The organism is Pantoea osteomyelitidis, assembly GCF_044342975.1.
Classification (GTDB): domain Bacteria; phylum Pseudomonadota; class Gammaproteobacteria; order Enterobacterales; family Enterobacteriaceae; genus Pantoea; species Pantoea osteomyelitidis.
On the sequence record NZ_JBGFSN010000001.1, the window covers coordinates 57,672 to 173,014 of the forward strand.

General features: G+C 56.5%; 102 protein-coding genes and 1 tRNA gene (2 of these 103 cut by a window edge). 54 read left to right on the forward strand and 49 right to left on the reverse strand.

What is annotated here, in order from left to right; genetic code table 11:
- A protein-coding gene (gene rph / locus ABU178_RS00265) for a ribonuclease PH (protein WP_397210833.1) crosses the window boundary here: on the forward strand, window positions 1–214 show its 3' portion. Its footprint begins 503 nt before the window's first position; 214 of the gene's 717 nt are visible here — the last part of the coding sequence; its start codon lies beyond the left edge, outside the window; its stop codon occupies window positions 212–214.
- 49 nt (window positions 215–263) lie between these two features.
- Window positions 264–905 (forward strand): orotate phosphoribosyltransferase, encoded by a 642-nt coding sequence (gene pyrE, locus ABU178_RS00270; protein ID WP_397210834.1) that lies wholly within the window; start codon window positions 264–266, stop codon window positions 903–905.
- A gap of 30 nt (window positions 906–935) precedes the next feature.
- Here pyrE and slmA read toward each other — a convergent pair whose 3' ends face one another.
- The 3 genes from slmA to coaBC all read right to left on the reverse strand — a co-directional run bounded on the left by slmA (window position 936) and on the right by coaBC (window position 3,307).
- The gene (slmA, locus tag ABU178_RS00275) at window positions 936–1,532 is read right to left on the reverse strand and encodes a nucleoid occlusion factor SlmA (protein WP_397210836.1); all 597 of its coding nucleotides are present in this window, start codon (window positions 1,530–1,532) and stop codon (window positions 936–938) included.
- 118 nt (window positions 1,533–1,650) lie between these two features.
- Window positions 1,651–2,109 (reverse strand): dUTP diphosphatase, encoded by a 459-nt coding sequence (gene dut / locus ABU178_RS00280; protein ID WP_397210838.1) that lies wholly within the window; start codon window positions 2,107–2,109, stop codon window positions 1,651–1,653.
- Window positions 2,087–3,307, reverse strand: a complete 1,221-nt coding sequence (gene coaBC / locus ABU178_RS00285) for a bifunctional phosphopantothenoylcysteine decarboxylase/phosphopantothenate--cysteine ligase CoaBC (protein ID WP_397210840.1) — start codon at window positions 3,305–3,307, stop codon at window positions 2,087–2,089. The genes dut and coaBC overlap by 23 nt, the downstream gene beginning before the upstream one ends.
- A gap of 189 nt (window positions 3,308–3,496) precedes the next feature.
- Here coaBC and radC point away from each other — a divergent pair, with 189 nt between their 5' ends.
- The 4 genes from radC (at window position 3,497) to mutM (ending at window position 5,698) form a co-directional block, all read left to right on the forward strand.
- A complete protein-coding gene (gene radC, locus ABU178_RS00290) occupies window positions 3,497–4,153 on the forward strand; it encodes a RadC family protein (protein ID WP_397210842.1) in 657 nt (218 codons plus the stop codon).
- A gap of 245 nt (window positions 4,154–4,398) precedes the next feature.
- The gene (gene rpmB / locus ABU178_RS00295; RefSeq protein WP_130832740.1) at window positions 4,399–4,635 is read left to right on the forward strand and encodes a 50S ribosomal protein L28; all 237 of its coding nucleotides are present in this window, start codon (window positions 4,399–4,401) and stop codon (window positions 4,633–4,635) included.
- Window positions 4,636–4,646: 11 nt separating this feature from the next.
- Entirely contained in the window at window positions 4,647–4,814 is a 168-nt protein-coding gene (gene rpmG / locus ABU178_RS00300) for a 50S ribosomal protein L33 (protein WP_001051798.1), read from the forward strand.
- A 74-nt stretch (window positions 4,815–4,888) separates the two neighbouring features.
- Window positions 4,889–5,698, forward strand: a complete 810-nt coding sequence (mutM, locus tag ABU178_RS00305) for a bifunctional DNA-formamidopyrimidine glycosylase/DNA-(apurinic or apyrimidinic site) lyase (RefSeq protein WP_397210855.1) — start codon at window positions 4,889–4,891, stop codon at window positions 5,696–5,698.
- A 30-nt stretch (window positions 5,699–5,728) separates the two neighbouring features.
- On the opposite strand, the gene coaD is transcribed toward mutM, so the two are convergent.
- From coaD to rfaD, 12 genes are all read right to left on the reverse strand, one after another.
- Window positions 5,729–6,214 (reverse strand): pantetheine-phosphate adenylyltransferase, encoded by a 486-nt coding sequence (gene coaD, locus ABU178_RS00310; protein ID WP_397210856.1) that lies wholly within the window; start codon window positions 6,212–6,214, stop codon window positions 5,729–5,731.
- The gene (locus tag ABU178_RS00315; protein WP_397210858.1) at window positions 6,211–6,987 is read right to left on the reverse strand and encodes a glycosyltransferase family 2 protein; all 777 of its coding nucleotides are present in this window, start codon (window positions 6,985–6,987) and stop codon (window positions 6,211–6,213) included. Before ABU178_RS00315 ends, coaD begins: the two co-directional genes overlap by 4 nt.
- Entirely contained in the window at window positions 6,987–8,261 is a 1,275-nt protein-coding gene (gene waaA / locus ABU178_RS00320) for a lipid IV(A) 3-deoxy-D-manno-octulosonic acid transferase (protein WP_397210860.1), read from the reverse strand. Before waaA ends, ABU178_RS00315 begins: the two co-directional genes overlap by 1 nt.
- Window positions 8,262–8,355: 94 nt before the next feature.
- Complete coding sequence (locus ABU178_RS00325) at window positions 8,356–9,489, reverse strand: glycosyltransferase family 4 protein (RefSeq protein ID WP_397210862.1); 1,134 nt, start codon at window positions 9,487–9,489, stop codon at window positions 8,356–8,358.
- A complete protein-coding gene (rfaQ, locus tag ABU178_RS00330) occupies window positions 9,482–10,558 on the reverse strand; it encodes a putative lipopolysaccharide heptosyltransferase III (protein WP_397210864.1) in 1,077 nt (358 codons plus the stop codon). Before rfaQ ends, ABU178_RS00325 begins: the two co-directional genes overlap by 8 nt.
- Before the next feature lie 71 nt (window positions 10,559–10,629).
- On the reverse strand, window positions 10,630–11,625 hold the full coding sequence (locus ABU178_RS00335; protein ID WP_397210866.1) for a glycosyltransferase: 996 nt from the start codon (window positions 11,623–11,625) through the stop codon (window positions 10,630–10,632).
- 2 nt (window positions 11,626–11,627) lie between these two features.
- Window positions 11,628–12,917, reverse strand: coding sequence for an O-antigen ligase family protein (locus tag ABU178_RS00340; RefSeq protein ID WP_397210868.1), 1,290 nt, complete (start codon window positions 12,915–12,917; stop codon window positions 11,628–11,630).
- A gap of 8 nt (window positions 12,918–12,925) precedes the next feature.
- A complete protein-coding gene (locus tag ABU178_RS00345; RefSeq protein ID WP_397210870.1) occupies window positions 12,926–13,918 on the reverse strand; it encodes a glycosyltransferase family 8 protein in 993 nt (330 codons plus the stop codon).
- Window positions 13,919–13,927: 9 nt separating this feature from the next.
- Window positions 13,928–15,001 (reverse strand): glycosyltransferase family 9 protein, encoded by a 1,074-nt coding sequence (locus tag ABU178_RS00350; RefSeq protein ID WP_397210872.1) that lies wholly within the window; start codon window positions 14,999–15,001, stop codon window positions 13,928–13,930.
- On the reverse strand, window positions 14,998–15,975 hold the full coding sequence (rfaC, locus tag ABU178_RS00355; protein WP_397210873.1) for a lipopolysaccharide heptosyltransferase RfaC: 978 nt from the start codon (window positions 15,973–15,975) through the stop codon (window positions 14,998–15,000). The genes ABU178_RS00350 and rfaC overlap by 4 nt, the downstream gene beginning before the upstream one ends.
- Window positions 15,963–17,024 (reverse strand): ADP-heptose--LPS heptosyltransferase RfaF, encoded by a 1,062-nt coding sequence (gene rfaF, locus ABU178_RS00360; RefSeq protein WP_397210875.1) that lies wholly within the window; start codon window positions 17,022–17,024, stop codon window positions 15,963–15,965. Before rfaF ends, rfaC begins: the two co-directional genes overlap by 13 nt.
- Window positions 17,025–17,041: 17 nt before the next feature.
- Window positions 17,042–17,974, reverse strand: a complete 933-nt coding sequence (gene rfaD / locus ABU178_RS00365; protein ID WP_397210877.1) for an ADP-glyceromanno-heptose 6-epimerase — start codon at window positions 17,972–17,974, stop codon at window positions 17,042–17,044.
- A 229-nt stretch (window positions 17,975–18,203) separates the two neighbouring features.
- On the opposite strand from rfaD, the gene ABU178_RS00370 reads away from it, so the two are divergent.
- Both ABU178_RS00370 and tdh read left to right on the forward strand, forming a co-directional pair.
- On the forward strand, window positions 18,204–19,397 hold the full coding sequence (locus ABU178_RS00370; RefSeq protein ID WP_397210879.1) for a glycine C-acetyltransferase: 1,194 nt from the start codon (window positions 18,204–18,206) through the stop codon (window positions 19,395–19,397).
- A gap of 9 nt (window positions 19,398–19,406) precedes the next feature.
- Window positions 19,407–20,432, forward strand: a complete 1,026-nt coding sequence (gene tdh / locus ABU178_RS00375; RefSeq protein ID WP_397210881.1) for an L-threonine 3-dehydrogenase — start codon at window positions 19,407–19,409, stop codon at window positions 20,430–20,432.
- Here the strand turns inward: tdh and ABU178_RS00380 are convergent, their stop codons facing one another.
- From ABU178_RS00380 to envC, 4 genes are all read right to left on the reverse strand, one after another.
- Window positions 20,433–21,344: a hypothetical protein gene (locus ABU178_RS00380; protein WP_397210882.1), complete on the reverse strand. Its 912-nt coding sequence runs from the start codon at window positions 21,342–21,344 to the stop codon at window positions 20,433–20,435.
- Complete coding sequence (locus ABU178_RS00385; protein ID WP_397210884.1) at window positions 21,337–22,566, reverse strand: glycosyltransferase; 1,230 nt, start codon at window positions 22,564–22,566, stop codon at window positions 21,337–21,339. Before ABU178_RS00385 ends, ABU178_RS00380 begins: the two co-directional genes overlap by 8 nt.
- Window positions 22,567–22,671: 105 nt before the next feature.
- Window positions 22,672–23,571, reverse strand: coding sequence for a divergent polysaccharide deacetylase family protein (locus ABU178_RS00390; protein WP_397210886.1), 900 nt, complete (start codon window positions 23,569–23,571; stop codon window positions 22,672–22,674).
- 3 nt (window positions 23,572–23,574) lie between these two features.
- Window positions 23,575–24,876, reverse strand: coding sequence for a murein hydrolase activator EnvC (gene envC / locus ABU178_RS00395; protein WP_397210888.1), 1,302 nt, complete (start codon window positions 24,874–24,876; stop codon window positions 23,575–23,577).
- A 252-nt stretch (window positions 24,877–25,128) separates the two neighbouring features.
- Here envC and ABU178_RS00400 point away from each other — a divergent pair, with 252 nt between their 5' ends.
- The 5 genes from ABU178_RS00400 (at window position 25,129) to cysE (ending at window position 28,247) form a co-directional block, all read left to right on the forward strand.
- Window positions 25,129–25,560, forward strand: coding sequence for a rhodanese-like domain-containing protein (locus tag ABU178_RS00400; RefSeq protein WP_397210890.1), 432 nt, complete (start codon window positions 25,129–25,131; stop codon window positions 25,558–25,560).
- Window positions 25,561–25,579: 19 nt separating this feature from the next.
- A complete protein-coding gene (gene grxC / locus ABU178_RS00405; protein WP_397210892.1) occupies window positions 25,580–25,834 on the forward strand; it encodes a glutaredoxin 3 in 255 nt (84 codons plus the stop codon).
- 39 nt (window positions 25,835–25,873) lie between these two features.
- Window positions 25,874–26,338 carry a protein-export chaperone SecB gene (gene secB, locus ABU178_RS00410; protein ID WP_397210893.1) on the forward strand — a complete coding sequence of 155 codons (465 nt, stop codon included), beginning with the start codon at window positions 25,874–25,876 and terminating at the stop codon, window positions 26,336–26,338.
- Window positions 26,338–27,357: an NAD(P)H-dependent glycerol-3-phosphate dehydrogenase gene (gene gpsA, locus ABU178_RS00415; protein WP_397210895.1), complete on the forward strand. Its 1,020-nt coding sequence runs from the start codon at window positions 26,338–26,340 to the stop codon at window positions 27,355–27,357. The genes secB and gpsA overlap by 1 nt, the downstream gene beginning before the upstream one ends.
- Before the next feature lie 68 nt (window positions 27,358–27,425).
- Window positions 27,426–28,247, forward strand: coding sequence for a serine O-acetyltransferase (cysE, locus tag ABU178_RS00420; RefSeq protein ID WP_397210897.1), 822 nt, complete (start codon window positions 27,426–27,428; stop codon window positions 28,245–28,247).
- On the opposite strand, the gene trmL is transcribed toward cysE, so the two are convergent.
- Genes trmL through cpxR form a run of 3 tightly spaced genes read right to left on the reverse strand, consistent with a single transcriptional unit; the run spans window position 28,244 to window position 30,826 of the window.
- The gene (gene trmL, locus ABU178_RS00425) at window positions 28,244–28,717 is read right to left on the reverse strand and encodes a tRNA (uridine(34)/cytosine(34)/5-carboxymethylaminomethyluridine(34)-2'-O)-methyltransferase TrmL (protein ID WP_397210899.1); all 474 of its coding nucleotides are present in this window, start codon (window positions 28,715–28,717) and stop codon (window positions 28,244–28,246) included. The two genes, cysE and trmL, sit on opposite strands and share 4 nt — an antisense overlap.
- A gap of 40 nt (window positions 28,718–28,757) precedes the next feature.
- A complete protein-coding gene (cpxA, locus tag ABU178_RS00430) occupies window positions 28,758–30,131 on the reverse strand; it encodes an envelope stress sensor histidine kinase CpxA (RefSeq protein ID WP_397210901.1) in 1,374 nt (457 codons plus the stop codon).
- Complete coding sequence (gene cpxR / locus ABU178_RS00435; RefSeq protein ID WP_312241928.1) at window positions 30,128–30,826, reverse strand: envelope stress response regulator transcription factor CpxR; 699 nt, start codon at window positions 30,824–30,826, stop codon at window positions 30,128–30,130. The genes cpxA and cpxR overlap by 4 nt, the downstream gene beginning before the upstream one ends.
- 149 nt (window positions 30,827–30,975) lie before the next feature.
- Between cpxR and cpxP the strand changes: the two genes are divergently transcribed.
- The 7 genes from cpxP to ABU178_RS00470 all read left to right on the forward strand — a co-directional run bounded on the left by cpxP (window position 30,976) and on the right by ABU178_RS00470 (window position 36,825).
- The gene (gene cpxP, locus ABU178_RS00440; protein WP_397210904.1) at window positions 30,976–31,488 is read left to right on the forward strand and encodes a cell-envelope stress modulator CpxP; all 513 of its coding nucleotides are present in this window, start codon (window positions 30,976–30,978) and stop codon (window positions 31,486–31,488) included.
- A 160-nt stretch (window positions 31,489–31,648) separates the two neighbouring features.
- The gene (locus ABU178_RS00445) at window positions 31,649–31,873 is read left to right on the forward strand and encodes a DUF2188 domain-containing protein (RefSeq protein WP_397210906.1); all 225 of its coding nucleotides are present in this window, start codon (window positions 31,649–31,651) and stop codon (window positions 31,871–31,873) included.
- A gap of 479 nt (window positions 31,874–32,352) precedes the next feature.
- A complete protein-coding gene (locus ABU178_RS00450) occupies window positions 32,353–32,532 on the forward strand; it encodes a general stress protein (protein ID WP_397210908.1) in 180 nt (59 codons plus the stop codon).
- Between the two features lie 190 nt (window positions 32,533–32,722).
- Complete coding sequence (gene fieF / locus ABU178_RS00455; protein WP_397210910.1) at window positions 32,723–33,670, forward strand: CDF family cation-efflux transporter FieF; 948 nt, start codon at window positions 32,723–32,725, stop codon at window positions 33,668–33,670.
- 162 nt (window positions 33,671–33,832) lie between these two features.
- On the forward strand, window positions 33,833–34,795 hold the full coding sequence (gene pfkA / locus ABU178_RS00460) for a 6-phosphofructokinase (protein WP_397210912.1): 963 nt from the start codon (window positions 33,833–33,835) through the stop codon (window positions 34,793–34,795).
- Window positions 34,796–34,938: 143 nt separating this feature from the next.
- Window positions 34,939–35,931, forward strand: a complete 993-nt coding sequence (locus ABU178_RS00465; RefSeq protein WP_397210914.1) for a sulfate ABC transporter substrate-binding protein — start codon at window positions 34,939–34,941, stop codon at window positions 35,929–35,931.
- Window positions 35,932–36,072: 141 nt separating this feature from the next.
- The gene (locus tag ABU178_RS00470; protein WP_397210916.1) at window positions 36,073–36,825 is read left to right on the forward strand and encodes a CDP-diacylglycerol diphosphatase; all 753 of its coding nucleotides are present in this window, start codon (window positions 36,073–36,075) and stop codon (window positions 36,823–36,825) included.
- 49 nt (window positions 36,826–36,874) lie between these two features.
- Here ABU178_RS00470 and tpiA read toward each other — a convergent pair whose 3' ends face one another.
- From tpiA to fpr, 3 genes are all read right to left on the reverse strand, one after another.
- Window positions 36,875–37,642 carry a triose-phosphate isomerase gene (gene tpiA, locus ABU178_RS00475; RefSeq protein ID WP_397210918.1) on the reverse strand — a complete coding sequence of 256 codons (768 nt, stop codon included), beginning with the start codon at window positions 37,640–37,642 and terminating at the stop codon, window positions 36,875–36,877.
- 119 nt (window positions 37,643–37,761) lie between these two features.
- Entirely contained in the window at window positions 37,762–38,352 is a 591-nt protein-coding gene (locus tag ABU178_RS00480; protein ID WP_397210920.1) for a DUF1454 family protein, read from the reverse strand.
- Window positions 38,353–38,497: 145 nt separating this feature from the next.
- Window positions 38,498–39,244: a ferredoxin--NADP(+) reductase gene (fpr, locus tag ABU178_RS00485; RefSeq protein WP_397211134.1), complete on the reverse strand. Its 747-nt coding sequence runs from the start codon at window positions 39,242–39,244 to the stop codon at window positions 38,498–38,500.
- A 296-nt stretch (window positions 39,245–39,540) separates the two neighbouring features.
- Here fpr and emrD point away from each other — a divergent pair, with 296 nt between their 5' ends.
- The gene (gene emrD, locus ABU178_RS00490) at window positions 39,541–40,734 is read left to right on the forward strand and encodes a multidrug efflux MFS transporter EmrD (protein ID WP_397210922.1); all 1,194 of its coding nucleotides are present in this window, start codon (window positions 39,541–39,543) and stop codon (window positions 40,732–40,734) included.
- Here emrD and glpX read toward each other — a convergent pair.
- The 3 genes from glpX to ABU178_RS00505 all read right to left on the reverse strand — a co-directional run bounded on the left by glpX (window position 40,724) and on the right by ABU178_RS00505 (window position 44,229).
- Complete coding sequence (gene glpX / locus ABU178_RS00495; RefSeq protein ID WP_397210924.1) at window positions 40,724–41,734, reverse strand: class II fructose-bisphosphatase; 1,011 nt, start codon at window positions 41,732–41,734, stop codon at window positions 40,724–40,726. The two genes, emrD and glpX, sit on opposite strands and share 11 nt — an antisense overlap.
- Before the next feature lie 95 nt (window positions 41,735–41,829).
- The gene (glpK, locus tag ABU178_RS00500) at window positions 41,830–43,344 is read right to left on the reverse strand and encodes a glycerol kinase GlpK (protein WP_397210926.1); all 1,515 of its coding nucleotides are present in this window, start codon (window positions 43,342–43,344) and stop codon (window positions 41,830–41,832) included.
- A gap of 30 nt (window positions 43,345–43,374) precedes the next feature.
- A complete protein-coding gene (locus tag ABU178_RS00505) occupies window positions 43,375–44,229 on the reverse strand; it encodes an MIP/aquaporin family protein (protein WP_397210928.1) in 855 nt (284 codons plus the stop codon).
- 429 nt (window positions 44,230–44,658) lie between these two features.
- Between ABU178_RS00505 and zapB the strand changes: the two genes are divergently transcribed.
- Complete coding sequence (zapB, locus tag ABU178_RS00510) at window positions 44,659–44,898, forward strand: cell division protein ZapB (RefSeq protein ID WP_312241941.1); 240 nt, start codon at window positions 44,659–44,661, stop codon at window positions 44,896–44,898.
- Between the two features lie 55 nt (window positions 44,899–44,953).
- Here the strand turns inward: zapB and rraA are convergent, their stop codons facing one another.
- From rraA to priA, 6 genes are all read right to left on the reverse strand, one after another.
- Window positions 44,954–45,439, reverse strand: coding sequence for a ribonuclease E activity regulator RraA (gene rraA, locus ABU178_RS00515; RefSeq protein ID WP_397210931.1), 486 nt, complete (start codon window positions 45,437–45,439; stop codon window positions 44,954–44,956).
- Window positions 45,440–45,684: 245 nt separating this feature from the next.
- A complete protein-coding gene (hslU, locus tag ABU178_RS00520; RefSeq protein WP_397210932.1) occupies window positions 45,685–47,019 on the reverse strand; it encodes an HslU--HslV peptidase ATPase subunit in 1,335 nt (444 codons plus the stop codon).
- Between the two features lie 11 nt (window positions 47,020–47,030).
- The gene (gene hslV / locus ABU178_RS00525) at window positions 47,031–47,564 is read right to left on the reverse strand and encodes an ATP-dependent protease subunit HslV (protein WP_397210934.1); all 534 of its coding nucleotides are present in this window, start codon (window positions 47,562–47,564) and stop codon (window positions 47,031–47,033) included.
- A gap of 89 nt (window positions 47,565–47,653) precedes the next feature.
- On the reverse strand, window positions 47,654–48,625 hold the full coding sequence (gene ftsN, locus ABU178_RS00530) for a cell division protein FtsN (RefSeq protein ID WP_397210936.1): 972 nt from the start codon (window positions 48,623–48,625) through the stop codon (window positions 47,654–47,656).
- A gap of 154 nt (window positions 48,626–48,779) precedes the next feature.
- The gene (cytR, locus tag ABU178_RS00535) at window positions 48,780–49,817 is read right to left on the reverse strand and encodes a DNA-binding transcriptional regulator CytR (protein WP_397210938.1); all 1,038 of its coding nucleotides are present in this window, start codon (window positions 49,815–49,817) and stop codon (window positions 48,780–48,782) included.
- Between the two features lie 179 nt (window positions 49,818–49,996).
- The gene (priA, locus tag ABU178_RS00540; RefSeq protein ID WP_397210940.1) at window positions 49,997–52,192 is read right to left on the reverse strand and encodes a primosomal protein N'; all 2,196 of its coding nucleotides are present in this window, start codon (window positions 52,190–52,192) and stop codon (window positions 49,997–49,999) included.
- 221 nt (window positions 52,193–52,413) lie between these two features.
- On the opposite strand from priA, the gene rpmE reads away from it, so the two are divergent.
- Window positions 52,414–52,629 carry a 50S ribosomal protein L31 gene (gene rpmE / locus ABU178_RS00545; protein WP_397210942.1) on the forward strand — a complete coding sequence of 72 codons (216 nt, stop codon included), beginning with the start codon at window positions 52,414–52,416 and terminating at the stop codon, window positions 52,627–52,629.
- A 78-nt stretch (window positions 52,630–52,707) separates the two neighbouring features.
- On the opposite strand, the gene metJ is transcribed toward rpmE, so the two are convergent.
- Entirely contained in the window at window positions 52,708–53,025 is a 318-nt protein-coding gene (metJ, locus tag ABU178_RS00550) for a met regulon transcriptional regulator MetJ (protein ID WP_130832635.1), read from the reverse strand.
- A 270-nt stretch (window positions 53,026–53,295) separates the two neighbouring features.
- Between metJ and metB the strand changes: the two genes are divergently transcribed.
- The 3 genes from metB to metF all read left to right on the forward strand — a co-directional run bounded on the left by metB (window position 53,296) and on the right by metF (window position 58,010).
- Window positions 53,296–54,456 carry a cystathionine gamma-synthase gene (gene metB / locus ABU178_RS00555; protein ID WP_397210944.1) on the forward strand — a complete coding sequence of 387 codons (1,161 nt, stop codon included), beginning with the start codon at window positions 53,296–53,298 and terminating at the stop codon, window positions 54,454–54,456.
- A gap of 2 nt (window positions 54,457–54,458) precedes the next feature.
- On the forward strand, window positions 54,459–56,894 hold the full coding sequence (locus ABU178_RS00560) for a bifunctional aspartate kinase/homoserine dehydrogenase II (protein ID WP_397210946.1): 2,436 nt from the start codon (window positions 54,459–54,461) through the stop codon (window positions 56,892–56,894).
- 219 nt (window positions 56,895–57,113) lie between these two features.
- Window positions 57,114–58,010, forward strand: a complete 897-nt coding sequence (metF, locus tag ABU178_RS00565; protein WP_397210948.1) for a methylenetetrahydrofolate reductase — start codon at window positions 57,114–57,116, stop codon at window positions 58,008–58,010.
- A gap of 109 nt (window positions 58,011–58,119) precedes the next feature.
- Here metF and ABU178_RS00570 read toward each other — a convergent pair whose 3' ends face one another.
- The 7 genes from ABU178_RS00570 to ABU178_RS00600 all read right to left on the reverse strand — a co-directional run bounded on the left by ABU178_RS00570 (window position 58,120) and on the right by ABU178_RS00600 (window position 65,890).
- Window positions 58,120–59,721, reverse strand: a complete 1,602-nt coding sequence (locus ABU178_RS00570; RefSeq protein WP_397210950.1) for a gamma-glutamyltransferase family protein — start codon at window positions 59,719–59,721, stop codon at window positions 58,120–58,122.
- A gap of 15 nt (window positions 59,722–59,736) precedes the next feature.
- Entirely contained in the window at window positions 59,737–60,612 is an 876-nt protein-coding gene (locus ABU178_RS00575; protein ID WP_397210952.1) for an ABC transporter permease, read from the reverse strand.
- A 2-nt stretch (window positions 60,613–60,614) separates the two neighbouring features.
- Entirely contained in the window at window positions 60,615–61,556 is a 942-nt protein-coding gene (locus tag ABU178_RS00580) for an ABC transporter permease (protein ID WP_397210955.1), read from the reverse strand.
- Between the two features lie 18 nt (window positions 61,557–61,574).
- Window positions 61,575–63,047 (reverse strand): ABC transporter substrate-binding protein, encoded by a 1,473-nt coding sequence (locus tag ABU178_RS00585; protein ID WP_397211136.1) that lies wholly within the window; start codon window positions 63,045–63,047, stop codon window positions 61,575–61,577.
- A 61-nt stretch (window positions 63,048–63,108) separates the two neighbouring features.
- The gene (locus tag ABU178_RS00590) at window positions 63,109–64,173 is read right to left on the reverse strand and encodes an ABC transporter ATP-binding protein (RefSeq protein WP_397210956.1); all 1,065 of its coding nucleotides are present in this window, start codon (window positions 64,171–64,173) and stop codon (window positions 63,109–63,111) included.
- Window positions 64,170–65,174: an ABC transporter ATP-binding protein gene (locus tag ABU178_RS00595; RefSeq protein WP_397210958.1), complete on the reverse strand. Its 1,005-nt coding sequence runs from the start codon at window positions 65,172–65,174 to the stop codon at window positions 64,170–64,172. Before ABU178_RS00595 ends, ABU178_RS00590 begins: the two co-directional genes overlap by 4 nt.
- Window positions 65,171–65,890 carry a FadR/GntR family transcriptional regulator gene (locus ABU178_RS00600; RefSeq protein ID WP_397210959.1) on the reverse strand — a complete coding sequence of 240 codons (720 nt, stop codon included), beginning with the start codon at window positions 65,888–65,890 and terminating at the stop codon, window positions 65,171–65,173. Before ABU178_RS00600 ends, ABU178_RS00595 begins: the two co-directional genes overlap by 4 nt.
- 769 nt (window positions 65,891–66,659) lie before the next feature.
- On the opposite strand from ABU178_RS00600, the gene ABU178_RS00605 reads away from it, so the two are divergent.
- Window positions 66,660–66,962 carry an HTH-type transcriptional regulator gene (locus tag ABU178_RS00605; protein WP_397210960.1) on the forward strand — a complete coding sequence of 101 codons (303 nt, stop codon included), beginning with the start codon at window positions 66,660–66,662 and terminating at the stop codon, window positions 66,960–66,962.
- 36 nt (window positions 66,963–66,998) lie between these two features.
- On the opposite strand, the gene ABU178_RS00610 is transcribed toward ABU178_RS00605, so the two are convergent.
- Window positions 66,999–67,592, reverse strand: coding sequence for an HD domain-containing protein (locus ABU178_RS00610; RefSeq protein ID WP_397211138.1), 594 nt, complete (start codon window positions 67,590–67,592; stop codon window positions 66,999–67,001).
- Window positions 67,593–67,657: 65 nt separating this feature from the next.
- On the opposite strand from ABU178_RS00610, the gene ABU178_RS00615 reads away from it, so the two are divergent.
- The 16 genes from ABU178_RS00615 to ABU178_RS00690 all read left to right on the forward strand — a co-directional run bounded on the left by ABU178_RS00615 (window position 67,658) and on the right by ABU178_RS00690 (window position 89,336).
- On the forward strand, window positions 67,658–68,122 hold the full coding sequence (locus ABU178_RS00615) for a MarR family winged helix-turn-helix transcriptional regulator (RefSeq protein ID WP_397210961.1): 465 nt from the start codon (window positions 67,658–67,660) through the stop codon (window positions 68,120–68,122).
- A gap of 144 nt (window positions 68,123–68,266) precedes the next feature.
- On the forward strand, window positions 68,267–68,695 hold the full coding sequence (locus tag ABU178_RS00620) for an organic hydroperoxide resistance protein (RefSeq protein ID WP_397210962.1): 429 nt from the start codon (window positions 68,267–68,269) through the stop codon (window positions 68,693–68,695).
- Window positions 68,696–69,042: 347 nt separating this feature from the next.
- The gene (eptB, locus tag ABU178_RS00625) at window positions 69,043–70,734 is read left to right on the forward strand and encodes a kdo(2)-lipid A phosphoethanolamine 7''-transferase (protein WP_397210964.1); all 1,692 of its coding nucleotides are present in this window, start codon (window positions 69,043–69,045) and stop codon (window positions 70,732–70,734) included.
- A 125-nt stretch (window positions 70,735–70,859) separates the two neighbouring features.
- Window positions 70,860–70,936: transfer RNA gene (locus tag ABU178_RS00630), tRNA-Pro, on the forward strand.
- Window positions 70,937–71,719: 783 nt separating this feature from the next.
- On the forward strand, window positions 71,720–73,330 hold the full coding sequence (gene dppA / locus ABU178_RS00635) for a dipeptide ABC transporter periplasmic-binding protein DppA (RefSeq protein ID WP_397210966.1): 1,611 nt from the start codon (window positions 71,720–71,722) through the stop codon (window positions 73,328–73,330).
- A gap of 172 nt (window positions 73,331–73,502) precedes the next feature.
- A complete protein-coding gene (dppB, locus tag ABU178_RS00640; RefSeq protein ID WP_397210968.1) occupies window positions 73,503–74,522 on the forward strand; it encodes a dipeptide ABC transporter permease DppB in 1,020 nt (339 codons plus the stop codon).
- A gap of 9 nt (window positions 74,523–74,531) precedes the next feature.
- Window positions 74,532–75,434, forward strand: coding sequence for a dipeptide ABC transporter permease DppC (gene dppC, locus ABU178_RS00645; RefSeq protein WP_397210970.1), 903 nt, complete (start codon window positions 74,532–74,534; stop codon window positions 75,432–75,434).
- Window positions 75,435–75,446: 12 nt separating this feature from the next.
- On the forward strand, window positions 75,447–76,433 hold the full coding sequence (gene dppD / locus ABU178_RS00650) for a dipeptide ABC transporter ATP-binding protein (protein ID WP_397210972.1): 987 nt from the start codon (window positions 75,447–75,449) through the stop codon (window positions 76,431–76,433).
- Window positions 76,423–77,448, forward strand: a complete 1,026-nt coding sequence (gene dppF / locus ABU178_RS00655) for a dipeptide ABC transporter ATP-binding subunit DppF (RefSeq protein ID WP_397210974.1) — start codon at window positions 76,423–76,425, stop codon at window positions 77,446–77,448. The genes dppD and dppF overlap by 11 nt, the downstream gene beginning before the upstream one ends.
- Window positions 77,449–77,968: 520 nt before the next feature.
- Window positions 77,969–78,496 (forward strand): cellulose biosynthesis protein BcsO, encoded by a 528-nt coding sequence (bcsO, locus tag ABU178_RS00660; RefSeq protein WP_397210976.1) that lies wholly within the window; start codon window positions 77,969–77,971, stop codon window positions 78,494–78,496.
- The gene (gene bcsQ / locus ABU178_RS00665; protein ID WP_397210978.1) at window positions 78,487–79,287 is read left to right on the forward strand and encodes a cellulose biosynthesis protein BcsQ; all 801 of its coding nucleotides are present in this window, start codon (window positions 78,487–78,489) and stop codon (window positions 79,285–79,287) included. Before bcsO ends, bcsQ (ABU178_RS00665) begins: the two co-directional genes overlap by 10 nt.
- 53 nt (window positions 79,288–79,340) lie before the next feature.
- Window positions 79,341–81,446, forward strand: coding sequence for a UDP-forming cellulose synthase catalytic subunit (bcsA, locus tag ABU178_RS00670; protein WP_397210980.1), 2,106 nt, complete (start codon window positions 79,341–79,343; stop codon window positions 81,444–81,446).
- Complete coding sequence (bcsB, locus tag ABU178_RS00675) at window positions 81,443–83,827, forward strand: cellulose biosynthesis cyclic di-GMP-binding regulatory protein BcsB (protein ID WP_397210981.1); 2,385 nt, start codon at window positions 81,443–81,445, stop codon at window positions 83,825–83,827. Before bcsA (ABU178_RS00670) ends, bcsB (ABU178_RS00675) begins: the two co-directional genes overlap by 4 nt.
- A gap of 5 nt (window positions 83,828–83,832) precedes the next feature.
- Complete coding sequence (locus tag ABU178_RS00680; protein ID WP_397210983.1) at window positions 83,833–87,858, forward strand: cellulose biosynthesis protein BcsC; 4,026 nt, start codon at window positions 83,833–83,835, stop codon at window positions 87,856–87,858.
- Window positions 87,858–88,310, forward strand: coding sequence for a cellulose biosynthesis protein BcsD (bcsD, locus tag ABU178_RS00685; RefSeq protein WP_397211140.1), 453 nt, complete (start codon window positions 87,858–87,860; stop codon window positions 88,308–88,310). The genes ABU178_RS00680 and bcsD overlap by 1 nt, the downstream gene beginning before the upstream one ends.
- Window positions 88,311–88,319: 9 nt before the next feature.
- Window positions 88,320–89,336 (forward strand): glycosyl hydrolase family 8, encoded by a 1,017-nt coding sequence (locus tag ABU178_RS00690; RefSeq protein WP_397210985.1) that lies wholly within the window; start codon window positions 88,320–88,322, stop codon window positions 89,334–89,336.
- Window positions 89,337–89,754: 418 nt separating this feature from the next.
- On the opposite strand, the gene bcsG is transcribed toward ABU178_RS00690, so the two are convergent.
- From bcsG to bcsE, 3 genes are read right to left on the reverse strand one after another with little or no spacing between them, the layout of a single operon-like run.
- Window positions 89,755–91,416 (reverse strand): cellulose biosynthesis protein BcsG, encoded by a 1,662-nt coding sequence (gene bcsG / locus ABU178_RS00695; RefSeq protein ID WP_397210987.1) that lies wholly within the window; start codon window positions 91,414–91,416, stop codon window positions 89,755–89,757.
- Window positions 91,416–91,604, reverse strand: coding sequence for a cellulose biosynthesis protein BcsF (gene bcsF, locus ABU178_RS00700; protein WP_397210989.1), 189 nt, complete (start codon window positions 91,602–91,604; stop codon window positions 91,416–91,418). The genes bcsG and bcsF overlap by 1 nt, the downstream gene beginning before the upstream one ends.
- Window positions 91,604–93,148, reverse strand: coding sequence for a cellulose biosynthesis protein BcsE (gene bcsE, locus ABU178_RS00705; RefSeq protein WP_397210991.1), 1,545 nt, complete (start codon window positions 93,146–93,148; stop codon window positions 91,604–91,606). Before bcsE ends, bcsF begins: the two co-directional genes overlap by 1 nt.
- 190 nt (window positions 93,149–93,338) lie before the next feature.
- Here bcsE and bcsR point away from each other — a divergent pair, with 190 nt between their 5' ends.
- The 8 genes from bcsR (at window position 93,339) to ABU178_RS00745 (ending at window position 108,103) form a co-directional block, all read left to right on the forward strand.
- Window positions 93,339–93,536: a cellulose biosynthesis protein BcsR gene (gene bcsR / locus ABU178_RS00710; protein ID WP_397210993.1), complete on the forward strand. Its 198-nt coding sequence runs from the start codon at window positions 93,339–93,341 to the stop codon at window positions 93,534–93,536.
- Window positions 93,536–94,267 (forward strand): cellulose biosynthesis protein BcsQ, encoded by a 732-nt coding sequence (bcsQ, locus tag ABU178_RS00715; RefSeq protein ID WP_397210994.1) that lies wholly within the window; start codon window positions 93,536–93,538, stop codon window positions 94,265–94,267. Before bcsR ends, bcsQ (ABU178_RS00715) begins: the two co-directional genes overlap by 1 nt.
- Window positions 94,264–96,882, forward strand: coding sequence for a UDP-forming cellulose synthase catalytic subunit (bcsA, locus tag ABU178_RS00720; RefSeq protein WP_397210996.1), 2,619 nt, complete (start codon window positions 94,264–94,266; stop codon window positions 96,880–96,882). Before bcsQ (ABU178_RS00715) ends, bcsA (ABU178_RS00720) begins: the two co-directional genes overlap by 4 nt.
- A 15-nt stretch (window positions 96,883–96,897) precedes the next feature.
- A complete protein-coding gene (gene bcsB / locus ABU178_RS00725) occupies window positions 96,898–99,192 on the forward strand; it encodes a cellulose biosynthesis cyclic di-GMP-binding regulatory protein BcsB (protein WP_397210998.1) in 2,295 nt (764 codons plus the stop codon).
- Window positions 99,185–102,685: a cellulose synthase complex outer membrane protein BcsC gene (bcsC, locus tag ABU178_RS00730; protein WP_397211000.1), complete on the forward strand. Its 3,501-nt coding sequence runs from the start codon at window positions 99,185–99,187 to the stop codon at window positions 102,683–102,685. Before bcsB (ABU178_RS00725) ends, bcsC begins: the two co-directional genes overlap by 8 nt.
- A 144-nt stretch (window positions 102,686–102,829) precedes the next feature.
- Entirely contained in the window at window positions 102,830–104,854 is a 2,025-nt protein-coding gene (gene hmsP / locus ABU178_RS00735) for a biofilm formation regulator HmsP (protein ID WP_397211002.1), read from the forward strand.
- A gap of 222 nt (window positions 104,855–105,076) precedes the next feature.
- The gene (locus ABU178_RS00740) at window positions 105,077–106,363 is read left to right on the forward strand and encodes a dicarboxylate/amino acid:cation symporter (protein WP_397211004.1); all 1,287 of its coding nucleotides are present in this window, start codon (window positions 105,077–105,079) and stop codon (window positions 106,361–106,363) included.
- Window positions 106,364–106,612: 249 nt separating this feature from the next.
- Entirely contained in the window at window positions 106,613–108,103 is a 1,491-nt protein-coding gene (locus ABU178_RS00745; protein WP_397211006.1) for a M16 family metallopeptidase, read from the forward strand.
- 10 nt (window positions 108,104–108,113) lie between these two features.
- Here the strand turns inward: ABU178_RS00745 and ABU178_RS00750 are convergent, their stop codons facing one another.
- Both ABU178_RS00750 and kdgK read right to left on the reverse strand, forming a co-directional pair.
- Entirely contained in the window at window positions 108,114–108,986 is an 873-nt protein-coding gene (locus tag ABU178_RS00750; protein ID WP_397211008.1) for an alpha/beta hydrolase, read from the reverse strand.
- Between the two features lie 404 nt (window positions 108,987–109,390).
- Window positions 109,391–110,323 carry a 2-dehydro-3-deoxygluconokinase gene (kdgK, locus tag ABU178_RS00755; RefSeq protein ID WP_397211009.1) on the reverse strand — a complete coding sequence of 311 codons (933 nt, stop codon included), beginning with the start codon at window positions 110,321–110,323 and terminating at the stop codon, window positions 109,391–109,393.
- A gap of 283 nt (window positions 110,324–110,606) precedes the next feature.
- On the opposite strand from kdgK, the gene pdeH reads away from it, so the two are divergent.
- Together pdeH and ABU178_RS00765 are read left to right on the forward strand one after the other, a co-directional pair.
- Window positions 110,607–111,380 (forward strand): cyclic-guanylate-specific phosphodiesterase, encoded by a 774-nt coding sequence (gene pdeH, locus ABU178_RS00760; RefSeq protein WP_397211011.1) that lies wholly within the window; start codon window positions 110,607–110,609, stop codon window positions 111,378–111,380.
- A gap of 63 nt (window positions 111,381–111,443) precedes the next feature.
- Complete coding sequence (locus ABU178_RS00765) at window positions 111,444–113,504, forward strand: AsmA family protein (RefSeq protein WP_397211013.1); 2,061 nt, start codon at window positions 111,444–111,446, stop codon at window positions 113,502–113,504.
- On the opposite strand, the gene ppiC is transcribed toward ABU178_RS00765, so the two are convergent.
- A complete protein-coding gene (gene ppiC / locus ABU178_RS00770; protein ID WP_397211142.1) occupies window positions 113,501–113,782 on the reverse strand; it encodes a peptidylprolyl isomerase PpiC in 282 nt (93 codons plus the stop codon). The two genes, ABU178_RS00765 and ppiC, sit on opposite strands and share 4 nt — an antisense overlap.
- 73 nt (window positions 113,783–113,855) lie before the next feature.
- On the opposite strand from ppiC, the gene rep reads away from it, so the two are divergent.
- On the forward strand, window positions 113,856–115,343 hold the 5' portion of the coding sequence (gene rep, locus ABU178_RS00775) for a DNA helicase Rep (protein WP_397211015.1). It continues 534 nt past the right edge of the window; 1,488 of the gene's 2,022 nt are visible here — the first part of the coding sequence; the start codon lies at window positions 113,856–113,858; its stop codon lies off the right edge, out of view.

Below are 115,343 nucleotides of genomic sequence, written 5' to 3' on the forward strand. Positions count from 1 at the left end.
AGGGGAAGCGCGTTGCGATCTGGAGTATGTGGAAGATTCAGCCGCTGAAACGGACATGAACGTGGTGATGCTGGAAGATGGCCGCATGATCGAGGTGCAGGGCACCGCAGAGGGCGAGCCGTTCAGCCATGAGGAATTACTCGAACTGCTGGCATTAGCGCGTGGCGGTATCGAAAGCTTAATTGAGGCGCAGAAAGCGGCGCTGGAAAATTGATGTAACAGGCGACCTCAGAGTCGCCTTTTCTTTATTTGAGGAGTGAGAAATGAAAGCCTGGCAGCGTCAGTTTATTGAATTCGCCCTGAATAAGCAGGTTCTGAAATTTGGTGAATTTACCCTGAAGTCCGGACGTAAAAGCCCCTATTTCTTTAATGCAGGCCTGTTCAACAGCGGCCGCGATTTAGCGCTGTTAGGTCGTTTCTACGCTCAGGCGTTGGTTGATGCCGGCATCGATTTCGATTTGCTGTTCGGACCTGCCTATAAAGGCATTCCCATCGCCACCACCACAGCGGTTGCGCTGGCAGACCATCACGATCGCGACGTGCCTTACTGCTTTAACCGCAAAGAGGCCAAGGATCACGGTGAAGGCGGCACTCTGGTCGGCAGCCCGCTGCAGGGTCGGATCATGTTAGTGGACGATGTCATTACCGCCGGTACAGCAATCCGTGAATCGATGGAAATCATCAGCGCCAACGGCGCGACGCTGGCTGGCGTATTAATCTCTCTCGATCGTCAGGAACGCGGGCGCGGCGATATCTCTGCGATTCAGGAGGTAGAGCGCGATTACCGTTGCCATGTCACCGCCATTATTACGCTGACCGATCTGATCGCCTATCTGGAAGAGAAGCCGGAGATGGCCGATCACCTGGCGTCCGTGCGCGCTTACCAGAAAGAGTATGGGATTTAATTAAAGATAAGGCGGGCTTTGCCCGCCAGATTACACCAGCTGCGTCGCCAGCAGTGGCCAGCGAATATCGAAATCCGCCGTCGGGCTGTAGCGAAATTCAGAGCGCACAAAGCGCGACAACAGCCCTTCGCAAAATGCCAGCAGCTGGCTCGCCAGCAGGCTTTCATCGGTGCGAAAACCTTCCCCTTCACGCATTTTACGCTCGCGCATCACCTGACGAAGCTGCGCCTCAATACGTTCAAACAGCTGGTTAATACGGCTCTGCAGGCGATCCTGTTCAAACATCAGGGCGTGGCCGGTGAGAATACGCGTCAGCCCCGGATTACGCTCACCAAATCCCAGAATCAGATGAACAATCAGACGCAGGCGCGTCATGGTCTCTTTTTCATCTTTCAGGATTAGATTGATGCGGGTAATCAGACTGTCTTCGATAAATTCAATCAGGCTGTCGAACATGCGTGTTTTGCTGGGGAAATGACGATAAAGCGCCGCTTCCGATACACCCACATTGGCCGCCAGTTTTGCGGTGGTAATACGTTGGCTTCCGTCGCTGGATTCCAGCATCTGCGCCAGTGATTGCAAAATTTCTTCGCGACGATTCCGTTTCGCGCTTATTTTTTCTGCCATGACCTTAAAAACCCCTGAAATTCACCCAAAGCAGGCAATACCACGCATCTGCCATGAGACAGAGTCTCATGGAGAGAAAGAGTGAATATCAACAGATGCGTAAAAGGAAAAACTGCGTTTACTGGCGACCGGAATGGCCAAAGCCGCCTTCGCCGCGCACGCTGGCGTCAAAATCTTCCACAAGATTAAATTCAGCCTGAACCACCGGCACGAAGACCAGCTGAGCGAGGCGTTCGCCTGGCTGAACGGTAAAATTATCCTGGCCGCGGTTCCAGACCGAGACCATCAGCTGGCCCTGATAATCGGAATCGATCAGGCCCACCAGGTTACCCAGTACAATGCCATGTTTGTGGCCCAGGCCTGAGCGCGGCAGGATAACCGCAGCCAGGCTGGGATCGGCAATATGAATCGCCAGTCCGGTCGGCACCAGAATAGTTTCGCCAGGTGCCAGTTCCAGCGCATGGTCCAGGCAGGCGCGCAGGTCCAGCCCGGCAGAACCCGAGGTCGCATAGGTCGGCAGCGGAAATTCTTTGCCGACGCGCGCATCAAGAATCTTAACGTCGATTTTTTTCATCATAACGGCTGACAATCTCGTCTAATAATTGTTGGCCAAGGAGCCTCTTATCGCTGAGCGGTAAGACTTTTTCTCCTTCCTGCCAAAAAAGGTGAAGCGCGTTAGTGTCGCTATTAAAACCCTGTCCGGTTTTCGACACATCATTGGCGCAAATAAGGTCCAGATTTTTTCGTACCCTTTTTTGTCGGGCGTATTCTTCCACATTCCGGGTTTCTGCGGCAAATCCAACCACAAAGGGTCGACCTTCGGTCAGCGCGCCAACGCCTGCGACAATGTCAGGATTCTTCACCAGTTGCAGAGTAACGCTTTCAACGTCACCCTGTTTTTTGATTTTTTCTGCGGCAATTTCTGCCGCCCGGTAGTCTGCCACGGCTGCACTGGCAATGAAAATATGTTGTTTGATTATCTCGCTCATTACCGCCTGTTCCATATCCAGCGCGGTAGTGACGTCAATGCGTTTTACCCATGCCGGAGTCGGTAAGGTTACCGGCCCGGCAATCAAGGTCACCTTTGCGCCCCGTTTTGCGGCAGCGGCGGCAATGGCGAATCCCATCTTGCCCGAGCTGTGATTGGTGATATAGCGAACGGGATCAAGGGCTTCACGCGTAGGACCAGCGGTAATCATAATGTTGAGATGTTGCAGATCGTTGACGGGCGATGCCCAGGTTACTGCGTGGTCAACAATCGTCAGCGGATCAAGCATACGACCGGGACCGACATCGCCGCAGGCCTGGCTGCCGCTGTCCGGCCCCCAAATCATCATGCCACGCGCGGCAAGGCGCTCAAGGTTCTCCAGCGTCACCGCGGCGCGATACATTTGCTGGTTCATCGCGGGCACTACGGCGATGGGCGCGGCGGTGGCCAGGCAGGCGGTGGTCAGCAGATCGTTGGCCATGCCAGCCGTGACGCGCGCGATAAGGTCGGCGGTGGCCGGCGCCAGAATCACCAAATCGGCCCATTTCGCCAGTTCGATATGGCCCATGGCGGCTTCGGCAGCCGGGTCGAGCAGGTCATCATAAACCGGGTAACCCGATACCGCCTGCAGGCTCAGCGGCGTAATAAAGGCTTTGGCGGCTTCGGTCATCACCACCCTGACATCCGCGCCGCGATCGCGCAGTCGGCGCACCAGCTCAGGCGCTTTATAAGCGGCAATACCGCCGCTGATGCCAAGAAGAATTTTTTTACCGGCTAATCCCGTCATGCTGTCCGCCTCAATTATACAGTTAGCCGCGCCTTGCGCGTCACAATGAGGGAATTTTACCACAGCGCGCGCTGTCCGCCTGTTCACTCCCTGCGGCCTTTGCGAGACGTCCCGAAAAAATGCACAGCGAGAGTGGCGCGCAGCCAGGCGGCCCGGCATGATAAATCCGCATTCAGGGAGAACGCCGCAATGGATAATCTACCGCCACGGGAAAAATTACAGCAGATGGGCGCAGTCGCGCTCAGCGATGCCGAGCTGCTGGCTATCTTTTTACGCACCGGCGCGGCGGGCATCAGCGTGCTGCTGCTGGCGCGGCAGATACTGGACGAATTCGGCTCGTTATACCGCGTCATGACCGCCAGCAGGCAGGAGCTAACCGCAGTAAAAGGAATTGGCGAGGCTAAGCTGGCGCAATTACATGCCGTTGCCGAACTGGGGAAACGCTTTTTCGCTGCGCAACTGGCGCGGGAAAACGTCATGGAAAACCCGCAGGTCACGCGGCACTATCTGCAGAGCGTGCTGGCGCATCAGGAGCGTGAAGTCTTTATGGTGCTGTTTCTGGATAATCAGCATCGTGTGCTACATGCGCAGCAGATGTTTGCCGGTTCGATTAACAGCGTTGAGGTACACCCGCGTGAAATTGTCCGCGAAGCGCTGAAGTGCAATGCCGCCGCTCTGATTCTGGCGCACAATCACCCCTCCGGCATCGCGGAGCCGAGTCAGGCTGACAGAGAGATTACGCAAAAAGTAAGTCAGGCGTGCGTGCTGCTTAATCTTCGTGTATTAGATCATCTTGTGATTGGTCGCGGCGAATATGTTTCCTTTGCCGAGCGCGGCTGGCTGTAGTTTTTGACCACATAACAGACGTAAACGGGGCGTTTTTACGCGATCCGGCGGGATCTTTATTTGTTCGGGACTTGAGCACTGGCGCGGACCGGCGTATACTACGCCACCTTTGAGAATCTCGGGTTTGGCGTTTAGGCCTGCTCAGCGGGTTCACATGGAACTCGCCTGGATGGGCTACGAGCCTGACGAGGCGGCCAAGACCTAATTTTTAAAGCTCGAGCTGATTTGATTTTTGGAGAATAGAAATGTCACGAGTCTGCCAGGTAACTGGAAAGCGTCCGGTGACGGGTAACAACCGTTCCCACGCAATGAACGCGACGAAACGCCGTTTCCTGCCGAACCTGCACTCACACCGTTTCTGGGTTGAGAGCGAGAAGCGCTTCGTTACTCTGCGTGTATCTGCTAAAGGTATGCGTGTTATTGATAAGAAGGGCATCGATACGGTTCTGGCCGATATGCGCGCCCGTGGTGAGAAGTACTAAGGAACTGAATCATGGCTAAAGGTATTCGTGAGAAGATCAAGCTGGTTTCCTCTGCTGGTACAGGTCACTTCTATACCACCACGAAGAACAAACGTACTAAACCTGAGAAACTGGAACTGAAAAAGTTCGATCCGGTTGTACGTCAGCATGTGATCTACAAAGAAGCCAAAATTAAATAATTTTGGTTCTCTGCGAAAAACCCGGCTCCGGCCGGGTTTTTTGTTTGTATCAGCGAAATTTTTAAGGAGATGGCATGCCTGAATTACCTGAGGTGGAAACCAGTCGTCGTGGCATTGAACCGCATCTGGTGGGTGAAACCATTCTGCACGCGGTGGTGCGCAACCCGCGTCTGCGTTGGCCGGTTTCCCGCGAAATTCATTCTCTGAGCGATCAGCCGGTGCTGAGCGTACAGCGCCGCGCCAAATATCTGCTGCTGGAACTGCCGACCGGCTGGATCATCATCCATCTCGGTATGTCAGGTAGCCTGCGTATTTTGCCGGAAGAGCAACCAGCGGCCAAACATGACCATGTGGATCTGGTGATGAGCAACGGCAAGGTGCTGCGCTATACCGATCCGCGTCGCTTTGGTGCCTGGCTGTGGAGCACCGATTTACAGGGCAGCAACGTTCTGGCCCATCTGGGACCGGAGCCGCTTAGCGAGGAATTTGATGGTCGCTATCTGTTTGAGAAGTCGCGCAACAAACGCACCGCGATCAAGCCATGGCTGATGGATAACAAAATTGTTGTGGGCGTCGGCAATATTTATGCCAGCGAATCACTGTTTACCGCCGGGATCTTACCCGATCGTCCGGCGATGAGCCTGAGCGAAGAGCAGGCTGGTCTGCTGGCCAATACCATCAAAGCGGTACTGCTGCGCTCTATTGAGCAGGGCGGCACCACGCTGCGTGATTTTTTGCAGAGCGACGGCAAACCGGGCTATTTCGCCCAGCAGCTCCAGGTTTATGGTCGCGCCGGGGAACCTTGCAACGTCTGCGGGACGCCGATTGTCAGTGGAAAGCATGGACAGCGCAGCACTTACTGGTGCCCAAACTGCCAGCATTAACAGCGATAGCCGCCGCGTGCGGCCAGTGAATCAGGCCTGAGAGAGTTTTGCCATCAGCGCCTGATGAACTGGCGCAGGCAGAAAAGCCTCAACCTCGCCGCCGTGGCGCGCCACCTCTTTCACCAGTGATGAAGAGACGAAGGAGAATCCTTCGGACGGCATCAGGAACACGCTCTCCAGCCCCGGCAGCAGATGGCGATTCATCTGCGCCAGCTGTAACTCATACTCAAAGTCAGAAACCGCGCGCAGCCCGCGTACCAGCACGTTCGCCTGCTGCGCTTTGGCAAAGTTCGCCATCAGATCGCTAAACCCCATCACCTCGACGTTATCAAGATGCGCCGTCACCTGCTGCGCAAGATCGACGCGCTCTTCCAGACTAAACAGCGGCTTTTTGCTCGGGCTGGCGGCAATCGCCAGAACGATATGGTCAAACATGCGCGCGGCGCGGATGACAATATCCAGATGACCCCGGGTAAAAGGATCAAAGGTGCCGGGATAAATGGCTTTGGTGCTCATAAATTGCTCTCCGGGGTGGAGTGATTGAGCGCCCAAAGCGCTGAATATTTATTGAAGGTGTATTGCGCATTCACCACTGCCAGCATCCATCCTTGCTTACCGTCGAGAAAACCGGCGCGTAGCAACAGGGTTTTGATAAAAGCAGCCAGCGTATGGCTGTAAACCGAGAAAAGCGAGCAGCGTTTGCCGCGTTGATGACGTTCTCGCGCCCAGGCATCGGCGTACGCCAGCTGTTTGCGCTGGAAGGTGATCAAATCACGACAGGTAAGATGCTGCAAATCGCCCTGTAGCGCCACCACCGGCGCGCCGGCGGTTTCCAGCGATTCGTGTACCAGGTTATCGTTGTAGCGCAGCGTACGAGGATAGAGTCGCATTACCCGGTCGGGATACCAGCCGCTGTGACGCATAAAGCGGCCCAGAAACAGATTGCTGCGGCTGATGTTGTAAACGGTGGAGGAGGGCGGCTGTTCCAGCACCTTTTCAATCGCTGCGCGCAGTTTGGGCGTTACGCGCTCGTCGGCATCGATCATCAAAATCATTTCGCCGCTGGCATAACTTTGCGCCAGCTGGCGCTGCCTGCCGTAGCCTGGCCAGATCTCTGAATGGAATACTTTTGCGCCGCTGTTGCGGGCAATCTCTGCCGTTGTGTCCTGGCTACCTGAATCCAGCACGATAATCTCGTCTGCCCAGTTAACTGACGCCAGGCAGTCCGGCAAAAGTTCAGCTTCATTTTTGGCGATCATCACCACCGAAAGTCGCTGGCGTGTGGTCATTAGTGAGTCCGTGGCGGCAAGTGAGGTTCGAGCAGTTGCAGCAAACGCTGCAACGCTCCCTGATTCTGATGCAATACATCCACAGCATGACGGCCGTAATAGCGGCGATAGTCATCATCCTGCAGCAAATTCGTCACCTCTTTTTCCAGTGAGGCGACATCCGTTACGGTAATCAACCCTTCCGCCTGTTGCAACTTGCCGCAGATATCTTTGAAATTCCAGGTATACGGTCCCATCAGCACCGGAATGGCATGCGCCGCTGGTTCCAGCGGATTATGGCCGCCGCGCTCCACCAGGCTGCCGCCGACAAACGCCAGGTCGGCAATGCCGTACAGCATCATCAGCTCGCCCATGGTATCGCCAATCACTACCTGAGTATTCACGGAAGGAATTTCGCCGCTGCTGCGCAGGGTAAAGCTGAATCCGCGTTTTTGCGTCAGCTCGCGCGCATCGTTGAAGCGCTCAGGATGGCGCGGCACCAGAATCAACAACAGATCGGGGAACTGTTGCAGCAAATGGCGGTGCGCATCAAGCACGATCGCCTCCTCGCCTTCATGGGTGCTGGTGGCGATCCAGACCGGACGGCGCGGCGCCCACTGGCGTCGCAGCGTGACCGCTTTGGCCGCCAGCTCCGGCGTGACGGAAATATCAAACTTCAGGCTGCCAGTGACCGCCAACTGCGAGCGTTTCAGGCCCAGCTCCAGGAAGCGGTCGCCATCTTCAGCGTTCTGAGCGGCGATCAGGGTAATGCATTGCAGCAGCTGACGCATAAACCCGCCCAGCTTTTTGTACCCTTTCGCCGAGCGGGCGGAAAGGCGCGCGTTGGCAATGACCAGTGGAATGTTGCGCTTGTGCAGGATGCGAATGATATTCGGCCACAGCTCGGTTTCCATGATGATCACCAGCCGCGGATTCACCGTATCGAGAAAACGATTGATGGAGCCTGGCAGATCGTAAGGCAGGTAAACGTGATGCACATCTTTGCCAAAAGCAGACTGCGCCCGCTCTGAACCGGTAGGCGTCATGGTGGTAACGGTAATCGGCAACGTGGGATAGCGATGGCGCAATGCGCGAACCAGCGGAACGGCAGCCAGCGTTTCGCCTACGGAAACCGAATGCAGCACGATGCCGTCGGGTTTCACCTTGCCGACACAAAAGCCGTAACGCTCTGCCCAGCGTTTACGGTAAGCCGGCGCTTTTCGTCCGCGCAGCCACAGGCGCAGCCAAATCAGCGGCTGAATCAGATAGAGCAGGGCTGTGTAAATTGTTGTCATAATTACCGTTACGACACGTTTGCGTCAGAGATGGTCAAAAAATCCGAGATTGCGGCATGTTAGCAGAAACCCTGCGCTCGCTCATCTCACTTTGTCAGACGTGGTTTAATACCTGTTCATAAAGCAAATTCAGCGACTGCGCCAGATGTTGCGGCGTATAAGGCATGATTCTGCGGCGTGCGGCTTCTCCCATCGCTGAGTTTTGTGAAAGCACAGGAATGGCGCTAATCGCCTCGCTTAATGCATTGATATCCAGCGCGTCGCAGACAAAACCCTGCTGGCCCGCCTCAATAAATTCCGCGCCGCCGCAGCCTGTGCTGGTAATCACCGGCAGGCCGCAGGCCATCGCTTCCAGCACCACATTGGGAAAAGGATCGTAAAGCGTCGGCAGCAGCAGCGCATCCGCCGCATGATAAAACGGCTGCACATCCTGCTGTACGCCGACAAAGCGCAGGCGGTCCAGACAGTTCAACTGATTCGCCAGCTGCTGATAACGTTTTAACTGCTTATCCTGACCGACCACGATGAGGTAGCGGTCGCTGCGGGCAATCGCCTCAATGGCCGCCTTCAGCCCTTTACGTTCGAAACCGGAACCCACATAGATCATCACCGTGGCGCTCTGCGGCAGATTCAGCTGCTGGCGTGTGGCGTGGCGGCTGGCTTCGCTGGCGGGCTGAAAGCGGTTGGCGTCAATCGCGTTATAGATAACGTGAATTTTATCGGCGTCGAGCCGGAAGCAGCGGATAATATCCTGCTTCACCATCAGCGAGTTGCAGATCACCGCTTTCAGCGCCGGGGAATGAAACATTTCCGCTTCGGCCTGTAAAACGTAGCGGTGATAAGGACTTAAGGTTGCGCTCAGGCGTTGCAGCGGCGAGACGATGCGCGCGCGCTGCTCAAGCCAGACGCGATGAATGCCGTCACCGGCGCGGAAGATGTCGCAACCGGCAATGCGTTCATGGCTTTGAACGATATCAAATTTTTCGCGCTCCCAGCAGGCGCGGGCAGCGCGGGCGAAACCGCGCTCGCGCGATACGCGCCCCAGTTTCGCCGGATCGCAGATATGCAGATGCCAGCCGGGATTCGGCGTGCCCTGCCAGCTGCGGGTAATAATGTTGAGGTCCAGCTGGTCGCTATCCAGCGCTTCCAGCGCGCGTGAGATAAAGCGTTCCGCGCCGCCGTCGGGACGATATTTTTGCCGGACGATCGCCAGGCGTAACTTAGTCATGTAACAAGCTCCTCGCCGCATCGACCACATCATCAACCGGGATCGCCGAGAGAAAACGCTGCTCGGTTTTGGTATCAATCGAATCCGGGGAGGGCAGCGGGCCGTAATCGCCCGCCCAGATAACGCGGTTGTTCTCTCCCCACGGACGCCAGTGCTGTAATTTCGTCGGGCCAAAAAGCGCGATACAGGGCGTATTCAGCGCGGCGGCCATATGCATCGGGGCGGAATCCACGCCGATAAAAAGCTGAGCATGATCGATGAGCGCCGCCAACTGCGGCAGCGAGAACTTTCCGGCTACCGAGATCACATTTTCAGCGCGGCAAAGCGACTGGATGTGGTCGATCATCGCCAGCTCTTTTTTATCGGGCGCTGCGGTGAGCAGCACTTTGCGGCCCTGTCGGGCCAGGCTATCGATGGTCGCGGCGAATTTCTCATCATCCCAACATTTGAAGACCCAGCGTGAGGTAGGCTGCACCACAATCCAGGGTTCGTGAATGTTCTGCTGCTCAAGCAGTGCTTGAACCTGCTGCCAGTCAGCCTGCGCATAGTGCATCGAGGCTTTCGCCCCCTCGGTGCTGATGCCCAGCGGCGCCAGCGCCGCCATGTTTTGCTCAACGGTATGCAGCTTGTTGTGATGATCGGTCGGGACCAACAGGGTATGGCACGCGCGCCAGAATGCGTTGTCGCGCTTTTTAAAGGCAAAGCCGATGCGGACCGGCGCGCCGGATAGGCGGGTGATGATGGCGCTGCGCCACTGATCCGCCAGATTAATCACCAGATCGTAATCACTGGCGCGCACGGCGGCGAGCAAGTCGCGTTCATGACGCATCTTCTGCCAGCTTCCGTCGTTTTTCCATTTGCGATCGATAACGTGCAGATGCCGTACCGCCGGATGCGCCTCCAGCATCGGCCGGGTCTCCTGATAAAGCAAAACATCAATGTTTGCCTGGGGATAGCGCTGGCGCAGGGCATTGATAACGGGCGTGGTGAGCAACATGTCGCCATGATGGCGTAGCTTGATAAGCAGAATATTTTGCGGTGAAAAGGTCGCTGGAATCAGGCTTGCCATACTCAGGTTTTCTCAGGATTCAGTGAGCGGATTGTAGGACAAACCCCACAGGGGTTAAAGCCAACAACGGCTTATTTGTTACGCCAGCGCCAGATACGGCTCAGCCACAGCAGCAGCTGATACCACTGTTTCAGGCCGCGCGCGTTACGCAGCATACGGCGATGCGTTTGCGTGGCGAAGATATCCGCAATAATGGCGCGACGCGCTTCAGGATCCGGTTCGCGGCGCACACTGTGACAAACGCTGAGCGCTTCGTGCGTCACCTGATAGTGAAGCGCGCTGGAGATTTTAACCTTATCGCGATAGCGATTATTGATCTCTTCCAGCATTCGGGCGATTTTCAGATAGTGACTCTGATACTCAACGTTGCGCTGGCCGGTGCGTTTACGGTTGCTGATGGAGGCGTCATGCATGTAATAGCGATAAAGAATCTTATCGGTATAACGTACGCGCTGCGCGTTGAGCATAAATTCAGTGGTCCAGGGGATATCCTGATGATGCAGCCCCGGCTCGAACAGCAGCTGGTTTTTTTCAATCAGCTCGCGGCGATAAATACCCAGCCAGACCACATGCAGATAGCGACGGGTTGCCAGTGCGGTGCTCAGCCATTGCGGACCGCTCAATACCTCGGTGCTGCGCAAGCGGTCCGTTGGGATTAACGGCTTTACGTGCTGGTTGCGCTGGAAATACCACTCCGCGTTGCACTGCGCGGCATCAAGATTATCCGTTTCCGCCATGGTCGCCAGCGTCTGGTACATCTCGGGACTCAGGGTATCGTCGGCATCCGGAAAGGTGACATATTTACCTTTCGCAATAGCCAGCCCGGCGTTGCGCGCGCGTGATACGCCGCCGTTGGCCTGATGGATAACCTGAATATGAGCATGCTGTTGCGCATAACTATCGGCGCGCTCACCAGAGCCGTCTGTAGAACCATCATCCACAATGATAATTTCCAGCGATGAAAGCGTTTGCGCCAGCAGCGACTGCATAAAGGCATCGAACATGCTGCCCGCATTGAACATCGGGGTGATGACGCTGAGCAGCGGCGCTGGTAATTTTTCTGACATAACTACGCTTTTTTCACAGTAAGTGCATCACGCGGGGCAAGCTGTCGCATCATCATAAGGTAACCCCAGGTCAGCAGGATGAAATAGGGCGACTCGCGATTATAAAACTGTGAGTCACCCATACTGAAATAGATGACCGGTATAGACAACAGCAAACATTCAAAGTGCCGCTTCCGACCGCTGAGCGGCACAATTAACAGCGCCAGAAAAAAGGCCACCATAATGATGCCGCCTGCAACACCCTGCAGCGACAGGCTTTCCACGATATCGTTATGGGTGTGGTACTGAATATTCAGATAAGCGATTTCGTTATGGGGCTGATGCGCGTCCAGCCAGATTTTAGCCTGCTGGTTACGGCTGTCGGCGGATTGCCCCCAGGGATGCTGGGTAAAGGCCCAGAGTCCCGCCTGCCACATGCCAAAACGACCGCCAATCGAGGTGCTGGGATTGCCCTGATTATATTGCTCAATTTCGGTCTGTACCGTTTCAACACGATTGAGCAAACGATCGGAATATTTTGCTGCGCTGAAGATCGCGCCAGCCAGCAGCAGGGCAAAAACCATAATCCAGATCAGACGCGAGCGCCACGGCGCTATCAGGATGTGGTGCAGCATCGCTGCCAGACAAAACAGCGTAAAAAGCAAAATAGCCGATCGGGTTTCCGTGACGGCGAGCAGCAGATAAGAGACGACCAAAATCAGGAAAAAGGGCAGCGGATAGTGACGGGGAAAAGCCTGGCGGATAGACCAGAGCGTCACCATCGCCAGCAAGGTAAACATGTAGGCGCCTGAGGTCGCGGCGTCGGAGTTGATTTTAGGCCGCTCGCCGGTTTGCAGAAAAGTCTCCACGGCAAAGAAGGTAATCACGCAAATCAGTACGCTGAAGAGTAGCGCGCCAGCCTGAGCCAGACGGGGAGAAATGCGCCACTGCGGACTCAGCCGGTGAATAACATACAGCACAAAAGCGCCCAACATCATACGCTTACCGCTGATGCGGTAATGCTCCGCAATCAGCGGCAGTTGATGATTGGTGGTCAACGTCGCCCAGAGCCACTTGCTCAGGCCGAGCAGCAGCAGCAGTGTGGGGATCCAGTAAAAAACGATTTTGCGATCCTGGCGCCATACCAGCCAGATAAAGATGGCGATAGCGAGATAGGTTAGCAGGTAGTAAGCATTACGGGAGACTTCGCCGGACAGCAAAAAAAAAGCCATCGAGATGACGGTGAGACAGTAAAACAGCGTGGCGCGCGTCGTTTCCGTTCCAAGGGTTTTTGCTAACTGAGCGATACGCATTCTTTTCCTCAATGAAAAAATTTATGTCTCATGTAGCTGAACATCCAGGCAGCGCTTTCTGCATAATGCTTCTGATGCCATTTGATGCGTGCAAACCGTTTCATCTCTTTATAGTGACGCGGCAGATCCAGTGACTGCGACGCCCAGGGAGAGCGCTGATAATAATCGAAATAGAGAAGGGAGAGATCGCTGCCGCCCCAGGCATGCCAGGGTTTACATTTGCCGGTAAAGTGGATCATGACCGTATCGTCAGACACGCGCACGTTGTGCCAGACCTTGTTGGCGATAATGTCGTAAATATGATTGTATTTTTCCGGCAGGATCATCACTTCCCGCTCCAGCACGATATTAAGCGCATCCTGATCGGGAAAGCCAAACGCCTCGCCACGGTCGATCAGCACATCGGTAATACGTTGCGTGGCGTGCTGCGCCAGCCAGCGTGGAATATTGATTAACATAAAGCCGGAGTTGAAATAGTTGCCTGACGTTAGTCCCAGCTTCGGGCACTGGTTTTGACGCGCGCGCGGCGTATCGTTGCAGGCGCAAAGCGTGTAATCACCGATATCCAGGGTAAACAACGGTGAGTAATCGCCAACGACCAGCGTATCGGCATCAATATAGATCACCCGATCGCTGTATTGCGCGACCGTATCGGGGATGAGAAAACGATAGTGAATACTCTTGGGATAGCGGCCCACTTCCGGCAGGTTTTCCAGCCATTCTTTACTGAAAATATGCAGAGTAATAGCAACGCGATGATCCTGCGCCAGCAGGCGCAGCCTGTCGATCTCTTCTGCCGCTAAAGCATCGGAAAAAATATGGACATGGAAAGGCGTGTCCGGATGATTTTTAAACAGTGAGAAAAGAGAAATACCCATTCCACGCGCATAGGAATCGTTGATACCGAACGCGACATGCACCACATCTTCATCAGCGTCTGACAAGGTGTTGATGAGAAGGTTACTTTGCTGAATGCAGCCAGCAAGCCGATGAATTGCCATTACACTTTGCTATCCTACGTTTGTAGTAATAAATTTATGAATCTTCTCTAGTTTTTTTTCATCGAGACCAAACAGAACCTGTGCAGATTGGTCAAAATGAAAACGCGTAGCAAAAACAAAGGTAGACGCCGGAATATTATCAGGCCCGATGAAAAGTACATTATTTACCGGACGCTGTTCCCTGACTTCGCAAGGCCCATATAGCATAATTATAGAAACGGATTCTGCATCTGCGATATAGGCGTTACCTGAATCAGAAGATATATAGAAATCCATCCGTGCGATAGCCCAGGGAACCTCTTCAAGCTTTAACTGCCCGATAAGACTGACAATATTTTCCCGTGGTCCGGTGAGAGCTAACAGCTCATCCAGCCAGGGCTGTTCGGCAGGCGGCCCAAATACGTAAAAGGTGCAGGGCAGATCGCTCAGCTTCTCCATGATTTGCAACCAGACGCCGGGCGGGATGGTTTTTGCTTTATTACCCGCTGAGATACTGATGCCGATTTTAATGCCCTGCGGTGCGGAAAGCGCGGCGGGAGGCTCAGGCGGAACCCAGAGCGGCGAGGTGGCGTGCTTGGGAAAATCGGTATAACGATAATCGCGATCGATCAGCTTCAGATAACTGTCGAGCGTGAGATCCTGCTTGCCGTGCTCCACAATGCCCGTTGCGCGGCGGTAGAAAACGGCATGATAGCTTTTACGTACGTAGGTGCGTAAAAATTGCCTTTCGGGCGCGTTGCAGAGCGCGGCAAAAAAGAGATTAACGCTGTTCGGCTGCACCAGATAGACCTTGTCGTAACGGTTCATCAGGATAAAGGCCAGCTTCAGCTTGCTGAAGAAGCTGCGCTTGTAGGTTTCAATCAGAAAATAACGTGAGATGGTATCGTCGTGACGCGCCAGCGGCTCAACGGCCTGGCTGATTAACACCTCGGTCTGGCCTAACGCGCGCAACATCGGCGTGATATTAATGAAATCGCCGATTTTTGCTGTCTGGATCACCAGACTGCGGCCGGTCGGGCGATAAAACAGTCGCATCAGGGTTCTGAACGGCGCCAGCAGCAGATAGATCAGCACATAATTCATGATGCGGTTTCCGCCATAACTGCCCGTAAACGCTCAGCAACCGCACTGGCCGGTAAATGGGCAAGGTCGCCGTTGTCCGATTTCATCGCGATCTGGTTTTTCCCGTAACCGCCAATTAATCCCGGATCGGTGGGGCCATACAGCGTGACGTTGGGCCGATCCAGCGCGGCGGTCAGATGACTCAGGCCGGTATCCACCGATACCACGGCTTTGGCTCCCGCCAGCTGGCGAGCCACCTCTTCCAGCGAAAGTTTCGGCAGTACCTCAGCGTAATCGAAACCTTCCGCCAGCCGCAGCGCGCGCTGATATTCATGTTCGGCGCCCCAAGGCAGCTTGATACGCAGTCCGGCGGGCTGCATCAGCTCGATCAATTCGCGCCAGTGCGCTTCCGGCCAGTGCTTGTTATCACGCGTGGTGGCGTGCAGGAAGACCAGATAGTGATGAGCATCGTCGGGCAGGGTGGAGAGAAAATGATCGGCAATGGCGTAATCGCCAGGCGTATCGGGTTTTTCGTAGCCGAGGCTTTTGGCGAACAGCTCGCGCGTTCGTTCTACCGCGTGCTGCTGCTTGGGGATCTCATGGCGCTTGTCATACCACCAGCTGGCGAAAGGCTCGCGTGCGCTGCGGCTGTCCTGGCCATGCTTTATCCCTTTCGCCAGACGCGTAACCAGCGCGGCGCTTTTCACCAGACCCTGCGCATCGATAATGATGTCATAGGTGCGTGACTGCAGTTCACGTTTAAACAGCACACGCTCCTCGCGCTGCTGGCTGCCGAACCAGTGTTTGCGCCAGCGGCGAATCGCCACCGGCAAAACTTTATCAACGGCAGGATGCCAGCCGGGGATCTGAGCGAAATTCTCTTCCACCACCCAGTCAAAACAGATGCCCGGAATGGCCTGCATCGCATCGGTTAAAGCCGGTAGCGTATGGAGCACGTCGCCCATTGAGGACGTTTTAACAATCAAGACGTGCATGCCTTCTCCTGCGGTGTACGTAACAGCTTATTCAGTTCTTCCAGCACGCGCGAAGGCTGGATATCGATCAGGCTCTGATGATAGCCCTGAGCGTCATCGCCTTTACGCACTTTGTGATAGCCGGTGATCAGACGGATGATGTGCGCCTGCTTCGACAGCGGCGGCGTAAAGTCAGGGCTGCTTGGTCCATACAACGCCACCAGCGGACGGTTCAGCGCGGCAGCGATATGCATCAGACCTGAGTCGTTGGTCACTACGGCGGTGCAGGTCGCCAGCAAAATAACCGCCTGTTCCAGCTGGGTTTCGCCCGCCAGGTTGCGGCAGTGGACGCGCGCACTTTCCTCAAGGCTCTGGATAATCTCGTTGCCGGTATCGCGATCTTTCGCCGAGCCAAACAGCACAATCTGGTAGCCGTCAGCGATCAGCTGTTGCGCCAGCGCGGCGTAGTGATAATGCGGCCAGCGCTTCGCCGGACCAAACTCCGCGCCGGGGCAGAAGCCAATCATCGGACGTTCGGCAGAGAGCGAGAACAGCGCCGCCGTCTCCAGCATCTCCTGATCGCTGACCTGTAGCTGAGGCCACAGCAGGGGCTGGGGCAGATCGCGCGCGGAAGCGATGCGATGTTTGTCGTAGCCCAGCGCCACATAGCGCTCCACCATCAGCGGGAAGGCGGCTTTATCCAGCACGCGGACATCGTTCAGCAGGCCGTAGCGCATTTCGCCACGCCAGCCGATGCGCTGTTTTATCCCGGCGAAGAAGGGCACCAGCGCCGATTTGAAGGAGTTAGGCAACACGTAAGCGCGATCGTAGCCGCTGGCGCGCAGGGATTTGCCGATGCGGCGTCGTTCCGCGATCGCCAGCGCGCCATGCCCCAGCGGCATCGCCAGCGCCTGGTTCACTTCCGACATGCGCGATAACAGCGGACGACACCATGCAGGTGCCATCACGTCGATGACTGCCTCGGGGTACTCAGCCTTGAGGGTGCGATAGAGACTTTGCGACATCATCATATCGCCGACCCACGACGGGCCGATAACCAGAATTTTCATCGCTGGCGCTGCCATCCTTATGCGTTGCGGTTCAGCCAGGCCATATAGTCGGCGACCCCTTCGGCCACGGTTTTAAACGGCTTATCATAGCCTGCCGCGCGCAGTTTAGTGAGATCGGCTTGGGTAAAGGCCTGATAACGCCCTTTCAGTTTCTCCGGGAAGGGGATGTATTCAACCTGGCCTTTCTGGTGGAACTTCAGCACGGCGTCAGCCACTTCCTGGAAAGATTCGGCCCGGCCCGTTCCACAGTTGTAGATACCGGAAATGTTGTTTTCCCAGCACCACAGATTCACCGCCGCCACATCATCAACGTGGATAAAGTCGCGCTTGAAGCCGTCGCTGCCTGCAAACAGCTTGGGATTTTCGCCGTTGCTGATTTGGTTATTGAGGTGGAACGCCACGCTGGCCATGCTGCCTTTGTGACCTTCGCGCGGTCCATAGACGTTGAAGTAGCGGAAGCCGCACACCGGCGAGTTCGCTTCCGGCAGGATCTGACGCACATAGTGATCGAACAGCATTTTCGAGTAGCCGTAAACGTTCAGCGGCTGCTCATAAGGGCGCTCTTCGATGAAGTTGTCATTACGACCGCCATAGGTCGCGGCGGAAGAGGCGTAAAGAAACGGAATTTCACGCTCAAGGCAGAAATGCAGCAGCTCTTTTGAGTACTGATAGTTGTTATCCATCATGTACTTGCCATCCCATTCGGTGGTGGCTGAGCAGGCGCCCTCGTGGAAAATGGCTTCTATCGGACCCAGATCGTCGCCCGCCATCAGGCTGACCAGAAACTCTTCTTTGTCCATGTAATCGCAGATGTCCAGATCGGCCAGATTGACGAACTTGGTGCCATCTTTCAGATTATCCACCACCAGAATATCGGTGTGACCGCGTTCATTCAGCGCTTTGACGATGTTGCTGCCAATCATTCCTGCGCCGCCAGTTACGATAATCATGAGCTTAACCTTCAAGTTATGGGGTGAAACAGGAGGTTTCACACGCTAATAACTACCATCATAACATTTCATTACCGGGCAGGCAGCCAGATGACTCCGTAACCGCGCGCCTTTGCGCTTCCCTGACGTGAACCCTGCTGCAAAATTGACATTCTGTCTTCTGTTTATCGCGTATATGGCCTGTACTCAGTAAGTTGTGCCACATTTCCGCCATCAGAGGAGTTGAAAGATGTCTGCGTCATTTTATCACCAGATTCAGCACCAGCTCGACGCCGCTCGTCGTGAGGGATTATTCAAAGAGGAGCGAATTATCACCTCGGCGCAGCAGGCTGATATTGAGTCAGGCCAGCATCATTTGATTAACTTCTGCGCCAATAATTATCTCGGTCTGGCAAATCATCCGGCATTGATCGCGGCGGCAAAACAGGGAATGGATACGCACGGTTTTGGCATGGCGTCGGTGCGTTTTATCTGCGGCACCCAGGATACGCATAAAAATCTGGAACAGCAGCTGGCGGCGTTTCTCGGTATGGAGGACGCCATTCTTTATTCCTCCTGCTTTGATGCCAACGGCGGCCTGTTTGAAACCCTGTTGGATGCGGAAGATGCGATTATTTCCGATGCGCTGAATCACGCCTCGATTATTGATGGCGTGCGTCTGTGCAAGGCGCAGCGTTATCGCTATGCCAATAACGATATGGCGGAGCTGCGGGCCAAGCTGATCGAGGCGCGTGAAAAAGGGGCGCGTCATATTCTGATCGCCACCGACGGCGTGTTCTCCATGGATGGCGTGATTGCTAACCTTAACGGCATTTGCGATCTGGCGGATAAATTTGGCGCGCTGGTGATGGTGGACGACTCCCATGCGGTGGGGTTTGTCGGTGCCAACGGACGCGGCACGCCTGAATATTGCGGAGTAATGGGACGTATCGACATTCTTACCGGCACGCTCGGTAAAGCGCTGGGCGGCGCGTCGGGCGGCTATACCGCCGCGAAAAAAGAGGTGGTGGAGTGGCTGCGCCAGCGTTCACGCCCCTATCTTTACTCTAATTCTCTCGCCCCGGCGATTGTCGCCGCCTCGCTGCGCGTGCTGGAGATCCTCAAGGAAGGCGACGGTCTGCGCCAGCGCCTGTGGGATAACGCCCGCTATTTCCGCGAGGCGATGAGCCAGGCGGGTTTTACCCTGGCCGGAGCCGATCACGCCATTATTCCGGTGATGCTGGGTGATGCGAAGACGGCGCAGGAATTTGCCCGGCTGCTGCAACAGGAAGGGATTTACGTTACTGGCTTTTTCTATCCGGTGGTGCCGAAAGGGGCGGCGCGTATCCGCACCCAGATTTCTGCGGGGCATACCCAGGTTCAGCTGGAACAGGCCGTTGAGGCATTTACCCGCATAGGTAAACAACTGGGCGTGCTTGCCTGAGGAGAGGTGATGAAAGCGTTAGCCAAACTGAAAGCGGAAGCGGGGATCTGGATGGTACAGGACGCGCCGGTACCTGAGCCAGGCCATAACGATCTGCTGATTAAAATCCGCAAAACCGCCATCTGCGGCACCGACGTGCATATTTATAACTGGGACAGTTGGTCGCAAAAAACCATTCCTGTGCCGATGATTGTTGGTCATGAGTATGTCGGCGAAGTGGTGGCTATCGGTCAGGAGGTGAAGGGTTTTCGCTGCGGCGATCGCGTCTCAGGTGAAGGACACATTACCTGCGGGCACTGCCGCAACTGTCGCGCCGGGCGTATGCATCTGTGCCGCAACACGCTTGGGGTCGGCGTAAACCGTCAGGGTTGTTTTGCCGAGTATCTGGTCATCCCCGCTTTCAACGCATTTAAAATTCCCGACAACATTTCAGACGATCTGGCGGCAATTTTCGATCCTTTCGGCAACGCGGTGCATACCGCGCTTTCCTTTGATTTAGTCGGTGAAGATGTGCTGATTTCCGGCGCCGGGCCGATTGGCATTATGGCGGCGGCGGTATGCAGACATGTCGGCGCGCGCCATGTGGTGATCACTGATATCAACGAATACCGGCTTGAGCTGGCGCGCAGCATGGGCGTGACGCGGGCGGTAAACGTGGCGCAGCAGGATTTGCGCGCGGTAATGGCTGAGCTGGGAATGACGGAAGGATTTGATGTCGGTCTGGAGATGTCCGGCGCACCCGCGGCGTTTCGCGCCTTGCTGGAGGTAATGAACCACGGCGGACGAGTGGCACTGCTCGGCATCCCGCCGGGCGAAATGGCGATCGACTGGAATCAGGTAATCTTCAAGGGGCTGTTTATCAAAGGCATCTATGGCCGCGAAATGTTTGAAACCTGGTACAAGATGGCGGCGCTGATTCAGTCGGGTCTCGACCTGACGCCGGTGATCACCCACCACTATCACATTGATGATTTTCAGCAGGGCTTTGACGAGATGCGTTCAGGCCATGCGGGAAAAGTGATATTGAGCTGGTGATTAAGGTTTCAGTTTTTCGGCATCGGACAGATAGCGCACTTTGCGCGTGTAATCCTGGCCTTTGAACTGTAACGGCAGATCAGGATTGGTCAGATATTTCTGCCACTCCGACAGGGGAAAGCCGCCGTGCGCGCCGATCACGTCTTTTGGGATCGGCGCGGTCTGCCCGCCAATCTTTTTCGACACTGGCCAGTTTACCCAGTCGCCTAAGTTCACCGTGTAGAGATCCAGTAAATCCAGCAACGCAGCGAGCGGAAGCTGATCGGTAGGCGGTTGAGAATCATCCAGCCGCTCCCAGGTGTCGTTAAACAGCGCCAGCCATAACGGGCATAAACGTTTCCAGGTTTTCGACGTCGCAAAAAGAAAGGCGCTGTTCGCATGATCCTCCAGAGCGGGTCTAATCAGATGGCGATACCAGGCGGGCGCAACCTCGTCAGATGCGCCGTGCAGCTTGGCGATCATTTTGCCTTTGCGGAAGCTTGAATAGAGATAACCCTCTTTGGCGCGAAGTTCGGGCATTCGCAGCAGATTCAAATCTGAATCGATCATCAATATTCCGTCATAAGCCGCATGCAACGGAGCCTGAATTTTAATCAACCGGCTACGGTAGATCTGTTTATAGCGATAGCTATCCTGGCGCAGCGGGACATCCAGCATCACCACGCGCGTTTTTGGCGGCAAGGCGCCAAAGGCTTCTGCTGCCTGATCGCTGACAATCACGATCTCCTGTATATCAGGCGCGAAGCGCGCGGCGAACAGAGCGCTCAGCATCGCCTCTTCAATATAATCCGCGCCGGTACAGGGAATAATGACCGAGGAGACCGGTACATCGCCCTGCACCGCCCTGTTGCTGTAGGGCAGGTTATGTCTGGCGCGAACATGTCGATAACGCGGATTAAGAAAATTAAGCATGTTGTTTATCCCTGAGCACGCTTTGCAGAATATTTTCCACACCGGTCACGTAATGCTCGATAGCATACTGATCACGGACGCGCTTACCGGCGGCGTCAATCAGGCGCTGGCGCAGCGTAGCATCCTGCCACAGTCTGGTCATGTGATGACACAGCGCCTGTACATCGCCGTACTCAAACAGCAGGCCGGTTTCGTCATGGCTGATAAGCTCGGCGGTGCCTACTACATTCGAACCAATAACCGTGGTGTTAACCAGCATCGCTTCCAGCACCACACGCGGCAAGCCTTCGCTTTTTGAGGCGAGAATAAAGGTGTCAAAAGCAGTGAGATAATCCAGCGCATTGTTCTGGAAACCGGTAAAGATCACGTTGTTGAGGATATTTTCATCGGCCGCCAGCTGCACCAGCCGTTTGTGCTCCGGGCCTGCGCCAACAACGATCATTTTCCAGTCGGCCTCGGGATAGGCCGCTTTAAACCTGCCCAGCGCCTGCAAAATATGATGATTGGATTTGCGCAGAATCAGGGAGCCGATAGAGCCAAACACAAAGGTGCCGGGCGAAAGCCCTAAGCGGTTACGCACTTCGGCCCGGTCAGGCAAGGGTTGATGGATATCAATCGCGTTGGAAACGGTAAAGCAAAGTGCAGGATGAATGCCGCTCTTGCGCAGCGTATCGCTCACGCCGTGAGAAACCGCAATCAGCGCGTGGCAGTCCTGATTAACCATTTTCACCAGCCGGGCATCCAGCAGAGGATCGATGCGGCAATGTTGCACCACGGCGATATTCAGCCCGCGAGCAGCCAGATAACCTTCGACATTGGTGCTCGGCTGGTTATTCATATAGAGCGTGTCGTAATTACCAAGCTGTAGCAATGAGTTGATTTTGAAAGCATTCGGCACTATTCGCCAGCGCTTATCAATGAAGTCGATGGCGCGTTTTTTACACGGACGGCTAAAAAAAAGCGCGGTACGCAACAGCTCTTTTGAGACTTTAGCCCATCCCGGCTGCTTAAGCTGAGGGATGAAAAAAACCGGTATATCGAGCGCTTTCAGGATCGCCTCGATGGTCTCATCATTGCCGCGCGAATAGTTATGGTAAAAGCAGCAGGTGATATCGAATTTATGGCGATTAATGCGTTTCAGCAGCTCCAGCATGCTGTTGGTGCCGCCGCCCCATTCCCTGCCGTTGTCGAGCAGCAGAATTTTTTGTCTTGGTTGCGTCATCCGTCTTGATACCCTCGCCATATGTCCGATTCGCCCAACACAGGATTATACGAACTTACGTCAGCCTGGGGTAAGCCCGGGTGATCCTTTATGCGCTGGCGAGACTTAAAACAGACTTTTGAGTGTTTTCACCATGCTGCTCTGACTCACGCTTTCACCTACCACATCCAACATGCGCGTCGCCGGTACAGGCGCTAACGGTCCATGGGTTTTACATTCGCCCGGCGGCTGGAAATGCGGTTTCGGCTGCGCCTCAGGCTGGTGGGGCGGCGTGGCGGCATGCAGCGGTTCGTTCAGCAGCTGGCTCGGACGCACCAGAGTGATGTCGGCCGGCAACGACGGCAGCATCTGCTGCAACACGCGGACCGTATTGGGATGAGGATGACCAATAGCTATAGCGTAGCCGTTGCGCTGCGCCAGAAGCACCGCGCGCGTAAACTGCTGACGAATGGCGCTTTCGTTCTGGCTGTCATCAAGGAAAACGCGACGCTTGAGCACTTTCACATGGGTGCCCTGGGCGGCGGGGATCGACTGGCTGTTGCCGATGGTCATGCTGTCGAGAAAATAAAAATTGTACTGATTAAGCGTCTGCATCACCTTCTGCATGCCAAACAGGCTGGATGTCATTTTACTGCCCATATGGTTGTTCAGGCCCACCGCATAAGGCACATTGTTGACCGCGTTGCGGATGATACGCTCAATCTCGGCGCTGCTCATCTCCGGCGTCAGCGTATCTTTCTCCAGCGGCTGCTTGCTGAGCGGCGCCATCGGCAGATGAATCAGTACCTCGTGGCCAAGCTGATGCGCTTTGGTCGCCATGGCGCGCGCGCCTGGCGCATTGGGCAACACCGCAACGGAGATGGCTGGCGGCATTTGCAGCACTTTGTTCTCTTCCGTGGGGCGATAGCCAAAATCATCAATAACGATAGCGAGTTTGCCCGCGTGAGCGAAAACGCTGAGCAACAGGCCGCACAATACAGCGGTTATTTTACAAAGTCGAAACAAGGCTTATTTTCCTAACCACGGCAGTGGATTGACGGCCTGTCCCTGGCGCCGGATTTCAAAATAGAGTGAGGGCGTGCCGCGACCGCCGCTGGTGCCGACCAGCGCCACAGGCTGTCCCGCCTTCACCTGAGCGCCGACGCTTACCAGCGCGCTTTGGTTATAGCCATACAGGCTCATGTCGCCTTTACCGTGCTCAATCACCACCACCAGGCCATAGCCCTGCAGCCAGTCCGCCATCAGGACGCGGCCATCGGCGATCGCTTTGACTTCGCTGCCTTCCGGCGCATCGATCACCAAACCTTTCCAGCGCAGCTCGCCCTGCAGAGTTTCGCCGAAACGATGCTCGATGCGGCCACGCACCGGCCAGCGCGCCTGTGCAGAAGGGCTGCCAAGGCCACCCGTGCGCGCCATCAGCTCGCGTTCGCTTTGGGTAGGTTGGTAAGAGGAGCCTTTGGATTTCGCCTGTGCCTGACGCTGGCGGACTTTTTCCGCTTCACGCGCCTCGCGTTCGGCTCGCTCACGCGCTTCGCGCTCGGCGCGCGCGATTTTATCCTGCAGACGGCTTTCGTTCTGGCGCATCTCCACCAGATCGGCCTGATCTTTTTGCAGCGCGTTTTCCAGCGCGCTCAGGGTTTTCTTGCGCGCCGCGCTCGCCTGTTGCAGCTTGTCCTGCTGCGCCTGCTGCTGGTTGAGCAGAGATTTTTGCTGTTGCTGCTTCTGCTCAAGGGTCGTTTTTTGCTGGGCCAACTGCGCGCGCGTCTGTTTCAGATCGTCGATATTTTTTTGACGCGCCGCATTCAGATAACCAAAGTAGGCCAGAATGCGCTCGCTGCGCTGGCTCTCTTCGCCGCCCATCAGCAGCTGCACGCCGTTATGTTTGCCCTGACGGAAAGCCGCATCTAATTGTTCGGAGAGCAAGGTTTCCTGACGGGACTGCTGCTTTTCCAGTTTGGCGATCGAGGCGTTCAGCTGCTCAATATCATTATTCAGCGCATTCAGACTGTTGCGCGTTTCGCGCAGCTGTCGGCTCGCCTGGGCGATGACCTTTTCCTGACTCTGTAACTGATCGAGCAGCTTGCTGCGCTGAATCTTCTGAGCCTGAACGCTCTTCTCTTTTTCAGCGATATCCTGCTGGATAGATTTTAACTGGGATTTGTTGTCGTCTGCGCTTTGCGCCGTACAGGGCAGCAGCAGCGTGCCCGAACAAAGCAGGCTAAGGGCGAGGGTGGACAAGCGTATGGGCAACGGTAAGGTTAAACCGTTGCGACGGGTCCTTGTAGATAAAACAGTCGCTTTTCCCTTCATAGGCTAATGATTATTCCACGATGAACAGTTGCTTACCAGCTATCCCGCCAGGGATTTCCTTTTCCAAACATGTCTGTAATTTGTCAACTCTGTTCTAAGCGTTGCGACATTTTTGCAATAAAACCAATTTTTTTGAAAAATGACACACAAATCGTCACTCTGGCCGCTTAGCGTCTGTACATGCGAGGTGGCGCAGGTATACTCAGAACCCTTGTTTTAGCTTATTAGCCCGGTCTGGAGTCGTTACCCCTCATGCAAGAAATTATGCAGTTTGCAAGCAATCACACCATCCTCTGTCTGGCATGGGTCGTTTTATTGGTTCTGGTGATTGTGACCACCGTTAAAGGTATGTTCTCAAAAGTAAAAACTATCAGCCGCGGCGAAGCGACCCGCCTGATAAATAAAGAAGATGCGGTGGTAGTGGACGTGCGTTCACGCGATGAATACCGTAAAGGACATATTTCTGGTGCCCTGAACGTGGCGGCGGCAGATATTAAAAAAGGCAGCTTCGCCGAGCTGGAAAAGCATAAAGCGCAGCCCATAATTGTAGTTTGTGCGACAGGCCAAAGCGCAGGCGAGCCTGCCGCACAGTTAAGCGCCGCTGGTTTCGCGCAGGTTGCTGTTCTGAAGGACGGCATCGGTGGCTGGAGCGGCGAAAATCTGCCGCTGGTACGCGGTAAATAACTCCTTTTGAGGTACTAAAATGGCGAACGTTGAGATTTACACCAAAGCAACCTGTCCTTACTGCCACCGGGCGAAGGCGCTGCTGAATCAGAAAGGTGTGACGTTTCAGGAGATCCCAATTGATGGTGACGCAGCGAAACGCGAAGAGATGATCAAACGCAGCGGTCGCACCACAGTGCCTCAGATTTTTATTGATGCGCAGCATATTGGCGGCTGCGACGATCTTTTTGCGCTGGATGGTCGTGAAGGACTGGACCCGTTATTGCAGGCGTAATTTGCGACCAGGATTTTTTAACTTACAGGACTTAGTCACATGTCAGAACAAACCACTAACGAAATGACGTTCCAGATTCAACGCGTTTACACCAAAGATATCTCTTTTGAAGCCCCTAACGCACCGCAGGTTTTCCAGAAAGAGTGGGAACCGGAAGTGAAGCTGGATCTGGATACCGCCTCATCTCAACTCACTGACGACGTGTATGAAGTGGTTCTGCGTGTCACCGTTACCGCAAGCGTCGGCGAAGAGACCGCGTTCCTGTGCGAAGTGCAGCAGGCAGGTATCTTTACCATCGGCGGTATCGACGGAAACCAGATGGCCCATTGCCTCGGCGCATACTGCCCGAACATTCTGTTCCCGTACGCGCGCGAATGCATTACCAGCCTGGTTTCTCGCGGTACCTTCCCGCAGCTTAACCTGGCGCCGGTCAATTTTGATGCGCTGTTTATGAATTATCTGCAGCAGCAAGGTGAAGGCGCCGCTCCGCATCAGGATGCCTGATGAATACACTCAACGCTTCGATTAGCGTCATCGGTGCCGGCTCGTACGGCACCGCATTGGCGATTACTCTGGCCCGCAACGGTCACCCGGTGCTGTTATGGGGACATAATCCGCAGCATCTGGCGCAGTTGCAGGCTGAACGCTGCAATAGCGCTTTTCTGCCCGATGTGCCTTTTCCCGATAACCTCGCCCTTGAACCCGATTTAGCTCAGGCTATTGCCGCCAGCCGCGATCTGCTGATTGTGGTGCCGAGCCATGTGTTTGGCGACGTGCTGAAACAAATCGCGCCCTTTTTGCGTGACGACTCGCGCATTGTCTGGGCGACCAAGGGACTGGAGCGGGAAACCGGACGGCTGTTGCAGGATGTGGCGCGCGAGATCCTCGGCGAGGCAATCCCGCTGGCGGTGATTTCCGGTCCGACCTTCGCCAAAGAGCTGGCGGCAGGCTTGCCGACGGCGATCGCGCTGGCCTCGACCGATGCGCAGTTTGCTGACGATCTGCAGCAGAAGCTGCACTGCGGCAAAAGCTTCCGCGTCTATAACAACCCCGATTTTATCGGCGTGCAGCTGGGCGGCGCGGTGAAAAACGTTATCGCCATCGGCGCGGGGATTTCAGACGGCATCGGCTTTGGCGCGAATGCGCGTACTGCGCTGATTACCCGTGGTCTGGCAGAGATGAGCCGTCTGGGCGCGGCGCTGGGCGCCGATCCCACCACCTTTATGGGCATGGCGGGTCTGGGCGATCTGGTGCTGACCTGTACTGATAACCAGTCACGTAACCGCCGTTTTGGCATTATGCTGGGGCAAGGCAACGACGTTGAGACGGCGCAACGCAATATCGGACAAGTTGTAGAAGGCTACAAAAACACTAAAGAAGTCAGAGCATTAGCAGAAAGATTTGGCGTTGAAATGCCAATAACCGAGCAAATTTATCAGGTATTATATTGCGAAAAACCGGCGCGAGAGGCAGCATTGACTCTGCTTGGGCGTACACGGAAGGACGAAAACAGCAATAGCTGAAGCGGGAAGCTCAGCGTAATCACCTGTAGCGCCAGATCGAGCGCTTTTTTTCTCGGGAGAATGCAGCAATGTCGTCTGATGAATTAGAACTGGTCTGGAACAATATCAAAGCTGAAGCGCGGGCACTGGCCGATTGTGAACCGATGCTCGCCAGCTTTTATCACGCGACATTGCTCAAGCATGAAAACCTCGGCAGTGCCCTCAGCTATATGCTGGCAAACAAGCTGGCTAACGCCATCATGCCCGCTATTGCCATTCGTGAGATCGTCGAAGAGGCCTATCGTCAGGATCCTTCGATGATCGCTTCGGCGGCCTGCGACATTCAGGCCGTGCGCCAGCGCGACCCGGCGGTCGACAAATATTCCACTCCGCTGCTTTATCTAAAAGGCTTCCACGCTTTACAGGCCTATCGCATCGGCCACTGGCTGTGGAACGAAGGGCGACGCGCGCTGGCAGTTTATCTGCAAAATGAAATTTCCGTCTCTTTCGCCGTGGATATTCATCCGGCGGCGCGTATTGGCCGCGGTATTATGCTCGACCATGCCACCGGGATTGTTATCGGCGAAACGGCGGTGGTTGAAAACGACGTATCGATCCTGCAATCGGTAACCCTGGGCGGGACCGGCAAAACCAGCGGCGATCGCCATCCGAAAATCCGTGAAGGCGTGATGATTGGCGCCGGCGCGAAAATCCTCGGTAATATCGAGGTGGGGCGCGGCGCGAAAATCGGCGCAGGTTCGGTGGTGCTTCAGCCGGTGCCGCCGCATACCACTGCCGCAGGCGTTCCCGCGCGTATCGTTGGCAAGCCCGCCAGCGACAAACCGGCAATGGATATGGATCAGCACTTTAACGGCACCATTCCCGGCTTTGAATATGGCGACGGAATTTAGCTTTTGATCGCTGCGCCAGCGTAGCCAAGCTGGCGCCATGCCTCATACACTACCACCGAAACCGCATTCGACAGATTCATGCTGCGGCTTTCCGGCATCATCGGAATACGAATTTTCTGCTCTGCGGGCAGCGCGTCCAGAATCGCGGCGGGCAAGCCACGGCTTTCCGGGCCAAACATCAGATAGTCGCCCGACTGCCAGGCCACAGCGCTGTGGGCTGGCGTGCCTTTGGTTGTCAGGGCAAACAGGCGTTCAGGACGTTCCGCCGTCACAAATGCCTCATAGCTTGCATGACGTTTGATTGCGGTAAACTCGTGGTAATCCAGCCCGGCGCGACGCAGGCGTTTATCATCCCAGGCAAAGCCCAGCGGCTCTATCAGGTGAAGCTGGAAACCAGTATTGGCGCAAAGACGAATAATATTACCGGTATTGGGTGGGATTTCTGGTTCAAATAAGACAATGTTCAACATAAAAGGCCCCCGACAACGAGGGCCGAAGCATAGCAAATTATTATCGTGCGGAGTACAGCGGCAGCCAGATTGTCAGGCGCAGACCGCCCAACGGGCTGTTATCCGCCTTTACCCAGCCGCGGTGCTGCTGAATCGCCGTTTCCACAATCGCCAGGCCAAGCCCGGTGCCGCCCGACTCGCGGTCGCGCGCCTCATCGGTGCGGTAGAATGGACGGAAAATTTGTTCGCGATCTTCTTCGCTGACGCCAGGACCGTCGTCGTCGACATGCACGGTTATCCCTTCGATATCCACTGAAAAACTCACGCTGATATGCGAATCAGAGTAGCGCAGGGCGTTACGCACAACGTTTTCCAGCGCGCTTTCCAGCGCGTGTGGATTGCCATAAAGCGGCCACGGACCAGGCGGGTAGGGGATTTCCAGTTTTTTCCCCATCTGCTCCGCCTCGAATCGGGCATCTTCCAGCACGTCGTTCCAGAGCTGATTGGCCTTCATCGCTTCGCTGACCAGCGCATTTTTATGTTGCGTGCGCGACAGCACCAGCAGATCGTTGATCATGCCATCCAGTCGCTGAGCTTCTGTTTCGATACGCGCCAGCTCTTTCCCTTCGCCGTGGCGACGACGCAACAGAGCGGTCGCCAACTGCAGGCGCGTCAGGGGTGTGCGCAGCTCGTGGCTGATATCTGACAGTAAACGCTGCTGCGCGGTCATCATCCGCTCCAGCGCGCTTACCATCTGATTGAAACTCGAACCTGCCGCCAGAAATTCCTGCGGGCCGGACTCAAGCTCCGGATGCTGCCGCAGATTGCCGCGGGCAACCTCATCGGCGGCATATTTGAGCTTGCGCGCCGGACGCGCCAGGCTCCAGGCCAGCCACAGCAGCAGCGGCGAGCTGATAAGCATGGTCACGATCAGCAGCAGCAGCGGGCGGTCAAACAGCAGATTAATGAAGTCGAGCTGTGAACTGGTGGCAGGGCGGATCATATAGAGCTGATAGTTGTCTTCGCCATCACGCACGGCAAAAGGCCCGACCAGCTCGACACGACCATATTTTTTCTTTTGCGGGCGATCGGCGTTATCGGACTGACCGATAAAATTACGGATTACCTGCATTTCGTTATGCTGAGCGCCAATCACCCGGCCCTCGCTGGTCACCAGCAGCAGACGCTGGCCGGGCGGTGCCCATTTATCGATGGCGCGGAACAATCTGCGCCACCACATCAGGTCGTTGGGCGGATCTTCCGCCAGCTCCGCCTCAACATGCTGCTCAATCATTACGCCCTGACGCTGCTCGCTTTCCATCAGCGAGGTCATCTGACGCGAATCCAGTTTGGGGACCATCAGCACCAGCATCAACACCAACGCCAGGGTTAACCAGAAGATGGCGAAGATACGGGTGGTCAAACTTCCAATCATGATGTCGAAACCATCAGATAACCGCGGCCGCGTAACGTTTTAAACCAGGGATGGCCGTCGCGGCGCTCAGGCAGCTTACGACGCAGGTTAGAGATGTGCATATCAATGGCGCGGTCAAAAGGCGTTAAACGCTTGCCTAACACTTCCTGGCTCAGATGTTCACGCGAAACGACCTGGCCGAGATGCTGCGCCAGCAGATAAAGTAGGGTGAATTCCGTGCCGGTAAGATCCAGCGTCTCGTTATCAAAACTGGCCTCCTGACGACCCGGATTCAGGCGCAGGCAATCCACTTCCAGGGTGGGCGAGCTGTTATCGTGCTGCTGCTGTTGCTCGCTCCAGTTAGAGCGGCGCAAAATGGCGCGAATACGCGCCACCAGTTCGCGATCATTGAACGGCTTGGGCAGATAGTCGTCCGCGCCCAGTTCAAGCCCCAAAACGCGATCCAGCTCGCTGCCGCGCGCGGTAAGCATAATGACAGGCGTTTGGTGTTGCTGACGTAGTTCTTTTAACGTATCGATACCATTTTTCTTCGGCATCATGACATCAAGCAGTAACAGGTCGATGGAATTGTCCAGCAGGTTAAGGGCCTGCTCGCCATCGCTGGCGACAACTACTTCAAAACCTTCCATTTCTAACAGTTCTTTCAAAAGCGAAGTCAATTCGCGGTCGTCATCAACCAACAGGATCTTATTCATTTTTATTGCCCTCCGCAGGCAAAATACCGTGAACCTATATCGCCAATCCAACGCTTTACGTAGTTTTACACCCCCTGACGGATGTTTGCAGCTGTCGCCGTACACTGAGTTTCGTTGAATCGCAAAACGGAACGAACTGGGAGTAAACGATGCGCAACTTAACCGCCGTCGTCATTGCCTCAGCGATGGTTCTCAGTCATGCCAGTGCAAAAGCAGCAGACACGACGACGATTGACGAGATGCATCAGAACGGCGGATTGACGACAGGCAGTATGACGCAAAATCCGCAAAGCCACATGTTTGATGGCATTGAGTTGACCGAGCAGCAGCGGCAGCAGATGCGAGACTTGATGCAGCAGGCGCGACACGAACGTCCCGCGCTCGATATTCAGGATATCGAAACCATGCATGACCTGATCACAGCAGAGTCCTTTAATGAAGCGGCCATCCGCGGTCAGGCAGAAAAAATGGCGCAGGCGCAGGTAGCACAGCAAGTCGAAATGGCGCGTGTGCGAAACCAGATGTATCACCTGTTAACGCCGGCACAGCAGGCCACGTTGCAGAAGAATTATGAGCAGCGCATCAACGAATTGCGCAAGCTCGCAAATTTGCAGCAGTCATCATCGCTGCAAGCAGTGAGTAGTACCAGCAGTAACCAGTAACATAGTATCCCTGTTTTCCTTGCCATAGACACCATCCCTGTCTTCCCCGCCATGATGGCGGGGTTTTTTTTGCGTGTTTTTCATTAAGGTTTGCATGGTTCGCATGGTCTAAACTCAAAGCTTAAAATTCATACAACGCAGATCATGCTGAGGGACTTTGATGGACAACTATCACATCACCAGGAAAGGCGATAAGTGGGCGTTTCAAAAAGAGGGCAGCGATCGCGCGCTCAGGACAGCTGATACCAAAGCCGAAATTATGGTTCAGATGAGGGAGTATATGAGCGATAAGGTTGGCTCGGTAAAGATCCATACGGAAGAGGGCGTTATTCAGGAAGAACGCACTTATCAGCGCAAAGATGATCCCACAAAATCAAAAGGATAAAATAAAGCCGCGCTAAGCGGCTTTATTCGCTTTCGCCAGCCTGACTTTTTTCCTGTCCCGGGAGTTAACGCTGCGAACTCCGCTTAAAAGAATAAATTTATTTCAGAGGCGTATTCTTATTGCTTTATGTTACTACGCTTATTACCGCTCCGTTTTGTTTAAGACGTTAAATAATTGATTATTTTCCCGGTTGTTATTTTTCAGGGGCTGTTGCGGTCAGATGTTAAAAAAATAAAAAAAGCGAAGCGCGTATTTATGTTTATTTGTTTCATAGTTTTCATGAATATGATTATTAAATATAAATACTATTATAATCAGTATCTTAAATAATTATTCTATTTTGGTACTAAAACTGGAAAGATTCTTTTTCCTCTCTACAATTAGAAGTGTCGCAGCAAGGAAGGCGAACAATCCCGGGAACAAAAGGTTTATTAACCACATCATGTAATCCAGTATGAGTAAACTAAACGGAGTAAGTTATGGCAGAACATCGTGGTGGTTCAGGTAATTTCGCTGAAAATCCTCAGAAAGCTTCTGAAGCAGGTAAAAAAGGCGGACAGCACAGCGGCGGTAATTTCAAAAATGACCGTGAGAAAGCTTCTGAAGCGGGCAAAAAAGGTGGACAGAACAGCCATGGCGGCGGTCGCAGTTCATCTTAATCTGGCCGAACCTCATCTCTGAGTTTGATCCTTCTTTCATAAAGAAGAAAATAACCCCGACCTCTTATGCTGAGGCCGGGGTTAATTTTTTGTTAAAGCACCTGCAATGAAGGTGATAAGCTTTAGTCATTATTTCATTGCGATGCAGGAGCCTGAGGCTCTGTGTCGCGTCTCTTTAACGGAGCGTGGCATGCCCCCATCTTATGCCAGACTGGTTAATCGTGCGGCCCTGGCTGCGACTATTCTGGCCTTACTGTTGCTGCTGGTGAAAATTTTCGCCTGGTGGTATACCGGCTCCGTCAGCCTGCTGGCCGCGCTGGTGGATTCGCTGGTGGATATTGCCGCCTCCCTGACCAATCTGCTGGTAGTGCGTTATTCTCTGCAGCCTGCCGACGCCGATCACACTTTCGGCCATGGCAAAGCGGAATCCCTCGCTGCGCTGGCGCAGAGCATGTTTATTTCCGGCTCAGCGCTGTTCCTGTTCCTCACCGGCTTTCAGCATCTGGCAACGCCCAACGTGCTGCGTGCGCCCCTGGTCGGTATTGTGGTTACCCTCGTCGCTCTGTTTACGACTCTGGTTCTGGTAACCTTCCAGCGTTGGGTGGTACGTAAAACCCGCAGCCAGGCGATCCGCGCGGATATGCTGCATTATCAGTCAGATGTGTTTATGAACGGCGCGATCCTGATTGCACTGTTTCTGAGCGGTTATGGCTTCCCACGCGCGGACGCGCTCTTCGCGCTTGGTATCGGCGTATTCATTCTTTATAACGCGTTGCGTATGGGATACGAAGCGGTACAGTCGCTGTTGGATCGCGCTCTGCCGGAACAGGAGCGGCAGAGCATTATGGCGATAGTGGACAACTGGCCAGGCGTTCAGGGTTGGCACGATTTACGCACCCGGCAGTCCGGCCCGACAAAGTTTATTCAGCTGCATCTGGAACTGGACGATCAACTGCCTCTGGTTCAGGCCCATCAGGTAGCCGATGATGTTGAGCAGGCGCTGCGGCAAAGATTTCCCGGTTCCGATGTCATTATTCATCAGGATCCCTGCTCTGTAGTAGAAGCGGAACGTCAACATTTTCTTCAGTTTGATACTGATAATGCGGTCAGCTGTGAGGGAAAAGTGACTCAGCGATAACGTTAGTAAAAAAATTAGTGAAAACTTGTCTGACCTGAATCAATTCAGCAGCGGTGCTTTGATATACTATCTGCCATCTTATGTCGTACGTTTCGCAAATCGGGTTCAGGCGATGTTCGACAGGCAGGATTAACCCATAGTTTGAACAATCCAGAGGTTGTCATGATCAAAAAAATCGGTGTACTGACCAGCGGCGGCGACGCCCCGGGCATGAACGCAGCCATCCGCGGAGTTGTGCGCTCTGCACTGAGTGAAGGACTGGAAGTTTTTGGTATCTATGACGGCTATCTGGGCCTGTACGAAGACCGCATGATCAACCTCGATCGCTACAGCGTCTCTGACATGATTAACCGTGGCGGCACCTTTCTCGGCTCTGCACGCTTTCCCGATTTCCGCAACGAAGAAGTTCGCCAGGTTGCGATTGAGAATATGAAAAAGCGCGGCATTGATGCGCTGGTAGTGATCGGCGGCGACGGTTCCTATATGGGCGCCAAACGCCTGACGGAGATGGGGTTTCCGTGCATCGGCTTACCTGGCACCATTGATAACGACGTAGCGGGTACGGATTACACCATCGGCTATTTCACCGCGCTGGAAACCGTGGTAGAAGCGATTGACCGTCTGCGTGATACCTCTTCATCCCACCAGCGCATCTCGATTGTTGAGGTGATGGGACGTTACTGCGGCGATTTGACTCTGGCCGCGGCAATCGCCGGGGGCTGTGAATTTATCGTACTGCCGGAATTCCCTTATACGCGTGAAGAGCTGGTATCAGAAATTAAAGCGGGCATTGCGAAAGGGAAAAAACACGCCATCGTGGCGATCACGGAGCACATCTGCGATATCGATGAGCTGGCGCGCTATATCGAAGCGGAAACCAAACGCGAGACTCGCTCCACCGTGCTGGGCCATATTCAGCGTGGCGGCGCGCCCTGCGCCTATGACCGTATTCTGGCGTCGCGTATGGGCGACTATGCTATTGAGCTGCTGCTGCAGGGCTATGGCGGTCGCTGCGTCGGCATCCAGAATGAGAAGATGGTTCATCACGACATCATTGATGCCATCGAAAACATGAAGCGTCCCTTCAAACGCGACTGGCTGGAAACAGCGAAAAAGCTCTACTGATATTTCTTCTCCGGCGCGAGCTTCCTCGCGCCGCTTATCCCGCCTCTTTATTCCCGTAAGTTATATTGGTTTATTTTTAATTCTTTAATCCTTAGATAACTTTATGTCACGCTGCTTTCATAACGAATTCGGGAGAGCGAGCAATGAACAAGTGGAGTATTGGTTTCACCCTGTTACTGGCTTCAACCAGCGTGCTGGCAAAAGATGTGCAGCTGCTGAATGTCTCTTATGACCCTACGCGTGAACTCTACGAACAGTACAACAAAGCGTTCAGCGCGCACTATAAGCAGGAAACCGGTGACAATGTGGTGATTCGTCAATCCCATGGCGGTTCAGGCAAGCAGGCAACTTCGGTGATTAACGGCATTCGCGCCGATGTGGTGACGCTGGCGTTACAGTCTGATGTCGATGCTATCGCCGAACGTGGCCGTATCGATAAAAACTGGCTGAAGCGTCTGCCGGATAACTCTGCGCCCTATACCTCCACCATTGTTTTCCTGGTGCGTAAAGGCAACCCGAAAAACATTCACGACTGGAACGATCTGATCAAGCCTGGCGTTGCGGTGATTACGCCGAACCCGAAAACGTCTGGCGGCGCGCGCTGGAACTATCTGGCAGCCTGGGGTTATGCCCTGGATCAAAACAATGGCGACCAGGCGAAAGCGCTGACGTTTGTCAGAGCGCTGTTCAAAAACGTTGAGGTACAGGATTCCGGCGCGCGCGGCGCGACGAATACTTTCGTCGAGCGCGGCATCGGCGACGTGCTGATCGCCTGGGAAAACGAAGCTTACCTGGCGGTGAACAAGCTGGGTAAAGATAAGTTCGACATCGTGACGCCGAGCGAATCGATTCTTGCCGAACCCACCGTATCGCTGGTGGACAAAGTGGTGGATGAGCGCGACACGCGCAAAGTGGCGGAAGAGTATCTGAAGTACCTCTACTCGCCGGAAGGACAAACCATCGCGGCGCAAAATTTCTACCGTCCGCGTGATGCCGAAGTGGCGAAGAAATTTGCCAGCACCTTTGCGCCGGTTAAGCTGTTTACCATTGATGATAAGTTTGGCGGCTGGACCCAGGCGCAGAAAACGCATTTTGCCGATGGCGGCACCTACGATCAGGTGATGAAGCCGGAATAACAGCGTCAAACTCCATTAACGGCCAGCCTGCCTGTCACGCTGGCCGTTTTTGTTTGAACGCGGCGACGGCACGATTAACGTGTGACTTTCATCAGCAGCCAGGCGAGGATTCAGGCATCTGATAAACAGAGGATGCGAGCCATGCAGGGAAGAGGTCGTACCCTGAGCCTGATTGCCGTGCTGCTGGCGGCAGTGATTGTTGGTCTGATTATCGCTGCTGCGCACTTTCGTAGAAACTCCGACGCCCTGTGGCAAATCATCAGTGAAAAATGTGTCCCACATATGCAGCAAAAGGGCACGCCTGCGCCCTGTCAGAAGGTCGATTTTGCTCAGGGTTATGTCACGCTAAAAGATCTGAACGGACCCCTGCAATACCTGTTAATGCCAATCGCGAAAATCACCGGCATTGAAAGCCCGGCGGTGCTCAATCCCGCCACGCCCAACCTGTTTGCCGCCGCCTGGCGTGAGCGCACGCTTCTTGCGCAAAAGCGCGGCGCGCCCGTTGCTGACAGCGCGCTGTCGCTGGCGATCAATTCTGAATATGGCCGAACGCAAAACCAGCTTCATATTCATATCTCCTGTCTGCTGCCGGAAGTGCGTCAACAGTTGAACAGCCTTGCGTCGTCAATGGATAATCACTGGCGAGCCGAAAATTTGCAGCATCACCGCTACCTGATGCGCGCCTTAACCCCTGCCGAACTGGCGCAGCAAAGCGCGTTTATTCGCCTGGCGACAGAAGTGCCGGTTGCCCGTAATGAGATGGGAAAATATGGCCTGGCGCTGGCCGCGCTGCCGGACGGACGACTGGTGCTGATGGCGATTGAACGCAACTGGCTGAAATTAAACCGGGGTTCGGCTGAAGAACTGCAGGATCACAGCTGCAAGATTTTATAGCGACATAAAAAAAGGCGGCACGCTGGCCGCCCTGTTTGCGTTAAAACATTCAGGCTTTTTTCGCTGCCGCTGCGGCTTTCACGATCACTGCAAAAGCATCAGCCTTCAGCGAGGCACCGCCAACCAGCGCGCCGTCGATATCGGGCTGGGTGAAGAGTTCGGCCGCATTCTTGTCGTTGACCGAACCGCCGTACTGAATGATAACCTGCTCAGCGATGGCGGCATCTTTCTTCGCGATGTGATCGCGAATGAACTTGTGTACCGCCTGCGCCTGCGCTGGGGTAGCGGATTTGCCGGTGCCGATAGCCCATACCGGCTCATAGGCGATAACCACATCTTTAAACGCTTCTGCGCCCTGGCTTTCCAGCACCGCATCGATCTGACGCGCGCAGACTTCTTGAGTTTTGCCCGCTTCGTTTTCCGCTTCGGTTTCACCAATGCAGAGCACCGGCACCAGGCCCGCCGCCTTCAGCACGGCGAATTTCTTCGCGATAAATTCATCGCTCTCTTTATGATAAGTACGACGCTCGGAGTGACCGATGATGATGTATTTCGCGCCGATATCTTTCAGCATCTCGGCAGAAACTTCACCGGTAAAGGCGCCGGAGAGATTAACGTCCACGTTCTGCGCGCCCAGAGCGATATGGCTTCCGGAAATAGCATGCTTCGCCTGATCGAGGTACATCACCGGCGGCGCAATCGCCACGCCGCAGCCATCCACACCGGACAACTCTTTGCGCAAACCGTCGATCAGTTCGCCCGTCATATGCTTGTTGCCATTCAGCTTCCAGTTACCCATAACTAATGGATGTCGCATCATATCCTCCGCGTACGCGATTCGTTAAATAGCCCTGTCGACAGGCAGGGTTGTCTGCCAGACAGTATAGAGATCAAATGTATCGATAGCTTTGCTTTTCGTCATTTTTGCCGTTGGGATCAAGGCACTTCCAGCGTCAGCTTAAGCGGTTCAACGGCGAAGGTCAGACCTTTCTCGCCGTTGTCCGCCACCACAAAACGCAGCGCGCCTTCCGTTTGGGTAAAGTAGCGCGATCCTTTGCCAGCGTTCAGCAACTCATCGAGTTTTTCACGTCCCTTTTCAGGCGACAGGCCAGGGGAAAAGAAGCGCAGCAGCGCGGTCATATAGGCCATTGCCCGCGCCTGTGATGCCGCCTGGTCCGGACCAGGCAGCGGCAGCCAGGTGATCTGCAACGTTTTGATTTTGCCGGTACCCTGCTCGAGCGCGGTAGAGGCATAGAGTGTTTCATTGATTTTACTGGCGGCGCGCGTCAGATTGCTTCTGGCGTCGCGGTTATCAATGGCACGATATTCCAGCAGAGGCAGCTCGGGATAGGCGGCGTTATATTTCTCGCGAAACTGACCAATGGTCATATCAAAGGTTGGGGCACCCGCCAGCAGATAAGGGGCGGCAGGCATAGGGTCGGCGCGATCCTGCGGCTGCGGGTCGACAGCCAGCGCCGGTGCACACAGCGCAAGGCTCAGGATCAACGCGCCTGGCAAATTCTTCATTTCATCGGCTCTAACCAGTAAACATAACGCCAAATTAGAACGGTATTTACCCGCTAAAGTCAAAACCACAGCGGGTAATTTTTTCTTCTGCGGGTGAATAACATGACGTTACGGCAAAGCACAGGGCGCGCTACCCGATGATAACTTACCAGTAATGTTCGCTGGTGATATGTCCTGGCTTACGTTTCAGATGTTTACGCATCTCGCGCGTCTCTTTCAGCAGCTGCTGGGTATCACGCACCATCTGCGGGTTACCGCACAGCATAATGTGGCTGCTGTCGGCATCCAGGGTTAAGCCCACCGCGCGCTCCAGCTCGCCGCTTGCAATCAGGGCGGGGATGCGTCCGGTCAGCGAACCGGCAATCTCTTCGCGGCTGACCACCGTCTGGATATGCAGCTTACCGTTATAGATTTGCTGGAGCTGCTGCATCAGCGGCAGGTAGCTGAGATCGGCCGCGTAGCGCGCGGCGTGCACCAGCACGATATTTTCGAAGCGATCCAATCCTTCGCCCTGTTGCAGAATAGAGAGATAGGGTCCGATAGCAGTGCCGGTGGCCAGCATCCACAGGGTCTTGCAGTCGGGCACTTCGTCCAGCACAAAAAAACCGGACGCTTCTTTGGTCACCATCACCTGATCGCCGGGACGTAGCGCCATCAGATGCGGGCTGAGCTTGCCTTCCGGCACGGTGACCAGATAAAACTCAAGATTCTCATCATGTGGCGCATTCACGTAAGAGTAGGCGCGCTGCACGCGCTCGCCATCGATCTCCAGCGCCAGCTTGGCGAACTGGCCTGCGGTAAAAGGTTCAATCGGCGCCTGTACCCGAAGGCTGAACAGGGCATCGGTCCAGTTTTTAACTTCTTTCACTTGCGCATTGACCCACTCTGCCATGCCGTTCTCCTCCATTGCTGTTTTTTCAGGCTTGTTGCTATCTTCGTCATAGCCGCGCGCTTTTTCCAGCGCTGCGCCGGGTAAAGGCTCTAATCGACAAACTCTCTTCATCAAGCCTGGGCCTGTAGCGCTGCCTTTACAAGCCTGGCGCAAAATCTTGACGTCAAATTGCGTGCTGCTTTGCCGCTGCCTCTCGCTTTGTTATCTATTCCTGATATTTTTTGCGCCGTTACCGTGCGGCAGCCCTTTTTGCTGCTGCCTTTTTCTCTCTTTACAGAAAGACGTTCCGATAATCGATGATAAAGAAACTGGAAAACCGGCATCTGCTGGTAATGCTGATTGTGCTGGTAGCGGTGGGGCAGATGGCGCAAACCATTTACGTCCCGGCGATGGCCAGCATGGCGGAAGCTTTCAACGTGCGCGATGGCGTGATGCAGCGTGTGATGGCGGCTTATTTGATGACCTACGGCGGCTCACAGCTGGTTTACGGTCCGCTGTCAGACAGCGTGGGTCGCCGTCCGGTGATCCTCGCCGGTATGGCGATTTTCAGCCTGGGCGCGTTGATGGCGCTGTTCGCGTCCACTATCGATCTGCTGGTTCTGGCGAGTGCGATTCAGGGACTGGGCACCGGCGTGGCGGGCGTGATGGCGCGCACCATGCCGCGCGATCTTTATCACGGCGCTGCGCTGCGTCGGGCTAACAGCTTGCTGAATATGGGCATTCTGGTCAGCCCGCTGCTGGCGCCGGTCATCGGCGCGCTGCTGACGCACCTGTTCGGCTGGCACGCCTGTTTCGCCTTTCTGCTGCTGCTCTGTCTGGCGGTTACCCTGGCGATCGTGCGCGGGCTGCCGGAAACCCGACCGCAGGCGGCCGAGGTGAAGCCGTTATTATCCCGCTACGCCACGCTGCTTAGCGACGGCAACTTTGTCCGTTATCTGCTGCTGCTGATTGGCGCGCTGGCGGGCATTGCGGTATTTGAAGCGAGCTGCGGCGTGCTGCTGGGCGGCGTGCTCGGTCTGGATGCGCTCACGGTGAGCATTCTGTTTATTTTGCCGATTCCGGCGGCATTTTTTGGCGCCTGGTTTGCCGGGCGTGAGTACAAATCCTGGCACAGCCTGATGTGGTATGGCGTCAACAGCTGCCTGCTGGCCGGGGTGATGATGTGGATCCCGGCCTGGTTCGGCGTGATGAACATTTGGACGCTGCTGGTACCGGCCGCGCTGTTCTTCTTCGGGGCGGGCATGCTGTTTCCGCTGGCGACTTCCGGCGCGATGGAGCCCTACGCCTGGCTGGCTGGCAGCGCCGGTGCGCTGATTGGCGGGCTGCAAAACCTGGGCTCCGGTCTGGTCGCCTGGCTCTCCGCGCTGCTGCCACAGCATGGCCAGTTCAGTCTCGGCATGCTGATGTTCTTTACCGCGCTGTGTATGCTGCTTTGCTGGTGGCCGCTCTCACGTCGTCCGGAAAGCGGCAGCCAGAGGGTTACAGGATAAACGGATGCAGCTTCGCATCCTTGCGATCGAGATAGTGAACTGACTGAATGCGGCGAATGGTGCGCGATTTGCCGCGAATCAGCAGGGTTTCACTGGTGGCGATATTGCCCTGGCGTGTAATGCCTTTCAGCAAGTCGCCGCTGGTGATGCCGGTAGCGGCGAATATCACATTGTCGTTACGCGCCATTTCCGCCAGCGTCAGCACGCGATTGGCCTCGATGCCCATCTGCGCACAGCGCGCTAATTCCTGCTCGCCAATGCGGCGATTATCTTCGCTGTCACCTTTGACGTCATGGCGCGCCAGCAAACGTCCCTGCATATCGCCGTCCAGCGCGCGGATCACCGCCGCTGACACCACGCCTTCCGGCGCGCCGCCGATGCCATACAGCACGTCGACTTCGCTGTCCGGCATACAGGTAAGAATCGATGCGGCCACGTCGCCATCCGGCACGGCAAACACGCGCACGCCAAGCTGTTGCAGCTGCGCGATGACCGCATCATGACGCGGTTTCGCCAGAATGGTCACGGTAAGCTGCGACAGCGGTTTGTTCAGCGCGGCCGCCACGTTGCGCAGGTTATCCTCCAGCGGCAGCGCGAGATCGATATGGCCTCTGGCGCCCGGGCCGACAATCAGCTTTTCCATATACATGTCCGGCGCATGCAGAAAGCTGCCTTTGTCGCCCACGGCGAGCACCGCCAGCGCGTTTGCCTGGCCCATGGCGGTCATCCGGGTTCCTTCGATGGGATCGACCGCGATATCAACGGCGTCGCCGTTGCCGGTGCCGACCTTTTCACCAATGTAGAGCATCGGCGCTTCGTCGATCTCTCCTTCGCCAATCACGATCTGGCCGTCGATATCGACGTTGTCCAGCATGATTCGCATGGCGTTGACGGCGGCGCCGTCAGCGGCATTTTTATCACCGCGGCCCAGCCAGTTATAGCCCGCCAGCGCGGCGGCTTCGGTTACGCGGGAAAATTCTATGGCAAGTTCTCGTTTCATGGCATGCACCTGACAAAAAACAGGCAGGCAGTGTAACACAGAGGGAAAAAGGCAGGGGAAAGCACCCGCGACAACGCTGCCGCGGGTGAGTGGCATTACTCTTCGTGATCTTCCCACGACTGGGCGCGGGCGACCGCTTTTTTCCAGCCGGCGTAACGGTAGTTACGTTCGGTGGTTTCGATGCTCGGACGGAATTCACGTTCAATCACTGATTTGGCGCGTACCTCTTCGAGATCTTGCCAGAAGCCCACCGCCAGACCGGCCAGATAGGCGGAACCCAACGCCGTGACTTCACGCACTTCCGGACGCTCAACGCGCGTGCCAAGAATGTCAGACTGGAACTGCATCAGGAAGTTATTGGCAACGGCGCCGCCATCCACGCGCAGCGATTGCAGGCGCGTATTGGCATCGTTCTGCATCGCTTCCAGCACGTCGCGCGTCTGGTAAGCGATCGATTCCAGCGTGGCGCGAATAATGTGGTTGGCGTTAGCGCCGCGTGTCAGGCCGAAAATCGCGCCGCGCGCATAGGGATCCCAGTAGGGCGCGCCAAGGCCGGTGAACGCAGGCACCATGTAAACGCCGTTGGTATCTTTCACTTTCAGCGCGAAATATTCGGAGTCGGTAGAATCACTGATCAGCTTCATCTCATCACGCAGCCACTGAATGGATGCGCCGCCGATAAACACCGCGCCTTCCAGCGCATAGTTCACTTCGCCGCGCGGTCCGCAGGCGATGGTGGTCAGCAGGCCATGAGTCGACGTCACCGCTTCGGTGCCGGTGTTCATCAGCATAAAGCAGCCGGTGCCGTAGGTATTTTTCGCCATGCCCGGCTGGACGCAGAGCTGGCCGTAGAGCGCCGCCTGCTGATCCCCGGCAATACCGGCGATAGGAATACGCGTGCCGCCTTTACCGCCGATGTTGGTCTGACCATACACTTCCGAAGAGGATTTCACTTCCGGCAGCATTTCGCGCGGGATATCAAGGATATCCAGCATGCGCTGATCCCATTCCAGCTTGTGGATGTTGAACATCATGGTGCGCGAGGCGTTGGTGTAATCGGTGATATGCACGCGGCCCTGGGTCATTTTCCATACCAGCCAGGTATCGACCGTGCCGAACAGCAGTTCGCCGCGGCGCGCACGCTCACGTGCGCCCTCGACATGGTCAAGGATCCACTTCACCTTGGTGCCGGAGAAGTAAGGGTTAATCACCAGGCCGGTGGTGTGCTGAATATACTCTTCCAGCCCCTCTTTCTTGAGTTTGGCACAGTAGTCGGCGGTACGCGGATCCTGCCAGACGATAGCGTTATAGATCGGCTTGCCGGTCTCTTTATCCCAGACGATAGCGGTTTCACGCTGGTTGGTAATGCCGATGGCGGCAATCTGGTCTGAGCGGATATCGGCATGAGCCAGCACCTCTACCAGCGTTGAGCTTTGCGACGCCCAGATATCCATCGGGTCGTGCTCAACCCAGCCAGCCTTGGGATAGATCTGGGTAAATTCACGCTGGGAAACCGCCACGATATTGGCATCGTGGTCCAGCACAACGGCACGGGAGCTGGTTGTGCCCTGATCGAGCGCGACAATATATTTTTTATCGGTAGTAGTCATAATGCATTCCTGATGATGAAAGGAGAAGGCTTACGCTTTACGCTGTTCAGCTCGCGCGACCGGTTTTTCTGTTTTTTCACTGGCTACCGTCTGCAGGTTCACCGGCAGGTGACGCCCAATCAGGGCGCGATAGCCAAAGGCACCCAGGCAAGCACCCACCAGCGGGCCAAAAATCGGCACGAGGAAGTAAGGAATGTCCCGACCACCGGTAAAGGCCACATTACCCCAGCCTGCCAGCCAGGCGAAGATCTTCGGTCCGAAATCACGCGCCGGGTTCAGGGCGAAGCCGGTAAGCGGACCCATCGCACCGCCGATAATCGCCACCAGCAGGCCGATCAGCAGCGGAGCCAGCGGGCCGCGCGGGATGCCGTTGCCGTCGTCGGTCAGCGCCATGATCACGCCCATCAACACGGCGGTAATCACCATCTCAACCAGAAACGCCTGGCCCACGCTGATATGCGGGTTCGGATAGGTTGAGAAGATTCCGGCGAGATCGAGGCTTTCTATGCTACCGCGTACCATCTGGTGACTCTGTTCGTAATCAAGGAACAGGTTGTAGTAGAGGCCGTAAACCAGCGCAGCGGCACAGAAAGCGCCAGCAACCTGCGCAATGATATAGGGCAACACTTTTCGGCCATCAAAGTTGGCGAACAGGCAAAGCGCTACGGTCACGGCGGGATTGAGATGCGCGCCCGAGACGCCAGCCGTCATATAGATCGCCATGGATACCGCTAGACCCCAGATGATGCAAATTTCCCACTGCCCGAAGCTGGCGCCGGCCAGTTTCAGCGCGGCGACACAGCCCGCGCCAAAAAAGATAATTAACCCGGTGCCAATAAATTCGGCAATGCACTGACCTTTAATCGTGCTTGTTGTCTGACTCATAATGGTATTCCCGAAGCGAGGTTAAATTTTTTCAGTTTTTGTTCTCATTCCATGAGTCACCCAGCCTTATTGTAGGGCTGCTGTAAATTTATCGTTAACGAACATAAACGAGAAATAGCGAAATCAAATTCTGTGTGCTGTGTCAAAAAAATGCGCGTTTTCGCGTCTTTTTGGTTTCTTAAAACATCATTACGTCCGGAAAATGCTTATTGCTGCTGAGCGGAAGAGTTATGCCGCTAATGACGCGCAGATTTTTCAGACCCAGGCTGAAAAGTGTTACAGTCTACGCGTACAGGTCCTGCGCTGCTGGACTTGCGGGAAGAGGCTACATACAATCGGGAAAACGTTGCTGGCCGCAGAATTGACGGAACGCCCTGAGCTGGGGCTGGCATCATCAACGCCTTGCGGGATTTAGGAGAGGTCAGAAAGATGTCATTTGAAGTATTCGAGAAACTGGAAGCAAAAGTACAGCAGGCGATTGATACCATCACGCTGTTACAGATGGAAATCGAAGAGCTGAAAGAGCAGAACAATAACCTGAAAAACGAAGCGCAGCAGTCTGCGGGAAACCAGGAATCGCTGGTGCGCGAAAACCAGCAGCTGAAAGAAGAGCAGCATGTGTGGCAGGAGCGCCTGCGAGCACTGCTGGGAAAAATGGAAGAGGTGTAATCCTCTGACTCAGGCAAAAACGGGTGCGCTGGCACCCGTTTGCTTTTCTGCGGCTTTATTCTAAATCGAGCGGGTCTTCAGAAAGGATCATGCCGGTGTTATCGGCATACAGGTGATCGCCTGAGAAAAAGGTGACGCCGCCGAAGTTAACGCGCACGTCGCTTTCGCCAATGCCTTCGCCTGCGGCGCCAGCCGGAATGGCGGCAATGGCCTGAATGCCAATTTCCAGCTCTTCCAGCTCATCTACCTGACGCACCGAGCCGTAGACCACAATACCTTCCCACTCGTTTTGCTCCGCCAGACGCGCCAGCTGCGCATCCACCAGCGCACGCCGCACCGAGCCGCCGCCGTCAACCAGCAGCACACGACCACGCCCGTTCTCTTCCAGCAGATCGTAAAGCAGCCCGTTGTCTTCAAAACATTTCACTGTGGTAATCTGACCACCAAATGAGGTGCGACCACCAAAGTTTGAAAAAAGCGGTTCAACAACATTCACTTCTTCATGGTAGATGTCGCAGAGTTCAGAGGTATCGTATTTCATAGGGGTTTCGTCTGTTTGCCACAGGAGCGGTAAGTATATCGCTTTCTGCGGATTGTTGGCAAAATCATCAGGGGATAAAAGCACGATACGTCAGTGACATCCCGTGATTCTTAAACCCGTAACGGATAACGCTCAGCCGCGCGAAAATAAGAAAAGTTCGAAAACGCGCATTCGCAGCCTGTTGCGTTTCGCGAACATAAAAAAAGCCCAACCGGCAGGCTGGGCTTTTTAACGTCAGGCTCGCATTACAGAATGAAGCGGCTGAGATCTTCATCCGCCACCAGCTCATCCAGGTGCTGGCTTACGTAGGCGGCGTCGATGGTGACAGAATCGCCGTTGCGATCGCTGGCGTCATAGGAGATATCCTCCATCAGGCGTTCCAGCACGGTATGCAGACGACGCGCACCGATATTTTCCGTGGTCTCGTTCACCTGCCAGGCCGCTTCCGCAATACGACGAATAGCGTCATCGGTAAAGTCGATGTTTACCCCTTCGGTTCCCATCAGGGCTTTGTACTGCACGGTCACAGAGGCGTTCGGCTCGATGAGAATGCGTTCAAAATCGTTGACCGTCAGCGCCTGCAGCTCAACACGAATCGGCAGACGGCCCTGCAGTTCCGGGATCAGATCGGCCGGGCTGGCGACCTGGAAGGCGCCGGAAGCGATAAACAGAATGTGATCGGTTTTCACCATGCCGTGCTTGGTCGAGACCGTACAGCCTTCCACCAGCGGCAGCAGGTCGCGCTGCACGCCTTCACGAGAAACGTCCGGGCCGGAGGACTGGCCGCCGCGCTTACAGATTTTGTCGATCTCATCGATAAACACGATACCGTGCTGTTCAACCGCATCGATAGCTTCCTGCTTCAGCTCTTCCGGATTGATCAGCTTGGCCGCTTCCTCTTCGATCAGCAGCTTCATCGCTTCTTTGATCTTCAGTTTACGCGGTTTCTGCTTCTGGCCGCCGAGGTTCTGGAACATCGACTGCAGCTGGCTGGTCATCTCTTCCATGCCCGGAGGCGCCATGATCTCCACGCCCATTGGCGCGGCAGCGAGATTGATCTCAATCTCTTTGTCATCCAGCTGGCCTTCGCGCAGCTTTTTGCGGAAGCTCTGACGCGCCGCCGACGGCTCGACGTTCTGCTCCGGCTGGCCCCAGTTATTCTTCGCCGGCGGGATCAGCACATCAAGGATGCGCTCTTCCGCCATCTCTTCGGCGCGAAATTTGTTTTTCTCGATCGACTGCATGCGTACCATTTTCACCGCCGCATCGGTAAGATCGCGGATAATGGAATCCACTTCTTTACCGACATAGCCCACTTCGGTGAATTTGGTCGCTTCGACTTTGATGAAAGGCGCGTTCGCCAGTTTCGCCAGACGGCGGGCGATTTCGGTTTTACCGACGCCGGTCGGGCCGATCATCAGGATGTTTTTGGGCGTCACTTCATGGCGCAGCTCTTCATCCAGCTGCATACGGCGCCAGCGGTTACGCAGGGCGATCGCCACCGCACGTTTGGCACCATCCTGGCCAATGATAAAGCGGTTCAGTTCACTGACGATTTCGCGTGGAGTCATCTCAGACATGTTCAGAATCCTTATGCCCTGGTGGAGGGTAATTCTTCGATATTGATATTATGGTTGGTGTAGATGCAGATATCACCCGCGATATCCAGCGCCTTCTCAACAATGTCGCGCGCGCCCATCTCGGTATTTTCCAGCAGAGCGCGGGCAGCGGCCTGAGCGAAGGGCCCACCAGAACCAATGGCAATCAGATCGTTTTCCGGCTGAATCACATCACCGTTGCCGCTGATAATCAGCGAGGCGGATTCGTCGGCCACGGCCAGCAGCGCTTCCAGACGGCGCAGCATACGATCGGTACGCCAGTCTTTCGCCAGCTCGACGGCGGCTTTCACCAGATGACCCTGGTGCATTTCCAGTTTGCGTTCGAAGAGTTCAAACAGCGTAAAAGCATCTGCGGTGCCGCCAGCGAAACCGGCAATTACTTTGTCGTTGTAAAGACGACGCACTTTTTTTACGTTGCCTTTCATGACGGTATTGCCGAGAGTCGCCTGGCCATCACCGCCAATCACTACCTGGCCGTTGCGTCGTACGCTTACTATTGTTGTCACGGGCAGACCCCTTGTTGCAGTGGAAAAAAGGCTCCACGCACGGGGCGTGGAGCGTCATGCAACCTGATATGGGGCGGGATTGATGGGTTTCAACCCCCGAGGGCGAGCGGAATACAGTTTGAGTGGCCGGAGCTACGCAGACGCTTAAGGGTGCTTTCCGCGCTGCTGCGGTCTTTGTAAGGGCCGATAACCACGCGGTTCCAGCCGCCGCCGGTGGTGATGCGGCTTTCAAAACCTTCAAACGCCAGCGCTGCGCGCACTGACTCCGCCTGATCGGTTCCTTTGAACGAACCACACTGCACCATCCAGCGCTGTGAAGAGGTCACTTTTTCCGCGGGTTTCGCCTTAGCCGTCTCCGCCTGCTTAACTGGCGCCGGTGCGGCCGGGCGCGCGGGTTCTCGCGTAATCGGGGCAGGCTGCGGCTGACGGGCGGGCTGCGCGGCAGCTTGCTGCTGCGTCTGCTGTCGGGCCTGCTGCTGCTGAATAGCTTGTTGCTGCGCCTGCTGACGGGCCTGCTGCTGCTGAAGCGCTTGCTGCTGCGCCTGTTGACGAGCCTGCTGTTGTAAGCGGCTCTGCTGCTGCAACTGCTGTTGATGCTGCAGGGTTTGCTGACGCTGGGCTGGCGTTTGCTCGTTCCACGGCACTTCGTTCAGCTGGGTGGGCTGCTGGCGCATATCGGCCTGCATCTGTTCCAGCAGTTGGCGCTGTTCATCGGTCAGCTGGGTTTGCGACTGCACTTCGCCGCCGGCAGAAGGTTCAGTCGGCGACGGCACGGTGATCTGGCGGTTCTCCAGCTCTTTAATGTACTTCCAGCGCTCTTCCGGCTTCGGCGGCAGACCATTGCCGTTGGCTTTATGATTCGGAATAACTTGCGCTTCATCTTTCTTATGATGCGCAAGGAACCATAAACCACCGGCAAAGGTGACCAATACGGCAACCGCCAGCCCGATCATCAACTTTGATGTGCCCGAACCACCTTTGCTTTTTTTGCCACGGCCAGTACTTTTTTTGCGTCGCGTCCCTGTTGAACGCCCGCGGCCTACATAATCTTTTTGTGCCACTCTCGTTCCGATACCCTTCAAAAAATGCTGCCAAATGCACGTTGAATCCAGCTACTGATCGCCCGGCAATGAGCCCGTCATGTTACTTAAGGGCCGGAAGTTTGACCAGCGGAGTTCGCATTCAGAATCTGCTGAAAATGCCTTGAATTCGTGGTTATTTCTCTCGCCTGTGGGGAAACGTGGTGCTGTGGCGCACTTTTAATTCGAAATCCAGCAGGCGTGAGCCGTTATTAACCCGTCTGCCCTGTAGCTGCTCCAGCAACAGCAGCATCGCTTCACGACCTATCGCATAGCGCGGCTGCGCCACGGTAGTTAACGGCGGATCGCAGTAACGCGACAGTTCGATATCATCAAAGCCGACAATGGAGAGATCCTGCGGAATCCGCATGCCCATGGCTCTGGCCTGGCTCATGGCGCCCAGCGCCATGATATCGCTGTGGCAGAACAGCGCGCGCGGCGGCTGGGGCAGGCTCATCAGCTGTTTCAGGGCATTGACGCCCGCCTCAAAGCTGAAATCGCCGCGTACGATGCAGGTGGGGTCCACCGTAATGCCGTTGCGCCGCAGCGCCTGAATATAGCCTTGCAGGCGATACTGGCACAGCGGCATCTCTTCCGGCCCGGCAATACAGGCGATGCGGCGATGGCCGAGCTGAATCAGATGATTAACGGCTTCGAAGGCGGCGGTCAGGTTATCAATATGAACGGTAGGCAGCTCCATTTCAGGCGCGAACTCATTCGCCATCACCATGGGCGGCAGGTTGCGCTGCTCCTCGACGCCGGCATCAAAGGGAAGCTGTGAACCCAGCAGCACCATGCCGTCAATCTGGCGCGTCAGCATCAGATTCATAAAGGTTTTTTCCTGCTGATTCTGATGCGCGCAGTCACCAATCAGCACCAGATACCCCTCGGCGGCGGCAGTGACTTCCACGCCACGAATGATTTCGCTGAAAAAGGGATCGCAGATATCCGGCACGATAACCAGAATGGTGCGCGAATCGCCGCGTTTCGCATTACGCGACAGGGCCTGAGGAGAGTAGCCCACGGCAATCACTGCTTGTTCGACTTTATAACGGGTTGCGGCTGATACCTTCTCCGGGTTCATCAACGCACGCGAAACGGTGGCGGTTGAGACGCCAGCCTTCTCTGCCACATCTTTCATGGTCGCGGCGGATGATTGCTGATTCTGCTCCAACGCTTACTCCTGGCGCGCTATAGCGCGATCCTGGTCAGGGAATAATCTGGCCTCATGCCTGACGCCAGCGTGAACGGGCAATATTGTTAACCGATATCCTGCTCGGGTTGTTACTTAATTTGCATAAAAATTGTGACTTGTGCGACTTTTTTCGATCCTGCTCGCAGAACAAAAGCCTGTTAGCTTTCAGTGGGATCGATATCCAGCGTCCACTTTACTTTGCGCGCGGCGGGAAGTGTGGTGACCAAGGGCAATGAACTTTTGAGTAGTTGCTGCAAACGCTTGCGCGAGGGATGCTGCACCAACAGCTGCCAGCGCCAGCGGCCGCTGCGCTTCGCCTGCAACGCGGGTACTGGCCCCATGATCCACAGCGGGGCATCTTTCAGCGGGCTGGCTTCCAGCAGATTGCGTAGCTGCTGTAAAAATTCCGCAGCCTGATGATTATCCATATCTTCCGCCCGGAACAGCGCATGGCTGGTCCAGGGCGGCAGAAATACCGTCTGACGCTCCAGCAAGGTTTGCTGCGCAAAGGCGAAGTAGCCCTGATGCAGCAGAGTCTGTAACAGCGGATGCTCCGGATGGTGGGTTTGCAGCAGCACTTCGCCTTGTTTTCCGGCGCGACCGGCGCGACCGGCTACCTGAGTATAGAGCTGAGCGAAGCGTTCAGCCGCGCGGAAATCAGCGGAGAACAGCGCGCCATCGACGTCCAGCAGCGCAACCAGCGTCACATCCGGGAAATGGTGGCCTTTCGCCAGCATCTGCGTTCCCACCAGGATACGCGCGCCGCCACGATGCACGTCGGCCAGGTGCTGCTCCAGCGCCCCTTTGCGGCTGGTAGTGTCACGATCGATGCGCGACACCGGCACATTCGGAAACAGCGTGCTGAGATGCTCTTCAAGCTGTTCGGTGCCGATTCCCACCGGCAGCAAGTGAGTGGAGCCGCACTGTGGACACTGATTGGGCACCGGACGCTGGCTATCGCAGTGATGGCAGCGCAGCTGACGCTGATACTGATGCAGCGTGTAGTAACGCTCGCAGCGCTGACACTCCGCAATCCAGCCGCAGTCGTGGCACAGCAGCGTCGGAGAGTAACCGCGGCGATTAAGAAACAGCAGCACCTGATTATTGGCCTGCAGGTGCTGACGCATTTTGCCGATCAGCGCCGGGGCCAGGCCGCCTTTCAGCTGCACGCCTTTTAAATCGATCAGCTGTTGCAGCGCCGGTTTGGCGTTACCGGCGCGCTTGGTCAAATCAAGCTGACGATATTTGCCGCTGCGAACGTTGTGCAGGGTCTCCAGCGCGGGGGTGGCGGTACCCATCACAATGGGAATGTTCTCCTCCCTGGCGCGAAAAACCGCCAGGTCGCGCGCTTGATAGCGCCATCCTTCCTGCTGTTTATAAGAACTGTCATGCTCTTCATCGATAATGATCACCCCCGGACGCGCCAGCGGCGTAAAAAGGGCGGAACGGGTGCCGATGACTATCGCGGTTTCTCCCTGACGCGCGCGCAGCCAGACGGCAAGGCGCTCGCTATCGTTCAGGCCGGAGTGCAGCACATCGACAGGCGCCTGAAAACGTTCGCGGAAGCGGGCGATGGTTTGTGGCGTCAGGCCAATCTCCGGCACCAGCACCAGCGCCTGCTTGCCGCGCATCAGCACATTTTCCAGCACGCTGAGATAAACCTCGGTTTTACCCGAGCCGGTAATGCCCGCCAGCAGCCAGGCGGCGAACTGCTCATCCTCGCTGCGGATAGCGCCGACCGCCATCGCCTGATCGGTATTCAGCCGCAGCCGTTCGCCTTTTATTTCAAAGGTTGCGCGCCAGTCCTGCATTTGCGGCAGATGCTCTTGCAGCTCGCACAGTCCTTTGGCCCGCAGCGCCTGTAGCGTCGCATCGGTCAGATCGTGATCGGCTACCTCATGGCGATAGAGCGGCTGCTGACGCAACGCCGCCAGCGCCTGCTGCTGTTTGCGCGCGCGTTTCAGGCTTTCGGGCGCGGTTGCCTGTCCCTGTTCTGTGATGACCCAGCGCCAGAGCGGCGCGTCCTGCGCCGGTTTGCCCTGACGCAGCAGCACTGGCAGCGCATGCAGCAGCACCTCGCCCAGCGGAGAGTGATAGTAACCGGCCGCCCAGTTCAGGATGCGCCAGAGCGAAGGGGGAAAAAGCGACTCGCTATCCAGCACGGCGGCAATCTGTTTTAGCTGCGCTTCAGGCAGATCGCTTTTGTCGCACAGGCCGACCACGATGCCGATCATGCTGCGGTTGCCAAAGGGCACGCTCACGCGTCCGCCAATCACCGGCTGCACACCGGAGGGGGGCAGATAGTCAAACAGGCGAGGAAGCGGAACGGGCAGGGCAACCTGAACAACGGGCATGGCGATCTCTATCCGGCTAAATGATAAGGAGAAGTAGTGTACACGCTGAAAGCGCAGGCGGGTATCTCAGCAGAAATTTGCAATAGCCGCTCATTTTCTGTATAGTATGCCGCCTTTGGTGGGTAACTGCCCGTCAAAGTTCACCATATTATTAACCGCGTGTGGTGCTGTGCAGGTTCGCCTGGCACGGAGAGCGACACGGCCTTCTATTGAGGTTTCCCATGAAACAAGGTATTCACCCGAAATACGAAGCAGTGACCCTGACCTGTACCTGTGGCAACGTGATCAAAACCCGTTCTACTATGGGTCACGATCTGAACCTGGACGTCTGCGGTCAGTGCCACCCGTTCTACACTGGTAAGCAGCGTGAAGTTGCCACCGGTGGCCGTGTTGACCGCTTCAACAAGCGTTTCAGCGTGCCGGGCAGCAAAAAATAAGTTTATTCGCGATCGAATCGTTACGATTCGGATGCAAGAAAAAACCCAGCTTCGGCTGGGTTTTTTGTTTCCGGGCGATCAATATTCCCAGCTATCGGGATCGATGCCCATATCACGCATGATCTTTTTCGCTTCTTCCGGGATTTCGTCGCTGCGCTCTTTACGCAGATCCACATCATCCGGCAGAGGTTGGCCGGTAAAGGCATGCAAAAATGCTTCGCACAGCAGCTCGCTGTTGGTCGCATGACGCAGGTTATTGACCTGACGACGGGTGCGCTCATCCGTTAAAATCTTCAAGACTTTCAACGGGATTGATACCGTAATTTTCTTGACCTGCTCGCTCTTCTTACCGTGCTCAGCATAAGGGCTGATATATTCGCCGTTCCATTCAGCCATGAGTTACCTTAATTTTTAACAGTGAAGTGTGGGAAATCAGCTGATTATGCCCGATTTTTCTGTGCCTGGCCGCTTAAAAGACGGATTTTGTGCGTCTGTGCGCCGCAAAAAGAGCGCTGAACAACAGGCGATGAGGCGTAATTTTAGCGGGTATTGTGGTTCTGCTCAATCTATACGCAAAGACATTTAGATGTCCAGATGTATTGACGTCTATATTGGGAGTGCTATCCTGTGCCCTTCTCTTTTTTATCTTCAGGAACAGTAAGCACCATGACGCGTAAACAGGCAACCATCGCAGTTCGCAGCGGTTTGAATGATGACGAGCAATATGGCTGCGTTGTCCCGCCGATTCATCTTTCCAGCACCTATAACTTCCTTGATTTTGACCAGCCTCGCGCCCATGACTACTCCCGTCGCGGTAATCCAACCCGTGATGTGGTGCAGCGCGCGCTGGCCGAACTGGAAGGAGGAGCCGGGGCGGTATTGACCAATACCGGGATGTCGGCGATTCATCTGGTGACCACCGTGTTCCTGAAGCCGGGCGATTTGCTGGTTGCGCCGCACGACTGTTATGGCGGCAGCTATCGCCTGTTTGACAGCCTGAGCAAGCGCGGCGCCTATCGCGTGAAGTTCGTCGATCAGGGCGACAGCACAGCGTTACAGGCGGCGCTGGCGGAAAAGCCGAAGCTGGTGCTGGTAGAAAGCCCGAGCAACCCGCTGCTGCGCGTGGTGGATATTGCCGGTATCTGCCAGGCGGCGCGTGCGGCAGGTGCCATCAGCGTAGTGGATAACACCTTCCTCAGCCCCGCGTTGCAAAATCCGCTGGCGCTGGGTGCCGATTTAGTGATCCACTCCTGCACCAAATACCTGAATGGTCACTCCGACGTAGTGGCTGGCGCAGTGATTGCGAAAGAGGCCGCGATGGCGACCGATCTCGCCTGGTGGGCGAACAATATCGGCGTCACCGGCGCCGCCTTCGACAGCTATCTGCTGCTGCGCGGTCTGCGCACCCTGGCGCCGCGTATGGCTGCGGCACAGCGCAACGCGCTGGCGATTGTTGATTATCTGAAGCAGCAGCCGCTGGTGAAAAAACTCTACCATCCTTCGCTGCCGGAAAATGCGGGCCATGAACATGCGGTGCGTCAACAGCGCGGTTTTGGCGCCATGCTAAGTTTTGAGCTGGACGGCGACGAAGCGCGCCTGCGCCGCTTCCTGAAAGCGCTGGAGCTGTTCACGCTGGCCGAGTCGCTGGGCGGCGTCGAAAGTTTGATCTCGCATACCGCTACCATGACGCACGCAGGCATGTCAGCGGAAGCGCGCGCCCAGGCGGGCATTTCTGAGACGCTGCTACGCGTCTCAGTGGGTATTGAAGATCACGAAGATTTAATCGCCGATCTGGATAATGCATTCCGGATCGCAGCCGAGGGTTAACCATGACGATTTCAGCAGGCGCAGCTACGCCAAATACGAAGCAGCTGCATAAATTTGGCGGCAGCAGCCTGGCGGATGCCCGTTGTTATCAGCGCGTGGCGAGCATTGTGGCGGATTATAGCCAGCCGGGCGATTTGATGGTGGTGTCAGCCGCCGGCAGCACCACCAATCAGCTGATCAGCTGGCTGAAGCTCAGCCAGAGCGACCGTTTGTCGGCACATCAGGTGCAGCAGACGTTGCGTCGCTATCAGAGCGAGCTGATCGGCGCGCTGCTGCCTGCTGAACTCGCTGAGCCGCTGATCACCGCCTTTATTCAGGATCTGGAAAAGCTTGCCGCGTTGCTGGACGGCAAGATTACCGATGCGGTCTATGCGGAAGTGGTGGGGCACGGCGAAATCTGGTCTGCGCGGCTGATGGCCGCGCTGCTAAGCCAGCGCGATATCGACGCCTGCTGGCTCGATGCGCGTGATTTCCTGCGGGCCGAGCGCGCGGCGCAGCCGCAGGTAGATGAGGGAAAATCCTGGCCGCTGTTGCAAACGTTGCTGGCGCAACATCCGCATAAACGTATCGTGGTGACCGGCTTTATCTGCCGTAACGACGCGGGTGAAACTGTATTGCTGGGCCGTAACGGCTCTGACTATTCAGCGACGCAGATTGGCGCGCTGGCGGGCGTAGGCCGCGTTACGATCTGGAGCGACGTTGCGGGCGTCTACAGCGCTGACCCGCGCAAAGTCTCCGATGCCTGCCTGCTGCCGCTGCTGCGTCTCGACGAAGCGAGCGAGCTGGCGCGTCTTGCCGCGCCGGTGCTGCATACCCGCACGCTGCAACCCGTCTCCGGCAGCGACATCGATCTTCAGCTGCGTTGCAGCTATCAGCCGGAGCAGGGTTCCACGCGCATTGAGCGCGTGCTGGCGTCGGGCACCGGCGCACGTATCGTAACCAGCCATGATGATGTCTGCCTGATTGAAGTGCAGGTGTCAGATCGCCATGATTTTGCCAGTCTGCAAAAAGAGATCGACCTGCTGCTGAAGCGCGCGCAGCTGCGTCCGCTGGCGCTTGGCGTACATCCCGATCGTCAGCTGTTGCAGCTCTGCTATACCTCGGAAGTGGTTAACAGCGTCTTTACGCTGTTACAGGATGCCGGACTGCCGGGCCATTTGCAGCTGCGCGACGGTCTGGCGCTGGTGGCGCTGGTCGGTGCGGGCGTGACGCGTAATCCGCTGCACAGCCACCGCTTCTGGCAACAGATCAAAGATCAGCCGGTGGAGTTTGTCTGGCAGTCTGAAGATCATATCAGCACGGTTGCCGTGCTGCGCGTCGGTCCGACGCAACATCTGGTGCAGGGTTTGCATCAGTCGCTGTTCCGCGCCGAGAAGCGCATCGGCCTGATGCTGTTTGGCAAAGGCAACATCGGTTCCCGCTGGCTGGAGCTGTTTGCCCGCGAGCAGGAGTCGCTCTCGGCACGGACCGGTTTTGAATTTGTGCTGGCAGGCGTGGCGGACAGCCGCCGCAGCCTGCTGAGCTATGAAGGCCTGAACGCCAGCCGCACGCTCGCCTTCTTTGACGATGAGGCCGTTGAGCGCGACGAAGAGTCGCTGTTCCTTTGGATGCGCGCCCATCCGTTTGACGATCTGGTGGTGCTCGACGTCACCGCCAGCGAGCCGCTGGCGAATCAGTATCTCGATTTTGCCAGCCACGGCTTTCACGTTATCAGCGCCAACAAGGTTGCGGGCGCCTCCCCTGGCTACGCCTGGCGTCAAATTCGCGACGCCTTTGCCAAAACCGGTCGCCACTGGCTGTACAACGCGACCGTGGGCGCAGGTTTGCCGATTAACCATACGGTACGGGATCTGCGCGACAGCGGAGATACCATTCTGGCGATCAGCGGCATTTTCTCCGGCACGCTCTCCTGGCTGTTTTTGCAGTTCGACGGCACGGTGCCTTTTACCGAGCTGGTGGATCAGGCCTGGCAGCAGGGGCTGACGGAGCCGGATCCGCGTGTCGATCTCTCCGGGCAGGATGTGAAGCGCAAGCTGGTGATTCTGGCGCGCGAAGCGGGCTATGACATCGAGCCGGATCAGGTGCGCGTAGAGTCGCTGGTGCCGGAGAGCTGTAAAGCGGAATCGGTTGACCATTTCTTTGAAAATGCAGAAGAGCTAAACGAGCAGATGCTGCAACGTCTGGAAGCGGCGCAGGAGATGGGTCTGGTACTGCGTTATGTGGCGCGTTTCGATGCGAACGGCAAAGCACGCGTCGGGGTGGAAGCGGTAAGGCCGGAACATCCGCTCGCCTCGCTGCTGCCCTGCGATAACGTTTTTGCTATCGAGAGCCGCTGGTATCGTGATAACCCGCTGGTGATTCGCGGGCCGGGCGCGGGTCGTGACGTCACAGCGGGCGCCATTCAATCCGATATTAACCGACTGGCTCAGTTGCTCTGACTGGCTACTACAGGCAGGAAAAGCCCTTTTCCTGCCTTTTCATTTGGTTACCCGCATCAACATGAAATTCCTTCATCTTGTCTGAATATTTGTCACACCCTTAAACCATATTTGTGTTGACGGCAGGCCGGGAATCATTCATTTTGAGCATCTGGACGTCTAAACGTATGGATGTTCGCAGGCGATAAAAATTACAGATACGATCGATGAGGTAACAGGATGAGTTTCTTTCATGCCAATCAGCGCGAAGCGTTGAACCAAAGCCTGGCTGAGCTGAACGGGCAAATTAATGTCTCTTTTGAGTTCTTTCCGCCCCGTACCAGCGAAATGGAAGCGACGCTCTGGAGCTCTATCGATCGGCTCAGCAGTCTGAAGCCGAAATTCGTTTCCGTGACCTACGGCGCCAACTCTGGCGAGCGTGATCGCACCCACAGCATCATCAAGGGGATCAAGGATCGTACCGGTCTGGAAGCGGCGCCGCATTTGACCTGTATCGACGCCACGCGCGATGAGCTGCGCACTATCGCCCAGGATTACTGGAATAACGGTATCCGTCATATCGTCGCGCTGCGCGGCGATCTGCCGCCGGGCAGCGGCAAGCCTGATATGTATGCTTGCGATCTGGTATCGCTGCTGAAAGAGGTCGGCGACTTTGATATTTCTGTGGCCGCCTATCCGGAAGTGCATCCGGAAGCCAAAAGCGCGCAGTCAGATCTGATCAATCTGAAGCGCAAAATCGACGCTGGCGCCAACCGCGCCATTACGCAGTTCTTCTTTGACGTTGAAAGCTATCTGCGATTCCGCGATCGCTGTGTCGCCACCGGAATTGATGTAGAGATTGTACCGGGTATTCTGCCGGTTTCTAACTTTAAGCAGCTGCAGCGTTTCGCCACCATGACTAACGTACGCGTGCCGGGCTGGATGAACGCGATGTTCGCTGGACTGGACGATGATGCGGAAACGCGCAAGATGGTCGGCGCGAACATTGCGATGGATATGGTGAAAATCCTGTCGCGGGAAGGGGTAAAAGATTTCCATTTCTATACCCTGAACCGCGCCGAGATGAGTTATGCGATTTGCCACACGCTGGGGGTCAGGCCGGTAGCGGCGGCTTGAGACTTCAGGCTGAGGGGTGAAACGCGCCGGCATTTCAGCGCGGGGTGAGGCGGAAATGCGGCCCGCCCCGAAACGCCGGCGCGTTTCCGGTCAGCAGACCGCACCCCGATCAAAACACGATTGCCTGCCCATCTTTGCGACTCTCCGTCGCCGCCACGTAAAAACCCTGCGGATCGCGGACGATCGCCTGCGCGCCGCCGAAGTTGTAGCTCAACAGCGGATCTTCCAGCACGATGTTATGACCCATATTGCGCAGCGCGGCCAGCGTATTGCGATCCATCGACGGCTCGACGATCACTTCACGTCCCTGCACCACGCGCCAGCGCGGCGCGTCGATTGCCGCCTGCGGGTTTTGCTTGTGCATCATAATGCGCAGCGCCATCTGCAGGTGGCCTTGCGCCTGCATCGGCCCACCCATTACGCCGAAAGACATCAGCGGCTCGCCGTTGCCGTCCAGCGCGAAGGCCGGAATAATGGTATGGAATGGACGCTTGCCGCCCGCTACCACGTTGGGATGATGCGGATCGAGCGAGAAGCCCGCGCCACGGTTCTGCAAACTGATGCCGGTGCCTGGCACCACCACGCCGGAACCGAAACCCATATAGTTCGACTGAATAAACGACACCATCATGCCGCTGGCGTCGGCAGTCGAGAGATAAACCGTGCCGCTCTGCTGCGGCGAGCCAAAGGTAAAATCGCTGGCTTTATCGGGATCGATCAGCTGCGCGCGGCGCTTCAGGTAGTCATCGCTTAACAGCAAATCGGCAGGGAATTCCAGATGATCTTCATCGGTCACGTAGCGTTCCAGATCCACCAGCGCCAGCTTCATCGCCTCAATGGAGAGGTGCAGCCAGGGCACGGAATCTGGCGTGTAACGACCAATATCCCACTGCTCAAGAATGCCCAGCGCGATCAGCGTGGCGATGCCCTGGCCGTTCGGCGGCAGCTCATGCACCGACCCGCCTGCGAACGGGCGCGACAACATTTTCACCCAGTCGGCGCGATGATTTTTTAAATCTTCCAGCGTCAATGCGGCGTTGTGCTCGCGGGCAAAAGCGGCGATTTTTTCTGCCAACTCGCCACGATAAAACGCCTCGCCATTAGTGGCGGCGATTTTTTCCAGCGTGTCAGCCTGATCGGGGTTACGGAATATTTCGCCAATGCGCGGCGGACGACCTGCCGGGGCGAAGCATTCACTGAAACCTGGCTCTGTTTTCAGCTTGTTGTAGCCGCGCTGCCAGAGCTGGCCGATCAGCGGCGAAACCGGAAAGCCGTTGCGCGCATACTCAATCGCTGGCTGCGCCAGCGTGGTCAGCGGCAGAGTGCCGAAACGTTCCGCCAGCGTCACCCAGGCGGAAACGGCGCCCGGCACGGTAACTGCATCCCAGCCCAGCTCCGGCATCTTTTCATGTCCGGCAAAGCGTTCCGGGTTCCAGGCGGCGGGCGCACGGCCAGACGCGTTCAGACCATGCAGCTCTTTGCCATCCCAGATAATGGCGAAGGCGTCGCTGCCGATGCCGTTGCCGGTGGGTTCCAGCACCGTCAGGGCGATAGCCGTGGCGATCGCGGCGTCCACCGCATTACCGCCCTGCTGCAGAATACGAATACCCGCTTGCGCCGCCAGCGGCTGCGAGGTTGCAACCGCGTTGCGCCCCATCATCGGTACACGATGAGATGCATAGGCAACGTTAAAATCTAATTCTCCACTCATAGCCGTTCCTTACTGTCAGTCATTGCGCGGATCGAGAGCGTCGCGCAGTCCGTCACCCAGCAGGTTGAAACCCTGCACGATGAGAAAAATGGCAAGACCGGGGAAAACCGACATCCACGGTGCCTGCTCCAGATAACCTTTGGCAGTATTCAACATCGCGCCCCACGAAGGCGACGGCGGCTGTTGACCCAGACCAAGAAATGAGAGGCTCGCCTCGGTAATAATCGCCGAGGCGATAGCCAGTGTCGCCTGCACCAGAATCGGCGACATCACGTTCGGCAGCACATAACGCAGGATGATCCAGCGGTCGGGCAGGCCGATGGCGCGCGCGCCGTCGATATACTCTTCATTGCGAATCGCAATCACCTGACCACGCGTCAGGCGGGCGAAAATCGGCATCGCCGACAGGCCGATCGCGATCATCGCATTGGTTAAGCTCGGGCCGAGAAACGCGCCGAGCGCGATCGCCAGAATCAGAAACGGGCAGGCGAGCAGCGCTTCGATAAAGCGCGAAATAATGCCGTCACACCAGCCCTGCCAGTAACCTGCAACCAACCCCAGCGGCACGCCGATAAGAATGGCGATCAGCACCGAAACCGAGCCTGCCAGCAGCGACGTGCGCGCTCCCCAGATCATGCGCGATAAAATATCGCGCCCCAGCTCGTCAGTGCCGAGCCAGTAAAGCTCCGAAGGCGGTTTACGCACCGCGAGAAAGTTGGCTTTGATGGGATCGGCGGGCGCCAGCCAGGGCGCCAGCAGCGCCATGGCGACAAACACAATCACAATCGCCGCGCCGATCAGGGCGCTTTTGTTACGCAAAAACTTCTTCAGCACCCGGCTTCCGGCACGTTGACGCGGCTGAGCCGCAGCGACAGTCAGCACCTCGCTCATGATTAGCCTCGCATTTTCGGGTTAATTAATACGTAAAGCACATCGGCCAGCAGGTTCAGCAGTAAAAAGCCGATCGCCACCACCAGCACCACGCCCTGCACCACCGCGTAGTCACGGTTAAACACCGCATCCACGATCATCTTGCCGAAGCCCGGCAGGGTAAAAACCTGTTCGGTCAGCACCGCGCCGCCCAGCAGTTCGCCAAACAACAGCGTGGTCAGGGTGATGACCGGCACCAGCGCGTTGCGGAACGCATGTTTCAGCACCACCTTGTTCGGCAGCAGCCCTTTGGCGCGCGCGGTGCGGATGTAATCCGCCTTCAGCACGGCGATCATCGAGGCACGGGTATGGCGCATCAGCGTGGCCGCCAGCCCGGTGCCCAGCACCAGCGCAGGCAGCAGCAGCGTTTTAAAATTTTGCGCCACGCTCTCGCTGAGCGGCACATAGCCCGAGGCGGGCAGCCATTGCAGATGCACCGAAAAGAGCAGGATCAACAGGATGCCCAGCCAGAAATGCGGTACCGAGATACCCGACAACGCAATAAAATTGCTGCCGTGATCGACCCAGCTCCCTTTGCGCACCGCCGCGAGAATTCCCATGCTGATGCCGATCACCAGCGCGATAATCATCGCCAGCAGCGACAGCTCCAGCGTCACCGGCAGCTTGCTGGCGATCAGCGTGGTAACCGGCTCTTTGGTGCGCAGCGAAATACCCAGATCGCCCTGCAAGGCGTTGCCGATCCAGTAAAAATACTGGGACGGCAGCGGATCGTTGAGATGGTACTCATCACGCAGCTGAGCGATAACCGCCGGATCGCGCTCCTCGCCAGCCATCGCCAGTACCGGATCGCCGGGCAGCAGTTTTTGCAGGGCGAACACCATAATGCTGACCAGCAGCAGGGTCGGGATCGCCAATAGCAGACGTTTCAGGATCAATTCCAGCATTATCGCTCCTCAGACGCCTCAGGGCGCCATCTGCACGCCAGCCAGGCGCACTAAACCATCCGGCCAGGCTTTAAAGCCCTGCAGCTTTTTCGTCATGCCGAAGATACGCGGCTCAAAATAGAGATAGGCGAGAGGCATATCGGTTTGCAGCTGCGCCACTACCTTGTCATACAGCGCCTGACGCGCGGCCTGATCGTTGGTCTGGCGGGCTTCGTTCAGCCACTGGTCGACCTGCGCATTGCTGTAGCGACCGTCGTTGAGCGTGCCTTTGCTGTTGATAAAGGAGTAGATGCTGCCATCGGGATCGGGACGGCCAGACCAGCCTGACAGGCTCAGTTCGAAATCGCCGCGCTGCTGACGGTCCAGCAGGGTAGCGAACTCGCTCATTTGCAGATTCAGGTTAAAGCCCGCTTCGCTCACCATCGCCTGGATCACCTGGCCCACCTGCTGCGCGGTCGGGTTGTTGGTCACCAGCAGCGTGACGTTCAGCGGCGTGGTCACTCCGGCGGCTTTCAGCAGGGCTTTGGCCTTTTCCACGTCGCGCGCGGGAACCGGCAGCTTCACATGGTACGGACTGACGGTAGAGAGCGCCTGGTTGGCGGGTGCGTAAAGGCCTTCAAAAGCCACCTGGTTCAGCGCATCGCGATCGATCGCCAGTGAGAAGGCTTCGCGTACGCGCGCATCTTTAAACGGGCTTTTTGGGTCGACCTTGCCGTTATTGATGTTAAAGGTGATGCCCTGATAACCGAGGCCGGTGACTTTCGCCAGCGCCAGCTTGCTGTCAGCCTGCACGGTTTTCACATCGCTGGCAGAGATGCCTTCAGTAAGATCGAGGTCCCCGGCGCGCAGGTTCGCCAGTCGTACCGACGCGTCAGGAATCGGCAGGAAAATCACCTTATCAAAGTGATAAGCGCCTTTGTTCCAGTAGTTTTCATAGCGTTTCAGTACGATGCGATCCTGCTGCACGCGGCTCACAAACTGGTAAGGACCGGAGCAGACCGGATGAGTAACGAAATCGGGTTTCTTCGCCGCGTCCGGCGCCAGCATCGCCCCGGCGCGATCGGTAAGCTGGCTGAGCAGGGCGGCGTCCGGGGTTTTCAGATGGAATTTCACCTGCATCGGGCCGCTGACTTCCACGCTCTGAATCGAGGAGATTTCACTTTTACGCAGCGAGCCGGGCAGAGTCAGCGCACGTTCAATGTTGAACTTCACCGCGTTGGCGTCGAATTTTTCGCCGTCGTGAAAGGTCACCCCGTCGCGCAGGTTCATCGTCAGGGTTTTGCCGTCATCGCTCCACGCCCAGTCAGTGGCGAGGCCGGGAACGATTTTCAAATTCTGGTCGATATCCACCAGGCGATCGCACATGGCGGCAAAGACGAAACGGCCATAGTAGGTGCGCGCCAGATGCGGATCGAGCATATCCGGATCGGCGCCCAGCCCGATGCGAATCACGCTTTCGGCCTGGCTATGCGCGCTGGCGCCCAGCAGCATCAAACCGCCAAGCGCGGTTAACAAAGTATCACGAGCTTTCTTCACGGCATTTCTCCAGAGATTAAGATTGCTGACTTGCCGCCTGCTCAAACAGGGTGCGGCGACGTAAAAAGGCGGCGGAAGGCGGCGCGATGGCGATCACGCTGCGGTCACGATTCACTTCCTGCCAGCGATGGCAGGCCACCTGACGGCCTCCGGCCAGAACCTGATTGATCGGCTCAAACTGGCGACACTCGTCGGTGGCGTAAGGACAACGGGTATGAAAACGGCAGCCGGAGGGCGGCGCTGCGGGATTCGGCAGATCGCCCTGCAACATCGGGATGGCGCGCGTCACGCCTGGCTGCAACTGCGGCGCAGAGGCGATCAGCGCCTGGGTATAGGGATGCAGCGGCGCGTCAAAAATCTCGTCAACGTGGGCCAGCTCGACAATCTGCCCCAGATACATCACCGCCACGCGATCGCTCATGTGACGGATCACCGCCAGACCGTGAGCCACGATAATCATCGTCAGGCCAAACTGCTGCTTCAGGTTCTCCAGCAGGTTCACCACCTGCGCCTGCACCGAGACATCCAGCGCGGAGACCGGCTCATCGCCGAGTAGCAGCTTTGGCCCGGAGGCGAGCGCGCGGGCTATGCCGATGCGCTGACGCTGGCCGCCGGAAAACTCGTGCGGATAACGCTGCGCCCAGGCGGCGGGCAGGCCCACGGTGCGCAGCAGTTCATGCACACGCTCGCGCCGACCATCGCTGCTCAGGGATTCATGCAGCCACAGCGGTTCGCCAACAATATTCTCCACCGTCATGCGCGGATTGAGCGAGGCGAAGGGATCCTGAAAAATGATTTGCAGCTCGCGCCGCAGCTGGTTAAGGCGCGCGCCGCTGGCATCGGTAATCGCTTCGCCCTGATAAAAAACGTCGCCCTGGCTGGCGTCGAGCAAACGCAGCAGCAGACGGCCAAGGGTCGACTTGCCGGAGCCGGACTCGCCCACAATGGCCAGCGTCTCGCCCGCCTTAACCTGTAGCGAAACGCGATCCACCGCCGTCACCTGGCTATTGCGTTTGAATAGCCGCGTCGGACCGGCGAAAGTTTTGCTCAGGTCGCGACATTCCAGAATCGGTGTGCTCATGCGATCTCTCCCAGGGTGACATGTTCTTCCAGCGGCGCACGAAAGCAGGCCACCTGATGATCGCCTGCGATGTTGCGCAGGGCAGGGCGCGTCAGATGGCAGCGCGTTTCGGCAAAGGGACAACGCGTGGCAAAGCGACAGCCTGCGGGCATCTGTTCCGGCAGCGGGACGTTGCCGGGAATGGTGGCTAAGCTGCCACTGCGCGCGGCCAGGCTGGGAATCGAACCCATCAGCCCGATGGTATAAGGGTGTTGCGGATCGTTGAAAATCGCCTCCACGCTGCCGGTTTCCACAACCTGCCCGGCGTACATCACCGCCACGCGCTGCGCCACTTCGGCGACCACGCCCAAATCATGGGTGATCATCAGCACCGCAGTGCCGGTTTCTTTTTTCAGCGTGTTGAGCAGATCGAGGATCTGCGCCTGGATGGTGACGTCGAGGGCGGTTGTCGGCTCGTCGGCAATCAGCAGCTGAGGATGGTTAATCAGCGCCATAGCGATCATTACGCGCTGGCGCATCCCGCCGGAGAGCTGGTGCGGGTACGCCTTCAGGCGCATCGCCGGAGCGGGAATCTGTACCTTCTCCAGCACCGCCAGCGCCACGTCCATCGCCTCGCGACGGCTGACGTGACGGTGACGTATCACCGCCTCGCTGAGCTGATCGCCAAGGGTAAAGGCGGGGTTGAGCGAGGTCATCGGCTCCTGAAAGATCATCGCCAGCTGGTTGCCGCGCAGGTTGGCGTAGTCTCCTGCTTTCAGATGGCGCAGATCGTTGCCGATAAAACGCATCTCGCCCTGCAAAATCTCTGCGCTGGCGGGCAGCAGCCCCATCAGGGCCAGCGAGGTGATACTTTTACCGCAGCCCGATTCGCCGACCAGCGCCAGGGTTTCACCGGCCTGTAACGTCAGAGAGATGTTGTCCAGTACGGTGACGGGCGAGCCGCGAAACTGGACGCGAAGATTGCGTACCGCCAGCACGGGCGTAGCGTCGTTAGCGCTCATAGTGACGCTTCCTCCGGTTGGTAAAGGGTTTCGGTCATGGCCTGTTGCAGCGCCAGCAGATGTTCGCGCATGGCCGCAGCGGCTTCGGCTGGCTGCCGGTTGGCGATACAGCTCACCAGCCGGGCGTGATGATCGTCGTAGCTGTTGAGACGCGCCGGGGTGCGCGCCTGCACGCGCAGATGCTGCCAGCCCGGATCGCGACGTACGGCGTCAATGGCGTCGAACAAGCCGAGCATCAGCCGGTTGCCTGCCGCTTCGGCAATGGCGCGATGAAAGGCGCTGTCCCAAAGCTCATGCTGATCGTCATCGCCGGGCGTGATGTGATGCATACGCTCCAGTAGCCGCGTCATCAGGGCGATCTGCTCTTTGCTGGCGCGTAATGCCGCCATGCGCGCCAGACCCGGCTCCAGCTGCAAGCGCGCCTCCATGACTTCCAGCAGGTTCGACTGTTGCGGAAGATCCTGCAGCACCAGCGGTTGCACCGGCGCGGCGGGCCCGACAAAGGTGCCTTTACCCTGTTTACGCCAGATGCGGCCTTCCTCTTCCAGCACATCGAGAGCACGCCGGATTTCCCGCCGACCCACGGCAAACCGCTCGGCCAGCTCACGCTCGGTAGGCAGCGGCCGTTCCGGGGTTGCGTCCAGCTGTTGAACCAGCTGGCGAAGCTTTTCCAGCGCAGAATGGGAATTGGTGCGGATTTCAGGCGTATCACTCATGATTGGTTCGCTCACTTTTTAGGTCGAAACAGCCTGTTTGCGGGCCTCAAATCTCCGGAATCGAAGGTCTGGCGCTCAATCTGTTTTATTTCTCTACGCAAGAACCGAACCAATCTGCTATTGGTTCGCGCAAGCCAGGCCAAAGAAAGTGCTAATTCTCTGTTAATTAATGGGATTTATTTTTTATTCGCGACGGGGAGGTGAAGCGCAGTGATTTCTTACCGTGCCGCCTTCAGGGCAATGCGCGCTGATGGTGCAGAAAAAGGGCGAAAAGTGTGCAAAAAAACGTGGATAAAAATAAAGGTTACTTACCGAAAGTTATCAGAATCAACAGGATGCAGATCTGGCTCTTTTCTTGCTGGAGAGATGTGTTAAGCAAAAAGTTAAACAAGGCGTTTCCGGAGCGCATGACAAGTCTGTCCATAACAGAAAAATTTTTCTGATGAATAAGCATGCGGCATTATCTGAAAACTCAAACATTTAGCGCGGCGACAACATAAAAAGCATAAGCTCGGAAGAAAAATTAGTCAGTGAGGAAGCGGCAAACGGCGTGGTTTCTACTAATAATTAGGATCCCGGTTATTTGTTGCATTGTCCTGATACCGAATAGCAGTGCGCAGCAGGCTGTGTCCCGTAATGGTTTCCAGAAAACAACCATAACAAACCCTTGCGGGATACAGCCTGAAACAACCGGCTTTCAGAACCTGAGCTTCAGGTTTTTGCCTCCGTCCCTTTCACGTGCTTCATAGTGAGTTTTAAGGAGTTCCCTATGGAAATTAAAGATCCAATGACCGAGTTGCTCAGCAGCCTTGAGCAGATTGTTTTGACACGTGATGGTAAGCCTTGCGTTTCAGAAATCCGAATCAAAGAAGAATTCATTCCCGAACCGCAACGCTTACGTGAAATGACCGGTATGCAGGTCGATGAATTTGCCAAAGTGATGGGGGTGAGCGTTTCGGCAGTGAAGAAATGGGAAACGCGCCGCACACGTCCTTCAGCAACAGCACAAAAACTGATGCAATTACTGCATACCAATCCCTACCTTGGCCGACAATTGTTGAACCAAAAATAAGCCTTCTCAACCCGCCGACCGGCGGGTTTTTTCTGCTTAGCTTAACCCGCCATATTTCGCCGCCTGCTTCACAAACCAGCTTTCAGGCACGCTGTACGGCGGCTGCGCCAGCTGATCGATGCCGTTTGCGATAACGGTTGACGCCTGCTGCCACAGACGCGTGTTGCCCTGCTTCAGCAGATCAATCTGGATACGTTTTTCCACCAGATAAACGCGAGCGAAGTGGGGATCGAAACGCACAATGGATCGCGTGTTGTCGATGATGTCCGCCAGCTTAATGGTTTGCGCCTCGGGCGCGGCATCTGCCGTATGGCGAAAGTGCGCCAGCTTGCGCGCCGCGCGGTTGCGGGCATGGGGTTGCGCGCTGTCGGTCAGCATCGCGACCAGACGCGCTACCGGCTCGCCAAAATGGGACTCAATATCCTGTAATGTCGTGGGCGTATCTTCAACGGTATCGTGCAGCCAGGCCGCCGCCAGCATCACCTCATCGTCGGTGACGCTGCGTACCAGCTCCACTACCGCCGCCGGATGGACAATATAGGGTTCATCGGTGTATTTCCGGCGTTGCCCCATTTCCGCATGGGCTGTTGTGGCATAGCGCCGCGCCTGTTCTTCCAGTGAAAAAATCATCATTTCACCCCCGGATGGTAAAAGGTTGCTTGCAATTATCTGGCGCGCTATTTATATTGTTCTTCATGAACAGTAATCAAGATGACAAAAAAGTGAACGAGGCGCCACTGTTGCTCGATCAACAGCTCTGTTTCGCTCTTTATTCCGCTAATCTGGCGATGCATAAGGTCTACCGGCAGCTGCTGGCGCAGCTGGAGATCACCTATCCGCAGTATCTGGTGATGCTGGTGCTGTGGGAAAAAGATGATCTTACCGTCTCGGAAATCGGGGAGCCGTTGTTCCTTGACTCAGCTACCCTGACGCCGCTGCTGAAACGGCTGGAGAGCGCCGGACTGATTCAACGTCAGCGTTCGCGTCAGGATGAACGTCAGGTAGCGGTTACCCTGACCGAAGCGGGACGCGCCCTGCGCAGCAAGGCCGGGGCGATTCCGGAAGCGATACAGTGCGCCTCAGCCTGCGACAGCGAAACCCTGCACGCCCTGAAACAGCAGCTGGATGAGCTGAGAGATAATCTCAGCCGCCAAAAGTGATCTAAAATTATTACCGTGATGTTGATGCCAGGCATCAACATCACGCAGAGATTCAACTTCGTCACTCAGGTGACATAACAATCGGCGCAAGATATAGTGGTATAAATGGTGCGCTATTAAATAGCACAAGTAAGCGAGGGTTGTATGTCTTTAGAAAAAGTTGTGTATCGTGCAAAAGCCAAAGCCACCGGTGGTCGTGACGGTCGTGCTACCTCTTCCGACGGCGTGCTGGATGTGAAACTGGGTGTGCCGAAAGAGATGGGCGGCGCGGGCGGCGAAGTCACCAACCCGGAGCAGCTGTTCGCTGCGGGCTATTCCGCCTGCTTCCTCGGCGCGATGAAATTTGTCGCTTCGCGCGACAAAATTACTCTGCCTAAGGATGCGTGGATTGAAGGCGAAGTGGGCATCGGGCCGCTTCCGACCGGATTCGGCATTGAAGCAACCCTGAATATCAATCTGCCGGGCATGGATGAAGCAGATGCGCAAAAGCTGGTGGATGCTGCGCATATCGTTTGCCCTTACTCTAATGCAACGCGCGACAATATCGACGTTACCCTGAATATTATTCGCTGATTTCCTGCCTGACGGGCCCGCTTAGCGGGCCCGTCAGGTTTTAACAGGCTCTTTTCACTCTCTTTCATCGTGCTTTCCGTACAGAAAATCGCGAAGGTGCCGGTAGCGCTGTTTGGCCCTTTTGCGCCTCTCCAGGACTAATCTCACTGTCGTGACCGTGAAACCGCTGGTTTTACATCTGTACAAATGTTCTACTATGCCGCTTCATGTAAATCGCTTTTACCTTGTTCTGCATTCTCCCGTCAGGGCCTGCCATATCTTATGCGTTGATGAAGCGAACTCTGACGCGTTCAGAGGGTCACAATAGCGTTTAGCATATTGATACCAGGCCAGGAAAATTACCTCTCATGAATTATATTAAAACGTTAACCCAGCAAAAGCTGTCGCTGCTGCTGGCGTTATATATTGGCATCTTGTTGAATTTACCGATTTTTTATCGCCGCTTTGATGGCTTTATTCATAAATCCACAGCAACCAACTGGTTCTCTGCCGCTACCGAAGTTATCGCGATTGTTCTGCTGACTTTTTTCCTGATGCGTTTATTGTCGCTGGGCGGAAGGCGAATTTATCGCGTGCTGGCCAGCCTGCTGGTGCTGATTTCCGTCGCCTCAGCCTATTACATGGCTTTCTTTAACGTAGTGATTGGCTACGGCGTAGTGGCGTCGGTGATGACCACCGATATCGATCTGTCAAAAGAGGTCGTCGGGCTGCATTTTGTCGCGTGGATGGTGCTGGTCAGCGCCTTGCCGCTGCTGATGATCTGGCGCAATAACCTCAGCCTGACGCTGAGGGAGCAGCTGAAAACGCCGGGGCAGCGATTGAAGCCGGTCGTGATTATGCTGCTGGCCGTGGCGCTGGTCTGGTTGCCGATTCGCTATCTGGATAAGTTACAAAAGACCAACGAAGATATTACCAATATCGATCTTCCCAGTTACGGCGGCATCGTGGCGCACTCTTATTTGCCATCGAACTGGCTGGCGGCTGTTGGCCTGTTTGCCTGGACACATATCGATGAAAGCGTAGACAGCAATGAGCTGTTAGATCCGGCGAAAAAGTTCACCTATGTGGCGCCGCCGGGTATCGACGATACCTACGTGGTGTTTGTGATTGGTGAAACCACGCGCTGGGATCATATGGGGATGCTCGGCTATAACCGCGACACCACGCCGAAGCTCTCGAAAGAGAAAAACCTGGTGGCATTTCGCGGTGAATCCTGTGATACCGCAACCAAACTTTCGTTACGCTGCATGTTTGTGCGCGAGGGCGGCACCGAGGATAGCCCTGGCCGCACGCTGAAAGAGCAGAATATTTTCGCGGTAATGAAAGAGCTGGGCTTCACCTCTGAGCTGTTCGCCATGCAGAGCGAGGTGTGGTTCTACGATAATACCAAAGTCGATAACTTTGCTTTCCGCGAGCAGATCGGTTCGGAGAAGCGCAACCAGGGTAAAGCGGTGGATGACATGCTGCTGGTGCCGGAGCTGAAGGCGTCGCTGGATAGCCATCCGCAAGGCAAACATCTGGTCATTCTGCATACTAAAGGTTCGCATTATCTCTACTCCAAGCGTTATCCGCGTGATTTCGCCCGCTATCAACCGGAATGCATGGGTGTGGACGATACTTGCAGCAAAGCGCAGCTGATCAACGCCTACGATAATTCAGTGCTTTATATCGACACCATGCTGGACAGCGTGCTTGACCAGCTGCGTGATAAGAAAGCGATCGTTTTCTATGCGGCGGATCACGGCGAGTCCATCAGTGAAAATATGCATCTGCACGGTACGCCGCGTGAAATGGCGCCGCCGGAGCAGTTCCGCGTGCCGATGATGGTCTGGGCATCGGATAAGTACCTGGCTGATCCCCTTAACCGCAGCAACTTTGAGCGGTTACAGGCGCAGCAGCGTATTGGCAAAGCGCATCGTCACGTTGAGCTGTTTGATTCTATCCTCGGCTGTCTGGGTTACACCTCGCCGAACGGCGGCATCAAGTCGGCAAATAACTGGTGCCAGGCGCCTGCGGCCCAGAACGCTAAAACGCTCTGATTGCTGCCTGGAACTTATTGAGTCGTGAGCGTTTTCCCGCTGCTGTGTGCTTTCCAGGCGATCGGGCGGCGAAAGCAAAAAAGCGGTTGACGCTCTGTATCAGGCGCAGTAAGATGCGCCCCCATCGGTGAGTGGCGCAGCCTGGTAGCGCACTTCGTTCGGGACGAAGGGGTCGGAGGTTCGAATCCTCTCTCACCGACCAAATCAGAAAAACCTGCTTGTTAAAGCAGGTTTTTTTTCGTCTGAAGTCAATGAGGATGAGAACCTCCGAAGGAGGTTTGCGCCGAGCGAAGCGAGACAACGCCTTGACCAGAAAGACTGGTTTGTTTCAGTGGCCAAAGCTCTATTATATTGATGCTTTTTCCGCTGTGATTTTTTGATAACTCCTTAATACCGCCACTCCAGGCAAATTACTCTTCTTAATCCCCATTATCTCTTTTTTTACTTATCAAACCCTGACGCTGTCACGCCTGCCATCTTAATTCGCAACACATTCTGCTTATGACCGTTTCCTGCTTTTTGCTGATTTCTTATGGCTGCGAGCCAGCATATTTCGCTGCCTGAACGTCATAACGCACGACGAATCGTTTAGTTATTCAACGTTTAACGATAAATTTTGAACGTTTTTTAGCGGTGAGAATAACTATCCGTTCAGCTTTTCACCAGAAGGTTGAGCGGCATGGCAAGGCGATAAACAAATTTTTCAACTGCTTCAGGCGGCAAAAGGTTTTTTTTATCGTTGCTTGCGGTTACTCACACTCTGTGTAAATAACTCACGGTTGTATTGACGTTCTTTGCAACTGTTGACAAATTGATGCGTCAATAAAGATGCAGAAGCGGATTACTCTGACAGATTCCACGGTGTCAGGTTCTCACAAAAAAACACTTCGCTCTTTGGGTCATCGTCAGATGACCTGCCTCGACCGCATAAAAAAAACAGAGGTCAGGCAATACACACAACAACACATCACAATGGAGCAAAAGCATGATCAACTCCCTGGCTAAATCCAGGATGCTGAAGGTCGGTCTGAGCCTGATTGCCATGACCGTTGCCGCAGGTGTCCAGGCGAAAACCCTCGTTTACTGTTCAGAAGGTTCGCCTGAAGGCTTTAACCCTCAGCTGTTTACCTCTGGCACCACCTATGATGCCAGCTCACGTCAGATCTATAACCGCCTGGTGGAATTCACTATCGGCACCACCGAGCTGCATTCGGCGCTGGCTGAGAAGTGGGACATCAGCGATGATGGCAAAACGTACACTTTCCACCTGCGTAAGGGCGTGAAGTGGCAAACCACCAAAGACTTCAAACCGACGCGCGATTTTAACGCCGACGATGTCGTGTTTACCTTCGAACGCCAGCTGGATAAAAACAACAAGTACCATAATGTTTCCGGCGGCAGCTACGAGTACTTCGAAGGCATGGACATGCCTGCGCTGATCGGCAAAATCGAAAAAGTCGACGACTACACCGTACGCTTCGTGCTGACGCGTCCCGAATCGCCGTTCCTCGCCGACCTGGGGATGGACTTCGCCTCCATTATGTCGAAAGAGTACGCGGACAATATGCTGAAAGCGGGCACGCCGGAGAAAGTGGACCTGAACCCGGTCGGCACCGGTCCGTTCCAGCTGCTGCAGTACCAGAAAGATTCCCGCATCCTGTACAAAGCGAACCCGGATTACTGGGGCACCAAGCCGAAAATCGATCGCCTGGTGTTCTCTATCACTCCGGACGCGTCCGTGCGCTATGCCAAGCTGCAGAAAGGCGAATGTCAGGTGATGCCGTATCCGAACCCGGCGGATATCGCGCGGATGAAGCAGGATAAAAACATCAACCTGTATGAGCAGGCTGGCCTGAACGTCGGCTATCTCTCCTACAACGTTGAGAAAAAACCGCTGGATAACGTCAAGGTGCGTCAGGCGCTGACCCTGGCGGTAAACAAGCAAGCGATTATCTCCGCCGTTTATCAGGGCGCTGGCCAGCCGGCTAAAAACCTGATCCCGCCAACCATGTGGGGCTACAACGACGCGGTGCAGGATTATCCTTATGACCCGGCGAAAGCCAAAGAGCTGCTGAAAGAAGCGGGTCTGCCGGACGGCTTCTCTATCGACCTGTGGGCGATGCCGGTGCAGCGTCCTTACAACCCGAACGCCCGTCGTATGGCGGAAATGGTTCAGGCTGACTGGGCGAAGATTGGCGTGAAGGCCAAAATCGTCACTTACGAGTGGGGCGAGTACCTGAAACGCGCCAAAGCGGGCGAGCATCAGACCGTAATGATGGGCTGGACCGGCGACAATGGGGATCCGGATAACTTCCTGGCGACCCTGTTTAGCTGCTCAGCGGCGAAAGATGGCTCTAACTACTCTCGCTGGTGTGACAAGTCCTTTGAAGATCAGATCCAGCCTGCCCGTGCCACAGCTGACCAGGCTAAACGCGCGGCCTATTACAAACAGGCTCAGGTGATCATGCATGACCAGGTCCCGGCGTTGATGATTGCGCACTCAACGGTATACGAACCGGTCAGCAAAAAAGTCTCCGGCTACAAAGTGGATCCGCTTGGCGGACACTATTTTGCCCAGGTAGACGTTCAGGAATAAGCCTTGTCGTTTTTCGGGGCTGGCGTGAGCCGCCCCGGTTTTACCCCCCTGTGTTACTGGAAACGGTAGAGGCGCGGCCTGTCTGCGTCGCGGTCGGGGCTACCCGATCGTCAGATGTGAGCAATAATTAACCCTTCGGCGACGGCCGCAGGGTAACGAGAGAAACCGGATTATGTTGCAGTTCATATTCCGACGTCTGGGCCTTGTTATCCCAACGTTTATCGGCATTACCTTACTAACCTTCGCGTTTGTCCATTTGATCCCCGGCGATCCGGTGCTGATCATGGCGGGAGAACGCGGGATCTCCCCCGAACGCCACGCGCAGCTATTGGCTCAGCTTGGTCTTGATCAACCGCTGTGGAAACAGTATCTCACCTACATCAACGGCGTATTGCATGGCGATCTCGGTATTTCGCTAAAAAGCCGTATCCCGGTATGGGATGAGTTTGTGCCGCGCTTCAAAGCCACGCTTGAGCTGGGTATCTGCGCAATGATTTTCGCCGTGGCGCTCGGCATTCCGGTTGGCGTACTGGCGGCAGTAAAACGCGGCTCGGTGTTTGATCACACCGCGGTAGGCATCTCGCTGACCGGCTACTCTATGCCTATTTTCTGGTGGGGCATCATGCTGATTATGCTGGTATCGGTGCAGCTTAACCTGACCCCGGTATCGGGGCGCGTGGGCGATACCGTGTTCCTGGATGACAGCAATCCGCTGACCGGCTTTATGCTGATCGACACCCTGTTCTGGGGCGAGCCAGGCGACTTCAAAGATGCCGTGATGCACATGATATTGCCAGCCATTGTGCTGGGCACCATTCCGCTGGCAGTGATTGTGCGTATGACGCGCTCGGCAATGCTGGAAGTGCTGAGTGAGGACTATATCCGCACCGCGCGCGCCAAAGGGCTGACGCGTATGCGCGTCATCGTGGTGCATGCGCTGCGCAACGCCATGCTGCCGGTGGTTACCGTTATCGGCCTGCAGGTCGGCACGCTGCTGGCGGGCGCCATCCTGACGGAAACTATCTTCTCCTGGCCGGGCCTCGGGCGCTGGCTGATCGAAGCGCTGCAACGCCGCGACTATCCGGTGGTGCAGGGCGGCGTGCTGATGGTGGCGGTGCTGATTATCCTGGTTAACCTGCTGGTTGATCTGCTGTATGGCGTGGTTAACCCGCGCATTCGACATAAGAAATAAGGGGGCATCATGTCTGTTGTTGATCCCGCGAGCGTCACCGCCGCACCCAAGCCGATGACCCCGTTTCAGGAATTCTGGCACTATTTCAAACGTAACAAGGGCGCGGTTGTCGGCCTGGCTTACATCGTGATTATGCTGCTGGTGGCGCTGTTCGCTGGCGTGCTGGCGCCGCACGCGCCTTCCGAGCAGTTTCGCGACGCGCTGCTGCATCCGCCGGTCTGGCAGGAAGGCGGCAGCTGGCAATATATTCTCGGCACCGACGACGTTGGCCGCGACGTGCTGACGCGCCTGATGTATGGCGCGCGTCTGTCGCTGCTGGTGGGCTGCCTGGTGGTAGTGTTATCGCTGCTTCTCGGCGTGGTTTTCGGCCTGATGGCGGGCTACCTCGGCGGCGTGATTGACGCCATCATTATGCGTGTGGTCGATATCATGCTGGCGCTGCCGAGCCTGCTGCTGGCGCTGGTGCTGGTGGCGATTTTCGGCCCCTCGATCGTTAACGCCTCGCTGGCGATAACCTTCGTCGCGCTGCCGCACTATATCCGTCTGACGCGCGCGGCGGTGCTGGTGGAAGTACAGCGTGATTACGTTACCGCTTCCCGCGTTGCCGGCGCTGGCACGCTGCGCCAGATGTTCGTGAACATTCTGCCTAACTGTCTGGCGCCGCTGATCGTGCAGGCATCTTTAGGCTTCTCCAACGCGATCCTCGATATGGCCGCGCTGGGCTTTCTCGGTATGGGTGCGCAGCCGCCGACGCCGGAGTGGGGCACCATGCTCTCCGACGTTCTGCAATATGCGCAAAGTGCCTGGTGGGTAGTGACCTTCCCCGGAGTGGTCATCCTGCTCACCGTGCTGGCATTTAACCTGATGGGCGATGGCTTGCGTGATGCACTCGACCCGAAACTCAAGCAGTAAAGAGGCACCGAGATGGCGTTATTAAATGTAGATAAATTATCGGTGCATTTCGGCGACGAAAAGGCACCGTTCCGCGCGGTTGACCGCATCAGCTATCAGGTAGAACAGGGCCAGGTGGTCGGCATCGTCGGCGAGTCAGGCTCCGGCAAATCCGTGAGTTCGCTGGCGATCATGGGCCTGATCGATTTCCCCGGCAAGGTGATGGCCGATAAGCTGGAATTTAACCAGCGCGACCTGATGCGTATCTCCGAAAAAGAGCGCCGCCAGCTGGTGGGCGCCGAAGTGGCGATGATTTTCCAGGATCCGATGACCAGCCTGAACCCTTGCTATACCGTGGGCTATCAGATTATGGAAGCGATCAAGGTGCATCAGGGCGGCAATAAGCGCTCGCGTCGCCAGCGCGCCATCGATCTGCTGAATCAGGTGGGGATTCCCGATCCGGCGTCGCGTCTGGATGTCTATCCGCATCAGCTGTCGGGCGGGATGAGCCAGCGCGTAATGATCGCGATGGCGATTGCCTGTAAACCCAAGCTGCTGATTGCCGATGAGCCGACTACCGCGCTCGACGTGACGATTCAGGCGCAAATCATCGAACTGCTGCTCGACCTGCAAAAGCAGGAGAACATGGCGCTGATCCTGATCACCCATGACCTGGCGCTGGTAGCGGAAGCGGCCCAGCACATCATCGTGATGTATGCCGGGCAGGTGGTGGAAACCGGCAAGGCGGTTGATATCTTTAAGGCGCCGCGCCATCCCTATACCCAGGCGCTGCTGCGTGCGCTGCCGGAGTTTGCGGCGGATAAAGCGCGGCTGGCGTCACTGCCGGGCGTGGTGCCGGGCAAGTACGATCGCCCGACCGGCTGTCTGCTGAACCCGCGCTGCCCCTATGCCACCGACCGTTGCCGTGTGGACGAACCTGAATTACGCACCATTCCGGGGCGTCAGTCCAAATGTCACTATCCACTGGATGATGCCGGGAGACCGACCTATGAGTCCTGAAAATACCCAGCAGAAGTACCTGCTGCAGGCGATTGACCTGAAAAAACATTACCCGGTGAAGAAAGGCCTGTTCGGCGAACAGCGCATGGTCAAAGCGCTGGATGGCGTCTCCTTTAACCTGGAACGCGGTAAAACGCTGGCGGTGGTGGGCGAATCCGGCTGTGGTAAATCGACGCTGGGCCGCCTGCTGACCATGATTGAAACGCCGACCGCAGGCGAGCTTTACTGGCACGGTCAGGATCTGCTGAAGCACGATCCGCAGGCGCAGAAGCTGCGTCGGCAAAAAATTCAGATCGTGTTTCAGAACCCTTACGGCTCGCTGAATCCGCGTAAGAAAATCAGCCAGATTCTGGAAGAGCCGCTGCTGATCAACACCAGCCTGAGCAAAGCGGAACGGCGCGAAAAAACGCTGGAGATGATGGCGAAAGTGGGGCTGAAAACTGAGCATTACGATCGCTATCCGCATATGTTCTCCGGCGGTCAGCGCCAGCGTATCGCCATTGCGCGTGGCCTGATGCTGGAGCCGGACGTACTGATTGCCGATGAGCCGGTTTCAGCGCTCGACGTGTCGGTGCGCGCTCAGGTGCTAAACCTGATGATGGATCTGCAACAGGAGATGGGGCTGTCATACGTCTTTATCTCGCACGATCTTTCGGTGGTTGAGCATATCGCCGATGAGGTAATGGTGATGTACCTTGGCCGCTGTGTGGAAAGAGGTAGCAAAGAGGCGATTTTCAACACCCCTCGCCATCCTTACACCCAAGCGCTGCTCTCCGCCACGCCGCGTCTGAACCCGGACGAACGACGCGAGCGCATCAAACTGACCGGAGAGCTGCCGAGTCCGCTTAACCCGCCGCAGGGCTGCGTCTTTAACGCGCGTTGTCGTCGTCGTTTCGACACCTGCGTTAAAGTCCAGCCGATGCTGAAGCGCTATGGCGAGCAGCAGATCGCCTGCTTTGCGGTGGATCAGGATGAAGGCCACATCGCAGGCGAAGCGGAAAAAATCAGCCAGTAAGCGAAAAGGCCCCTGACGGGGCCTTTTTTACTTCGATATTGTTTATGTCCGGAGATAAAAAAAAATTTTTCTGCACTCTACCGCTGTTTGCCTTAATCGTCAGGATTTATAAAATTTATTAATAAGCGCTGCTGACAACAAGACACGCATAGTAAAAGCCAGATGACAGGTTGTTAGCGCTATAAAGAATCGCCGCAGGCGATCGATTTACGTAAAGCGTTTAGCTGTTTTTCGATCGAAGCCAGGACAAAGTAATCATTTCTTTTGCAGCTGTTTACTGCCACCGATATTTTGATTTACCCGCCTAATGTGTCTCTTTTCTGTAAATCCCTTTCTGATAAAACAAATTAATGAATTTACTGTGGTAAAGTGCTGTAAAAGCCACTTTCTCGCTGAATTTGAATCTTAAAGATAAAACAGTTTTATTGAATATGGCGCTTTTATAATCAGAATTATCTCACTCTGTCCTGGCGGGTGTGATATATTTCACGGAATTTTCCCCCGTTCGCAGGCCTTTAATATGAATAACTACGACGATTTGCAGCGTTTCAAAGAGAAAACGCAAACGCTCGACATCGCCTTTAAAGATATGTCGGGCCAGGCGCAGGAAACGTCGCATAGTCAGTGGGCGCTTATTCGTCAGCTGGAAAACGGCGAGCAACATGAGGCGCCGCTTGGCGGGGGAGAGCGCATCGACAGGCCGCAACCGCAGCCGCTGCGCGCAGGTGAACTCAGCGCGCCCGCGCAGGCAGCGACGACGGCACAGCCGCGTATGTCCTTGCTGGACAGCATCGCTCCGAACCTGAAGCCGACAGCGGTCGCAGTGCCGGCAGCCGCTCCTCCGGCGGCAGCGGTCACTGCCGCGCCTGAAGCTGTCGCGCAACCTTTCCTGCAAACACCGCCGCTAAAAGCGGCGGTGCGGGAAGAGGCGCCAGCTGAACCTGCGCGTTTTGGCGCGCTGTTTCGCACGCGCGGCAGCGAGCCGGTGAGCATGTCGAAAGAAACATTACTGAAACCGTTACTGGAGAAAATCGCGTTATGCCGTTAGTTTGTGTCTGCTCACCGAAAGGGGGCGTTGGTAAAACCACGCTGGCGGCCAACCTGTCCTGGAGTCTGGCACGCGCGGGCAGTAAGGTGCTGGCGATCGATTTTGACGTGCAGAATGCGCTGCGTCTGCACTTTGGCGTGCCGCTGAGCGACGGTCGCGGCTTTGTTGCCCGTTCGGAAGAGCAGGCGGACTGGAGCCAGTCGATTCTGACTACCGGCGGCAATATCTTCGTTCTACCCTATGGCGACGTCACTGAAGAACAACGCGAACGCTTTGAGGAAAAACTGGCGAAAGATCCACATTTTCTCAGACGTGGGCTGGATACAGTACTGAATTACCCTGGCCTGGTGATCGTGGCGGATTTTCCGCCGGGACCTGGACCGGCGCTGAAAGCAATGTGTGAGCTGGCTGATATGCATCTGGTGGTTATGCTGGCCGATACCGCCTCAGTTTCGCTGCTGCCGCAAATTGAAAATAACCGTATGACAGGCAAACCGCTGAATAACAAAAGCGGGCACTATTTTATCCTGAATCAAAGCGACAACCGCCGTCATATTAGCCGTGACGTTACTGCTTTTATGCAGCAGCGGCTGGGGGATAATTTGCTGGGCGTTGTACACCGTGACGAAAGCGTCGGGGAAGCCAACGCGTCGCAGCAGTCAATATATGATTTCAGCCCTGCGTCAGCCGCGGCATTTGATATAGAGCTGATCGGTAAGCGCGTGGCGAATATATTGAATATAAAAGTAGGTAATGGCGAAGTTCAGGCTTCGATACGCACCTATTCGTAATTGCCTGACGTTGTCAGGCTAAAAAAACAGTTACAGCTTTACCAGGGTGAATCATGAGTAAAATCGGCTTTTACCTGCTGCTGCTGGTGCTTGCACCCGTAGCGGCGGTGATCATCATTACGCCAATGGATAGCCAGAAACAATATATCTTCGGCTTAATCAGCATTGCGATAATGTTTTTAACAGGCTTAAGTAAAAGTCGAAAATTAACCGTGGTCATGGTGATTCTTTCCATGTTGATGTCCACGCGTTATATGTGGTGGCGTACCACGGAAACGCTGCAGTTTAATTCGGAAATAGAAGCGATTCTGGGCATCGCATTATATATTGCCGAACTCTATGTCTGGCTGATTTTAATCCTCGGCTATTTGCAGACCACTTCGCCATTAAAACGCACCATTGAACCGCTGCCGGATGATATCGCGCTGTGGCCGACGGTGGATATCTACGTGCCCACCTACAATGAAAGCCTGGACGTGGTGCGTGATACCGTGCTGGCGGCGCAGTGCATCGACTATCCGCGCGACAAGCTGAAAGTCTATCTGCTGGATGACGGCAAGCGCAGCGAGTTTGCCGTTTTCGCTGCGGACGTAGGCGTAGGCTACATTACGCGCGACGATAACCGCCACGCCAAAGCGGGCAACCTTAACCACGCGCTGAAAATCACCAAAGGCGAGCTGATCTGTATTTTTGACTGCGACCATGTGGCGACGCGCACCTTTCTTCAGGCCACCGTGGGTCCGTTTTTAACAGATGCCAAACTGGCGCTGATGCAAACGCCTCACTACTTCTACTCGCCGGATCCCTTTGAGCGCAACCTGCGCGCGGCGCGCAGCATGCCGAATGAGGGCGCGCTGTTTTACGGGCCGGTTCAGCAGGGCAACGACAACTGGAACGCCACCTTTTTCTGCGGCTCCTGTGCGGTAATTCGCCGCGCGGCGCTGGAGGAGATTGGCGGCTTCGCGACGGAAACTGTGACCGAAGATGCGCACACCGCGTTGAAAATGCAGCGCCTTGGCTGGGGTTCGGCGTTCCTGTCGATTCCGCTGGCGGGCGGCCTGGCTACCGAGCGTCTGGGCCTGCATGTGGTGCAGCGTACCCGCTGGGCGCGCGGCATGACGCAGATTTTCCGCGTCGATAATCCGCTGTTTGGCCGTGGTCTGAAGTGGCAGCAGCGTTTGTGCTATCTCAGCGCGATGCTGCATTTCCAGTTCGGCCTGCCGCGCGTCATCTTTCTTACCGCGCCGCTGGCCTATCTGCTGTTTGACCTGAACATCATTCACTCTTCGGCGTCGCTGATTTTTGCCTATGTGCTGCCGCATCTGGTCATGTCGCTCTACGTCAACTCGCGCATGAATGGCCGCTTCCGTTACACTTTCTGGGGGGAGATTTACGAAACCGTTATGTGTTTCCACCTGATTATCCCTACCCTGGTGACGCTCTTTTCGCCGAAGCACGGCAAGTTTAACGTGACCGACAAAGGCGGCCTGCTCGATCAGGGGTTCTTTGACTTCAACATCGTGCGTCCGCATGTCATCGTCGCCTCGCTGCTCACCATCGCCATCGTGGCCGGGGTAGTGCGCGCCGTGGCGCATAACTATTTTGGCGTGGATCCCTGGGTTATCGCCCTGAACGTTGGCTGGGCGACTTTCAGTTTGATTATCCTGATGGCGGCGATTGCCGTGGCGCGCGAAACCAAACAGGTACGCAAAACGATTCGTATCGACGTTCAGCTTCCGGCAATTATCCACTACGCCAGCGGCATCTCATCACGCACTACCACCACCGACCTGTCGATGGGCGGTGCGCAGCTTAACGCGCCTGATTTGCGTCATCAGCAGGATCAGATTGAAGAGATCGATTTGGTGCTCAACTCTGGCTCCATCACCATTCCGGTCACGCAAATTTCCAGCGATGAGAAAAGCATTCGCCTGCGCTTTGAGAATATGCCGCTGGCGCGTCGTCGTGAGCTGGTGCGCGTGGTGTTGGCCCGTGCGGACGCCTGGATTCAACCTGAATATAAACAGGACAATATTCTGCTGTCGCTCGGCACCATTATCCGTACCGTCTTCGAGCTTTTCTGGCTGAGCTGGAAAGGACGCAAGGAGAAACGCCGCACGCTCTCCGCCGCCACGGTGAAAGAGGACAGCGCTGCATGAAAATCCTGATGCAAAATTTGCTGCGCAGCGCGCTGGTTGCGGCTCTGCTGCTGCCTTCCGCCTGGGCGGAAACCCCGGCGACAGCAGAGAGCGACACGCTCTCTGAAGTTCCGCCGCCGCCGGGCCTGGAAGAGGCCGATCAGCAGCTGCGCGTCGCCGTTGCGGCGGAACCCTATGCGCCTGGCGCACCAGCTGCCGCGCCTGCGCTGCTTTACCAGCCGATGAGCAGCACCATTTCAGTGGCGCAGATGGGTCAGCAGCAGGGCATCACCCTGACCGGCGGTCAGTTGCAGTCGGGCATCATCTTTACCCTGCCCGCCGACGAAGTCATTACCAATGCGCGCCTGAACCTTTCGCTGCGCGTATCGCCAGCGCTGGCGGCACGTAATACCTCGTTGCAGCTGATGCTTAACGGTCAGCCGCTGGGCACGTTGCCGCTTGGCGCCAGCGACAGCGACACCAGCGATTATCAGCTGGATATTCCGGCGGCGATGGTGGTGTCCAGCAACAACCTGAGCTTCCAGATCAACGATGCGGACAAGCTGCTGTGCGAAAAACAGGGCGCTTCGCAGTATCAGGTAACGATCCTGCCGAAAACGGTATTGAGCCTTGAAGGGCAGCAGCTGAATATCGGTACCAGCCTACGCAACTTCCCGCGTCCGTTCCTGGATCCGCTGCGCATGACCGCCTCCAGCGTCACCATGGGCTTTGTTTCCGCTGTTACGCCGGAGGCGGTGAGCGCGGCGGCGCAGGTGGCGTCGTGGCTCGCTATCCAGAGCGATTATCGCGGCATTCATTTCCCGGTGGTGCGCGGCAAGCTGCCGCAACAGAACGGCATTCTTTTTGGTCATCCGGGCGACCAGATTGGCGCGCTGACCTTGCCAAACGTGACGGCCCCCACGCTACAGCTGGTGGATAATCCTGATAATCCGCTCTACAAACTGTTGCTGGTTATCGGCGCGGATGAGGCGCAGCTGCGCCAGGCGGCATGGCGTCTTACCAGCCAGCCGCTGAACGTTGATGGCAGCATCCTGACGGTAAATGAACAGCCGATCGCCAGCCGCAAGCCGTACGACGCGCCGCGCTGGATCGATACCAGTCGCCCGGTGCGCCTGAGCGAGCTGTTGCGCAAGGATCAGAGCCTGACCACTACCGGCATCTGGCACGATGCGCTGCGCGTGAACTTCCGCGCCGCGCCGGACCTCTTCCTGTGGGATGGCGATACGATTCCGGTGAATCTGCATTACCGTTTCCCTTCCGAGAGCTGGATTGATGAAAACAATTCCTTCCTGAATCTCACCCTGAACGGCACTTTTTTACGCAACCTCACGGTGAATAAGCAAGGGCTGCTGGAGAATGCCTGGCATCGTTTAGGCGGCGACGCCCGTCAGGAACAGTACCGGATCAAGCTGGATCCCTATCTGATCTACGGTGATAACCAGCTGGCGCTCTATTTCAACATCAAGCCGAAGGCGGATGCCCCCTGCGGCGTGCTGCTCAATAACAACATCAAGAGCCGTATCGAAGAGGATTCATGGATTGACCTCAGCCATACGCGCCATTTTTCGCTGCTGCCGAACCTCTCCTATTTTGTTGGCGCCTCGTTCCCGTTCTCGCGTCTGGCGGATTTCAGCCAGACCCTGCTCCTGCTGCCCGCGCAGCCCAGCGATGCGGAGATCGGCGCGCTGCTCGATATGGCGGCGCGCTCCGGCAATGCGACCGGCGTGACGCTGGTGCAAAACCGCGTGCTGTTTGGTCTGCCGGAAGGAGGAGCGAACCTGGCGCGCCTGCAACAGAGCGACGTGCTGGCGGTAAGCACCACGCAGGACAGCGATTTCAACCAGGTGATGCTGGCGCATTCGCCTTATGAAGCCAGCGGCTCAACACTGGGCGTGAAAGAGCCGGATACCTGGGGCAAGCTGCGCAGCTGGATTAGCGGAGACTGGAGTCGCCAGCAGCTGGATGCCGATCGTTATTTCTCCTCGAACGAATCCTGGCGCGGCTTTATCAGCTATCGCTCGCCCTGGAACCGCGACCGTCTGGTGGTGATGACGGTGGCGACCAGCGACGATCAGCTGATGCGCCTGCATGACGATCTCAATTCGCCGCGCATTAACGCGGGCATACGTGGCGATACCGCCATCATCACCAATGAAAACGGCATTCGCAGCTTCCGCGTCGGGCCACAGTTCCCGAGCGGAGAAATGCCCTGGTACATGATGGTGGTGTGGTATGCCAACCAGCACTCGGTACTGATGGCGCTGATTGCACTGCTGCTCTCCGGCGTAGTGGGGCTGGCGACCTGGGTCATGTTGAAACGTCATGCGTGGCGACGCCTGCATCCACAGAGCGAAAGCGATTCCGGCAAGAAGCGAGGATAATAACAATGAAAAAAAATTTGCTGAGCGCGGGTATCCGTCATGCCCTGCTGCTGGGCGGCGCATTGACGCTGTCGCAGCCGCTGCTGGCCGCAGAGAGCAGTAATCCGGCATTGCAGGCGCTGTTTGATCAGGCGGCTTACTGGCATCAGAAAGCCCATGACGAGCTGGCGAAAGCGGCGCTGCAAAAAGTGTTGATGGTCGAGGCGAACAATACCGAGGCGCTTTATCTGCTGGCGCTGTATGCGCAACAGAGCGGCGACAGCGAGGCGGCGACGCAGTGGCGTACGCGGCTGAGCCAGGCTTCCCCTGGCGATGCCCATCTGGCCGAGCTGGATAACGCTCGCCAGCTGCAAACGATTCCCCAGGCGCAACTGACGCTGGCGCGCCAGCAGGCGCGCAGCGGCAACATCGCGGCGGCGCTGCAAACCTGGCGTAACACTTTTAGCGGCAATGAGCCGCCAGCCAGCGTGGCGGCGGAATATTATCTGACGATGGCGGGCGATCGCTCCCTGCTGCCGCAGGCCGTGGATAGCCTGCGCCAGTTTGCCGCCGCCCATCCGCAGGATATCAATGCCCGGCTGGCGCTGGGTAAAGTGTTGACCTATCAGGAGGCGACGCGGCGCGAAGGGGTAGAAATGCTGAGCAGCCTGGCGGACGGCAATAAAGAGGCCGACAGCTCGCTGCGTCAGGCGCTGCTGTGGCTGGCGCCGCAGTCGCAGGACGCCGCGCTTTATCAGGCATACCAGCAGCGCCATCCCCAGGACAGCGCGGTCATGGACTATTACCGTAAAAATGCGGGCGGCGCGGAGAAAGGCGCAGGCTATACCGCCCTGAACAGCGGCGACGTGGCAGGCGCAGAACAGAACTTCGGCAAGGCCTTGCAGGCGAATCCGCAGGATGCCGACGCGCTGGCGGGCATGGGCTACGTCGCGCAGCGCAGCGGCAAGTACAACGAAGCGGCGGACTATCTACAACGCGCCGCGCAGCAGGGCGGCGATCAGAGTGAAACCCGCCAGAAGCAGGCGAGCGATGCGCAATTTTATGCGCAGCTGACCAATGCCCAACAGGCGCTGAAAAATGGCGATAGCGCGCAGGCGCTGGCGCTGAGCGAACCTTTAACCCAGGCAGAAGGCGAAAAAGGCCTGGCGGCGAAGCTGTTCCGCGCCGACGTTCTGCGCCGCAGCAATCAGTTCGATCAGGCGGAACAAACCTATCGCGCCATTCTGCAGACTGACCCGGACAACCGTAACGCGAAAGAAGGGCTATTTTACGTGCTGCGCCAGCAGAACCGGACTGCGGAGGCGAACACGCTACTCGGCTCGCTGCCGGACAGCGTGCGCCAGAGCGTGGCGCCGCGCGGCAACAGCAGCGACCCGCTGCGCCAGCAGGCGAAACGCGCGCTGGCTCAGGGCAACAGCGCCAGCGCCATCACGATTCTGCAACAGGGTATTCAGCGCTTCCCCAACGATGGCTGGATGCGCCTCGATCTGGCGCGTATTTACCGCAGCCAGGGGGACAGCGCGCAGGCCGCCAACGTCATGCAGCCGGTGATGCGCAACGGCGCCAGCGCTAACGAGCTGTATGCGGGCGCCATTAACGCCAGCGAAAGCGGTGCCTGGCAGCAGGCGAACCAGCTGCTGCGCCGTATTCCTGCGGGCAGTCAGAGCCAGGAGATGCGTACGCTGGCACAGCGTGTGAACTTCAATCTGCAAATGGCGATTGCCGGACAGTATCTGGCGCAGGGTTCCACCGCGGCGGCCGCCAATACGCTGAAGGCGCTGGCGGTGAATCCGCCCGCTAACCCGGTAGATGCCGGTAATCTGGCGAAGAATCTGGCGCAGGCGGGTGATGTCCCGGACGCCGTGAGCGTGGTGCGCGCTAACATGCGGCGCGGGGTGCAGGGCAATGCGGGCGATTATGCCGCCCAGGTGGCGGTGCTGAATCAGGCCGGTCTGGCCAGCGAGGCGCAGAGCTTTCTCAACAGCCCGGAATTGCAGGCGCGCAGTACGCCGACGCAGCTGGCGGGCATTCGCAACGGCTACGTCATCAACGAAGCGGATCGGCTGCGCGAGCAGAAGCAGTATGCCGCAGCCTATGACAAGCTGATCGGCGCCTTGCAGCACGATCCGCAAAACCGCGATCTGATGTTCGCCATGGCGCGCCTTTATCAGTCCGGCAAGATGAATAAAGAAGCGGGCGTGGTTTACGACTATCTTCTCACCGAGGATACGCCCGGCCAGGACGCGCGCGAAGGCGCAATCAACGTGGCGCTGGCGCAGAATAACCTGGATAAAGCCAATACGCTGGCGCGCGGTCTGCGTGAAGAGCAGACGCCGGATCGTCTGCTGCTGCTGGCGCGCGTCGCGGATGCCAACGGCGACCATGCGCAGGCGATGAGCTATTTACGTACCGCACGCGGTCAGCTGATCGGATTGCAGGGCGCGGAAACCGGCAGCGTGCCGAGCGTCGGCGGGCTGGCGCTGGCGGATAACCCCTTTATCAATCGCAGCACCACGCCGCTGAAAGGCTCGCCCTCCAGCTATGGCAGCGTGCTGCCGTGGCAGAGCGCCCCGGCTTATAGCGCAGAGGGCGTCGTCCCGGCCAGCGGCGCGGCGATGCCCACCGCAGAGAACCGCACGCTGCATCAGATCGACAGCATGATGGACGATCTGGAGCAGCAAACCGGCACCTGGCTTCAGGGCGGCGTGCAGATTCGCGGACGTGACGGTGAGTCAGGCCTGAGCAAGCTGACCGAGGCCAAAGCGCCGCTGACCTGGTCGAGCGCGCCCTTTGGCGATTCGCGATTTGAATTTACCGTCACCCCGGTGTCGCTCAATGCCGGTACGGCCAGCGGCGATGCCTGGCGTCGGCTGGGCAGCAACGCCGGGAGTAATGCAGTACAAAACCTGGTCACCACGATTAATAATGAGCAAACCTATCTCGATGGGTTAACGTCAACCGAGCTGGCAGCGTTTGCGGCGGCGCATCCCGATTTGGCCAGCCAGAGCGCCGAGATCACTAACCGCCTCAGCAACATTACTTTCGATCAGCTCAACCCGCTGACGGCTCAGGGCGCGGCGAATCTGGCGTGGATCAATAACAACCAGGCGGTAAAAAATTATCTGCTGGCCTCTTCGCGCAAGCCCAGCGTTACCCAGGCGGGTTCGGAAAGCAGCGATTCACAAACGGCCAGCGGCGTAGAGCTGAATCTGGCGTTGAAGGGCAGCAACTATAAGATCGATCTGGGCAGCACGCCGTTAGGTCAGGATTTGAGCACGCTGGTTGGCGGGATTCAGTTGTCGCCGAAGCTGACCGATTACCTGACGCTGATCCTCACGGGCGAGCGCCGGGCGGTAACGGACAGTCTGCTCTCTTATGTCGGCACGGAAGATAAGTTTTCCGGCAAGCGTTGGGGGCGCGTAACCAAAAACGGCGGAAACGCGCTGCTGAGCTATGACAATGGCGATGCAGGTTTCTATGCCGGAGCCGGTCTCTACAGCTATCTGGGTGAGAACGTCGCCAGCAACAACAGCGTACAGGCAAACGCGGGCGCTTACGTGCGGCCTTTCCATTATGACGATCGCGAACTGAAGCTGGGCATGAGCCTGTCATGGATGGACTTCTCCAAAAACCTGAGCTATTTCAGCTACGGTCAGGGGGGATATTTCAGCCCGCAGAACTACGTTTCCGTTTCATTCCCGGTGGATTTCACGCGCAAATATGACGATCTGAGCGTGAAACTTGGCGGTTCGGTAGGCTATCAATCTTACAGCCAGGATAAGAGCGCCTATTTCCCGGACAATGCTGAATGGCAATCCTTTATGGATGAGATGGTGACGGATGGCTTTGCTAAAGAGTCCTACTACTCAGGCGGCAGCAAAAACGGCATCGGCTATAACATCCATGCCGGTGCGGACTACAAAGTAAACAAAGAGATGACAATTGGCGGCCAGGTAGGTTATGACACCTTTGGCGATTATAACGAGAGCACGGCCCAGCTGTGGTTCCGCTATCTTTTCGGAGATAAATGATGAATGAACAAATCAGCGTGGGACATCTGGCCCACCCTTATCAGCCGGGTTGGTTTGATCTGCTGAGCGTGATGATTGACGGCATGATGGCCAATGCGGGCGAAGAGGAGGCGGCTGCCTTTCTGCGCGTGATGGGCGAATCGCTGGCGGCGCGCTACCCTTTGCCGGAAGCGCGCACCGTGCAGGATCTGGAGCGTGAGATGAATTTGCAGCTGGCGCGTTTTAACTGGGGATTTGTGCTGCTTCAGCCGCAGGATCGCGCCCTGCTGATTCAGCATCATGCTTTGCCGGTTGGCGGCGAGAGCATGGAACCCGCCCGCTGGCAAAGCGCGATGAGCGCTGTGTTGAATGGTCTGTTTGCCGGCTGGCTGCGGGGGCAGGGCGGCAGCCCGGCGGTACCCGTTGCGCTGGAAATGAATGACGGCAACGTGTTGCTGTACCGTTATCAATAGGATGTAGAGATGAAAGAAAAGGCATTCTGGCGTCCATGGGCGCTCTGTCTGATGATGATTTTGTTCAGCGCGCAGGCCGCGGCAGATGGCTGGAGCACCTTCAAGAGCCGCTTTATGAGCAACGACGGGCGCATCAGCGATACTGCCAATAACAATGTCAGCCATACAGAAGGACAAGGTTACGGCATGTTGCTGGCGGTCGCGCATGATGATCGTCCAACTTTTGACGCGCTGTGGCAGTGGACGCGCACGCATCTGAGCAATCCGCAAAACGATCTGTTCTACTGGCGCTATACGCCTGGCGCGGAGAATCCGGTGGCGGATAAGAACAATGCTTCCGATGGCGACGTGCTGATCGCCTGGGCGTTGCAGCGAGCGGCAGAGAAGTGGCAGGTTAAAGAGTATCAACAGCAATCGGATCGTATCCAGCGCGCCATCATTAAACACAACGTGATTAGCTATGCCGGATACACTCTGATGATGCCGGGCGCGCAGGGCTTTAATAAAACCAGTTATGTGGTGCTGAATCCTTCTTACTTTGTGTTTGCTGGCTGGCAGGCCTTCGCCGCGCACAGCCATTTGCAGGTATGGAGCAAGCTGATTGATGACGGCATGAATCTGCTTGGGAAGATGCGCTTTGGTAAAACCGGCCTGCCGCTCGACTGGGTGGCGCTGAACGCTGACGGTTCGCTGGCTCCGGCGATGGGTTGGCCGCCGCGCTTCAGCTATGACGCAATCCGCATCCCGCTGAATATCTGGTGGTACGATCCTCAGAGTCTGCGCCTGGTGCCGTTCCAGAGTGTCTGGCAGCGCTATGGCCGCCAGACGACGCCTGCGTGGTTTGACGTGCTGGCCAATACCCCTGCGCCATACAATATGGAAGGCGGGTTGCTGGCGATTCGCGATTTGACCCTGAGCGAGACGGGTTATCTGAGCGACAATCTGGCGCCGGATCAGAATTACTTTTCTGCCAGTTTGCAGCTGCTGACGTGGCTGGCATGGCAGGAGCGGCAGGCTGGCCGCTGAGGCAGCCCGCTGGCGCTGAGAAGGTTTCGATCGCCCATACGTGGCGCAGTTTCAGCCCGCCCGTGCGGGCGACCGACAAGAGGGCGCCAGTCGCCGCGCCCTCTTGACTCCGGGCTCGCGGCCCGCTTCATCGCCGCTTCGCGGTGCCTTCGCTTCCTCAGGATTTCTCACGGACCGTTCGGGACGCGCCGTCCCTGGCGCGGCCCTTCACTCTCGCCGACGTCCTGTCGGCTCGTCCTGAAATCCTTCCTCCGCTCAGCGATGAAAAGGCCGCCCCAACACCCCCGCTGCACAGCCATTTTTCTTTCTTAAAGCAACGTCATTGCTGAAAGTTTTTTACCCGGCTATCAGACAACGCTGCGCCAGCAGCCCATCCCGCCCTGCGGCAGCAGACTGCCACCGCCCGGTCAGGCGTCCTCTACTGGGGATAAGCCACCCAGTCGCCGCCGTTCAGCCGGATCCAGGGCTTGCCCTGATACATCATCACCACCGCATTATCGTTTTCTGACACCACCGGCGTTTGCGGCAGGTTATCGGTCAACACTGACATATTCACGTTCGGCGCGTTAAACACCTGACCATCCACCACGCGTGAAACGATGTCTGAAATCGCCAGCAGGCTGGTAGGCGCATCAATGTTAAGCGGCTGACCCTGATGCGGCGACTTCATGCCAACGAAACGAATGCCCACCGGCACATGGGTAATGCCCGGACTGGGAATATCACGCAGACCCGACATCTGCATCTTATCCCCCTGCAATGCCGCGCCATGCTCCGGCACCACCAGCACCATCACCCGGCGACCCGATTTCTCCAGATTGGTGAGAAACGCATCCAGCTGATCGAACAGCACCTGCGCACGCGGCTGCCAGGGCGCGGTTTTGCTGCTGCCCAGCTCACGCGTACCGTCATGCAGCGGAATCAGATTATAAAAGGTCGCGGTACGCGCATCGCTGCTCTTCAGACGATCGTCGAGCCAGCGCTGCATTAGCTGTGCATCGTTATAAACGGGCGAACCATCGAAAGAAGTCAGCTCCGGAGCAATACCCGCTTGCGACATCAGCGGCGCCTGAATATCCCCATCCTCGCGCAGCTCTTTCAGGTAGTTGCCGAACACGCCGGTGTGATCCATCATCAGCTGCTCTTTAAAGCCGAGCTTCGCCAGATTATCAAACAGATAACAGCGCTGATCGGCGGTCTTATAAAGCTCGCTGTGCGACGTCTGCCCGCAACTGGCGCGCAGCAGGCGAATTCCCGCCGGGCCGCTATAGCCGGTTGCGGAATTGTAGTTATTCAGCACGATATCAAAGTGCTTCCACAGCGGATGATTACGCAGCTGCGCCACATCCATATCGGACCAGGCGAGCGAACAGATATTGATCACCAAAATATCGAACGGCTGCGAGTCGGCGGGCAGGTTCGCGGGAAACTGCGTGACGCGCTTGTGCTCGGCGTCATAAAAACGGTTAAGCCAGGCGGTGAGATTGGCGCTGGTGGGCGGCGCAGACTGGTCAAGCGGATCCTGCGAGGCGGCCAGCTGTTTCTGTTGCGTATCGCTGTTCAGCACCACTTCCGGCGTGGCCGCTTTCGTCGGCAGCAGCGACATTGACGGACCGGCTATGTTGATAATATTCAGCCAGATCAGCATCAACGACACCAGCACGCTGATGCGAATCCATTGAGAAATGAACAGATAAATCACCAGCAGCACAAAAACGGCGCCAATCATCTCCCAATTAATAAAGCGATTCACCAAATCAAGCAGATAGGCTGCGGAAAAGCCGGCAACCTGATTGCCCTGACTCAGAATGCTGTTCACGCCGGGCAACCAGGTATCGTGCCAGAACAGCGCAAAACCAACAGGGATCGCCAGCCAGCTACGCATGCGATGCAGCCGCCGCGACGGCAGTGGAAAAAGCAGCCAGGCGAGAAACACCAGGTTGCTCAGGGCATGAAAATTCAGATAGCCATACCAAAGCAGAGCAAATTTCAGCAAAAAGTAAAAGTTCCAGCCGCCTAATCCCCGCCAGTAAGCCCACGGACGGGTTGATAAGGCAAAAACGCGATTGTTCTCAGTCATTAATGTTTTGCATCCGTTTTTGAAGATTTACGCTGCCAGGTGCCTTCATACTTCAACGCGCGCGCGGGCAGCAGACGGTTGAGCATGCCGTTCCAGCGCTGCGGTAGCCAGCGGGTATAAACAGGTTTAAAAAACAGCAAGATAAGCAGTAGCAGAATGAAAATCTGCACTAAATCGAGCAAATTCATCAGGATGTTTTTCCGTTGGGTTTGAGCGTTAAAGGTTGTGGCGCTTTACGTTCCGCAATAGCAGGCGCCGTGCTGACGTGCGTCTGCTCCGGCAGGATCTTTACCGCAACGTCGTGCCAGGCGCCCGGCATCAGCGTCTTCATCTGCCTGACTTCGGTAACGATCTGGTTATCCTCAAACCACACCATGCGGTTGGAGAAAAGCTCATCGTGCGGTAAAGAGAAGATAAATTTCAGCGCCGTGTCCAGATCGTTAAAGCGGCAGGAAGAGAGAAAAAGATAGAGCCTGTCGCCCAGTACCGTAACCAGATCGCCGAAACGACGCGGCTTGCAGAGCGTCAGCGCCTGCTCCGGCCTCAGTTCCGGCACCGGACGCAGCGCCACCAGCAAACCTTTGCCATTCTCTGGCAACAAGGTGTTATTTATCAGTTGATTAACCGCATCGCAAAAGGCATCCAGCCGCAGATAACCTTTCAGCTGTAGCGGCTGCATCGCGCTGATTAAGTCATCAAGATTCGCAGGAACATGACGAGTAAACTGCTGTCCCTGCAGGCCTTCCAGCAGCGTTAAAAAGCGCGACATCGGCGCGCTGAACGGCACGATGGCATTGACGCCACAGGCCAGCAGCAGCCGTTCATCGCTGTAGCGCAGGCTGGTTTGCATCTCTCTGACCACAATTTTCAGCCCATTGCCGCGTAAACGCCGCAGGCTGTGAATCATGCTGGCCAGCGATGCAATCCGTTCATTATGGGAAAGATTGAAAATCACCGTTGCGGCATTAGCCTGCTGTGCCGCAGAAAAAAGCAGATCGTTATCGCTGAACAGCTGCCACTGTCGGGAAAGCGGCGGCGCGCCCTCCAGCACTTTTTCCTCGGCCAGATAGTTATTTTCATCATTCAGGCTCAGCGGAATATTTTCATCGTTTTCTTTGACGGCAATGAATTGATTATTCAGGCAACTCAAGCGGATAACCCGATCGGCAAACAATCTTTCTGCTGCATACCACCAGTTAACGCGATATTTCCAGCTATCTTGCTGAAATTCTAAATGGGCGACACCATCAACCTGGCGAAAATAACCCTGAAGATGATTACGCAGGTTAATAATGGTTGTTCCCCAAACAACAATTAAAAGCGTGAGCTTTTTTTGGCTTAAAAATTTTCGCATCTGCTTAACCCAGCGGGTCAATTCGTCCGGCGATAATTGATTCCAGTGCGAAACATTTGCGAAAAAAATGACCAGACCGCTTCGGTTAGTCAGGGTTCGGGCGAAATCATTATTGAGATTTAACAGACCACGTTTATTATCCGCTAAAGAATATAACGGAATTCTCTCCGGCCCCTGTTCAGGGGCGGGCGTCAGCAGGCTCCCGGGCTTTTCATCGGAGCTGATAAGCGTTACCGCCTTTTGGTTGCTGATTACCTGACGGGTAAAGATTTTTGCGTCTTCATGGCGATTGCAGGTGATCCAATAGCAACCTGGCGTCTGCATTGCCATCAATTCTTGCTGAATTTGCGGCAAGCCCAACATATAGAAATTTTTCATATCTGATTCGCGATTTGAACAGCCCAGGCTAGTTTATTATAGACAGCGCTATTTGGAACTGCTGAAGCTTAAAATTCCTGTTGCAGGCGAATAAGAATGATCTATCATCGCCACCATTACTTCATGATGTTTTTAGCATCATCGTAAATCGTTTTCGCTATCCCGACTTTTCACCCGGCGGTCAACTGTAATGAAAAACAAAACTCTCCTTTCCCCGGTGGTGTCTGCGGGCGAACAACAGGATGATATTAGCGCATTGGGCGAGGCGTTTTCCCTCACTGCTTTTCGCTATATTGATATTGCCAGAGAAGAGCGGCTGGCTGGCATTATCGCCCGTTGGCCCTTATTGCAGGAAATAAGCCTCGGGCAGCGGGAGAGTAACGGTTAATGCCGGTCGTCGCAATACAGGGTCTGCGTGGCGGCGTCGGCGCCACATCTTTAACAGCTGCAATAGCCTGGGCATTAAATGCGCTGGGCGAGTCAGTGTTGGCCATCGATTTTTCCCCGGTAAATCAATTGGGTTGCCATTTTAATACGCCGGTTGACGAGCCGCGCGGCTGGATGCGCGCGCAGTGCGATAGAGAAGACTGGCGGCAAAGCGCGCTACGCTATCAGCCCGGCCTGGACTTTCTGCCGTTCGGCAGGCTGACACATCAGGAACGTCAAACTGTTTACACGCACGGCGAGCAGGTTCAGGCTGGCTTTCTCACGTCATTAGCGGATCTGAAAACGCAGTATCGCTGGCTGCTGCTCGATCTCCCCTGCGACTCTCCGCCCTGGCTACCAGCCGTGCTGAGCCAGACCGATCGTCTGTTGCAGGTCATGACGCCCGATGCTAACTGCCATCTGCGTCTGCACCAGCAGCGCTTCGCCCGCAATACGCTGTTTTTAATCAACCAGTTTAACGCCAACAGCAAGCTACAGCAGGATCTGCATCAGCTGTGGGTTAGCTCTCTGAAAAACGTGCTTCCTCTGCTGGTGCATCGCGACGAGGCGCTGGCCGAAGCATTGCTGATGAAACAGCCGCTGGGAGAGTATCGCCCGCATTCGCTGGCGAGCGAAGAGATCGTCACGCTGGCGAACTGGCTGATTCTGCACGCGGCAGGAACGTCATCATGAATCCGTTCCGCTGGCTGCTGGTTCCGCCCGTCTGGCAGGCGCTATATGGCCGTTATGCTGATGCGCGCGCGCATGGCGCGTCGGCAGCGGGCGCCGCCATCCATCTGTTGTGGTGCACGCTGGGCTGGATCTTTTTGCGCTTCGAGTCGCCGGGCTGGCAGCACATTATTCAGGATCGCCGTCGTCTTTTTCCCCATATTTCGCCAGAGCGACCGCGGCCGCTGGATATTGTGCGCTATCTGCTGCAAAGCCTCTGGCTGCTGCTGCTGTTGCCGCTTGATGACCACGCCAACAGCGAGCGTCGTCGGTTTAATGCCTTTTTGCCGCTGTTCCGCTGGCGACAACGCTTTTTCCTCTGGCTCGACAGGCTGCCGCAGCGTCTGCATCAGCGCGGCATAACGCATCGCGCCGAACAGCGCCTGCGGCGGTTTTCGCCGTTTACGCGCCGTCTGTTATTTATTCTCTGCGCCAGCAGCGCGACCGCGCTGGCGCTGCTCTGTATCTCCCAGCCCTTTAATCTGCTGACGCAGTTTATTTTTGTGCTGCTGCTCTGGAGCGTGGCGATAATTTTACGTCGCGTGCCGGGACGTCTGCCGACCATGATGTTGATTGTGCTGTCGCTGACTGTCTCCTGTCGCTATCTCTGGTGGCGCTATACCTCGACGCTCAACTGGGACGATCCGCTCAGTCTGGTGTTTGGTCTGCTGCTGATTGCTGCGGAAACCTATGCCTGGACAGTGCTGGTGCTGGGCTATTTCCAGACGCTCTGGCCGCTGAATCGTCAGCCGGTTTCCATGCCGCCAGATATCAGTTGCTGGCCCAGCGTCGATCTGCTGATACCCACCTATAACGAACCGCTGAGCGTGGTGAAACCCACGGTTTATGCGGCGCTGGGCATCGACTGGCCGAAAGAGAAACTGAATATTTATATTCTCGACGACGGGACGCGCGAGGAGTTTCGCGACTTTGCCGCCAGTGTTGGCGTTAACTATGTGGTGCGCACCACCCATGAACATGCGAAGGCGGGCAACATCAACCACGCGCTGCGCGCCCGCTGCGCCAGTGAATTCGTTGCTATTTTCGATTGCGATCATGTGCCGACCCGCTCGTTCCTGCAGTTGACGCTCGGCTGGTTTATCCGCGATGAGAAGCTGGGCATGTTGCAGACGCCGCACCACTTCTTTTCGCCCGATCCTTTTGAGCGTAACCTCGGGCGCTTCCGCCGTACGCCGAACGAAGGTTCGCTTTTCTACGGTCTGGTACAGGATGGCAACGATACCTGGGACGCGGCCTTTTTCTGCGGCTCCTGTGCGGTGCTGCGCCGCAGCGCGCTGGATGAAATTGGCGGTATCGCCGTTGAGACCGTGACCGAAGATGCCCATACCTCGCTGCGCCTGCACCGGCGCGGCTATACTTCGGCCTATATTCGCATCCCGCAGGCGGCGGGCCTGGCGACGGAGAGCCTCTCCGCGCATATCGGCCAGCGTATCCGCTGGGCGCGCGGCATGGTACAGATTTTCCGCCTTGATAATCCGCTGTTCGGCAGAGGATTAAAACTGGTGCAACGCCTCTGTTATGCCAACGCCATGCTGCACTTTCTGGCGGGCATTCCACGTCTGATCTTCCTGTTGGCTCCGCTGGCGTTTCTGCTGTTCCACGCCTACATCATCTACGCGCCCGCGCTGGCTATCGCCATCTATGTGTTGCCGCACATGCTGCATACCAGTCTCACTAACTCGCGCATTCAGGGGCGCTGGCGTCACTCCTTCTGGAGCGAAGTGTATGAAACCGTGCTCGCCTGGTATATCGCCCGGCCAACCACCGTCGCGCTGTTTAATCCCCATAAGGGTAAATTCAACGTCACGGCCAAAGGCGGACTGGTGGCGGAACGTCACCTCGACTGGGTAATCACCAAACCCTACATGTTTCTCGTGCTGCTGAATCTGGCCGGCGTGTTAATGGCTTTCTGGCGGCTGGCTAACGGCCCGACCAACGAAGTGCTGACCGTCTGGGTCAGTCTGGTATGGGTTGCCTACAACATGATTATTCTTGGCGGCGCCGTGGCGGTTTCCGTCGAGGCGCGCCAGATTCGTGAGGCGCACCGCGTTGAGATCGCCATGCCCGCCGCCATTGCCTGCAAAGACGGACATATGCTGCCCTGCACGCTGCGCGACTATTCCGACGGCGGGGTAGGTGTGGAGCTACGAGAAGCGGAGGCGCTCAGCGAGGGGGAGGAGATTCATCTGCTGCTGCGTCGCGGTCAGCAGGAATTCAGCTTCGCCTGCTACGTGCAACGTACCTTTGGTCGCCGCGCGGGTATTCGCCTGCATAAGCTCTCCACCCAAGAGCATATCGATTTTATTCAATGCACCTTTGCGCGCGCCGATACCTGGGCGCTGTGGCAGGACGGTTTTCCGGAGGACAAACCGGTGCAGAGCCTGGCCGACATTATGGTGCTCGGTTTTAAAGGCTATCTGCGCCTGGCGGAGTATGGGCCGCCGCAGTTACGTCAGCTGTTTAACATGCTTACCCGCCTGGTGAGTTGGCTGACGTCATTATTGCCGAGAGGCATTGGCAGCGTGCCGGCAGGCATGACGGTTGAAAACAATAATTGAGTTGATGGTAACACCATGACGAGAAAACTAAGTTGGTTAACGGCCCTGCTGATGGGCACAGCGTTTCTGGCCTGCGCGGCGGATCCCATGCCGCCCGCCGCGCCGCCGGACGCAGAGCAACCGCCGCAAAGCGTGAGTATGGATGCGGTCGAGCCCGCCGCGCCGCTGCGCGACAGCCAGCTTGCGTTTGCTCAGGTAGCCCCGCCGCCGGGCAGTATATCGCTACGCGGCACCCGTCCAACCGGCCAGATCGAATTTGGCGTGCGCAGTGACGAAGTGGTGACCAAAGCGCTGCTGAACCTGAGCTATCGCCCGTCGCCCGCGCTGCTGCCGATGCAGTCACAGCTGAAAGTTTATCTCAACGATGAACTGGTCGGCCTGGTGACGCTGACTCAGGATCAGCTGGGTAAAGAGAATCAGACCCAGCTGGCGATCGATCCGCGTTTTATTACCGATTTCAACCGCGTACGGTTTGAGCTGGTGGGGCACTATGCCAATATCTGCGAAAACCCGGCGAACAGCACCATCTGGCTGGATATCGGCAAAGCGAGTCGGCTCGACCTCACGCTGCAAAAACTGCCGCTGAAAAACGATCTTTCGCATTTCCCGGAGCCGTTTTTTGACGCGCGTGATAACCGACCGCTGAATCTGCCGATGGTGTTTGCCGCCCGGCCCGATCTGCAGCAGCAGCGCGCCGCAGGCATGCTTGCCTCCTGGTTCGGCAGTAAAGCCGCCTGGCGCGGCCAGAGTTTTCCGGTGCTGTATAACCAGCTGCCCGCGCGACAGCATGCCGTGGTGTTCGCCACCAACGCGCATCGGCCCGATTTTCTGAAAGATTTGCCGCCGGTGGATAAACCCACCCTGGAAATGGTCAGCCAGCCGGAAAGTCCCTATGAAAAAATGCTGCTGATTCTCGGGCGCGACGACAAGGATCTGATTACCGCCGTCGAAGGCATTGCGCAAGGTGACCTGCTGTTGCGCGGCGATAGCTCCACCGTGGAGAACGTGAAGCTGTTGCAGCCGCGTCAGGCGTACGATGCGCCGAACTGGGTGCGCACCGATCGTCGCACCACCTTTGCCGAACTGCTGCAGTATGAAAATCAGTTGCAGTCTGACGGCTTGCAGCCCAATCCCATCAGCCTGACGCTGAACCTGCCGCCGGATCTCTTCCTGGTACGCGCGCGCGGCATCGATATGGATCTTATCTGGCGCTATACCGCGCCGTTCCAGCAGGACGGTTCGCGCCTCGCCGTTTATCTCAACAACCAGTTTATGCAGGACTATCCGCTATCAGCGAAACAGGATGAAGGCAAACAGCTGTTGCGCATCCCGCTGGTGCAGGGGTTGCAGGATTCCAGCCAGCAGCTGACGCTCCCGGCGCTGCGGCTGGGAGTCGTTAACCAGCTGCGCTTCGATTTCGACTATGCCAATACCTTTCTTGGCGGCACGGCGGATGGGCGCTGCGAAACCGTCACGTCGGTTGATCACCATGTTGTCGTGGATGGCAGCTCAACCATCGACTTCTCCGGCTACCGACACTATATCGAGATGCCGTCGCTGCGCGCTTTCGCTAACGCCGGTTTTCCGTTTAGCCGCTACGCCGATCTGGCCCAGACTGTCGTGCTGGTACAGCCTGATCCGGAAGTCGGTCAGGTCAGCGCGATGCTTAACGCGCTGGGCAACATCGGCGCGCAGACTGGCTATCCGGCGCTGCGCGTGCAGGTGAGCGATGACTGGAACCAGGCCAAAACCCGCGACGCCGATCTGCTGATGATAGGCTCCATCCCGCCGGATCTGCGCGACGATGCGAAGATCAACCTGCTGGTTGACGCGGCGCGCGGCTGGATCAAAACACCGGTGCGTCAGCCTGCGCTGGACAGCGGCCCGCTGGCGGATAGCGATCTTCAGGCGGAGAGCCAGACCACTATCGGCTCGCGCGGTCCGATGGCGGCGATCGTCGGTTTTCAGTCGCCGTTTAGCGATCAGCGCAGCGTGGTGGCGCTGATGGCGGACAGCTCGCGCGCCTGGGAATTGCTGAACGACGCGCTGCTCGACAGCGGCAAACGCGCGGCGATCTTCGGTTCCGCCTCGATTATCCGCGAATCGGGCGTGAACAGCCTGCGGGTGGGCGAAAACTATTTTGTCGGCCATCTGCCGTGGTGGGAACGCCTGTGGAACAGTCTGGCGACGCATCCGGGTTGGCTGGCGCTTTTCGCCGTGATGGTCGTTATCCTGTTTGCCCTGATGGTCTGGCGTCTGATGCGTCTGGTGACCCGCCGTCGTTTAGGCGATGACGATCACGATGAGTAAACGCAACGTGCTCCAGCTGGGGGTGCTGCTGAGCGCTGCGCTGGCTCCTGTGGTTTCAATGCCCGCCTGCGCCGAGCCTGAGCAGGCTGCGCAGGTTTCCCCGGTGGACTGGTTGCTGACGCAGATTCGCGCCGGGGAATCGACCAATAAATACGATCTGGTGCAGCAGTCGCTTTACCGGCTGGAGAAAATCGATCCCGATAATCCCCAGGTGCTGGCGGCGCGGATGCGTCTGGCGCTGCATCAGGGCGATCAGATAAAGGCGCAGCAGCTGCTGGATGCGCTGAAGAAAATCGCACCCGATTCGATCGCCGCACGGGAGTCGGAGATGGGTCTGCTGCTGGTTTCCATGGATGGACGCCAGAAACTGCAGCAGGCGCGCCTGCTGGCGACCGCCGGCCACGTTGCCGAAGCCAAAACCGCTTACGACAGCCTGTTTAACGGCGTCTTTCCCGATGTGAATACGGCGCTGGAGTACTGGCGGCTGGTCGCGCGTTTGCCGGGTCAGGAGCGTGCGGCTTATCAGCAGCTACAGGCGCTGGAAAACCGTTATCCGGGCAATATCGGCGTTGAGCTGCAAATTGCCCGTATGGCGTTTGAGAATAACCAGTCGCAGGAAGCAGTAACGCAGCTTCGCCAGCTCGCGCATACCGATGCCGGACGCGACGCGGCTTCCGAACTCTGGCTGCAAAATATTCAGGGTCAGTCGGTTACGGCGCAGAGCGTGGCGGCGCTTCAGCAGTACCTCACCGTTTTTACCTCAGGCGATGCGCAGCAAAAGGGCCAGGATGAACTGGCGCGGCAGCAAAAGCTGCTGGCCGATCCCGCTTTTCAGCAGCGCTCGCGCGGGCTGGCGCTGGTGGACAGCGGCGGCGGCGCTAACGCGGTTCCAACGCTTGAAGCGGCGTTAAAATCCAATCCTGACGATGCGGAACTGATGGGCGCGATGGGCCAGGCGCAGGCGCGCGCCAACAACCGGGCGGCGGCGATTGTCTGGCTGGAGCGCGCGCTGCAAGCGGGACAGGCGAGCACGCAGGTGGGCAAATGGCAGTCGCTTTTGCAGAGCAACCGCTACTGGCTGGCGATCGACCAGGGCGACAAGGCGCTGGCGAAAGGCGATCTTGTCGCGGCAGAGAGCCAGTATCGTCAGGCGCAGGCGCTGGATAACAGCGACAGCTATGCGCTGGTTGGTCTGGGCGACGTGGCGATGGCGCGCAAAAACAGCGCCGCTGCCGAACAGTTCTGGCTGCGCGCGCTGCGCCTTGATGCGGGTAACAGCACCGCGGTGCGGCGGCTGGCTGGACTCTATCAGCAACAATCGCCCGCGCGAGCCATTGCCTTTATCAACGGTTTGCTGACGACGCAGAAGCGCGCGCTGGGCGATACGGTACGCGGCCTGCGCAGCGACGCTGCCCGCGCCGAAGCTGACGCGCTGGCACAGCAGAAAAAATGGCCGCAGGCGGCAGAAAAATATCGTCAGGCGGCGACGGATGCGCCGCAGGATATCTGGCTGCAATACCGGCTGGCGGGGGCGCTGCGCCAGAGCGGCCAGCCCGCTCAGGCGGACAGCGTAATGGCGACCATGGCGAGCCAGCATCCGCAGGATCCTGCCGCCGCCTATGCCTGGGCGCTTTATCTCTCCGGCAGCGATCGTGACGATGCTGCGCTGGCGACGCTGAACCGCATCCCTGCTGCGCAATGGGACAGCAATATGCATGAGCTGGCGGATCGGCTGACGCAGGAGAAAGTGTATGCCCGTGCCCGTACGCTGCGTGACGCTGGCGATGAAACCGCCGCCCTTGCGTTGTTGCGCCAGCAACCGGCATCGACGCGGCGCGACCTTACCCTTGCCGACTGGGCGCTGGAGCGTGGCGACGGGCAAACCGCGCTATCCGGCTATCAGCAGGTGCTGGCGCAGGATGCGCAAAACAGCGATGCCGCCCTGGGACGCATTGAGGCGCTGGTCGCGCTGAATCGGCTGGATGAGGCGAAGCGCGGACTGGAACAGCTATCGCCTGCGCTGGCGGCAGGAAGCATCAATACCGGTCGCCGCATCGCCGCCGCCTGGCAGCGCGTCGGCGCAACGGCGCACGCACGTCAACTGTTTGAGACCCTGAAAACGCGCGCTGCCGATCTGCCGCCGTCGCAGGGCAAAGCGCTGGTCTATCGTGATGCCGCACGGCTTGAAACCGCACAGCAGCAGCCGGATCGCGCGCTGCTGGATTATCGCCAGGCGATGGTCGCCAGCGGTATCGCCGCAACGCCGCCCGCTGACGCCGCCGCCTTTACCCGCCTGACGCGTAATCAGGCGGATGATGACTGGCTGAAGCGCGGCATTCGCAGCGATGTCGCCGATCTCTGGCGTCAGCAGGATACTACGCTGATGCTGGAGCAGGACTACTCGCGCGACAAAGGCACCGGCGGGATTTCTGACTTTACCGCCCATACCACTATGTTGCAGGCGGATACGCCGGTGGCGGGGGGAAGGGGATTTCTGCGCCTCGATCATGTGCAGGTATCGGCAGGCACTTTCGCTACCACCAATGGCAGCCACGATGAGGTCTTTGGCAGTTGTAATGACGCGAATTCAGGCGGCTGTAGTCGCGATCTGACGCAGCGTGACGAAGGTACGGCGATTGGCGCAGGTTGGCATAACGATCGCTGGTCTGCGGATATTGGCACCACGCCGTTGGGCTTTGAGGTGACTAACTGGGTTGGCGGCGTGAGCTGGGATACGGACATCAGCGATCTGGGCGTTACATTTACTGCGTCGCGTCGCCCCATTTCCAGCTCGCTGCTTGCCTATGCTGGCGCACGCGACCCGGCGGCCAACGGCGGTAAAAGCTGGGGCGGTGTCATCGCTACCGGCGGGGCTATCAGCCTGAGCTACGACCAGGGCGGCGCGCACGGCGTTTGGGCGGATCTCAGCGCCCACCAGATCACTGGCGAAAACGTGGCGGATAATGCCCGCGAACGACTGATGGCGGGCTACTACTACAAGCTAATTAATGAGGATAACCGCCGCGCGACCGTGGGCCTGAACTCCATGCTCTGGCATTACCAGAAGGATTTGAGCGATTACAGCTTCGGTCAGGGAGGCTATTACAGCCCACAGCAATATCTCTCTTTTTCGCTGCCGGTCACCTGGCGGCAGCGCACGGAGAACTGGTCTTTCGACCTTGGCGGCTCCGTTTCCTGGTCGCATACTAAAACCGATGGACAACAACGTTATCCGGTAAACCCCGGTTTTACCCTGGCATCCAATCCGGTCTCGGAGAGCAGTACCAGCAGCGGCATCGGCTACACCTTACAGGCAGCGATAGAGCGCCGCCTTACCCGGCACTGGTCAATGGGGTTGGCGGTGGACATTCAACAGGCGAAGGATTACACGCCGAGCCACGGGCTGCTCTATCTGCGTTATTCGATGGCGGGCTGGGAAGGGGATCTTGATATGCCGCCGCAGCCGTTGATTCCCTATGCGGATTTTAAATAGTGCGGCTGAAACACGTCGCCTTCAGGCGAACAAAGCCTCTGCGCATCGGGCAGATTGTTATCTCAGGAAAAAAATCTCTTCCTTAGGATATACTTACTGCGCTTTTTCCTGTCTGATACCTGAGACTTCGGCCTGGAGAGTATTTTGCGCGTCAGTCGTTCCCTCACGATAAAACAGATGGCTGCTGTTTCAGCGGTTGCGCTGATCACTATCTGTATCTTTATCGTTATCCAACTGTTCCATTTTGTGCAGCAGCGCAGGGTGGACTATGCCCAGCAAATGGAGAATATCGCGCATACCGTGCGCCAGCCGTTGTCGGAGGCGGTGCTGAAAGCGGATATTCCGCAGGCGGAAGCTATCCTGCATACGCTGAAGCCGGCAGGTATTCTGTCGCGCGCCGATGTGGTGCTCCCCAACGCTTTTCAGGCGCTGCATGCCGATTTCGAGACGGAAAAGCCGGTGCCGCTGCTGGTGACAAGGCTGTTTGAACTGCCAGTACAGATTACCCTGCCGCTCTATTCGGTAGAGCGCAGAGGGCTGCCGAAACCGCTGGCCTATCTGGTCTTACAGGCGGATTCGTGGCGTGTTTACCAGTTCATTCTCAGCACGCTTTCAACCATGATCATCACCTATCTGCTGCTGGCGCTGATCCTTTCTATTGCGATCAGCTGGTGCATTAACCGGCTGATTGTTCATCCGCTGCGGGATATTTCGCGCGAGTTGCAGGAGCTGCCGCCCCAGACGATTCTCACCCATAAGCTGACGCTGCCGACAGGTCATCGTGACGATGAAATCGGCATGTTGATCCGTAGCTACAATCGCAATCAGCAGGTGCTGGAATCTGTCCATGATGAAATGAGCCGGTTGACCACGCACTACGTTGTGACTGATTTACCCAACCGTACGCTTTTCCTCGCGCTGCTGGAGCAGTACAGCAGCCATCACCATCGCAGCAAAAGTTTCGGCGTGATGGTGATTCGTATCGAAACGCTGCAGGAGGCCAACGGCGTCCTTAGCAACGAGCAGCGCGATACGCTGATGCTGACGCTGGTGGAAAAAATCCGCGGCATTATTGATGACCACACGCTGCTGGCGCAGCTGGGTCCAAGCGATTTTGCCTTGCTGCTGAAGCGCGCCCATAACCCGTTTCGCGCCATGCGCCTGGCGCGCAACCTGATGATTCGTCTCAATCAGCCGGTGAACCTGCATCAGCTGCAGCTACGGCCTAACGCCAGCATCGGGATTGCGCTGAGCAATGAGATGCGGCTCACGCCGAATGAACTGCTGGAGCGCGCCATCTCCGCCATGATGTCGGCGCGTCATCAGGGGAAAAACCAGATTCTGTTTTTTGACCCGGCCTTGACGGAGAGGGCGCAGAAGCGTCTGACGCAGGAGCACGATATTTTACAGGGGCTGCAGGATGAGAAATTTGTGCTGTTCCTGCAGCCGCAGATCAATATGAAAACCGGCGCGCTGGTCGGGGCGGAAGCGCTTCTGCGTATGCGCCAGCCCGACGGCAGCTACGGCCTTTCGGAAGAGTTCATCACCAGCGCGGAAGAGATCGGGGTTATCTCCGCGATTGGCCGCTGGGTATTTGAGGAGGCGTGCCGCATTCTGGCGGCCTGGCAAAAACGTGGCATTACCCTTCCGCTCAGCGTCAATATTTCAGCGGTTCAGCTGCGCGATGCCAGTATGGTCAGCCATTTGCAGGGGCTGCTGGAACGGCATCGCATCGAGCCGGGAAGCTTTGTGCTGGAACTCACAGAAACCACGCAGATCGGCGATGCCGAGCAGGCAATCTCGCTGCTGCGCGCGCTGCAAAAGGTTGGCGTTGCCGTGGCGCTGGATGATTTCGGCATGGGCTACTCCAATCTTAACGCCCTCCACCAGCTCAAAGCGCTGCCGGTGAACAAGCTGAAAATGGATCGCAGCTTTGTTGCCGCGCTGCCCGATGATGACACCATGGTGCGCATCGTGGCGGCGATTGCGGAAATTATCGATCTGGACGTTATTGCCGAAGGGGTGGAAACCAGAGAGCAGCGTGACTGGCTGCTGGCGCGCGGCATCCATATCGGACAGGGTTATCTTTATGCGGAAGCGTTACCGTTATCGCTGTTTGCATCGCGCTGGCTGAACGATTCGTTACCCGCAGGACAATCACCTGATTAATTGATTTTCAAGCGCATTTTCCGATGGGATTTCTTTGCTGAAGCGTTTCAGTTCATAAATATAAAGATGTATTTTCCGCAATGAATGTAAGCCGGTATGAATCCCGTTAACAGAGTGTTATTTTCCCCCTTAACCGGAAATCTCTGACAAACGTGTCACAGAGACCGGTCATGATAATAAATCCGACAATATTCTTATTCCCGTCGTTAGTGGACACCTGTTATGAAAACCTCACTTTTTAAAAGCCTTTATTTCCAGGTGCTGGTTGCCATCGGTATTGGCGTACTGTTAGGCCATTTTTATCCTGAAATCGGCGCGCAAATGAAGCCGTTAGGCGATGGCTTCGTCAAACTGATCAAAATGATTATCGCTCCCGTGATTTTCTGTACGGTGGTAACCGGCATTGCAGGCATGGAGAGCATGAAAGCGGTAGGGCGTACCGGTGCGGTTGCGCTGCTCTATTTTGAAGTTGTCAGCACCATCGCGCTGATTATCGGCCTGGTGGTGGTGAACGTGATTCAGCCAGGCGCAGGGATGAATGTCGATCCCGGCACGCTTGATGCCAAAGCCGTCGCGGTGTATGCCCAGCAGGCGGAGCATCAGGGTGTGGTGGCATTCCTGCTGGATGTGATTCCTGGCAGCGTGATTGGCGCTTTTGCCAGCGGCAACATTCTGCAAGTGCTGCTGTTTGCGATTATGTTCGGTTTTGCCCTGCACCGTCTCGGTAATGCCGGCACCTTGATGTTTAATGTGATCGAGAGCTTCTCTAAAGTTATCTTTGGCATTATCAACATGATTATGCGTCTGGCGCCGCTCGGCGCATTCGGCGCCATGGCGTTTACCATCGGTAAATATGGTGTGGGATCGCTGGTACAGCTGGGACAACTTATTGTCTGCTTCTACATTACCTGTGTGCTGTTTGTGGTGGTGGTGCTGGGACTTATCGCGCGCGTTGTCGGCTTCAACATCTTTAAGTTCGTGGCCTATATCAAAGAAGAGCTGCTGATCGTGTTAGGCACTTCCTCTTCTGAATCTGCGCTGCCGCGTATGCTGGACAAGATGGAACGCCTCGGCTGTAAGAAATCGGTAGTGGGCCTGGTTATCCCTACCGGTTACTCCTTCAACCTGGACGGCACCTCGATTTATCTCACCATGGCGGCGGTGTTTATCGCCCAGGCCACCAACGCCCATATGGATATTTTGCATCAGATCACACTGTTGGTGGTGCTGCTGCTCTCCTCGAAAGGGGCTGCGGGGGTGACAGGCAGCGGCTTTATCGTGCTGGCGGCAACGCTCTCTGCGGTAGGTCATCTGCCGGTTGCCGGTCTGGCGCTGATCCTCGGCATCGACCGTTTTATGTCCGAAGCGCGTGCGTTGACCAATCTGGTTGGCAACGGCGTGGCGACCCTGGTTGTGGCAAAATGGGTCGGTCAGCTGGATGAAAAACAGATGAAGGCGACGCTTTCTTCGTCAAAAAAGAGTAAACAGGTGTCTGAAACCTCGCTATAAAGCAACAATTCCATCTATTTCCTCGCAAATGCCCGCTGTGACTTGCCCTCACAGCGGGCATTTGGATAATAACCCCCACTCTTTTTTTTCATGGTTTTTCACTTCGTTGCGCGACATCCTGGCCTTCCCGTGGTCAAAGAGTCTGTTGTTGAAAAAACGTAGCGGTCAGACGCCACGGCGGCCGCGCTCCACAACAGCAATAACGTGCCAGTGATAACGATATTTTGAACTGTTTTAGTAGGGGTTCACATGCAGGGCACCAGAATTCGGCTTTTGGTTGGTGGGTTAGTGTTGGCCGCGGCCAGTCAGGCGTTGCAGGCTGAAACACTCCAACCCGATCCAGCCTGGCAACAGGGAAAACTGGATAACGGCTTTAGCTGGCAAGTGCTCACCACGCCGCAGCGTCCCAGCGATCGCATCGAACTACGCCTGATCGTCAATACCGGTTCCCTGGTTGAGAGCACGCAGCAAACCGGCTTCAGCCATCTTTTGCCGCGCCTTGCCATGGTGCATAACACCGCGCTCGACACCAATCAGCAGCGCGCGCTCTGGCAACAGGCGATAGATCCCGCACACCCGCTGTCGCCCGCTATCTCTTCCTACGATTTTACGCAATATAACCTCAGTCTGCCGAATAACCGACCGGAACTGCTGAAAGAAGCGCTGAACTGGCTGGCGGCCACCGCCGGCAAAATGGCGATTAATGAGCAGGTGGTTAACGCCGCGCTCTCCGCTTCCGATCCCATTACCACCTGGCCGGCGAATACCCAGGATGTCTGGTGGCGCTATCGCCTGCAAGGCTCCGCGCTGCTGGCGCACGATCCAGGCGAGCAGCCGCGCGCGCCGGTAGATATCGCCCAGCTGAACAGTTTCTACCAGCAGTGGTATACCCCGGATGCGATGAAGCTGTATGTGGTGGGTAATGTAGAGAGCCGTAGCCTGTCGGAACAGATCAATCGCGCCTTTTCTTCGCTGAAAGGCAAACGCGAAACGCCAGCGCCGTTGCCCGGACTCTCCTCGCTGCCGAACCAGCCGGTGAACCTGGTGAACAACGCCATTGTTCAGGATCGTCTGTCGCTGGTATGGGATACGGCGTGGCAGCCGATTCTTGATTCACAAAATTTGCAGCGCTACTGGCAGAGCGATTTAGCGCGCGAAGCGCTGTTCTGGCATGTACAGCGTGCGCTCAGCGATCGTAAAGCGCAGGGCGTACAGGTGGGCTTCGATTGCCGCGTGTTTTACCAGCGCGCGCAGTGCGCCATCAATATGGACGCCCGCAACGATTCGCTGGAGCAAAATATGAATCTGGTGGCGCATGAGCTGGCAGTGGTACGCGATAAAGGGCTACCGCAGGAGGAATTTGACGCATTGATGGCACAGAAGCTGCTGGAGCTGAACAAGCTTTTTACCACCTACGCGCGTACCGATACCGACGTATTGATGAGCCAGCGTCTGCGCTCGCAGCAAAATGCCGTGGTGGATATCGCGCCGGAGCAGTATCAAAAATTGCGTCAGACATTTCTTGCTGGCCTGACGCTGGAGCAGCTCAATCAGGAGCTGCGGCAGCAGTTAACCCAGGAGCTGACGATGGTGCTGATTCAGCCGGAAGGCGAGGCGGAAACCAATGTCAAAGCGTTACGGGCCAGCTGGGATAAAGTGATGGCGCCGCCCGCAGCGTCCGGCAGCGCCGATGAGGTTAAGCCGGACAGCAGCAGCGACGCCGCCCCGCCTTCCTCATAAGCCGTGCGGGTCAGGTTTTGGCCCGCAGCCACTCGGTTACCAGCATCGGCCAGCTGGCCAGCGGTAAATCAGCAAGGCCACGAATACCGAAGCCGTGGCCGCCTTTCTGATAAAAGTGCAGCTCAGCCGGAATTTTCTGTTCACGCAGCGCCGCGAAAAACGCCATGCTGTTATTCACAGAGACCGTTTCATCGTCAGCGGCGTGAATCAACAGCGTAGGCGGCGTTTGCCCATGCACGCGCGTTTCCAGCGAGTAAGCATCAATGGTTTTCTGATCCGGCCAGGCCCCTAACAACCGGGTGCGTGAACCTTCATGCGCCAGGCCATCGCGCATGCTGATGACCGGATAGATCAGCACCATCGCATCCGGGCGAGGCGATTGGTTATCCGCGCCATCCTGCAACGGATAGATTTTTTCGGCGAAGCGCGTTCCCAGACTGGCGGCAACATGACCACCGGCGGAAAAGCCCATCATGACGATATATTTGCCGTTCAGACCGCGCTGAGCGCGTTCACGCAGCAGGCGCACCGCGCGTTGCGCATCGGCCAGCGGCGCATCCGGGCCTTCGTGATGACCGTCGTAAGGCAGACGGTAAGTCATCACCGCCAGGGTATAACCCATGGCGGTAAAAAAGGTCGCGAGCGCGCTGCCTTCACGGTCGATCATCACGCGCTGATAGCCGCCGCCTGGCGCAACCAGCAGCGTAATGCCGTTAGACTCTTCAGGGTGCCAGATAGCGATTTCCGGGCAGCGGACGCCGGTGGCTGCGCGATCGTAAGGTTCGTACTCTTTTGCCATATCCACAATCTGCGGCTGCGCGCGCGAATCGCTGGCGCCCGGCGCATCGCCATTGGGCCAGATATTGATAATTTCAGTATGCATAAATATTCCTGAAGCGAATCATGTTGTTTTAATTCTGGTCGCGGCCATTTATCAGCGGGCAACGTCCTGCTGCCATTGAGTAAAACATGGTCTTTTTTAGCGCGATCGTCCAGCCAAAAGGCGGCGGAAAAAAAAGATTCAGACTATGCCTGGTGCAAGAAAAAGCTTTTAAATCAGAGAGTAATTGCTCAGGCTGATTCAGCTTTTCTGATGTTATAAACAGAAAAAATAGCGAGATTCAGCGATAGCGCTTTTTTAAAGTGAAATAACGAGCGAATCAGGCTGTGCTAACGCAAATCGCGTCATCAGGATGGAATTAACGCTTCAGAAAAGTTAATCATGTAGAGGCTGTGTCGGAGGCGGGCAATAAAAAGAAAAGCCCTGCGGCTGGCAGGGCGGGAAAATCAGGCTGGCATGGCGCTGAGCGGGATAATAGCGCCGCGATGCTGGATCACGGTACTGGCGGTGAGATGGCCGCGCCGCGCAGCTTCCTCCGGCGAACCTCCGCTCAAACGCCGTGCCAGATAACCGGCGCTGAAGGAGTCGCCAGCGGCGGTGGTATCGATAACTTTCTCTGCCGGTAGCGCGTTGGCTGGCACTTCAATCAGCGCATCGTCACCGCAGGCGATTAGACACGATTCGGCGCCGCGCTTGATAACGATCTCCTGCACGCCCGCGGCGCGTGTACGGGAAATCACCGTTTCCAGCGGCTGCTGGCCCCAGAGCAGATGTTCATCGTCGAGGGTTAAAAATGCGATATCGGTACAGCTCAGCATGGCCGTATAGGCCTGCTGCGCCTCTTCCTGGCCGGACCAGAGACGCGGGCGATAATTATTATCAAAAATTACCGTACCGCCGTTAGCCCGACAGTTTTTCAGCAGCTCTATCAGCTTTTCCCGGCTGGCTGCGGATAAGATCGCCAGGCTGATGCCGCTGAGGTAGAGATAATCGAACTGCGCCAGCTGCTGGCAAATGGCGTCTGAATCAGGGGCGTCGAGCCAGTAGCGTGCTGCGGCATCGCTGCGCCAGTACCAGAAAGTACGCTCGCCCTGCGCATCGGTTTCAATGAAATACAGGCCAGGCATTTTGTTTTCCAGGCGCTGAATCAGCCGGGTATTGACCTGCTCCTGCTGCCAGGCGGCGATCATCTGGTCGCTGAAACTGTCGCTACCCAGCGCGGTTACGTAGTCAACGCTAAGCTGCGTTGCGTCCACCTGGCGGGCAAGATAAACCGCGGTATTCAGCGTATCGCCGCCGAAGCCGCGCTTAATATTCTCGCCTTTTTCGGACAGCTCAATCATGCACTCGCCAATAATGGCGATTTTTTTCTGCGTCATGGTCTTCGGCCTGTAGTGAATTTGTCTGCTAGTCTCGCGTCCTGTATGGCAGACGTCAATGAATTTAAAACGTCGTTTTGATTTTACTTAAGTTAACAAAAGCGACTTTATCAAGGAGATATAGCGGCGAAAGCCCGGTTTGTTCAGGCGATTGCACAAGCCGTTACGCTGATAAACTCAGGAGTCTATTGTGGCCTTGAGGCAGATGGGTTATCCGGAGGATAGCCGATGCTGGCCGCTGAGATGCTAATAACAGGCATTCGCCACCAACCAGGAAAAAACCATGGTGATGAAGAATATTAGTCATCGGCTAGCTTCTTCAATTGACACACACCCGGAACAGGAAACGTGTCTCTTCTGGCAGCAGTGCCAACGATTTTATACTTTCCAGCCGATATACCAGATATCGGGTCGTTTGATGGCCATTGAGTTACTTACCGCGGTCTCTCATCCTTCCGCGCCAGAAAAAAGCTTATCGCCGGAGACTTACTTTGGCGCGCTGGAAGTCGCGCAGCGGCTCAATGTGGTACATGAACAACTCGCTTTACTGACGCAGTGGTCGTCCCTGTTTAACGACGGCAATCTGGTCGCCTCGGTGAATATTGACGGTCCGACGCTACTGGCCATTCAGCAACATCCGCAAATCCGCAAGCTCATCGCCCAACTGCCGTGGGTGCGCTTTGAACTGACGGAACACCATATCCTGCCGCAGGAAGAGATCGTGGCGCAGATGCCGGAACTGGGGCCGCTGTGGCTGGATGATTTTGGTTCCGGCATGGCGAATTTTTCCGCCCTGACCGAGCTGAAATATGACTACATCAAACTTTCGCGTGAGCTGTTTATGCTGCTGCGTAACAGCGACGAAGGCCGCAGCCTGTTTAGTATGCTGCTGTCGCTGATTAATCGTTACTGTAACGGTGTGATTGTTGAAGGCGTGGAAACGGAAGAGGAGTGGCAGCAGGTACGCAGCTCGCCCGCCATGGCGGCACAGGGCTATTTCTTCTCCCGCCCGCTTCCCTTTACTCAACTTTCTTCGCTGGCATTGCAGCTCCCCTGATGTCGTTCTGCCTGCTCTCGTCTATCTTTATCAAATAAGACAGAAGGGAAAGGAGCGGGAGAAATGTCACGTACCGGGAAAGTAATTAGCTGGATTGTCGGGATTTTTTTATTGTTGGTTGTGGCGCTCGTCGTGATTATTGCCACCTTTAACTGGAATCGCCTGAAGCCAACCATCAACCAGAAAGTCTCGGCTGAGCTGAACCGGCCTTTTGCGATTCGCGGCGATCTGGGCGTAGCCTGGGAGCGCAATCGCGATGAGCCAGGCTGGCGCAGCTGGGTGCCCTGGCCCCATCTGCATGCGGAAGACATCATGCTGGGCAACCCGCCGGATATCCCGGAAGTCACCATGGTGCATTTACAGCGTGCCGATGCGATGCTGGCGCCGTTGGCGCTGCTGCACAAAGAGATCTTTATTCCGTGGATCAAGCTGCAACAGCCGGATGCGCGTCTGATCCAGACGGCCGATAAGAAAAATAACTGGACCTTTAATCTCGCCAATAGCGATGAGAAGGATCCTGCGGCTGCGCCGTCCGCCTGGTCGTTCCGCCTCGATAATATCCTGTTCGATCAGGGCAAAATTCGCTATCGCGATGCTATTAACAAAGCTGATGTCACCGTGATGGTTAACCCGCTGGGTAAACCTGTGCCCTATACGCAGGTGGCTGGCGGCGACGATAAGCAAAAAGGTGCCGGCGATTTCATCTTTGGCTGGAAGGCGAGCGGCACCTATAACAACGAGCAGCTTGATGGCGACGGCAAAATTGGCGGCATGCTTTCGCTGCGCAGTGAGAAAACGCCTTTTCCCGTGCAGGCAGATGTGCGCAACGGCACTACGCGCGTTCAGGTAGCGGGCGGCCTGCAGGATCCGCTTAATATGGGCGGGCTGGATGTGCGCCTGCGTTTTTCCGGCGATACGCTGGCTAACCTGTATGGCCTGACTGGCGTGCTGCTGCCGGATACCCCGCCTTATGAAACCGACGGTCATCTCATCGCCCGTTTTAATGACAAAAAAGGGCAGGTTTACCGCTACGAAAATTTCAACGGTCACATTGGCGACAGTGATATCCACGGTTCGCTTACCTATACGCAAGGCAAACCGCGACCGAAGCTGAGCGGCGAGCTTACCTCGCGTCAGCTGCGCATGGCCGATCTCGGCCCGCTGATTGGCGTGGATTCCGGCAAGGGCAGCGAAAAAACAGCGCAGGCGAAGGCGAACCGCGGCGATAAGTCGACTCAGCCTGCCGATAAAGTGTTGCCGTACGACAAATTTAACACGCAGAGCTGGGATGTGATGGACGCGGATGTGAAATTCAGCGGCAAACGCATCGAACACAGCAACTCACTGCCACTGAGCGATCTTTATACTCATTTGCAACTGGAAAATGGTGAACTGCAGCTCGATCCGCTGCGCTTCGGTATCGCGGGCGGCAACCTGAATTCCACCATACGTCTGGAGGGCGACCATACGCCGATGCGCGGCCGCGCCGATATTCATGCCCGCAAGCTACGTCTGCGTCAGCTGTTCCCGAACGTGAAAGAGATGCAAAGCAGCCTCGGCCAAATCAATGGGGATGCCACGCTGAGCGGCAACGGAAACTCGGTTGCCGACCTGCTGGCGACCAGCAATGGTCAGCTCAAGCTGCTGATGAACGATGGCGTGATCAGCCGCAGCCTGATGGAGATTGCAGGCCTGAACGTGGGTAACTATGTGGTCGGCAAACTGTTTGGCGACGATCAGGTGCGCATTAACTGCGCCGCAACCGATCTCAATATCCGCCAGGGAGTAGCGACGCCGCGCCTGTTTGTCTTCGATACGGAAAATGCGGTGATTAACATTACCGGCAACACTAACTTCGCCAGCGAGCGTCTGGATCTCTCCATCAACCCGGAAAGCAAGGGCGTGCGCATTGTTACGTTGCGCTCGCCGCTTTATGTGCGCGGCACTTTTAAAAATCCGGATGCGGGCGTCAAGGCAGGGCCGTTACTGGCGCGCGGCGCGGCTGCCGTGGCGTTGGGAACGGTCCTCACGCCAGCGGCAGCGCTATTGGCGCTGATTTCGCCGAGCGATAATGAAGATAATCAGTGCAGTAATGTGCTGCAGCAGATGAAAAAACAGAATTAGTTGCGCCAGAGTACTTTGATAATGTGATAGCCAAAGGCGGTTTTCACCGGTCCGTACGGTTTCAGCAACGGACAGGAGAAGACCGCCTTATCAAAGGCTGGCACCATCTGGCCCCGCCGAAATTCGCCAAGATCGCCGCCGTTGCGCCCGGAAGGGCAGGTTGAATGTTTCTTCGCCAGCTGTTGAAAGTTGGCACCCTTTTCCAGCTGCGCCAGCAAGGCTTTTGCCTGCGCTTCCTCTTTCACCAGGATATGTAAAGCCGCTGCGGTTTTCGCCATGTTCATCTCTCGCTCGTGTATACTGACCGGCCATTATTTCATTCCTGCCCATTTTTACTGAGCGATTTCTGTTATGCGTTTGAACCCCAGCCAACAACGTGCCGTCGAATTTGTCACCGGTCCCTGTCTGGTACTGGCGGGCGCGGGATCAGGCAAAACTCGCGTGATCACCAATAAAATCGCCCATCTGATTCGCGAGTGCGGCTATCAGGCGCGCCATATCGCCGCTGTCACCTTTACCAATAAAGCTTCGCGCGAGATGAAAGAGCGTGTGGCGCAAACGCTGGGACGTAAAGAGGCGCGCGGTCTGATGATCTCTACTTTCCATACGCTGGGACTGGAGATTATCAAGCGCGAATATGCGGCGCTGGGCATGAAGTCAAGTTTTAGCCTGTTTGACGATCAGGATCAGCTGGCGCTGCTGAAAGATCTGACCAAAGAGTGGCTGGAAGAAGATAAAGCGCTGTTGCAGCAGCTGATCTCCACCATTTCCAACTGGAAAAACGATTTGATAGACCCGCCGCGTGCGGCCGCGCTGGCGCGTTCTGAACGCGATAATATTTTTGCCCACTGTTATGCACTCTACGACCGGCATCTGAAGGCGTGCAATGTCCTCGATTTTGACGATCTGATTTTATTGCCCACGCTGCTGTTGCAGCGTAATCAGGAAGTGCGCGAGCGCTGGCAGCAGCGCATTCGTTATCTGCTGGTGGATGAGTATCAGGATACCAATACCAGCCAGTATGAGCTGGTTAAGCTGCTGGTAGGCGCGCGGGCGCGTTTTACGGTGGTGGGCGATGACGATCAGTCCATCTACTCCTGGCGCGGCGCGCGTCCGCAAAACCTGGTGCTGCTGAAAGAGGATTTTCCGGCGCTGGAGGTGGTGAAGCTGGAGCAGAATTACCGTTCCTCGCAGCGCATTCTGAAAGCGGCCAATATCCTGATCGCTAACAATCCGCACGTATTTGAAAAGCGGCTGTTTTCCGAGCTGGGCATTGGCAGCGAGCTGAAGGTGCTGACGGCTAACCATGAAGATCATGAAGCCGAGCGCGTAACCGGCGAGCTGATTGCGCATCACTTTATCAATAAGACGCAGTACAAAGATTACGCCATTCTTTATCGTGGCAATCATCAGTCTCGCGTGTTTGAAAAGCTGCTGATGCAGAACCGTATTCCCTATCGTATTTCTGGCGGCACCTCGTTTTTCTCCCGCCCGGAGATTAAAGATCTGCTGGCCTATCTGCGCGTGTTAACCAATCCTGACGATGACAGCGCATTTTTACGCATTGTAAACACGCCACGGCGCGAAATCGGCCCGGCGACGCTGCAAAAGCTGGGCGAATGGGCCAATCAGCGCAACAAAAGCCTGTTCAGCGCCAGCTTCGATCTCGGGCTGAGCCAGACGCTGACCGGCCGCGGGCTGGAAAATCTGCAGCGCTTTACCCACTGGCTGGACGAAGTGATTCGCTTAACCGAACGCGAACCGGTGAATGCGGTGCGGGATTTGATCCGCGGTATCGATTATGAGAGCTGGTTGTTCGAAACCTCTACCAGCCCGAAA

Excerpts from the sequence above, each read along its gene's own strand:
- pyrE (WP_397210834.1), top strand. The coding sequence starts at position 264 with ATGAAAGCCTGGCAGCGTCAGTTTATTGAATTCGCCCTGAATAAGCAG.
- slmA (WP_397210836.1), bottom strand. The coding sequence starts at position 1,532 with ATGGCAGAAAAAATAAGCGCGAAACGGAATCGTCGCGAAGAAATTTTG.
- dut (WP_397210838.1), bottom strand. The coding sequence starts at position 2,109 with ATGATGAAAAAAATCGACGTTAAGATTCTTGATGCGCGCGTCGGCAAA.
- coaBC (WP_397210840.1), bottom strand. The coding sequence starts at position 3,307 with ATGACGGGATTAGCCGGTAAAAAAATTCTTCTTGGCATCAGCGGCGGT.
- radC (WP_397210842.1), top strand. The coding sequence starts at position 3,497 with ATGGATAATCTACCGCCACGGGAAAAATTACAGCAGATGGGCGCAGTC.
- rpmB (WP_130832740.1), top strand. The coding sequence starts at position 4,399 with ATGTCACGAGTCTGCCAGGTAACTGGAAAGCGTCCGGTGACGGGTAAC.
- rpmG (WP_001051798.1), top strand. The coding sequence starts at position 4,647 with ATGGCTAAAGGTATTCGTGAGAAGATCAAGCTGGTTTCCTCTGCTGGT.
- mutM (WP_397210855.1), top strand. The coding sequence starts at position 4,889 with ATGCCTGAATTACCTGAGGTGGAAACCAGTCGTCGTGGCATTGAACCG.
- coaD (WP_397210856.1), bottom strand. The coding sequence starts at position 6,214 with ATGAGCACCAAAGCCATTTATCCCGGCACCTTTGATCCTTTTACCCGG.
- ABU178_RS00315 (WP_397210858.1), bottom strand. The coding sequence starts at position 6,987 with ATGACCACACGCCAGCGACTTTCGGTGGTGATGATCGCCAAAAATGAA.
- waaA (WP_397210860.1), bottom strand. The coding sequence starts at position 8,261 with ATGACAACAATTTACACAGCCCTGCTCTATCTGATTCAGCCGCTGATT.
- ABU178_RS00325 (WP_397210862.1), bottom strand. The coding sequence starts at position 9,489 with ATGACTAAGTTACGCCTGGCGATCGTCCGGCAAAAATATCGTCCCGAC.
- rfaQ (WP_397210864.1), bottom strand. The coding sequence starts at position 10,558 with ATGGCAAGCCTGATTCCAGCGACCTTTTCACCGCAAAATATTCTGCTT.
- ABU178_RS00335 (WP_397210866.1), bottom strand. The coding sequence starts at position 11,625 with ATGTCAGAAAAATTACCAGCGCCGCTGCTCAGCGTCATCACCCCGATG.
- ABU178_RS00340 (WP_397210868.1), bottom strand. The coding sequence starts at position 12,917 with ATGCGTATCGCTCAGTTAGCAAAAACCCTTGGAACGGAAACGACGCGC.
- ABU178_RS00345 (WP_397210870.1), bottom strand. The coding sequence starts at position 13,918 with ATGGCAATTCATCGGCTTGCTGGCTGCATTCAGCAAAGTAACCTTCTC.
- ABU178_RS00350 (WP_397210872.1), bottom strand. The coding sequence starts at position 15,001 with ATGAATTATGTGCTGATCTATCTGCTGCTGGCGCCGTTCAGAACCCTG.
- rfaC (WP_397210873.1), bottom strand. The coding sequence starts at position 15,975 with ATGCACGTCTTGATTGTTAAAACGTCCTCAATGGGCGACGTGCTCCAT.
- rfaF (WP_397210875.1), bottom strand. The coding sequence starts at position 17,024 with ATGAAAATTCTGGTTATCGGCCCGTCGTGGGTCGGCGATATGATGATG.
- rfaD (WP_397210877.1), bottom strand. The coding sequence starts at position 17,974 with ATGATTATCGTAACTGGCGGCGCAGGAATGATTGGCAGCAACATCGTC.
- ABU178_RS00370 (WP_397210879.1), top strand. The coding sequence starts at position 18,204 with ATGTCTGCGTCATTTTATCACCAGATTCAGCACCAGCTCGACGCCGCT.
- tdh (WP_397210881.1), top strand. The coding sequence starts at position 19,407 with ATGAAAGCGTTAGCCAAACTGAAAGCGGAAGCGGGGATCTGGATGGTA.
- ABU178_RS00380 (WP_397210882.1), bottom strand. The coding sequence starts at position 21,344 with ATGCTTAATTTTCTTAATCCGCGTTATCGACATGTTCGCGCCAGACAT.
- ABU178_RS00385 (WP_397210884.1), bottom strand. The coding sequence starts at position 22,566 with ATGACGCAACCAAGACAAAAAATTCTGCTGCTCGACAACGGCAGGGAA.
- envC (WP_397210888.1), bottom strand. The coding sequence starts at position 24,876 with ATGAAGGGAAAAGCGACTGTTTTATCTACAAGGACCCGTCGCAACGGT.
- ABU178_RS00400 (WP_397210890.1), top strand. The coding sequence starts at position 25,129 with ATGCAAGAAATTATGCAGTTTGCAAGCAATCACACCATCCTCTGTCTG.
- grxC (WP_397210892.1), top strand. The coding sequence starts at position 25,580 with ATGGCGAACGTTGAGATTTACACCAAAGCAACCTGTCCTTACTGCCAC.
- secB (WP_397210893.1), top strand. The coding sequence starts at position 25,874 with ATGTCAGAACAAACCACTAACGAAATGACGTTCCAGATTCAACGCGTT.
- gpsA (WP_397210895.1), top strand. The coding sequence starts at position 26,338 with ATGAATACACTCAACGCTTCGATTAGCGTCATCGGTGCCGGCTCGTAC.
- cysE (WP_397210897.1), top strand. The coding sequence starts at position 27,426 with ATGTCGTCTGATGAATTAGAACTGGTCTGGAACAATATCAAAGCTGAA.
- trmL (WP_397210899.1), bottom strand. The coding sequence starts at position 28,717 with ATGTTGAACATTGTCTTATTTGAACCAGAAATCCCACCCAATACCGGT.
- cpxA (WP_397210901.1), bottom strand. The coding sequence starts at position 30,131 with ATGATTGGAAGTTTGACCACCCGTATCTTCGCCATCTTCTGGTTAACC.
- cpxR (WP_312241928.1), bottom strand. The coding sequence starts at position 30,826 with ATGAATAAGATCCTGTTGGTTGATGACGACCGCGAATTGACTTCGCTT.
- cpxP (WP_397210904.1), top strand. The coding sequence starts at position 30,976 with ATGCGCAACTTAACCGCCGTCGTCATTGCCTCAGCGATGGTTCTCAGT.
- ABU178_RS00445 (WP_397210906.1), top strand. The coding sequence starts at position 31,649 with ATGGACAACTATCACATCACCAGGAAAGGCGATAAGTGGGCGTTTCAA.
- ABU178_RS00450 (WP_397210908.1), top strand. The coding sequence starts at position 32,353 with ATGGCAGAACATCGTGGTGGTTCAGGTAATTTCGCTGAAAATCCTCAG.
- fieF (WP_397210910.1), top strand. The coding sequence starts at position 32,723 with ATGCCCCCATCTTATGCCAGACTGGTTAATCGTGCGGCCCTGGCTGCG.
- pfkA (WP_397210912.1), top strand. The coding sequence starts at position 33,833 with ATGATCAAAAAAATCGGTGTACTGACCAGCGGCGGCGACGCCCCGGGC.
- ABU178_RS00465 (WP_397210914.1), top strand. The coding sequence starts at position 34,939 with ATGAACAAGTGGAGTATTGGTTTCACCCTGTTACTGGCTTCAACCAGC.
- ABU178_RS00470 (WP_397210916.1), top strand. The coding sequence starts at position 36,073 with ATGCAGGGAAGAGGTCGTACCCTGAGCCTGATTGCCGTGCTGCTGGCG.
- tpiA (WP_397210918.1), bottom strand. The coding sequence starts at position 37,642 with ATGCGACATCCATTAGTTATGGGTAACTGGAAGCTGAATGGCAACAAG.
- ABU178_RS00480 (WP_397210920.1), bottom strand. The coding sequence starts at position 38,352 with ATGAAGAATTTGCCAGGCGCGTTGATCCTGAGCCTTGCGCTGTGTGCA.
- fpr (WP_397211134.1), bottom strand. The coding sequence starts at position 39,244 with ATGGCAGAGTGGGTCAATGCGCAAGTGAAAGAAGTTAAAAACTGGACC.
- emrD (WP_397210922.1), top strand. The coding sequence starts at position 39,541 with ATGATAAAGAAACTGGAAAACCGGCATCTGCTGGTAATGCTGATTGTG.
- glpX (WP_397210924.1), bottom strand. The coding sequence starts at position 41,734 with ATGAAACGAGAACTTGCCATAGAATTTTCCCGCGTAACCGAAGCCGCC.
- glpK (WP_397210926.1), bottom strand. The coding sequence starts at position 43,344 with ATGACTACTACCGATAAAAAATATATTGTCGCGCTCGATCAGGGCACA.
- ABU178_RS00505 (WP_397210928.1), bottom strand. The coding sequence starts at position 44,229 with ATGAGTCAGACAACAAGCACGATTAAAGGTCAGTGCATTGCCGAATTT.
- zapB (WP_312241941.1), top strand. The coding sequence starts at position 44,659 with ATGTCATTTGAAGTATTCGAGAAACTGGAAGCAAAAGTACAGCAGGCG.
- rraA (WP_397210931.1), bottom strand. The coding sequence starts at position 45,439 with ATGAAATACGATACCTCTGAACTCTGCGACATCTACCATGAAGAAGTG.
- hslU (WP_397210932.1), bottom strand. The coding sequence starts at position 47,019 with ATGTCTGAGATGACTCCACGCGAAATCGTCAGTGAACTGAACCGCTTT.
- priA (WP_397210940.1), bottom strand. The coding sequence starts at position 52,192 with ATGCCCGTTGTTCAGGTTGCCCTGCCCGTTCCGCTTCCTCGCCTGTTT.
- rpmE (WP_397210942.1), top strand. The coding sequence starts at position 52,414 with ATGAAACAAGGTATTCACCCGAAATACGAAGCAGTGACCCTGACCTGT.
- metJ (WP_130832635.1), bottom strand. The coding sequence starts at position 53,025 with ATGGCTGAATGGAACGGCGAATATATCAGCCCTTATGCTGAGCACGGT.
- metB (WP_397210944.1), top strand. The coding sequence starts at position 53,296 with ATGACGCGTAAACAGGCAACCATCGCAGTTCGCAGCGGTTTGAATGAT.
- ABU178_RS00560 (WP_397210946.1), top strand. The coding sequence starts at position 54,459 with ATGACGATTTCAGCAGGCGCAGCTACGCCAAATACGAAGCAGCTGCAT.
- metF (WP_397210948.1), top strand. The coding sequence starts at position 57,114 with ATGAGTTTCTTTCATGCCAATCAGCGCGAAGCGTTGAACCAAAGCCTG.
- ABU178_RS00570 (WP_397210950.1), bottom strand. The coding sequence starts at position 59,721 with ATGAGTGGAGAATTAGATTTTAACGTTGCCTATGCATCTCATCGTGTA.
- ABU178_RS00575 (WP_397210952.1), bottom strand. The coding sequence starts at position 60,612 with ATGAGCGAGGTGCTGACTGTCGCTGCGGCTCAGCCGCGTCAACGTGCC.
- ABU178_RS00580 (WP_397210955.1), bottom strand. The coding sequence starts at position 61,556 with ATGCTGGAATTGATCCTGAAACGTCTGCTATTGGCGATCCCGACCCTG.
- ABU178_RS00585 (WP_397211136.1), bottom strand. The coding sequence starts at position 63,047 with ATGCTGCTGGGCGCCAGCGCGCATAGCCAGGCCGAAAGCGTGATTCGC.
- ABU178_RS00590 (WP_397210956.1), bottom strand. The coding sequence starts at position 64,173 with ATGAGCACACCGATTCTGGAATGTCGCGACCTGAGCAAAACTTTCGCC.
- ABU178_RS00595 (WP_397210958.1), bottom strand. The coding sequence starts at position 65,174 with ATGAGCGCTAACGACGCTACGCCCGTGCTGGCGGTACGCAATCTTCGC.
- ABU178_RS00600 (WP_397210959.1), bottom strand. The coding sequence starts at position 65,890 with ATGAGTGATACGCCTGAAATCCGCACCAATTCCCATTCTGCGCTGGAA.
- ABU178_RS00605 (WP_397210960.1), top strand. The coding sequence starts at position 66,660 with ATGGAAATTAAAGATCCAATGACCGAGTTGCTCAGCAGCCTTGAGCAG.
- ABU178_RS00610 (WP_397211138.1), bottom strand. The coding sequence starts at position 67,592 with ATGATTTTTTCACTGGAAGAACAGGCGCGGCGCTATGCCACAACAGCC.
- ABU178_RS00615 (WP_397210961.1), top strand. The coding sequence starts at position 67,658 with ATGAACAGTAATCAAGATGACAAAAAAGTGAACGAGGCGCCACTGTTG.
- ABU178_RS00620 (WP_397210962.1), top strand. The coding sequence starts at position 68,267 with ATGTCTTTAGAAAAAGTTGTGTATCGTGCAAAAGCCAAAGCCACCGGT.
- eptB (WP_397210964.1), top strand. The coding sequence starts at position 69,043 with ATGAATTATATTAAAACGTTAACCCAGCAAAAGCTGTCGCTGCTGCTG.
- dppA (WP_397210966.1), top strand. The coding sequence starts at position 71,720 with ATGATCAACTCCCTGGCTAAATCCAGGATGCTGAAGGTCGGTCTGAGC.
- dppB (WP_397210968.1), top strand. The coding sequence starts at position 73,503 with ATGTTGCAGTTCATATTCCGACGTCTGGGCCTTGTTATCCCAACGTTT.
- dppC (WP_397210970.1), top strand. The coding sequence starts at position 74,532 with ATGTCTGTTGTTGATCCCGCGAGCGTCACCGCCGCACCCAAGCCGATG.
- dppD (WP_397210972.1), top strand. The coding sequence starts at position 75,447 with ATGGCGTTATTAAATGTAGATAAATTATCGGTGCATTTCGGCGACGAA.
- dppF (WP_397210974.1), top strand. The coding sequence starts at position 76,423 with ATGAGTCCTGAAAATACCCAGCAGAAGTACCTGCTGCAGGCGATTGAC.
- bcsO (WP_397210976.1), top strand. The coding sequence starts at position 77,969 with ATGAATAACTACGACGATTTGCAGCGTTTCAAAGAGAAAACGCAAACG.
- bcsQ (WP_397210978.1), top strand. The coding sequence starts at position 78,487 with ATGCCGTTAGTTTGTGTCTGCTCACCGAAAGGGGGCGTTGGTAAAACC.
- bcsA (WP_397210980.1), top strand. The coding sequence starts at position 79,341 with ATGAGTAAAATCGGCTTTTACCTGCTGCTGCTGGTGCTTGCACCCGTA.
- bcsB (WP_397210981.1), top strand. The coding sequence starts at position 81,443 with ATGAAAATCCTGATGCAAAATTTGCTGCGCAGCGCGCTGGTTGCGGCT.
- ABU178_RS00680 (WP_397210983.1), top strand. The coding sequence starts at position 83,833 with ATGAAAAAAAATTTGCTGAGCGCGGGTATCCGTCATGCCCTGCTGCTG.
- bcsD (WP_397211140.1), top strand. The coding sequence starts at position 87,858 with ATGAATGAACAAATCAGCGTGGGACATCTGGCCCACCCTTATCAGCCG.
- ABU178_RS00690 (WP_397210985.1), top strand. The coding sequence starts at position 88,320 with ATGAAAGAAAAGGCATTCTGGCGTCCATGGGCGCTCTGTCTGATGATG.
- bcsG (WP_397210987.1), bottom strand. The coding sequence starts at position 91,416 with ATGACTGAGAACAATCGCGTTTTTGCCTTATCAACCCGTCCGTGGGCT.
- bcsF (WP_397210989.1), bottom strand. The coding sequence starts at position 91,604 with ATGAATTTGCTCGATTTAGTGCAGATTTTCATTCTGCTACTGCTTATC.
- bcsE (WP_397210991.1), bottom strand. The coding sequence starts at position 93,148 with ATGAAAAATTTCTATATGTTGGGCTTGCCGCAAATTCAGCAAGAATTG.
- bcsR (WP_397210993.1), top strand. The coding sequence starts at position 93,339 with ATGAAAAACAAAACTCTCCTTTCCCCGGTGGTGTCTGCGGGCGAACAA.
- bcsQ (WP_397210994.1), top strand. The coding sequence starts at position 93,536 with ATGCCGGTCGTCGCAATACAGGGTCTGCGTGGCGGCGTCGGCGCCACA.
- bcsA (WP_397210996.1), top strand. The coding sequence starts at position 94,264 with ATGAATCCGTTCCGCTGGCTGCTGGTTCCGCCCGTCTGGCAGGCGCTA.
- bcsB (WP_397210998.1), top strand. The coding sequence starts at position 96,898 with ATGACGAGAAAACTAAGTTGGTTAACGGCCCTGCTGATGGGCACAGCG.
- bcsC (WP_397211000.1), top strand. The coding sequence starts at position 99,185 with ATGAGTAAACGCAACGTGCTCCAGCTGGGGGTGCTGCTGAGCGCTGCG.
- ABU178_RS00740 (WP_397211004.1), top strand. The coding sequence starts at position 105,077 with ATGAAAACCTCACTTTTTAAAAGCCTTTATTTCCAGGTGCTGGTTGCC.
- ABU178_RS00745 (WP_397211006.1), top strand. The coding sequence starts at position 106,613 with ATGCAGGGCACCAGAATTCGGCTTTTGGTTGGTGGGTTAGTGTTGGCC.
- ABU178_RS00750 (WP_397211008.1), bottom strand. The coding sequence starts at position 108,986 with ATGCATACTGAAATTATCAATATCTGGCCCAATGGCGATGCGCCGGGC.
- kdgK (WP_397211009.1), bottom strand. The coding sequence starts at position 110,323 with ATGACGCAGAAAAAAATCGCCATTATTGGCGAGTGCATGATTGAGCTG.
- pdeH (WP_397211011.1), top strand. The coding sequence starts at position 110,607 with ATGGTGATGAAGAATATTAGTCATCGGCTAGCTTCTTCAATTGACACA.
- ABU178_RS00765 (WP_397211013.1), top strand. The coding sequence starts at position 111,444 with ATGTCACGTACCGGGAAAGTAATTAGCTGGATTGTCGGGATTTTTTTA.
- ppiC (WP_397211142.1), bottom strand. The coding sequence starts at position 113,782 with ATGGCGAAAACCGCAGCGGCTTTACATATCCTGGTGAAAGAGGAAGCG.